Source organism: Dyadobacter sp. HNCC25DJ185 (assembly GCF_056895195.1).
The window spans coordinates 1-115343 of the sequence record NZ_JBXHAR010000006.1 but is presented as its reverse complement, the minus strand read 5'-3'; the positions used below and the strand labels follow the sequence as shown (position 1 = coordinate 115343).

General features: G+C 45.8%; 93 protein-coding genes and 1 tRNA gene (1 of these 94 running past the window's edge). 46 read left to right on the top strand and 48 right to left on the bottom strand.

Annotated elements, in window-relative coordinates; translation table 11 throughout:
• From AC1XUF_RS17970 to tgt, 7 genes are all read right to left on the bottom strand, one after another.
• Window positions 1-576: the 5' portion of an acylneuraminate cytidylyltransferase family protein gene (locus AC1XUF_RS17970; RefSeq protein ID WP_483343208.1), read on the bottom strand. Its footprint begins 168 nt before the window's first position; only the first 576 of its 744 coding nucleotides appear in the window; the start codon lies at window positions 574-576; its stop codon lies beyond the left edge, outside the window.
• On the bottom strand, window positions 576-1727 hold the full coding sequence (gene neuC / locus AC1XUF_RS17965; RefSeq protein WP_483343207.1) for a UDP-N-acetylglucosamine 2-epimerase: 1152 nt from the start codon (window positions 1725-1727) through the stop codon (window positions 576-578). The genes AC1XUF_RS17970 and neuC overlap by 1 nt, the downstream gene beginning before the upstream one ends.
• 2 nt (window positions 1728-1729) lie before the next feature.
• Window positions 1730-2731, bottom strand: coding sequence for an N-acetylneuraminate synthase family protein (locus AC1XUF_RS17960; RefSeq protein ID WP_483343206.1), 1002 nt, complete (start codon window positions 2729-2731; stop codon window positions 1730-1732).
• 12 nt (window positions 2732-2743) lie between these two features.
• Window positions 2744-5068, bottom strand: coding sequence for a GumC family protein (locus AC1XUF_RS17955; protein WP_483343205.1), 2325 nt, complete (start codon window positions 5066-5068; stop codon window positions 2744-2746).
• Window positions 5069-5209: 141 nt separating this feature from the next.
• Window positions 5210-6313, bottom strand: coding sequence for a UDP-galactopyranose mutase (glf, locus tag AC1XUF_RS17950; protein WP_483343204.1), 1104 nt, complete (start codon window positions 6311-6313; stop codon window positions 5210-5212).
• Between the two features lie 93 nt (window positions 6314-6406).
• Window positions 6407-7861, bottom strand: a complete 1455-nt coding sequence (locus tag AC1XUF_RS17945) for an OmpA family protein (protein WP_483343203.1) — start codon at window positions 7859-7861, stop codon at window positions 6407-6409.
• 222 nt (window positions 7862-8083) lie between these two features.
• Window positions 8084-9217, bottom strand: a complete 1134-nt coding sequence (gene tgt, locus AC1XUF_RS17940; protein WP_483343202.1) for a tRNA guanosine(34) transglycosylase Tgt — start codon at window positions 9215-9217, stop codon at window positions 8084-8086.
• Between the two features lie 110 nt (window positions 9218-9327).
• Between tgt and AC1XUF_RS17935 the strand changes: the two genes are divergently transcribed.
• From AC1XUF_RS17935 to AC1XUF_RS17910, 6 genes are all read left to right on the top strand, one after another.
• Window positions 9328-10458: a glycosyltransferase gene (locus AC1XUF_RS17935; protein WP_483343201.1), complete on the top strand. Its 1131-nt coding sequence runs from the start codon at window positions 9328-9330 to the stop codon at window positions 10456-10458.
• Window positions 10449-11069, top strand: a complete 621-nt coding sequence (gene rsmG / locus AC1XUF_RS17930) for a 16S rRNA (guanine(527)-N(7))-methyltransferase RsmG (RefSeq protein WP_483343200.1) — start codon at window positions 10449-10451, stop codon at window positions 11067-11069. Before AC1XUF_RS17935 ends, rsmG begins: the two co-directional genes overlap by 10 nt.
• Before the next feature lie 24 nt (window positions 11070-11093).
• Window positions 11094-11375 (top strand): hypothetical protein, encoded by a 282-nt coding sequence (locus AC1XUF_RS17925; protein ID WP_483343199.1) that lies wholly within the window; start codon window positions 11094-11096, stop codon window positions 11373-11375.
• 84 nt (window positions 11376-11459) lie between these two features.
• Window positions 11460-11533, top strand: a tRNA-Asn gene (locus AC1XUF_RS17920).
• A gap of 534 nt (window positions 11534-12067) precedes the next feature.
• Window positions 12068-12193 carry a hypothetical protein gene (locus tag AC1XUF_RS17915; protein ID WP_483343198.1) on the top strand — a complete coding sequence of 42 codons (126 nt, stop codon included), beginning with the start codon at window positions 12068-12070 and terminating at the stop codon, window positions 12191-12193.
• A 142-nt stretch (window positions 12194-12335) separates the two neighbouring features.
• Window positions 12336-15830 carry a PAS domain S-box protein gene (locus tag AC1XUF_RS17910; protein ID WP_483343197.1) on the top strand — a complete coding sequence of 1165 codons (3495 nt, stop codon included), beginning with the start codon at window positions 12336-12338 and terminating at the stop codon, window positions 15828-15830.
• Here AC1XUF_RS17910 and AC1XUF_RS17905 read toward each other — a convergent pair.
• Window positions 15801-16439, bottom strand: a complete 639-nt coding sequence (locus AC1XUF_RS17905) for a hypothetical protein (RefSeq protein ID WP_483343196.1) — start codon at window positions 16437-16439, stop codon at window positions 15801-15803. The two genes, AC1XUF_RS17910 and AC1XUF_RS17905, sit on opposite strands and share 30 nt — an antisense overlap.
• A 113-nt stretch (window positions 16440-16552) precedes the next feature.
• On the opposite strand from AC1XUF_RS17905, the gene AC1XUF_RS17900 reads away from it, so the two are divergent.
• The 8 genes from AC1XUF_RS17900 (at window position 16553) to AC1XUF_RS17865 (ending at window position 28418) form a co-directional block, all read left to right on the top strand.
• Entirely contained in the window at window positions 16553-17845 is a 1293-nt protein-coding gene (locus tag AC1XUF_RS17900; RefSeq protein WP_483343195.1) for a hypothetical protein, read from the top strand.
• Between the two features lie 158 nt (window positions 17846-18003).
• Window positions 18004-19914 carry a tetratricopeptide repeat-containing sensor histidine kinase gene (locus AC1XUF_RS17895; protein WP_483343194.1) on the top strand — a complete coding sequence of 637 codons (1911 nt, stop codon included), beginning with the start codon at window positions 18004-18006 and terminating at the stop codon, window positions 19912-19914.
• Window positions 19915-19924: 10 nt separating this feature from the next.
• On the top strand, window positions 19925-22126 hold the full coding sequence (locus AC1XUF_RS17890; RefSeq protein WP_483343193.1) for a phosphocholine-specific phospholipase C: 2202 nt from the start codon (window positions 19925-19927) through the stop codon (window positions 22124-22126).
• A gap of 312 nt (window positions 22127-22438) precedes the next feature.
• Complete coding sequence (locus AC1XUF_RS17885) at window positions 22439-23563, top strand: FIST signal transduction protein (RefSeq protein WP_483343192.1); 1125 nt, start codon at window positions 22439-22441, stop codon at window positions 23561-23563.
• Window positions 23564-23565: 2 nt separating this feature from the next.
• On the top strand, window positions 23566-24918 hold the full coding sequence (locus AC1XUF_RS17880) for a sensor histidine kinase (RefSeq protein ID WP_483343191.1): 1353 nt from the start codon (window positions 23566-23568) through the stop codon (window positions 24916-24918).
• Window positions 24919-24936: 18 nt separating this feature from the next.
• Window positions 24937-25368, top strand: a complete 432-nt coding sequence (locus tag AC1XUF_RS17875) for a response regulator (RefSeq protein WP_483343190.1) — start codon at window positions 24937-24939, stop codon at window positions 25366-25368.
• A gap of 29 nt (window positions 25369-25397) precedes the next feature.
• Window positions 25398-27401 (top strand): PAS domain-containing hybrid sensor histidine kinase/response regulator, encoded by a 2004-nt coding sequence (locus AC1XUF_RS17870; RefSeq protein WP_483343189.1) that lies wholly within the window; start codon window positions 25398-25400, stop codon window positions 27399-27401.
• 96 nt (window positions 27402-27497) lie between these two features.
• Window positions 27498-28418, top strand: a complete 921-nt coding sequence (locus tag AC1XUF_RS17865; protein WP_483343188.1) for an alpha/beta hydrolase — start codon at window positions 27498-27500, stop codon at window positions 28416-28418.
• 286 nt (window positions 28419-28704) lie between these two features.
• On the opposite strand, the gene pdeM is transcribed toward AC1XUF_RS17865, so the two are convergent.
• The 5 genes from pdeM to AC1XUF_RS17840 all read right to left on the bottom strand — a co-directional run bounded on the left by pdeM (window position 28705) and on the right by AC1XUF_RS17840 (window position 35058).
• Window positions 28705-29346 carry a ligase-associated DNA damage response endonuclease PdeM gene (pdeM, locus tag AC1XUF_RS17860; protein WP_483343187.1) on the bottom strand — a complete coding sequence of 214 codons (642 nt, stop codon included), beginning with the start codon at window positions 29344-29346 and terminating at the stop codon, window positions 28705-28707.
• Window positions 29336-31798 carry a ligase-associated DNA damage response DEXH box helicase gene (locus AC1XUF_RS17855; protein ID WP_483343186.1) on the bottom strand — a complete coding sequence of 821 codons (2463 nt, stop codon included), beginning with the start codon at window positions 31796-31798 and terminating at the stop codon, window positions 29336-29338. The genes pdeM and AC1XUF_RS17855 overlap by 11 nt, the downstream gene beginning before the upstream one ends.
• Before the next feature lie 138 nt (window positions 31799-31936).
• Entirely contained in the window at window positions 31937-32188 is a 252-nt protein-coding gene (locus AC1XUF_RS17850; protein WP_483343185.1) for a hypothetical protein, read from the bottom strand.
• A 132-nt stretch (window positions 32189-32320) separates the two neighbouring features.
• The gene (locus AC1XUF_RS17845) at window positions 32321-33919 is read right to left on the bottom strand and encodes an ATP-dependent DNA ligase (protein ID WP_483343184.1); all 1599 of its coding nucleotides are present in this window, start codon (window positions 33917-33919) and stop codon (window positions 32321-32323) included.
• Window positions 33916-35058, bottom strand: a complete 1143-nt coding sequence (locus AC1XUF_RS17840) for a ligase-associated DNA damage response exonuclease (protein ID WP_483343183.1) — start codon at window positions 35056-35058, stop codon at window positions 33916-33918. The genes AC1XUF_RS17845 and AC1XUF_RS17840 overlap by 4 nt, the downstream gene beginning before the upstream one ends.
• A 132-nt stretch (window positions 35059-35190) precedes the next feature.
• Here AC1XUF_RS17840 and AC1XUF_RS17835 point away from each other — a divergent pair, with 132 nt between their 5' ends.
• The 8 genes from AC1XUF_RS17835 (at window position 35191) to AC1XUF_RS17800 (ending at window position 42870) form a co-directional block, all read left to right on the top strand.
• A complete protein-coding gene (locus AC1XUF_RS17835; protein WP_483343182.1) occupies window positions 35191-35595 on the top strand; it encodes a DUF5618 family protein in 405 nt (134 codons plus the stop codon).
• Between the two features lie 29 nt (window positions 35596-35624).
• The gene (locus AC1XUF_RS17830) at window positions 35625-36779 is read left to right on the top strand and encodes an ABC transporter substrate-binding protein (protein ID WP_483343181.1); all 1155 of its coding nucleotides are present in this window, start codon (window positions 35625-35627) and stop codon (window positions 36777-36779) included.
• Window positions 36779-37831: an iron chelate uptake ABC transporter family permease subunit gene (locus AC1XUF_RS17825; protein WP_483343180.1), complete on the top strand. Its 1053-nt coding sequence runs from the start codon at window positions 36779-36781 to the stop codon at window positions 37829-37831. The genes AC1XUF_RS17830 and AC1XUF_RS17825 overlap by 1 nt, the downstream gene beginning before the upstream one ends.
• Window positions 37828-38853 carry an ABC transporter ATP-binding protein gene (locus tag AC1XUF_RS17820; protein ID WP_483343179.1) on the top strand — a complete coding sequence of 342 codons (1026 nt, stop codon included), beginning with the start codon at window positions 37828-37830 and terminating at the stop codon, window positions 38851-38853. The genes AC1XUF_RS17825 and AC1XUF_RS17820 overlap by 4 nt, the downstream gene beginning before the upstream one ends.
• 137 nt (window positions 38854-38990) lie before the next feature.
• On the top strand, window positions 38991-40943 hold the full coding sequence (locus AC1XUF_RS17815) for an ArnT family glycosyltransferase (RefSeq protein WP_483343178.1): 1953 nt from the start codon (window positions 38991-38993) through the stop codon (window positions 40941-40943).
• An 11-nt stretch (window positions 40944-40954) separates the two neighbouring features.
• Complete coding sequence (locus AC1XUF_RS17810) at window positions 40955-41362, top strand: nuclear transport factor 2 family protein (protein WP_483343177.1); 408 nt, start codon at window positions 40955-40957, stop codon at window positions 41360-41362.
• A complete protein-coding gene (locus AC1XUF_RS17805) occupies window positions 41363-41959 on the top strand; it encodes a GNAT family N-acetyltransferase (protein ID WP_483343176.1) in 597 nt (198 codons plus the stop codon).
• An 11-nt stretch (window positions 41960-41970) separates the two neighbouring features.
• Entirely contained in the window at window positions 41971-42870 is a 900-nt protein-coding gene (locus tag AC1XUF_RS17800) for a carbon-nitrogen hydrolase family protein (protein ID WP_483343175.1), read from the top strand.
• A gap of 6 nt (window positions 42871-42876) precedes the next feature.
• Here AC1XUF_RS17800 and AC1XUF_RS17795 read toward each other — a convergent pair whose 3' ends face one another.
• From AC1XUF_RS17795 to AC1XUF_RS17780, 4 genes are all read right to left on the bottom strand, one after another.
• A complete protein-coding gene (locus AC1XUF_RS17795; RefSeq protein WP_483343174.1) occupies window positions 42877-44637 on the bottom strand; it encodes a PQQ-dependent sugar dehydrogenase in 1761 nt (586 codons plus the stop codon).
• Between the two features lie 5 nt (window positions 44638-44642).
• Window positions 44643-45893, bottom strand: coding sequence for an amidohydrolase/deacetylase family metallohydrolase (locus AC1XUF_RS17790; RefSeq protein ID WP_483343173.1), 1251 nt, complete (start codon window positions 45891-45893; stop codon window positions 44643-44645).
• 10 nt (window positions 45894-45903) lie between these two features.
• The gene (locus AC1XUF_RS17785; protein WP_483343172.1) at window positions 45904-47190 is read right to left on the bottom strand and encodes an amidohydrolase/deacetylase family metallohydrolase; all 1287 of its coding nucleotides are present in this window, start codon (window positions 47188-47190) and stop codon (window positions 45904-45906) included.
• 118 nt (window positions 47191-47308) lie between these two features.
• Window positions 47309-48652: a deoxyguanosinetriphosphate triphosphohydrolase gene (locus AC1XUF_RS17780; RefSeq protein WP_483343171.1), complete on the bottom strand. Its 1344-nt coding sequence runs from the start codon at window positions 48650-48652 to the stop codon at window positions 47309-47311.
• Window positions 48653-48788: 136 nt separating this feature from the next.
• Here AC1XUF_RS17780 and AC1XUF_RS17775 point away from each other — a divergent pair, with 136 nt between their 5' ends.
• The 4 genes from AC1XUF_RS17775 to AC1XUF_RS17760 all read left to right on the top strand — a co-directional run bounded on the left by AC1XUF_RS17775 (window position 48789) and on the right by AC1XUF_RS17760 (window position 52162).
• A complete protein-coding gene (locus tag AC1XUF_RS17775) occupies window positions 48789-49856 on the top strand; it encodes a DUF3500 domain-containing protein (protein WP_483343170.1) in 1068 nt (355 codons plus the stop codon).
• 207 nt (window positions 49857-50063) lie between these two features.
• Window positions 50064-50714 (top strand): pseudouridine synthase, encoded by a 651-nt coding sequence (locus tag AC1XUF_RS17770; RefSeq protein ID WP_483343169.1) that lies wholly within the window; start codon window positions 50064-50066, stop codon window positions 50712-50714.
• A gap of 78 nt (window positions 50715-50792) precedes the next feature.
• Window positions 50793-51161 (top strand): YccF domain-containing protein, encoded by a 369-nt coding sequence (locus AC1XUF_RS17765; RefSeq protein ID WP_483343168.1) that lies wholly within the window; start codon window positions 50793-50795, stop codon window positions 51159-51161.
• Window positions 51162-51181: 20 nt separating this feature from the next.
• Window positions 51182-52162: an NAD(P)H-quinone oxidoreductase gene (locus AC1XUF_RS17760; protein ID WP_483343167.1), complete on the top strand. Its 981-nt coding sequence runs from the start codon at window positions 51182-51184 to the stop codon at window positions 52160-52162.
• A gap of 17 nt (window positions 52163-52179) precedes the next feature.
• On the opposite strand, the gene AC1XUF_RS17755 is transcribed toward AC1XUF_RS17760, so the two are convergent.
• The gene (locus AC1XUF_RS17755) at window positions 52180-52836 is read right to left on the bottom strand and encodes an alpha/beta fold hydrolase (RefSeq protein WP_483343166.1); all 657 of its coding nucleotides are present in this window, start codon (window positions 52834-52836) and stop codon (window positions 52180-52182) included.
• Window positions 52837-52983: 147 nt separating this feature from the next.
• The gene (locus tag AC1XUF_RS17750; RefSeq protein WP_483343165.1) at window positions 52984-54930 is read right to left on the bottom strand and encodes a TonB-dependent receptor plug domain-containing protein; all 1947 of its coding nucleotides are present in this window, start codon (window positions 54928-54930) and stop codon (window positions 52984-52986) included.
• A gap of 118 nt (window positions 54931-55048) precedes the next feature.
• Here AC1XUF_RS17750 and pdxR point away from each other — a divergent pair, with 118 nt between their 5' ends.
• The 4 genes from pdxR (at window position 55049) to AC1XUF_RS17730 (ending at window position 60125) form a co-directional block, all read left to right on the top strand.
• Window positions 55049-56536, top strand: a complete 1488-nt coding sequence (gene pdxR, locus AC1XUF_RS17745; protein ID WP_483343164.1) for a MocR-like pyridoxine biosynthesis transcription factor PdxR — start codon at window positions 55049-55051, stop codon at window positions 56534-56536.
• 64 nt (window positions 56537-56600) lie between these two features.
• Window positions 56601-57980: a D-arabinono-1,4-lactone oxidase gene (locus tag AC1XUF_RS17740; RefSeq protein ID WP_483343163.1), complete on the top strand. Its 1380-nt coding sequence runs from the start codon at window positions 56601-56603 to the stop codon at window positions 57978-57980.
• Window positions 57981-58146: 166 nt separating this feature from the next.
• Entirely contained in the window at window positions 58147-58821 is a 675-nt protein-coding gene (locus AC1XUF_RS17735; RefSeq protein ID WP_483343162.1) for a TetR family transcriptional regulator C-terminal domain-containing protein, read from the top strand.
• Window positions 58822-58823: 2 nt separating this feature from the next.
• Window positions 58824-60125, top strand: a complete 1302-nt coding sequence (locus tag AC1XUF_RS17730) for an ABC1 kinase family protein (protein WP_483343161.1) — start codon at window positions 58824-58826, stop codon at window positions 60123-60125.
• A 30-nt stretch (window positions 60126-60155) separates the two neighbouring features.
• Here AC1XUF_RS17730 and AC1XUF_RS17725 read toward each other — a convergent pair whose 3' ends face one another.
• The 3 genes from AC1XUF_RS17725 to AC1XUF_RS17715 are packed head-to-tail and all read right to left on the bottom strand — an operon-like array spanning window position 60156 to window position 62145.
• Window positions 60156-61262 carry an AI-2E family transporter gene (locus AC1XUF_RS17725; protein ID WP_483343160.1) on the bottom strand — a complete coding sequence of 369 codons (1107 nt, stop codon included), beginning with the start codon at window positions 61260-61262 and terminating at the stop codon, window positions 60156-60158.
• A 13-nt stretch (window positions 61263-61275) separates the two neighbouring features.
• On the bottom strand, window positions 61276-61650 hold the full coding sequence (locus tag AC1XUF_RS17720; RefSeq protein WP_483343159.1) for a VOC family protein: 375 nt from the start codon (window positions 61648-61650) through the stop codon (window positions 61276-61278).
• A gap of 45 nt (window positions 61651-61695) precedes the next feature.
• Window positions 61696-62145: a GNAT family N-acetyltransferase gene (locus AC1XUF_RS17715; protein WP_483343158.1), complete on the bottom strand. Its 450-nt coding sequence runs from the start codon at window positions 62143-62145 to the stop codon at window positions 61696-61698.
• A gap of 219 nt (window positions 62146-62364) precedes the next feature.
• Between AC1XUF_RS17715 and AC1XUF_RS17710 the strand changes: the two genes are divergently transcribed.
• Complete coding sequence (locus AC1XUF_RS17710; RefSeq protein ID WP_483343157.1) at window positions 62365-63315, top strand: MBL fold metallo-hydrolase; 951 nt, start codon at window positions 62365-62367, stop codon at window positions 63313-63315.
• 1 nt (window position 63316) lies between these two features.
• Here AC1XUF_RS17710 and AC1XUF_RS17705 read toward each other — a convergent pair whose 3' ends face one another.
• The 5 genes from AC1XUF_RS17705 to AC1XUF_RS17685 all read right to left on the bottom strand — a co-directional run bounded on the left by AC1XUF_RS17705 (window position 63317) and on the right by AC1XUF_RS17685 (window position 71788).
• Window positions 63317-64210, bottom strand: coding sequence for a DUF72 domain-containing protein (locus AC1XUF_RS17705; RefSeq protein WP_483343156.1), 894 nt, complete (start codon window positions 64208-64210; stop codon window positions 63317-63319).
• A gap of 43 nt (window positions 64211-64253) precedes the next feature.
• Window positions 64254-64769, bottom strand: coding sequence for a cupin domain-containing protein (locus tag AC1XUF_RS17700; RefSeq protein ID WP_483343155.1), 516 nt, complete (start codon window positions 64767-64769; stop codon window positions 64254-64256).
• A gap of 107 nt (window positions 64770-64876) precedes the next feature.
• On the bottom strand, window positions 64877-66466 hold the full coding sequence (locus AC1XUF_RS17695) for a SusD/RagB family nutrient-binding outer membrane lipoprotein (protein ID WP_483343154.1): 1590 nt from the start codon (window positions 66464-66466) through the stop codon (window positions 64877-64879).
• 20 nt (window positions 66467-66486) lie between these two features.
• On the bottom strand, window positions 66487-69672 hold the full coding sequence (locus AC1XUF_RS17690; RefSeq protein ID WP_483343153.1) for a SusC/RagA family TonB-linked outer membrane protein: 3186 nt from the start codon (window positions 69670-69672) through the stop codon (window positions 66487-66489).
• Between the two features lie 286 nt (window positions 69673-69958).
• Window positions 69959-71788: a sodium:solute symporter family protein gene (locus AC1XUF_RS17685; RefSeq protein WP_483343152.1), complete on the bottom strand. Its 1830-nt coding sequence runs from the start codon at window positions 71786-71788 to the stop codon at window positions 69959-69961.
• A gap of 242 nt (window positions 71789-72030) precedes the next feature.
• Between AC1XUF_RS17685 and AC1XUF_RS17680 the strand changes: the two genes are divergently transcribed.
• Window positions 72031-72915 (top strand): AraC family transcriptional regulator, encoded by an 885-nt coding sequence (locus AC1XUF_RS17680; protein ID WP_483343151.1) that lies wholly within the window; start codon window positions 72031-72033, stop codon window positions 72913-72915.
• Between the two features lie 67 nt (window positions 72916-72982).
• Here the strand turns inward: AC1XUF_RS17680 and AC1XUF_RS17675 are convergent, their stop codons facing one another.
• Complete coding sequence (locus AC1XUF_RS17675) at window positions 72983-74050, bottom strand: branched-chain amino acid aminotransferase (RefSeq protein WP_483343150.1); 1068 nt, start codon at window positions 74048-74050, stop codon at window positions 72983-72985.
• 112 nt (window positions 74051-74162) lie between these two features.
• Window positions 74163-74723 carry a cob(I)yrinic acid a,c-diamide adenosyltransferase gene (locus AC1XUF_RS17670; RefSeq protein ID WP_483343149.1) on the bottom strand — a complete coding sequence of 187 codons (561 nt, stop codon included), beginning with the start codon at window positions 74721-74723 and terminating at the stop codon, window positions 74163-74165.
• Window positions 74724-75255: 532 nt separating this feature from the next.
• Here AC1XUF_RS17670 and AC1XUF_RS17665 point away from each other — a divergent pair.
• From AC1XUF_RS17665 to AC1XUF_RS17655, 3 genes are read left to right on the top strand one after another with little or no spacing between them, the layout of a single operon-like run.
• Entirely contained in the window at window positions 75256-75768 is a 513-nt protein-coding gene (locus AC1XUF_RS17665) for a hypothetical protein (protein ID WP_483343148.1), read from the top strand.
• Between the two features lie 12 nt (window positions 75769-75780).
• Complete coding sequence (locus AC1XUF_RS17660) at window positions 75781-77046, top strand: S-adenosylmethionine:tRNA ribosyltransferase-isomerase (protein ID WP_483343147.1); 1266 nt, start codon at window positions 75781-75783, stop codon at window positions 77044-77046.
• A gap of 60 nt (window positions 77047-77106) precedes the next feature.
• Window positions 77107-77700 carry a Uma2 family endonuclease gene (locus tag AC1XUF_RS17655; RefSeq protein ID WP_483343146.1) on the top strand — a complete coding sequence of 198 codons (594 nt, stop codon included), beginning with the start codon at window positions 77107-77109 and terminating at the stop codon, window positions 77698-77700.
• 3 nt (window positions 77701-77703) lie between these two features.
• Here AC1XUF_RS17655 and AC1XUF_RS17650 read toward each other — a convergent pair whose 3' ends face one another.
• A complete protein-coding gene (locus AC1XUF_RS17650) occupies window positions 77704-79476 on the bottom strand; it encodes a discoidin domain-containing protein (RefSeq protein ID WP_483343145.1) in 1773 nt (590 codons plus the stop codon).
• Window positions 79477-79617: 141 nt separating this feature from the next.
• Between AC1XUF_RS17650 and tyrS the strand changes: the two genes are divergently transcribed.
• The 3 genes from tyrS (at window position 79618) to AC1XUF_RS17635 (ending at window position 81627) form a co-directional block, all read left to right on the top strand.
• Window positions 79618-80949, top strand: a complete 1332-nt coding sequence (gene tyrS / locus AC1XUF_RS17645) for a tyrosine--tRNA ligase (RefSeq protein ID WP_483343144.1) — start codon at window positions 79618-79620, stop codon at window positions 80947-80949.
• Window positions 80950-81086: 137 nt separating this feature from the next.
• A complete protein-coding gene (locus tag AC1XUF_RS17640; RefSeq protein WP_483343143.1) occupies window positions 81087-81296 on the top strand; it encodes a hypothetical protein in 210 nt (69 codons plus the stop codon).
• Between the two features lie 64 nt (window positions 81297-81360).
• Complete coding sequence (locus tag AC1XUF_RS17635) at window positions 81361-81627, top strand: hypothetical protein (protein ID WP_483343142.1); 267 nt, start codon at window positions 81361-81363, stop codon at window positions 81625-81627.
• Window positions 81628-81650: 23 nt separating this feature from the next.
• Here the strand turns inward: AC1XUF_RS17635 and AC1XUF_RS17630 are convergent, their stop codons facing one another.
• Both AC1XUF_RS17630 and AC1XUF_RS17625 read right to left on the bottom strand, forming a co-directional pair.
• Window positions 81651-82481 (bottom strand): Abi family protein, encoded by an 831-nt coding sequence (locus tag AC1XUF_RS17630; RefSeq protein ID WP_483343141.1) that lies wholly within the window; start codon window positions 82479-82481, stop codon window positions 81651-81653.
• Between the two features lie 213 nt (window positions 82482-82694).
• Window positions 82695-83510, bottom strand: coding sequence for a metallophosphoesterase family protein (locus AC1XUF_RS17625; protein WP_483343140.1), 816 nt, complete (start codon window positions 83508-83510; stop codon window positions 82695-82697).
• 119 nt (window positions 83511-83629) lie between these two features.
• Between AC1XUF_RS17625 and AC1XUF_RS17620 the strand changes: the two genes are divergently transcribed.
• The gene (locus AC1XUF_RS17620) at window positions 83630-84085 is read left to right on the top strand and encodes a regulatory protein RecX (RefSeq protein WP_483343139.1); all 456 of its coding nucleotides are present in this window, start codon (window positions 83630-83632) and stop codon (window positions 84083-84085) included.
• On the opposite strand, the gene AC1XUF_RS17615 is transcribed toward AC1XUF_RS17620, so the two are convergent.
• Window positions 84082-85077, bottom strand: coding sequence for a ribonucleoside-diphosphate reductase small subunit (locus AC1XUF_RS17615; protein ID WP_483343138.1), 996 nt, complete (start codon window positions 85075-85077; stop codon window positions 84082-84084). The two genes, AC1XUF_RS17620 and AC1XUF_RS17615, sit on opposite strands and share 4 nt — an antisense overlap.
• Before the next feature lie 242 nt (window positions 85078-85319).
• On the opposite strand from AC1XUF_RS17615, the gene AC1XUF_RS17610 reads away from it, so the two are divergent.
• Together AC1XUF_RS17610 and AC1XUF_RS17605 are read left to right on the top strand one after the other, a co-directional pair.
• A complete protein-coding gene (locus AC1XUF_RS17610; RefSeq protein ID WP_483343137.1) occupies window positions 85320-86204 on the top strand; it encodes a glycosyltransferase family protein in 885 nt (294 codons plus the stop codon).
• Between the two features lie 251 nt (window positions 86205-86455).
• Window positions 86456-87682 carry a hypothetical protein gene (locus tag AC1XUF_RS17605; protein WP_483343136.1) on the top strand — a complete coding sequence of 409 codons (1227 nt, stop codon included), beginning with the start codon at window positions 86456-86458 and terminating at the stop codon, window positions 87680-87682.
• Window positions 87683-87685: 3 nt separating this feature from the next.
• Here AC1XUF_RS17605 and AC1XUF_RS17600 read toward each other — a convergent pair whose 3' ends face one another.
• The gene (locus AC1XUF_RS17600; RefSeq protein WP_483343135.1) at window positions 87686-88261 is read right to left on the bottom strand and encodes an N-acetyltransferase; all 576 of its coding nucleotides are present in this window, start codon (window positions 88259-88261) and stop codon (window positions 87686-87688) included.
• Window positions 88252-89196, bottom strand: a complete 945-nt coding sequence (gene corA / locus AC1XUF_RS17595; protein WP_483343134.1) for a magnesium/cobalt transporter CorA — start codon at window positions 89194-89196, stop codon at window positions 88252-88254. Before corA ends, AC1XUF_RS17600 begins: the two co-directional genes overlap by 10 nt.
• An 86-nt stretch (window positions 89197-89282) precedes the next feature.
• Here corA and AC1XUF_RS17590 point away from each other — a divergent pair, with 86 nt between their 5' ends.
• Complete coding sequence (locus AC1XUF_RS17590) at window positions 89283-90470, top strand: MFS transporter (RefSeq protein WP_483343600.1); 1188 nt, start codon at window positions 89283-89285, stop codon at window positions 90468-90470.
• Complete coding sequence (locus AC1XUF_RS17585) at window positions 90460-91080, top strand: IMPACT family protein (protein ID WP_483343133.1); 621 nt, start codon at window positions 90460-90462, stop codon at window positions 91078-91080. Before AC1XUF_RS17590 ends, AC1XUF_RS17585 begins: the two co-directional genes overlap by 11 nt.
• Here AC1XUF_RS17585 and AC1XUF_RS17580 read toward each other — a convergent pair.
• From AC1XUF_RS17580 to AC1XUF_RS17570, 3 genes are all read right to left on the bottom strand, one after another.
• Window positions 91052-91216: a hypothetical protein gene (locus tag AC1XUF_RS17580; RefSeq protein ID WP_483343132.1), complete on the bottom strand. Its 165-nt coding sequence runs from the start codon at window positions 91214-91216 to the stop codon at window positions 91052-91054. The genes AC1XUF_RS17585 and AC1XUF_RS17580 overlap by 29 nt on opposite strands.
• A gap of 129 nt (window positions 91217-91345) precedes the next feature.
• A complete protein-coding gene (locus tag AC1XUF_RS17575; RefSeq protein WP_483343131.1) occupies window positions 91346-93109 on the bottom strand; it encodes a RagB/SusD family nutrient uptake outer membrane protein in 1764 nt (587 codons plus the stop codon).
• Between the two features lie 33 nt (window positions 93110-93142).
• Window positions 93143-96403: a SusC/RagA family TonB-linked outer membrane protein gene (locus AC1XUF_RS17570; RefSeq protein WP_483343130.1), complete on the bottom strand. Its 3261-nt coding sequence runs from the start codon at window positions 96401-96403 to the stop codon at window positions 93143-93145.
• 321 nt (window positions 96404-96724) lie between these two features.
• Here AC1XUF_RS17570 and uvrA point away from each other — a divergent pair, with 321 nt between their 5' ends.
• Window positions 96725-99577 carry an excinuclease ABC subunit UvrA gene (uvrA, locus tag AC1XUF_RS17565; RefSeq protein ID WP_483343129.1) on the top strand — a complete coding sequence of 951 codons (2853 nt, stop codon included), beginning with the start codon at window positions 96725-96727 and terminating at the stop codon, window positions 99575-99577.
• Between the two features lie 54 nt (window positions 99578-99631).
• On the opposite strand, the gene AC1XUF_RS17560 is transcribed toward uvrA, so the two are convergent.
• The 3 genes from AC1XUF_RS17560 to AC1XUF_RS17550 all read right to left on the bottom strand — a co-directional run bounded on the left by AC1XUF_RS17560 (window position 99632) and on the right by AC1XUF_RS17550 (window position 102868).
• Entirely contained in the window at window positions 99632-100996 is a 1365-nt protein-coding gene (locus tag AC1XUF_RS17560; RefSeq protein WP_483343128.1) for a hypothetical protein, read from the bottom strand.
• A gap of 70 nt (window positions 100997-101066) precedes the next feature.
• The gene (locus tag AC1XUF_RS17555; RefSeq protein WP_483343127.1) at window positions 101067-101801 is read right to left on the bottom strand and encodes a LytR/AlgR family response regulator transcription factor; all 735 of its coding nucleotides are present in this window, start codon (window positions 101799-101801) and stop codon (window positions 101067-101069) included.
• A complete protein-coding gene (locus AC1XUF_RS17550; RefSeq protein ID WP_483343126.1) occupies window positions 101798-102868 on the bottom strand; it encodes a sensor histidine kinase in 1071 nt (356 codons plus the stop codon). Before AC1XUF_RS17550 ends, AC1XUF_RS17555 begins: the two co-directional genes overlap by 4 nt.
• Window positions 102869-103228: 360 nt before the next feature.
• Between AC1XUF_RS17550 and AC1XUF_RS17545 the strand changes: the two genes are divergently transcribed.
• Entirely contained in the window at window positions 103229-106165 is a 2937-nt protein-coding gene (locus AC1XUF_RS17545) for a TonB-dependent receptor (RefSeq protein ID WP_483343125.1), read from the top strand.
• 73 nt (window positions 106166-106238) lie between these two features.
• On the opposite strand, the gene hemC is transcribed toward AC1XUF_RS17545, so the two are convergent.
• From hemC to AC1XUF_RS17510, 7 genes are all read right to left on the bottom strand, one after another.
• A complete protein-coding gene (gene hemC, locus AC1XUF_RS17540; RefSeq protein ID WP_483343124.1) occupies window positions 106239-107168 on the bottom strand; it encodes a hydroxymethylbilane synthase in 930 nt (309 codons plus the stop codon).
• Window positions 107169-107187: 19 nt separating this feature from the next.
• A complete protein-coding gene (gene rimK / locus AC1XUF_RS17535; RefSeq protein WP_483343123.1) occupies window positions 107188-108090 on the bottom strand; it encodes a 30S ribosomal protein S6--L-glutamate ligase in 903 nt (300 codons plus the stop codon).
• A 32-nt stretch (window positions 108091-108122) separates the two neighbouring features.
• Window positions 108123-108575, bottom strand: coding sequence for an ATP-dependent zinc protease family protein (locus AC1XUF_RS17530; protein ID WP_483343122.1), 453 nt, complete (start codon window positions 108573-108575; stop codon window positions 108123-108125).
• A complete protein-coding gene (locus AC1XUF_RS17525) occupies window positions 108572-109690 on the bottom strand; it encodes a DNA polymerase III subunit (RefSeq protein ID WP_483343121.1) in 1119 nt (372 codons plus the stop codon). Before AC1XUF_RS17525 ends, AC1XUF_RS17530 begins: the two co-directional genes overlap by 4 nt.
• Window positions 109691-109732: 42 nt before the next feature.
• Window positions 109733-110923: a putative sugar nucleotidyl transferase gene (locus tag AC1XUF_RS17520; protein WP_483343120.1), complete on the bottom strand. Its 1191-nt coding sequence runs from the start codon at window positions 110921-110923 to the stop codon at window positions 109733-109735.
• 142 nt (window positions 110924-111065) lie between these two features.
• A complete protein-coding gene (locus AC1XUF_RS17515; protein ID WP_483343119.1) occupies window positions 111066-111317 on the bottom strand; it encodes a type B 50S ribosomal protein L31 in 252 nt (83 codons plus the stop codon).
• Between the two features lie 125 nt (window positions 111318-111442).
• Complete coding sequence (locus AC1XUF_RS17510) at window positions 111443-112354, bottom strand: sugar phosphate isomerase/epimerase family protein (RefSeq protein WP_483343118.1); 912 nt, start codon at window positions 112352-112354, stop codon at window positions 111443-111445.
• Window positions 112355-112788: 434 nt separating this feature from the next.
• Here AC1XUF_RS17510 and AC1XUF_RS17505 point away from each other — a divergent pair, with 434 nt between their 5' ends.
• A complete protein-coding gene (locus AC1XUF_RS17505) occupies window positions 112789-115233 on the top strand; it encodes a ribonucleoside-diphosphate reductase subunit alpha (RefSeq protein WP_483343117.1) in 2445 nt (814 codons plus the stop codon).
• Window positions 115234-115343: the final 110 nt, after the last annotated feature.

Here is a 115343-nt window from a genome sequence, read left to right as displayed (position 1 = left end):
CACCTTAGAGATGTAAATTTTTCCGTCACGATGGTAGGAGTCTGGCAAATCTTGACGTCTGGTTATCAGCTCGGTACCAAAATTCACAAACCCCAGAGATGTGTCGGCAAGCGGCCGGAGGGCCCAGTAAGGATTAAACCGGTCGGGAATCCTTTGAACAGTGACCAAGCTGTCGGAGCCTGTTTCTATGATGTGTCGAATTGCTATATCGATAAGATCAGAACTTCGGAAAGGAGAGGTTGGCTGTAATAAGGCTACGTATTCGAAAGCCAGGCCCTTTGTCAGGTAATAATTGAGTGCATGGCGAACCACATCAATGGATGGGGAATGATCTTGTGCAAATTCTGCCGGGCGCTTGAAAGGAGCTTCTACCCAGGGAAATCTATGGGCAAATTCAATCGTCCGGCTGCAATCACTTGATACAACTATCTTGTCTAAAAGTGCGGAATTCCGGGCGGATTCAATGGTGTATTGAATAAGGGGTTTATCGCCCAAACGTTTCATATTCTTGCCGGGAATCGCTTTTGATCCGGCCCTGGCAGGGATAATACCCAGGATTTTTGGTATAGGGTTCATCAGTATGTTATTTTCTTTTCAAATGACAATGGTATCCCAGCGAGCAAATCCGCTATTTTCCGACCAGCTTTCCCGTTCCCGTACAGAAAGTCAGGAACGTAGTGACCATGGTTTAACTGGTAAGAAATGCCCTGGATAATGGAATTCACATTAGGGTCGGCGTCCACCACATTTTTACCTCGTTCCCTGCCCAATTGCCTTGTACCAATGTTGACAACCGGAACACCCAGACAAGCTGCTTCCCGAATTCCTGTGCTCGAATTTCCAATAAGACATGCGGAATGCTTCAGAAGGTTAAGAAAATGGCCGGAATGCATATTTTTAAAAAAATGAACAGGATGTTTTTTCTGGACTTCCCTGAATGCTCTGATCCCTTTCGAGGTGTCACTGGTACCATAATCCGCATTGGGCCAGAACCAAAGTGTCTGGATATTCAATGCGCTGATGGCTTCCAGCGTACTCTCAATCTGTTCCCTCGAATGTTGATACTCGGTTGTAACGGGATGTTGCAGGACGATCACATAGGGATTGGAGAGGCTTGGGCGGGTACCAACGCCTCCATAGATCTGATATGGGTCGAAAGTCAGTGAATTGCTTTCTAACATCTGTATTGCGAGATCAATGGATGGACAGCCTGTCAGATGTATTTTGTCGGGATCTTCGCCTAGTCTGATTACCCTTTGTTTTGCTGCTTCGGTGGCTACGAAATGAAAGTCCGCCAGTTTAGTGATAGCATGTCTGACTTTCTCATCGATATTACCAGTCACCTCGCCACCTTGAATGTGCACCAGGGGAATATGCATATAAGATGCTGCAATGGCTGTCGACATGGTTTCAAATCGGTCGGCGATGGTAACAACGACATCGGGACGAATGTTTTCAAAAATCGTGGAGAGCTCAATGATGCCTAGACCGGTTGTTTTCGCAGCAGAAGTGCAATGGGTGGGCTCTAGGAGATTATGTATTGTTGCGCTGACCGTGAGTTGATCTCGTTCGATCGCAGATCTCAGAGAACCAAACTTTTCAAGCAATGCACTGGCACATACCACCAGCTGGAGCGCAACGGACGGATGAGCCTCCATGGCGGACAGAGCGGTTTTGATACGGTTATAGCTAGCCCTCGCGGTTATTACTACACAAATTCTCCGCATGGTCACAGATGGGTTTCGGTCAGGAAATCCCATTCATTGATATCTCTTGTCAGCGGTCGACCCAGAATGCTTCTGAAATGTTTTGCAGATATTCCGAATCCGGCGGGTTTTTTGGATTCCAGATCATCAAATGTGAGCAGGTGGCCTTTTCTAAGGCTCTTATTGACGGCTAGGGATTTACCAAAAATCCTCCTCAGATGCTTGAATTCAGAATTCTCTGATTTATCGACGGGGTTATTCATCGCAATTTCAATCTGTCGCACACCCCCGATCATCAGCTCAGCCTGGTCAATTGTTAATGATGATGAAGTGTCTGGTCCAGGCATTCTTTTATCAAATACAATATGAAACTCAAGCAGGCGGGCCCCTGCACCGGCTGCGGCCAGGCATGCAAAAATGTCACCTGAATGGTCGGAAAAGCCAACAGGGATTTGATACCGTTCATTGAAAAAAGGGATCATATTGATTCCCCATTCATAAGGCTGCGTGGGATAGGCAGATGTACATTGCATGAGCGCTAGGCAGCAATTACGGCCGCTCAGGTAATCAATTACATGATCCAGTTCGGGCAGGGAACTCATTCCCGATGATAGGATAATGTTTTTACCGGAGTCGGCAATCTTTTCGAGGATCAGCGGGTTATCGATCTCGCCTGATCCTATCTTGAAGGAGGAAACTCCGATTTCATCAAGTAGGTCGATGGCTTTTACAGAAAAGGGACTCACAATAAAGTCGAGCTTCTTCGACTCACAATGCGCTTTTAATGCGGTCCATTGTGACTTCGAGAATTCCATTCGTTTCCAATACTCCATTCTGGTTTCATTTTGATAAGAAAGTGGGACCCTGAACGGTTCATGGACACTGCTTTCTGCCTGGGCAATATGCATTTGAAATTTGATGGCGTTCACACCGGTCGGCGCAATGGCATCGATGTAAGCATGTGCTAGGTTGATGTTCCCATCGTGAGCTTGGCCAATTTCCGCGATGAGGTAGATGCTGTTCATTGGTTTTTTTTGTTAAAATTTTAGCTTTCCGACTAAGGTGGTAAACAGGTTTGAGCTTGTGTGATCATAGCCGTAATCGTATTGATAGCCATGATATTGCTTTACTCCATTAAGAATAAGGTGCAGATTGGGGAAATGCTTTTCTTCGAAAATGCGCGTCAAATCGTCCAACTGGTGCCTGAATGTAATCTCCTGGCGGATCACGTAGAGCGATAAATCCGTGTAACGACTCAGCAGACGCGCATCTGTTACCAGACCTATCGGCGGCGTATCGTAAATGATATAATCATACTGTTCGCGAAGTCCTGATATTATTTCCGCTACCATGGGCGAAGCCAGCATTTCCACGGGATTGGGAGGAGGATGCCCCGAGGTGATAATGTCAAACGAATTGCCCGTTCCATGGCTTTGAATGTAGTCTGTGACATTCTCATGAGAAGTAAGCAGGTCACTGATCCCGGCTGTCTTTAAGCCAAGGTAAGTGCTTAGTGTTGGCTTTCGCAAATCGAGCTCAACGAGAATCACCTTCTTGCCGGATAACGCCAAAGAATGGGAGAGATTAACTGCAATAAATGATTTCCCTTCACCACCCATGCTCGAGGTAATTAAAATAGCCTGGCAACTGTGACCTGAATAGAAGATATTGGTTCTTAATAATCTGAACTGTTCAGTGGTGAGGCCGCGCTTGTCGGGATCGAATGTTTTTAAAATAACCCTTTTTTGAAGGCTGATTTCTGCGAGTATGGGTACGCGGCAGTTTTCAAGAACTTCCGTTTTAGATCTTATTCTGTCATCCAGAATATTTTTCAAATGGATCAGCAAGACTGGCATCGCCACTGCGATCATTGCGGATACCAACAAGACGAGCTGCTTATTGGGTTTGGAAGCTGTCGGTTCTGCGTGCGGAGCATCTATTACTCGCCCATCCGCAATCGTCGAGGACTTTGAAATGGCGGCTTCGACTTTCTTTTTAAGCAGAAAAAGATATAGCTCTTGTTTGATTTCCTGTTGTCTCGTATATTCCTTATACGTCTTTTCCAGCCCTGGGATCCTGGAGATCTTGACTTTGAATCCGTCGCTGTAGCGATCAATTGCATGGATACTGACTTTCAATTCATTTTTCTGCGATGAGATTGCGTTCAGCAAATCCAGCTTTAACATCGCTAGCTGGACATCCATGGACTGAACTAATGGATGCGACTTCGAAACTGTTAATAGTGCCTTTTGACGCGATAGTTGGACTTCGTTATATTTTTGGGCGAGCAGCGTAAAGCCTGGCTCTTGTTGAAATAAAGATGACGGGACCACATAATCAGGACTTTTTCTCAAATCTTTCTCAAGGGATTCAATCACTTTCAGACGGATCGCCTGACTATTTTCCTCTTTATTATATTGATCAGTAGTCTGAAGCAGAATTCTGGCGTGCTCGCTGAGATTGATAAGCTGGTTGTAGGTGCGGAAACTTTCAATTTCTTTTTCTAGTATCTCGAGTTCCCTGGATACTTCCGCCAGGTTTCTGTTGATAAATACAATGGTGCTGTCCGAAATCCGATTTTTATTGCCGATGCTTGATTGTACGTAACTGGATATCAGTCTTGCCAATATGGCTTCGCCCTTTGCCGGAATCTCGTCGTTGAGCGATAGGTTAACCGTACTTGCCATTTTATTGGTGGCAGAGATAGTCAGTGCATTCGAATATTTTTTAATTACTTCTTCTTCGGGAGACAATACGATAAAATATTGATCGTCGCTTGCCTGCTGGTAACTTGTACTTGTTAAAACGGCTGCACCTTGCGGAAGCATTATCGTGTCTGAGAGGCGACCAGGGAAAACCTGGTTTTCGCTGGTCAGTTCAAACAAGCCCGGGCCGGAAACTTTCAGCTTATATCGAGTGGCTTTTCTGACCAACGGAGGTTTTAAGAAAGTAAGTCTGAATGGGGATTTCTCGTACAATTCAGCTGTTTTCAAACGCCCGGAAATAAAGTATTGAACGGTAAGCTGCAGATCTGCCACGACCCGCTGCATGAGGCTACGACTTTTAAGGATCTCAACCTCGTTGTCGACACTACTTTTTACTGGGGAAAACCCGAAGTCTTCGAGCATTGATGCATCCCCAAACTCTGCTCCGCGAGAGTCGTCTCGTATCAGCAGGGATGCAGTAATAAGGTACTGGGGGGAACTATATCTTAGAAACACCGTAGCCGATATCGCACATACCAGGCCGGAGAATATGAACCAGTACCAATTTGCCCAGACTTCTCTTAAAATACCTAGGTTGATTAAACCTTGATTTTTGTTGGTGTATCCTGTCAGTACTTCTAAGGTTTTTCCGCTCATTAAGTCTAAAAGAGGGTGATAAGACTTAGACGCGCACTTGTAAATTAGGTAACTGACTTTTTGTAAATTTTTATTTTGCAATGAAAAACCCTGTCCATTTACATTGAATGAACAGGGTTTGAAGGCAAGAAAAGGCTAATATCAGCCGAAATGAACTTTGACTTTTTTGAGCGCAGATGCGACAACCTGATGCATATCATAATATCGATACTCGGCAAGCCTTCCTCCAAAAATTACATTTTCTTCTTTTGTGGCCAGTGCTTTGTATTGGTTAAACACGGCAGTGTTTTTATCATCATTTACAGGATAATAAGGCTCCTCGCCCTTTACCCATTCTTCGGGAAATTCATGGGTAATAACTGTTTTCGGCTGCGTGCCGAATTCAAAGTGCTTATGTTCAATAATCCGGGTAAATGGAGTTTCTCCATCGGTATAATTTACTACGGCATTACCCTGATAATTTTCCTGATCAAGAAGTTGGTTTTCAAATCGCAGGCCCCGGTATTCAAGCTGGCCAAAGCGGAAATCGAAATATTCGTCGATAGGTCCTGTGTATACAACAGTCTGTGCAAGTGCAGTCAAGGCTTCTTTTTCCTTAAAGAAATCTACGCCTAGTCGTACTTCTATATCTTTTAGCAGTCCTTCGGTGAGTTTATTGTAACCTCCGATAGGAATGCCCTGGTAGCGGTCATTAAAGTAGTTATTATCGAAAGTAAACCTGACCGGCAGCCGTTTGATGATGAAAGCCGGCAGTTCGGTGGCTTTTCGACCCCACTGTTTCTCGGTATAGGCTTTGATCAATTTCTGATAAATATCAGTTCCGACTAATGAAATAGCTTGTTCTTCAAGATTTTTAGGATCGGTAATTCCGGCCTCTTCTACCTGCTGACGGATTTTTTCTTTGGCTTCTTCCGGTGTACGCACTTTCCACAACTGGTAGAATGTGTTCATATTAAAAGGAAGATTATAGAGCTCGCCATTGAAGTTGGCAACCGGCGAATTGGTGTATCTGTTGAATTCTACAAAGGAATTTACATAGTCCCAAACGTCTTTATCATTCGTGTGGAAAATATGTGCGCCGTACTTGTGGACATTAATGCCTTCCACGTTTTCACAATAGATATTTCCACCCGTGTGTTCACGTCGGTCGATAACCAGGCACTTTCTGCCTCTTTTTGTCGCTTCGTGTGCAAAAACCGAACCCCACAAGCCAGCACCTACTATTAAATAATCATATTCTTTCATTAACCTGTTTGTATTTATGATGAGTATAATGTGTTGTTATAAAAAGAAAGGCTCCTGCGGGGAGCCTTTCTTTTTATGGTATTTCCAAAACTGCTAAGGAAGAAGTTTCAATTCTACCCGACGGTTTTTCTGAAGACCTTCGCGTCTTGCGCTGTCAGCTATTGGTTTGAATGATCCGAAGTAATCTACGATCACCTTGCTTGGGTCGCTCAATCCGGCTTCGTTGATCAGGTAGTTTTTAACTGCATCAACACGGCGTTTTGACAGTGCAATATTGTAGCGGTCAGATGCACGACGGTCTGTGTGACCTGCCAATTGCAGACGGCAACCATTCAGGTTCATCAACTTCGCTACATTTTTAAGCATTTCCTGAGCTTCTGGCTTGATCGTATTTTTGTCCGTGTCGAACATAACGTTGGCAAAGATCTCGCTGCAAGCCGCACCATTTTTAAGTGCATTTTTAACATAAGAATCGAAATCCAGAACGCGGCCGCTACCATCCACTACGCTTCCTGCTGGAGAATTGGGTTCCTTATCGAAGAAGTCAGAAACACCGTCACCATCGGTATCAAGCAATAATCTTGGGTCGATATCTTTTGGACGGTTTGCTTTTGCAACGGAATCCATTTCTTCAAGTGTAAGGATCTTCGGTGGTTTGATCAACACTTTTGGATCTGTGTAACGCAAGTGGTAATATCCACCTTCATCAGGTTTGTAGTCCCATTTGCCGTCCACTTTTGCAACTTTAAGCGGGTTTTTACCCAATTTGTATGTTACCTGAACAGATCCGTAACCGTAGCTGTCCAACTCGGAATTGCCTTTGTGAGAAGTCTTTTGATCTTTGATGTTAAAAGAATTCGGTGTTCTGTCGTAGTCACCGCCATAAGTAGCATCCAGGTAGTCAGAATTTGTATGGTTCAAACGGAAGTCAAGACCAATATCAATTCTTTTGGTCACTTCATAGTTGACATTCAGACCTGTAGGGATAATCCAGTCATTCTTGCTTCCGGTCTCGCGAAGTTTAACTCCACCAGTAAGATCGTACGCAGTTGCGTCGTAGAAAACTTGACCCACACCCACATACGCATCAATTTTCCAACGCTTCATTTTGTTAGGGCCCATTAAAAGACCTTTCAAATTGACGGTTCCTGCAACTGACACATCAAAGTAATTACCCTCAAAATAACGGTTGTACATGCGTCGCTTCATACCTCTGAGGTTACCAACAGAAAGGTCAAGACGAGATCCGAACCAGTATGAAAGCTGTTTGTTTAAAGTTAAACCGCCCTGAATTGTTCCGGATTCTTTGTGACTATCGGAATTTGTTTTGGTTACAGGCCAAAAATCATATTCTCTCAAATCTCCAAAAAACATAGATGGGCCAATATGAGCAGAAACTGACCATGTGTTCAATTTGTAAGGGCCATCGTAGGTTGCTTTGGGATTGTAATCCGGAGAATTCGGTTGCACTAGTGGTTGTGCCAATGAAGGCAGCGCCATCATTGCCCCCAAGGCAAACGAACAAATCAACTGGGATACTTTTTTCATACTATTCAAGTTAGCGTTATTAGATTAACTAGGATTGATCGATAGTCAATTATGAGTAAAGTTATATATTTAGTTTCATGGCCAATTGTACGTTAACCAAATGCCTAGTGCGACAAAAATAGGTTAACAATATCACTTAATCAACCGAACTTGAGACAAATGAAAAAGTTTCCTGATAATAAATTTAAAATTTACCCGAAAGAAACGCCCTTTTCCGAACTTTCAAAGCCGTTGATTTATTTTTTTTTCTATTTCGGCCTTCCATGAGACGAAACTACCGTCTATAATTTTCTCCCTTGCCGTACCGACCAGCCACAGATAAAAAGTCAGATTATGGACACTTGCGATTTGTGATCCTAACATTTCTCCAGATTTTACTAAATGTCTCAAATATGCCTTACTGTAAAAAGTACTAACATATCCTCCCAAATTTTCGTCAATCGGTGAGAAATCATCCTTCCATTTTTCATTGCGGATATTCACTACACCTTCCGTTGTAAAAATCATGCCATTGCGGGCATTGCGGGTTGGCATCACACAGTCAAACATGTCGACACCCAATGCGATACATTCAAGGATGTTCGAAGGTGTTCCCACGCCCATGAGGTAGCGCGGCTTATCCTTAGGCAAGATATCACAAACCACTTCTGTGAGCTCGTACATGATTTCTGCAGGTTCCCCCACGGACAATCCCCCGATCGCATTGCCTTCCCGGTCGCAGGATGCAATAAATTCTGCGGATTGCTTTCTAAGGTCTTTATAAACACTGCCTTGAACAATGGGGAAAAGTGTCTGGCTGTGGCCGTAAACTGGGTCGGTATGATCAAATCTTGTACAGCAGCGCAGCAGCCAGCGGTGCGTCATTTCCATGGATTTCCTGGCATATGTAAAGTCGCACGGATACGGTGTGCATTCGTCAAAAGCCATGATGATATCCGCTCCGATAATCCGTTGGATATCCATCACATTCTCGGGTGTGAAAGTGTGTACGCCACCGTCAATGTGTGACTTAAATACCACACCTTCTTCATTAATCTTTCTTCCAGTCCCAGCTAACGAGTACACCTGATAACCGCCACTGTCCGTAAGCAGAGGCCTGTCCCAGCCATTGAAAGCATGTAACCCGCCTGCGCGGCCGATAATATCCAGCCCTGGCCGCAAGTATAAATGGTAAGTATTCCCTAGTATGATTTGTGCCTTGATATCTTCCTTCAACTCCCGCTGATGTACTGCTTTTACCGTTCCCGCGGTTCCGACAGGCATAAATATAGGTGTCTGAATGATCCCGTGATCGGTTTCGATCAACCCTGCTCTTGCCTTCGACCGGGGATCTTCTGCTTGTAGTGTAAACTTCATTACGGTTTTAAATTGCTGGCGCGCAAAAATAGGTTGAAGGTCTCTAACATTCCTGACAATGACAGTATATTTGTAAGAAGTATGATAAAATTTTACATCTCTCTTCTATTGTGGCCGATTCTTTACTCTATGCGCTAGGGGTGTTTGTATCTGTTCAAATATTCTATTATCTCTTCTTTTTTACACGACTTGCATTTTACGGGAAAGGCGCGAATTATGGAAATTCAATGCCGGGGGTAACAGTACTCGTATGTGCCTGGAACGAAAGAGAAAATCTTACGGAACTGTTGCCTTTGCTTGATGCACAAGAATATCCGGAGTTTGAAGTAATCCTTCTGGACGACCGCTCTGATGACGGCAGCGAAGAGTATATCAGGGAAAATATTCAGCAATGGAGGCATATCCGTTACATTCGGATTAATGACCAGTTTGACCATGTAACCCCCAAAAAATATGCATTAACTGTTGGGATGAAGCAAGCCAAACATCCAATCGCCTTGATGACCGACGCCGATTGCCGCCCTTCATCCAATCACTGGATTACAGCTATGACTTCCCGGGTTACAGAAGATAAGGATATCGTACTGGGGTTTTCTCCTTATGCGAGAGAGGCAGGTTTGCTCAACTGGTTTATTCGATGCGAAACATTTTATACTGCGGTCCAATACCTTTCATTTGCGCTCGCCGGGCTTACTTACATGGGCGTTGGTCGTAACATTTTATACAAACGGTCTGTTTTCTTCGCAAATAAGGGGTTTTACAAACACAAGCATGTATTCGGTGGCGACGACGACATTTTTCTAAATGAAGTTTCTACAAGTTCGAATACGACCATATCCATTGAAGAAGATTCCTTTGTTTATTCCAAGCCTAAGACAACCTGGAAAGACTGGTTCCGCCAAAAAACCAGGCACATTTCTGTGAGTCGTTATTATAAGTTCCGTAACAAGATACTGCTGGGAATGCTTTCCGGAACGCACGTTGGTATATGGGTCGTGGGAATAGGGGCGTTGGTATTTGGGATCGTTACCCGAAACATGTTGTTTTTACAATACCTTGGGATCATTACGGGCATAAGATGGATTATTCAATGGTTTTTGCTAATCATCATCAATATCAAGCTTGACAAAACCGTTGAGTGGTTTACCTTTTTATTCATGGATTTCGCATTATTCTTGTATTACTTTATTTTCGGAATCCGCACGTTGACCAGCAGAAGACCCCGCAGAACATGGAATTGATCACCAAATATTTCCCCGATCTCACCGAAGACCAGCGTAGCAAGTTCGGGCAAATGGAGGAACTGTACCAGTTCTGGAATGCCCGGGTCAACGTGATTTCGCGGCAGGATATCGATACATTATATGAGAGGCACGTATTGCACTCGCTTGGTATTGCCAAAGTGCAGGTTTTCAAGCCGGGCACGAGTATTCTGGACGTGGGGACCGGGGGTGGATTCCCAGGAATTCCCTTAGCGATACTTTTTCCCGGAACAGAATTTCATTTGGTTGACAGCATTGGCAAAAAAATCCGCGTGGTGCAGGAAATTGCTGCTGCTCTGAAACTGGATAATGTAAAAGCCGAACAAGTTCGGGCCGAGAGGCTGGAAGATACTTATGAATTTGTGGTGAGCAGGGCGGTTACACGCATTACCCCATTTGTCGGCTGGGTGAAAAACAATATCAGCCGCAATTCATTTCACGAGCTCAGGAACGGGATTTTATACTTAAAAGGCGGGGATCTTGCCGAAGAATTGTCCGAGTTGAAGCAAAAGTCGAGCATTTATGAGCTTTCGGACTATTTTGACGAAGAATTCTTTGAGACTAAAAAAGTCGTATACGTACCTTTGTGAACATTATTTAAATAACCTATTCTTATGAGCGAACGTTTTAGCGCTAGTGGATTGATGAATCCACTTTTTCCTGATGAAATCACTTTCGGAGAAAAGGGCGTAACCTTCAAGGTCAGTAAGCTTTTCAAAAGTACCGACAACTTTGTTTTTTATTCCGACATCTCAGGTGTGGAAGTCGATAGCGGCATGTTTTTCTCGACGATCAGGGTGATCCCGAGAATGCGCCCTGAAATTATTATCAATAATTTTACTAAAGGTGATGCTAAGAAAGTCAAGGAGTTAATCTTGCAGAAGGTGCAGAGCTGACATTTTTTTAAAGCTTATTCTTGCGCTGTATAAATTGAATCCTTAGATTTGCACCAGAATTCGAGTAAACAACCGGATTAAGATTCCTGAATAGCTCAGCCGGTTAGAGCATCTGACTGTTAATCAGAGGGTCGTTGGTTCGAGCCCAACTTCGGGAGCCTTTAAAATCAAGCACCTATAAGAGAAATCTTATAGGTGCTTTTTTCTTGCTTAAATATCCTTTGCGCTAGCACCCCAGTACGGATCAAAGCGGGGATCAGTACGAAAAGGAATCAAACTTCCCTGGTATCTCAGAGCGCTTGCTGCCTTCTCACATTGCACGCAGCGAACCGCATGTAGTCTGGCGAGGGGGTGTTCTCCTATGCGCTCCACAAGTTTTTGATTTGATCCTGTTCTGTTTCAACAAGCATTTGTTGCATTAGAGCAAATGTGTCATTTTTGAGACAAGTCCACTAGTTGCGCCGGCTTCATCAAAAAAGATTTGTAGAGCATGAAGTTTTTCTTTATTCCCCCTTATACTCTTGGCTTTTATCGGTTTTGGCCAGGTAGTCAAATTCAGCAATCCTGCTTCTGTCGCGAAGGCAAATGGTTATTCACATGCTGCAATTGTTGATTTGGGCAATTCCAAAATGGTGATCATCGCGGGATAGGTTGCACTTGACAAGGAAGGAAACCTGGTCGGAAAGGGCGATATGGAAAAACAAGCTGAGCAGATTTTCACAAACATTAAAAACATTGTCGAAGATGCCGGCGGCTGGTCAACGGAGCTCGTTCAGCAACGCTACGATCACGCCTCCACAGGAACTACCCCAGCATAATCAGTCAGCGCTAACAAAACCAGCGTTAAACGGTTGAGGGGCAATTTTATAGAATTAAGTCTACATTATTTTGCTGGCATCGTCAGAGATTCTTAGTTTTACTGAGTGCTGATTGGGCATAGGCAGAATTTACCCCCATATTATGAATGAAAGGCGTAATTCGTTTTCGCCTCGGGAATTGGACATTTCAGGGACAAATCGGAAAGGTGTAGGAGAAAGGCTTTTTGAGGTGATGACGAATAACATGCACGACTATGCCATTTTCATGGTGGGTGAGCTTGGGCATGTAAAGAGCTGGAACAGAGGGGCTGGAATGCTGCTTGATTATCTAGACAAGGAAATTCTCGGGAGTTCTATCAGTGTACTATATGACGGCAGCGTAAAGACAGATCTGTTCTATGATCATATCCAGGACGCATTATTAAACTCCAGGTCTACCGCGGATACCTGGCTGGTGGAAAGAACTGGCAGGAAATTCTGGGCTAACATCAACTACACGGCCCTTTACGAGGATAACCAGCTTTTAGGATACGCGGTGATGGTTCGTGACCTGACCTTCAGTAAATCGGTTTCGCAACGACAGGATGATTTTACGTTTATCCGTGATGAACAAACTGAGAAAGAAGAGAAAATTTTCAGCCGCTTGTTTTTCAAAAAATTGGTGGAGGCCGATCAGGCGGGAATTTCTCTTATTGACAAAAATCTCAATTTTGTTTACCGCAGCCCGGCAGCAAAAAGGATCACCGGCTGGGGTTCGGAAGATAGGTCACAGAGTGCCATCCGCGATATTATACATCCCGAAGACCAGCAAAAAGTGAGGCTGGTATTTCAGGAAGTATTGATGACTCCCGGCTTTTCGAAAGCTTGTAATTTCCGTGCAAGGCATTTTGATGGGCATTTCATTTATATGGCGGGTGTTTTTACTAACATGCTAGATGATGAAGATATTGAGGCTATCATTCTCAATTTCAGAGAGGTAACTGTTGAGGCGGAGGCAGATCAGTTGTTGCGGCAGACGATCCAGGAGTTATCTGCTTATAAATACGCATTGGACGAATCCTCCATTGTCGCCATTACAGACCAGAAAGGTCAAATCAAGCATGTAAATGATAATTTTTGCAGGATATCCAAGTACAATCAGGAGGAACTGATCGGTCAGGACCACCGGATAATTAATTCGGGATTTCACGAAAAGTCTTTTATCAAAGAATTGTGGGTGACCATAGCCGACGGGAGAATTTGGAAAGGGGAAATTAAGAACAGGGCAAAGGACGGAAGTTTTTATTGGGTCGATACTACTATTGTTCCTTTCCTTAATGACAAGGGCAAGCCTTATCAATATGTGGCGGTCCGTTCGGATATTTCTGACAGAAAAAAAGCGGAAGAGCGGGTTCAGCAATTGAATGAAAGGTTCTCCCTGATTGCCAGCACGATCAAGGACGCGTTATTTGAATGGGATTTTGTGACCAAAAATATCTGGTGGAGCGAGAGCCACTACATCATGTTTGGCTTTGATCCGGCCCTGCCGGTACCTTCGCTGGACGAGTGGCTACTGAAGATCCATCCCAAAAGCCGTGCGATTTTTACCGAAAGTATCAACGAGATCAGGAATAAAGGACTGTCGAGCTGGCAGAATGAAGTGATGTATCAACGCGCAGATGGTACCTACGGAACGCTGCTTTCGCGAGTATTTCTGGTTTATGATGAACGTCATGAACCTCAGAAAATGCTTGGCTCATGCATTGACATCACTGAACGGAAGAATGAAGAGCTGCAAAAGAGACTTTTGTCGGACATAAGCCTGATTTTTAGCAAAGAAATAGGGCTGAAAGACATGCTTGATGAGGTACTTGGCCTGCTGATGAACTTCGCGGACTTTCAGCTTGCGGAAGCCTGGCTTGTTGCAAGTGACCACAAAAAAATTAGTCTGACAGCCCAATGCGCGCAAAGTGACGCAATAAGGGATGTTTTTGGTAACGAATCACAAATCAGCGATTTTAAAAAAGGCGTAGGTTTGCCTGGCATAACATGGAAAAGTCAGAAGGTTCAGTATTGGAACTGCCTGGAAGAACATACGGATTTTCAAAGGCGTAGGTCCGCCCGGGAAGCAGGGCTGCAGTCCGCATATGGCGTTCCTCTGTTCCATAACCACAAGATCATTGGCGTTCTGCTGTTCGGTCTGGCCGCAGACAAAAAGCCGGAAAATATATTTTCGGATCTTTTGAATAGCCTTGGGACCCACATCGGCGCGGAAATCAGAAGGAAGCAGTTGGAAGAGGAATTGCACCAGATTTTCAATTCTGCCCCAGGCATTATCTGCGTTGCAGGCACCGATGGTTATTTCAAAAAGGTTAATCCTGCGATGTGTGCATTGCTGGAATATTCGGAAGAGGAACTGTTGTCCCTGCCGATTGCGACATTTCTGTATCCCGACGATTTGCAGGCTACCATGGGCAGGATCAGAAGCTTCATAACCGGAACCCGCACGACGTATCTTGAGAACAGGTACCTGACCAAATCGGGCAAGCTGAAGTGGTTGGCCTGGACAGGTACAAAATCCCCGGAAGAAGGGCTTATTTTTTGCGTTGCCAAAGATATTACCGATAAAAAAGAGCTGGAGAATCTGCTGGAAAGAACCAACAAACTGGCCCGTATTGGAAGCTGGGAAGTGAATGTGGCCAATGAAACGGTTTATTGGTCCAGCATTACGAGACTTATCCACGAGGCGGAGGAAGATTTTATGCCAGATTTCGGAAGTGCGACATCGTTTTTTAAAGAGGGAGCCGACAGGGAAACGGTCTTGAAAATGTTTACCGACTGCACCCAGCGGGGCACGCCAATCGATGAAGAATTGCGGATCGTTACCTTCAAAGGAAACGAGAGATGGGTGAGGGTGATTGGTGAGGCAGAACTGGTGAATGGAAAATGTAAGCGGATTTACGGAAGCTTTCAGGATATCGACGCGCAAAAGAGGAATTCGATTGAGCTGGAAGAGTCTGAAAAACGCTACAGCAGTCTTTTTCACCTGAGTCCGCAGCCTATGTGGGTGTATGACATGGAGACACTTCGGTTTTTGGACGTGAATGAAGCAGCTATTAGGCATTATGAGTATTCAAAAAGTGAATTCTTGAGTATGTCTATTAAGGACATACGACCTGCCGAAGACGTTACCATACTGGAAGAAGCTTTGGAAGCGTCTCAAGAAGATGTCGGCCATAAAGATTACACATACACTTTTCGCCACCGCAAGAAAAGCGGGGAAGTGACCTTTGTCGATATACAAAGCAACCACATCTGGTATAAAGACAGGCCAGCCAAGGTTGTTCTGGCGACTGACGTAACCGAAAGACTTCAATATATTGCCGCTGTCGAAAATCAGTATAAAAAATTAAAAGAGATTTCATGGATACAGTCGCACGTGGTCCGTGCCCCGGTAGCACGGCTTATGGGCCTGATCGATCTTATCAAAAACTTCGAAAACTCCGAAGCGGAAAAGGAAGAAATGTTGAATGGTATCCTGAGTTCGGCCCACGAATTGGACCGCATTATTAAAGATATATCGGAGAAGGCGCGGGCGGATCAAGAACTGGATCAAAACAGGAGGTTTCTACGGCGTAATCACCAGATTAGCAAATGAGGGGTCAGACAATGGCCCGGCCCATAAACCAATTTTCCCGCTTGTGAATTTGCCCAGGCTTTCTACTTCAAGGCTTGGCGTCGAAGAATTATCGGTATATACCTTAATTGATCTGCCAGTTACTGTAATTTTTGCGTGAAACCAGCCATCAGGATTGGGAACAGGGTTTACCCTGTTTTCGTACTTTCCCGGGAAATTAGCACGCAGCTTTTCCCAGGGGAATTCCGGCATTGAAACATATTGCACGGATCGTGGCCGGCGAACGGTGTCCGGATTCATGAAGTTGAACGGACGGAAATAAACGATTTCACTCACCTCATAGTCCTGCAGGTGAAATGCGATGCCAACGAAACTTTGTTGCAGCACATTTTTTCCTTTTACGTCAAATTCAATCGTCCCCCCTGAGAAAGTGAAATTTTTCAAAATCATAAATCCTTCTTGCTCGGCAACATCGAATCGGACTGCTTTTTTGTCGCCCTCAGTAAAATTCTGGACCTTACGATTTTTGACTTCCCATAACTCAGAATTATGCAAATCCGGTCGAATGGCCTGGCCCAGGACGGGTAACGTAGTAAGAAATGCAAGAAATGGTACGAGTAAGATTTTCATAGCTGGTCGTTTTGATCTCGGATAATTCATCTGTACAAAGATCGGCCGATTGGGTTATTTTTGATTGTTCAAGTTTGCGCCAAAAACATACAAACGCGTAAATTTTTCTAGTCATGACAAAAAACGGAGAAGAATGGGCGGTTAGTCGCTGCCTGGCGCTGATCGAGTCGAAACTCGGCTGGGGCAGTAGCGAAAAATGGACGAACTACGATTTTGAGAAATTAAGCGAGGATATCGATAACAGGACCGGCGTCCGTTTGAGTGTAACAACCTTGAAAAGGATCTGGGGAAAACTGAAATATGACAGCGTGCCGACGCTGACGACCTTAAATACATTGGCGCAATTTGCAGGCTTTGCCGATTGGCGAAGTTTCAAGCAAAGTGAAAATAACAGTACAGTCGCAACTGAAACCTTTAAACCAATCCCAGCTGAAATTTTAGTCCCGGAAACTGCCCGGCCCAAGTTCCGATATTACTGGCTTTTATTGCTATTGGTGCCCATCATCCTGATTGGCTACTTGTTTGTTCCGACCAGGGGGAAAACCATGTCAGGCGTCGCTGCAGACAGCAAGTTGTTCAAATTTCGGGCGGATAAAATGGTCACAGAAGGTGTGCCCAATTCCGTTGTTTTCCACTATGACGCCTCCGCCGCAAAATCAGATTCAGTCTTCATTGTACAAACCTGGGATTTCAGAAGAAAGAAACTGGTCCCTAAGGATCGGCACGAGCATTCGTCCATTTACTATTACCCCGGTTTTTTTCGTACCAAACTCATCGCGGATAATGAGGTCGTGAAAACACATGACCTTTGGATTACCTCCAATGGCTGGCTAAGTCTGGCAGAGGATGAACCCGTGCCGCTTTATTTCAAAAAAGAAGAGACTATTAAAAACGGCATTGTGCAGGTCGATGAGGATCTTTTGAGGAGGTATAATCTGTCGTTGCATCCCAAAGCCCCGCAAATCCGCTTCTTCAATCAGCGGGATATGGGCGGCCTCATGAGCGATAATTTTACTTTTGAAACCTACGTCAGGAACGATTTCAGCCAGGGGTGCAATGCCTGCCAGCTGGTAGAAGTTTTGATCCAATGCAAAGACGACATCATCATCATCCCGTTGTCTGCCAAAGCCTGCGTAGGAGATTTATCACTGGCTTTCTGCGGCAAGTTTGTAAACAGCAAAGAGGCGGACTTATCAAGATTCGGAGCCGACCTGAGCCAATGGACGAAGTTGAGGATTGTGACGATTAACAAGAAAGCGACCATTTTTGTCAACGACGTGAAGGCCTACTCACTGGCATTTCCCAATGACCCAACCGGCGTTGTGGGAGTTCAGTACCGGTTTAACGGAACTGGGGCGGTAAAGGGAACTTGGTTTGAAGGAGGCGGCGAGGTGACACATTTTTAGGCTTCTCAAAAACTACCACACGATTTCAGTGTTGATCAGCTTAAAAATGTGCAGTCTTCCTATAGCCCATACCGTTATTTTTCTCTTGCATTTGAAAGGCCAATTTGTAATATTTATTCTATGATTTTTGCCTGAGTGACTTTTACAAATTAAAGACTATGAAAGCTCCTTTGATTTGCGTGCTCTTTGTGCTATCGGCCCTGAGTGCATTTGGGCAAATTGAAATAATCAGGAAGCTGAAACGAACGCTTCCGCAGCTCAGAGATAGTATCCAGTATGTGGATGCGCTCAACAAGATCTCCCTTCTTCTTTACGAGCAAAATGCGGATAGTACGCTCTACTATTCCCTGAAGGCGCGCGACATAGCGGCCCGTCTGGATTACCGGAAAGGACAGGCCGACGCGACCAATAACCTGGGTATCGTGTTTGACATCAAGGGCAACGTACAGCTCGCACTTCGCTATTATAACGATGCCTACAACCAGTATTTGGCGATAAAAGACTCTTCCAACATTGTCCAGACCCTGATGAACGTGGCGATGGTGTACAACGTCAGCGGGAAAGATCAGAAAGCAATCGGCAATTTTAGACGGGCACTTGCGATCGGAAATCGCATTGCCCAAGACTCGATAACCGCACTCGCGATTTACAATTACATGCTGCTTTATCCGGACGATTTCAAAGGAGAGGCCAGGAAAAAAAACATAACCAGAGCCATGGCTATTGCGTTGAAATATAAGGATGTACGAACACAGCTTGCAATTGAGCAGCTGCAAGCCAATGACTATATTTCCAGAAACCAGCGTGAAAAGGGGATTAGGTTACTAAAACAGGCACTTACACAAGGCCTGCAAATGGAGCTTTTCTTTTTCAGCATAGATATGATGATCCAGCTCGGCGATTTGTCTATTGATAATCAGCCAGATACTGCGATTAAATATTACGAACAGGCACTGAAAATAACGGAGGAAAAGGGCTACCGGGTCTATGCCCGTGTAATTCGCAAAAAGCTTTACGATTATTATAAAAGTAAAAACGATACCGCCAGAGCATACATTTACAGCCAGGAATTGGTCAGGCTCTTTGAGGAACAGGCCGAGGTAGACAGAATTTCAGGAATAGATTACATAGAGTATGCGGTTAAGGACCAGGCATTAAAATCGGAGCAGGTTAAGGCGTTGTACAACGCACGTCTTTTGTGGCTCGCTATCGCTGTGTGTATTCTGACGATCCTTAGCATTGTGTTCTTGTGGAGAAACTGGATGTTGACGAAAAGGACTAATGGGGCGCTGCAAATGCAGTTTCGTCAATTGGAATCGACGACCGAGGCTTTGGAATTGAGTAATCAGAATTATGCGAAAGTGATCAAAATAGTAGCGCACGACTTACGTAACCCAATTGGCGCGATCAATGGTATCAGTACCATTTTGCAGGAAGATGATCTCTCCGCTGAGGAGCGTAGGGAGTTTGTCCAACTTATTTATGAATCCAGCAATAGCTGTATCAAACTGATTGGAGATTTGCTTGCCACAGACTTTTCCTTCAAAGAATCAGAGCTGCATAAAGAAAATATCAACATGGGTCACTTTCTCCAGCAGGTCGTTACTTTATTAACTTTAAGGGCCAGTGAAAAAAATCAACAACTGATCTTGAAAAATCTGATCAATATCGAAATCCTTGCCGACCGCGACCGGCTTCTGCGCGTTATCAATAACCTGATAGTCAATGCAATCAAGTTCAGTCCGATTGGCGCAACGATTGAAGTAGGTACCAGTCAAGCCCATGAAGGGATTGTGATCTCCGTGAAGGATTACGGCCTGGGAATCCCCAAAGAGGCGGCCGCTAAAATTTTTGATCCCTTTACGACCTCGAAAAGAACCGGTACTGCCGGTGAGCAGCCCTTCGGATTGGGATTATATATTTCAAAGCAAATTATAGAAGCCCATCACGGCAGAATCTGGTTCGAAAGCGAGCCGGAAAAAGGAACAACTTTTTTTGTTCTGCTTCCAACTGGTTCAACATCAAACAAAACCCAAAATCAATTCCCGTTGGCCTCTGCCAATGGATAGCACTATCCCAATGCAAGATCTCAACCGCCGCAAATTCATCGAACTTTCTGCCATGGCCGCTGCTGCCATGAACGTATTGCCGCCCCTGATCCAAAAGGCACTGGCGGTTGATGCGCATAATCCGACAAAGTCCATTAACGATGTGCAACATGTGGTGATCCTGATGCAGGAAAACCGCTCGTTTGATCATTATTTCGGTACAATGAGAGGCGTTCGGGGATTCGGAGACCGGTTTCCGGTTCCTTTGGAGAGTGGTGAGAGGGTATTTTGCCAGTCGGATGGGAATAAGATCGTTCCGCCTTACCGGGCCGACAAAAAAACCATGAATGCGGCATTGATCCACGGTACCCCGCACGATTTTCCGGATACCCAGGCTGCCTGGAACCAGGGAAAATACGGATTCTGGCCGAAGTTTAAGACGCCGTTTTCAATGGCTTACTACACCCGGGAGGAAATCCCTTTTCAATACGCACTAGCCGAATCTTTCACGATTTCCGACGCATACCATTGCTCAATCGCCACCGGGACGGATCCCAATCGTATTGTTTTCTGGTCGGGTTCCAATTTTAATCCTGAGAAACGGGCCGCCGGTATCAACTGTACCGATCAGGATTCGGAACCTGTAAATCTGCGCTGTTGGGTAACCATCGACGAATCCCTGCCGGAACCACATTATAAATACCGCGGAAACGCGTTCAAATGGGATACTATTCCAGATGTCCTGCAAAAGGCTGGTATCAGCTGGCGGATCTACCAGGATCCCAAAAACAACTGGGATGGTGCGATGCACGGCTGCCTGGCTTTTGAAAGTTTCCGCAATGCAAAATCCGGTTCACCGATCCATGAAAATGGCATGAAGCATTGGTCATTGGAAGATTTGACAAAACATGTGAAAGACAATACGCTGCCCCAGGTGAGCTGGATATTGCCTCCGCAAGACGATTCTGAGCACCCGGGAGCACCTTCCAGTCCAAACCGGGGCGGCGATTTTACGCATCAGGTACTTACGGCGCTCACTTCCAATCCGGAAGTTTGGAGCAAGACGGTTTTTTTCCTGACTTTCGACGAAAACGACGGCTTGTTTGACCACGTACCTGCCCCGGCTGTTCCTTCCTACAATCTTGACGGAACATTGGCCGGAAAATCCACAGTCGATCTGGCGGGGATGTATTTTAATAATGACAAAGGCACTTCCGAATTCCCCAATGAATTTCACGCCGAAAGTATGTCAAAGGGAGGCCCGGTCAGGAAGCGGATTTACCAGGATAAGCGTGATAACATTTCAGGTAATTTGCGGCCGTGGGGGATGGGCCCGCGCGTGCCGCTCTATATTGTTTCGCCTTGGAGCAAGGGCGGCTGGGTGGACTCGCAGGTGGCCGACCATACGTCGGTCGGCCAGTTTCTCGAAAAGCGTTTCGGGGTTCACCTTCCGGCAATTAGCCCGTGGCACAGGGCGGTAAGCAGCGATCTCACTTCAGCCTTCGATTTTGTAAATCCTAATGATCCAGTTTTTCCAAAGTTACCTGCCACGGCCAATTATGACGATATTGAGAAAGCCTCCCGGCAATTGCCCCCGGCTGTTGCCCCTGCCACTGTAACACCTCTTTTTCAGGAAAGGGGAACCAAGTTTTCGCGTGCATTGCCTTATGAATTGCATACGCATTGCAAACTTGATAAAACGGGAAATAATTTGAACTTGAAATTCGATAACTCTGGAAAGGCGGGCGCCGTTTTCCATGTTTATGATATCAAACACCTGGACCGGATTCCCAGACGCTATACGGTCGAGTCTGGCAAATCACTTTCGGATAATTGGGACTTACTGGCCGATACCGGTTTGTATGATCTGGAAGTGTATGGACCAAACGGCTTTTTCAGGCATTTTCGGGGCGACGCGAAAAAAGTGGAGCCGGAGATTTTGGTTAAATATGGCCCCAAAAAAGGAGTAATCTCATTGGAAATTGTGCATGATGAGAAAAGCATTACGGATCTCCTGGTCATTGGCTCCCAATACGGCCCTCCTTCTGGCGGGCCGGTGAATGCAAAAGAAAAGTATGAAGAGACCTGGACACTGAAAGACAGCGGCAATTGGTACGATCTCCGCGTTACGCTCAAAGGGAACAAGACTTATTTCCGCCGCTTTGCCGGTCGTGTTGAAACCGGAAAGCATGGCATCACCGATCCTGCGATGGCAGCGGAACTCGATTTATAGGCGCCCGATCATTCCCGTTGGACTACCATTCTTTTGAGGAGCCTTTCATGACTTCCTGCACTTCGCGTAGCTGCATATTTGGCTGGAGATATTGTTCTTCTCTTAGGGATCGGCAAATGCCTTACTTCTTACAGATCCCGGATATTTTCCTGCATCGTCATGATTATGTTGTGAAAATATTGTTCAAATTCGATATATGTCACAATAATTCTATTTTCTGATTGTACACAGGCTTAGCAGTAAATAATTCGTCTATCAAAAGTTTTATGTAAATTGTTGATCGAATTACGTCGCCGTAAACCTCCCCTCTGTATGCAGATTCAACAATTCGTTTACACAGACCCCTTATCAGTTGTTTCATTTCCTTTTTATCCCCAATTATTTTTCATTTTCGGGAACCGCGAACTGCTTGAAAAAAGCAATATAATGAGCCAGCTGGCAGGAGCATATACCGAAGCAATCTTTTCTGGATGTTCAACCGCCGGAGAAATCGCCAATGTATCAGTCTGGGACCACACGATCATCGTTACAGGAATCCGGTTTGAAAATACCGAAGTCCGGGGGGCTAAAATAGCATTGGAGAAAATTCAGTTCAGCAGCATGGAAGCTGGCCGGCAGCTTGTTGAGCAATTTCCCAAGGAAGGTTTGAAGCACATATTTGTCGTTTCGGACGGGCTTAAAGTGAATGGAACAGATTTGGTTAAAGGCATGACCGAGGGGATAGGACCCAAAGTGACGCTGACGGGCGGGCTTGCCGGCGATGGGCCACTTTTTTCTAAAACAGTCATTATTGAGCCGGACGGGGCCGTTGCGACAGCAAGTGTGGCTGCCATCGGATTCTATGGTGAAGCCCTTTCGATAGGGTTTGGGTCACGCGGCGGCTGGGATAGTTTCGGGCTCGACAGACTTGTCACCAAATCAAAGGAGAATATCCTGTTTGAGATTGACGGACAACCGGCATTGGACCTCTACAAATCTTTCCTGGGCGAGAGGGCCAAGGACCTCCCTGCTTCCGGGCTCCTTTTTCCTTTGAGTATGCGGGATAGTGAAGACAGGGCTCCTGTTGTTAGGACAATTCTCGGAATCAATGAGCAAGAGAAGAGCCTCACGTTTGCCGGCGACATCCCGGAAGGATCATTTGTGCGATTGATGAAAGCCAATAATGACCGACTCATCGTGGGAGCGGAAGAGGCGGCACATGTTGCATCGGAAGGCCTTCAGAACAGCCCGGAATTTGCTTTGCTGGTCAGTTGCGTCGGACGTAAGCTTGTTCTCAAACAAATGGTTGAGGAAGAAGTGGAATGCGTCTCGGAAGTGTTGGCAGGTCCGGTTATGACCGGCTTTTATTCCTATGGAGAACTGGCGCCATTTAACAGGAGTGCACTTTGCGAGCTCCATAACCAAACCATGACCATCACTACTTTCAGAGAATTTTAACAATGCCAGCCGTCGAAATTACAGAGACTAATTATCACAGACTTTTAAAACGACAGATCAGAAAATCGTTGCCAGCAGAGCTTGCCGGGCATCCTGCCATGCAGGATTTCCTCTTTTCGGTACATCAGGCTTATAGCGAATTTCAGGACGATCTCGGGCGGGTGGAGCTTATTCTAGAGCAGAGTTCGGGCGAATTGTTCAAAGCCAATCGCGAACTCAGCCGTATTGCCCAGGAAAAAACCGAGGAGGCGGCATTGACCAGTAAGCGGCTCGAAGAAGTTGTCAGCAGCATTACAGAAGTCCTGGTCCAGCTTGATAAAAGTGGTAACATTACCTACCTTAATAAAGCCTGGGAAAATATTACCGATTACAGCATATCAGAAAGCCTGGGGCGGAACTGGATGGATTTTTTTCCGGATTCCACGTATGAGATCAGCGAGATAATGGATTCGGACAGGAAGACGATTGAATCCATCATCAAGATACAAACGGCCAAAGGCAAGGAAATCTGGTTGGGCGTTTCTTTAAGCCATCAATATGCGGGCGATAAACATATTGGGTATATCGGGACATTCTCGGATGTTACCGAGCGGATCAACGCCGAAAAAAAATTGAAATCTTACATGCGTGACCTGGAACGCATTAATGCAGAACTGGACCAGTTTGCGTATGTCGTGAGCCATGACCTGAAAGCTCCTCTGCGGGCAATCAATAACCTGTCGGAGTGGATAGAGGAAGATATCAGCCACATGCTGGAAGGAGAAACGCGGGACCAGTTTAAGCTCCTGCGAGGCCGTGTGCACAGAATGGAAAGCCTGATTAACGGTATCCTGTCGTATTCCAGGGCGGGCAGGATCAAGACGGTCAGGGAAAGATTTATGTTTAAGACGCTTGTTGATGATCTGTACGAAACTTTCAACAGTAAAAAACCGGTCCGTTTTATCCTGGAAGGAAACCCGGACCTGGTATTGGACACCGAAAAAATTACGTTGACCCAAATCCTGCAGAACCTGATTTCGAATGGGGTCAAATACAATGATAAGCCCGAAGCAGAGATTACGATCGGCTGGACGGAAGATGAGTCGCGGTTTGAGTTCTATGTGGGGGATAATGGGCCAGGGATCAGTCCCGAGTTTCATGAAAGGATTTTTGTGATTTTCCAGACTTTGCAATCCCGTGACGAGGTGGAAAGCACGGGTGTGGGGCTGGCCATCGTGAAGAAAATCCTGGACGAGAAGGGGGGTAAAATCCGGATAGAATCTAAAATGACTGAGGGTACTCGGTTTTATTTTACCTGGCCGAAAAATGAAATGAAAGAATCAGAAACCTCTTTAAAAAATAACCCATTTCAATAATTAAGATAAATAAACAAAATGTCCCTTTCTAATCCAGTTCCGATGACCATTCTGTTGGTAGAAGATGATGAAGTAGATGTGATGAATGTGAAGCGTGCATTCAAAAAGAATAATATCTCTAACCCATTGATCGTCGCTTCAAATGGTATCGAGGCTCTGGGAGTGCTTCGCTCAGCTACGTTAGATTATCCGAAGCCCCGCATCGTGCTTCTTGACCTGAACATGCCAAGAATGGGCGGGATTGAGTTTCTCAGGGAAATCAGGCAGGATCCGGAGCTAAGTTCGTTGTCCGTTTTTGTAATGACCACCTCCAATGAGGATAGCGACAAAATCGATGCTTTCAATCTGAATGTAGCAGGATATATCTTGAAACCGCTTTCTATGGACCGGTTTATCGCCGCGGTTTCTACATTGAACAGCTATTGGACGCTATGCGAATTCCCCGAATAATCCATTCAAGACCATCCTGATAAAACTCCATGAAGCCTCTAACCATTCTACTTGTCGAAGATGATGATATCGACGCTATGAATCTGATCCGGTCCTTGAAAAAGTCGGAGGTGGAGGTAGGGGAGGTCAAAATCTGTAAATATGCTGAGGATGCTTTACTAACGCTGGATTCCTGGATTCCAGGGTGTGTTTTTCTGGATTATCAGCTTCCAAAAACAAATGGACTGGAGTTGCTTAAAAGGATCAAGAAAATGGCCCCGAATTTGCCGGTCATTGTCCTGACTTCCCAGGGCGACGAACGCATTGCGGTGGAGATGATGAAAGCCGGGGCGACAGATTATTTTACAAAATCGGAAATTACCTCAGAGAAACTGAAAAAGGCCTTTCACACGATGGGCCAGATGATCCAGGTAGAAAGGGGCCGGGAAGAGGCGCGTCAGGAATTGGCTGAAAAAGAGGCATTTATTAACAAAATTGCGCTTTTGTCACCCAATATTATATATGTAATTGACATTGAAAAATGGACTAATATTTTCCATAACAGACAAATCTGGAAAATACTGGGCTATTCTGAAGATGATATCATCACGGACAGTTCAACAGGTCTTGCGCAGATCATCAACAACCAGGACCAGCTCACTTTCCGCAGGCATTACCATTACATGCGGAATTGGGTGAAAGATGAGGACGTAGTAGAAAAGGAGTTCCGGCTGAGGCATAAGGACGGTTCCGAGGTATGGATTATCACCCGTGAGGTACCGTTCAAAAGAAATGAAAATGGCTTTGTGCAGGAAGTCCTGGGTACCGCCATTGACATAACCAGCCGGAAAAAAGCGGAGAAGGAACTGATTCAGGCAAAAAAAGATGCAGAAGAAGCCACTCGGATCAAGTCGGATTTTCTTTCAACCATGAGCCACGAAATCAGGACACCTATGAATGGTATCATTGGTTTTACGGATCTGCTTTTAACCAGCGATTTCACGGGGCAGGACAAGGAATATTTAAAAATGATCAAATATTCGGCAGATAACCTGATGGTGATCCTGAATGATATTCTGGACTTTTCTAAAATTGAAGCAGGCAAATTCGGTCTTGAAAATTTTGAATTTGATCTGAAAGAAAAGCTGGATTACCTTGTTAAGACGTTCGAAGTCAGAGCAAAGGAGAAATCTATTGATCTCTCGGTCCATTTTGACAATGATGTGCCCCACATTTTAATGGGTGATGCTTACCGGCTGAACCAGATACTGATCAACCTCGTGGGCAATGCAATTAAGTTTACGGAAGACGGCTTCGTTAAAGTTTCCGTTCACCTGCATGCAGATTACGGATCAAATCTGGACATACGGATTGAGGTTGAAGACTCGGGGATTGGTATTTCGGAGGACAAGCTGAACGTTGTTTTTGAGAGTTTTGCCCAGGCACATAACAACAATGCAACAAGATATTTTGGTGGCACCGGGCTCGGTTTAAGCATTACCAGAAAAATTACCGAGCTGATGAACGGTTCTATTTCAGCCAAAAGCAGGCTCGGCGAGGGTGCGACATTTACAGTGATCCTGAATTTCGGAAAGGGAGGCACTTCCTTTGGGGAGGAAAAGACTGCCGCCCCGGCAGGTTTAACTCTAAGAGGTTATCGGATCCTTGCTGCGGAAGACATAGTGGCCAATCAGGTGTTGCTAAGGCACCTGCTCAGGAAATGGGAAGCGGAGTTTGTGATCTGTAACAACGGTACGGAGGTACTTTCATGCCTCGAACAGGGTGGTGTATTTGATTTGATCTTAATGGACATTCAGATGCCCGTGATGGATGGGATTACTGCTATGAAGAAAATCCAAAGTAATTTCCCGCATTATGCAAACATTCCGGTGATCGCTTTTACTGCTGATACATTTGCTCAGACCACCCCGGAAATTGCGGGTTGCAAGTTCACTGATTTTGTTACCAAACCGTTCAAAGCAGAAGAACTGATCCGTGTAATCAGCCGGCATTTGTCATTTACGAACTCACCAGGGCCGGTTACGGCAAGCTGATCTTGCGGACACCGCCAACTGGCTCCGGTCAATTAAATCATTTGCTGGAATCATCTTATATCAGGAAAGGCACGTAAGTCTTGTAAAGATGATCTTATGAAATCCGAAGCAAGAATCACACTAATCATTTTAACAATCATCGCCGGGGCATTTTTGCTTACCCTTTCGGGATGTTCTTTCAAAAGAATTTCGAGGTCGAAAGATATGGTCTATCAGCCTGCGGATAAATCGATCGCGGAACAGCGGCTGAATATTTTCGCCCCGAGGGAAAAACATGACGTACACGATGTAATCATCTTTGTCCACGGCGGCAACTGGAATTCCGGCAAAAAGACACAATACAATTTCATCGGAAGCAACTGGGCGAAGCGGGGGGTAGTTTATGTAATCATCGACTATCCACTCAGTCCTTTGGCCCAATTTGGCGAAATGGCTGAATCCGTAGCGAAATCGGTAAAATGGGTGAAAGATAACATTGCGCGATACGGAGGAAACCCAGAGCGTATATTTCTGTCCGGACATTCTGCTGGCGGCCATTTGGCAGCATTGGTTTCCATTGACAACCAATATTTCGGAAACCTGGCAATAGAAAACCCGATTGCGGGAACAATCCTGATCGACGCCGCAGGACTGGATATGTATGGCTATTTAACGGAAGAAAAATTTCCGGCGGGCAATACTTATCTCAACACTTTTACCACCAATCCTGCGGTTTGGAAAGAGGCAACGCCGCTGTATCATTTACACAAAAATATGCCGCCCATGATCATTTATCGTGGCGGAAGAAGCTATCCTTCCATCATGAGCAGCAATGAAAAGTTTATCAAAGCATTACGGGAATACGCGCCGGGAACGCCCTATCACATTCAGGAAAATAAGAAGCATGTTCCCATGATCACACAGTTTTTTAACCCGTGGAATGGAAGGTACAGGGAGATTTTGGAGTGGATGAAAAAAGTGGATGGCAAGAAGCGGATGCCGGAGGGCGGGAGGGATGCTGCGGCGGCTGGGAAGTGAGGTCAGCAGTTGTGAGTCGGTTGGAAAGTAAATGATGTATTTTAAATCGAGAAATCAAGGTTTAACTTTAAATGATTTTCTCGAAGACTATATTGATGAAAAGGGCCTGTTCAATGACAACAAGGAAGATTCGGACATAGCCAGGGAGCTATATCCAAAAACGGCAAACGTCTAAGTGCTGGATAAGAAGCTGAGGGCGATCGCAATAACCGGCTGCATTGTGCTTTTGCCGGGTCAAGGAGACTGGTTGCCGCTCGAACGTAGTCGGGAGACTACGTTCAGCTTGCTAGCAAACCGAAAAAACCTTCGTCTCGGTCGTAATGTAAATCTTCCTGTTCTTCACTAAATCCATTGGATAGCCTCCTGTAAAAACCCCGAAACTCGGCACAATCGCCTGGTGATGGTCAATCACAAAACAAGGCAGCCGCACGCTCTGGCGACCCCTTCCGTAAGTTGTAAAAACCGGGTGTACGTGGCCCGCGAAGACGAATTTGTTTAAAATCGCTTCAACTTTGGGATGGTGCGTGAATATAAAATCACCTTCCTCGAAATCATTCAGATGGACTTCAAGATCAGCTTCCAGGAAAAGGCTTACCGGCAAAATATCATGGTTCCCCATCACGATCAGCATTTCCATGTCGTGATGCCCCGCCCGCCAGTTTTTGAAAAGCTCCCACTCCGCATTGTATTGGGCGTGAAATAGGTCGCCCAGGAAAATAATACGGGTTGCGCCGGTATTTTGGACGAGTTCGTTGAGCCTTTTGAAATTGTTTTCTATTGCGTTGGGCGGTACTGCGATCCCCTCTTTTCTAAAATGAGTGATCTTCCCCAAATGCAGGTCCCCGATCAATAATGTTTGCGTCTCTTCCCAGAAAATGGCCCTTTGAGTGAGTAAAATAAAATGGTTCCCTCTGATTTCAATCTGCATTACTGTACTGTTTGATCATTTTCTGGATCCGGTCATCCAGCTTTTCCGAAGTTAACTGCTCCCGCAGCCGGTCCACCATAATCGGGAACGAAAAAGGCGTTGGTTTACTGGTTTGCTTAACAATAATTTTCTGATTTGCGATCCTGTCCAGCGCCTGTCGCATCCTTACTTCCTCCAATTGATAGGTCAGAACTTCCTGGTAAGCTTGCTTTACCAGCAGATTGTTGTCTTCATACTTGCTTACCACGTTAAAAAGCAACGAGCTCGAAGCCTGTAATTGCCGTGTCTTCATATTTTTTCCGGGGTACCCCTGGAACATCAATCCTGAAATGGCAGCGATTTCCCTGAATTTCCGCTTCGCCATTTCAGTGGCATTCACACTTTGATAAATATCATCGACCAGATGTTTGGTTGAAAAAACGTCGATTTCATGCATCATTTTTTCAAAATCAACATATTGGTCGCTCAGCAACTCAAAGCCATAATCGTTCATCGCTACCGAAAATGTAATGGGCGTCAGCTTGCTGATCCTATAAGCGAGAATGATCGACATTCCTTCATGTACCAAACGACCTTCAAACGGGAAAATGAAAATATGATGGCCTTCCCGCGTTTCACATTGCTCGATCAGCAGTTCGTCCGTTTTCGGGATCATCGAACGGTCGCGTTGCAGTTCCAATAAGGGTTGCATTTTAGCCAGTTCAAGCTCCTTGTGCGGATTTTCAATGGCATCTGCCAGTCGCTCTCGGATGAATGCGGATAGTTGTGAGGACAAGGGCATCCGTCCCCCCGCCCAGCGTACCAGGTAACCCTTTTTACCTTCCGCTTTTTTAACAGTAACAGTCATTTCGTGTATCCTGACAAACTCGACGGTCATGCCGGCAAAGGTGAAGACGTCGCCGGGCTTCATCCAGGTTACAAAAGATTCTTCTACCGTCCCGAGGTATTTTCCGGACTGCAGTTTGACTTTGATACCTGTTTCAGAAACAATCGTTCCCATACTCAGCCTGTGACGGAGCGCAACGCGCCGACTGGTCACCTTGTACAACCCTTCAATGCGCTCCACTTTTTTATACTCATCGTAGACCAGCAAGGACGAGCTTCCGGTTGTAATATATCCCAAGAGCCATTCCCATTCCAGACGGTCCAGGTATTGATAACCATAAGCGTCGCAAACCTCCTCAAACAATTGCGCTTCGTCAAAACCTTCGCCTACTGCCAGAGTCATCATCCATTGAGCCAGCACGTCAAATGCATGCGCGACCGGCGGACGGTCTTCCAGGATATTTTTAGCAACTCCTTCCCGAAGCGAAACGGCTTCAATCAATTCCAGGGCATTGGTTGGACAAAAATAGATTTTACTGTCCACACCCGGCCTGTGGCCGCTACGGCCCGCCCGCTGAATAAACCGTGCAATACTTTTGGGGCTTCCCACTTGTATCACTGTATCTACCGGCCTGAAATCTACACCCAGGTCAAGACTTGCCGTGCAGATCACAAGTTTCAACCTTTCGTCGTGTAAAGCCTCCTCCACCCAATCGCGGATTTCCCGGTCCAGAGAAGCGTGATGCAATGCCATGATGCCGGCGAACTCGGGATATTTATCAATGATCGTTCGGTACCATATCTCCGTTCCCGAGCGGGTATTTGTAAAAAGTAGCGTTGTTTTACTCTTATTTACCACCTCCACAACCTGGTCCACCAGCCTGGTACCCATATATCCCGACCAGGGCAATGTTTGTACCTTTTCCGGAATAATGCTTTCGACCAATATCCTTTTATCGGTATTCGCCTTGATAATTACAGAATCGCCAGTTGGAAATTTCATTCCCAGCAGCGTGTGTTTCGCCTCTTCCAGATTTCCGATAGTAGCCGAGATACCCCAGGTTTGCAAACCTGGCCTGATACTTCTCAACCTTGCCAATGCAAGTTCAGTTTGCGTTCCGCGCTTGCTCCCCATCAGTTCATGCCACTCATCCACGACAACCGTATGCAGGTTTTTGAAAGTTTCAGAGCTGTTTTTCTGGGCAAAAAGGATGTGCAAACTTTCGGGAGTGATAATCAGCGCGTCGGGCATCTGCTTTTTCTGATCGTTTTTATCCTTGGTATTGGTATCGCCTGTCCTGATCCCAACGCGCCAGGTAAGATTCATTTCCAAAGCTGCTGTTTCCATATTTCGGAACAAATCTTTGGAGAGTGCACGTAAAGGCGTGATCCAGAGGACCTGCAACCCTCTTTTCGGCCTTAAATCTTTATCTGCTTTTTCATTGATATGCTTTATCAGGATCGGGATCCAGAGTGAGTAGGTCTTCCCGCTGCCGGTGGGCGCATTCACCAACCCGCTTTTTCCGTTCAGATAAGCCTCTGCCGCTTCCTGCTGAAATGCTGCCCATTTCCATTTTTTTGCCTTAAACCATTTTTCAACGATGGTATGTCCGGGGGATTTGGTCAAGTTGGTACTTAAAGTAAATGTGATCTTGGAAATACGCTGACTACCGGAAACTAAAAAATTATTCCATAAGAACTATCCCTATTCAGTCATATTTTTGATTTGGATAAACTAAAATTACCACAGGGTTATCAGGCACGCTCAGACATTCCCCGGGTAGGTTGCGAAATACGCCTGGATAACTTTCTCATGTTCGTCTGAACTCTTTAGTTCTCTGGGTTCCAGTGCCTCAAATTCGTAAAGCTTATCATGACGCTCATCGTGAAGATAAAAGTATCGGGAGCCGCTTTTGGTATATATTTTTATGGGATTTAGGCCAATCCAACCCAAATGAGGCATGTAGCTGTCAATCTTGAACTTCGCAACCTCACGAATAAATGTGTAGCCGTGCATAGGAGTGTTTTTTCAGAAATTACCTATAAATGAGCAAACGGGAAAAATTAAACAGTAATCGGGTAGTATTATTTATTTAAAGGTAAGTCGCCGATCCATTTTTAAGCTGGTGAAGGAGGAGATTCTCTGGATTCAGCGGTACATGTGGAGAATTCCTTTGAGCGCCTCCAATGTATCTGCTTCCTCTGCTTTTTTGTCCTTTCTCCACCTCAAAATCCGGGGAAATCGGACGGCGATGCCCGATTTATGCCGCGAAGATTCATTGATCCCTTCAAAGCCGATTTCAAAAACCAGCTCAGGCTTTACTGTTCTGACCGGGCCAAATTTTTCGAGTATGTTTCTCTTGATAAAATAATCGACCTGACCAATCTCAACGTCAGTAAGCCCTGAATAGGCTTTTGCAAAAGGAACCAGTTTTCGGTCTTCTCCCCAAACTGCAAAAGTGTAATCCGTAAAAAGTTCGGCTCTCCGGCCCGAGCCTTTTTGAGCATATATCAGTACCGCGTCCACACTCAGTGGGTTGATTTTCCATTTCCACCAATCGCCTTTCTTCCGGCCCACCTGGTAGGTACTGCCCTTCCTTTTGATCATGAAACCCTCTGCGATATTTTGCCTCGAAAGTGCGTGCAGTTCATGCAGCACCGGCCATTCTTTGAAATCGATGAGCGGCGAAAGATTGAACACATACTGATCGGGCACTTTCTGATGGACCAACTCCAGCTCTGCGCGGCGCTGTTCCTGCGTGAGGCCCCGGATATCCACTCCGTTGGCTTCCAGAATATCATAAGCCAGAAATGCGACAGGTGCCTCTTCCAGGACTTTTTTGGAAAGATTTTTCCGGCCAATTCGGGTTTGTAAAATATTGAACGGCATGGGCTTATTGTCCGTATAACTTACAATTTCCCCATCGAGGACTGTACCGTCCGGCAGTGCTTCACTTAGAAAATGCAATTCAGGAAACTTCTCGGTCGATAGTTCTTCGCCGCGTGTCCAGATAAACAGCTCGTTGTTTCGGTAAATGATCTGCGAACGGATTCCATCCCATTTCCATTCGGCAAACCAATCATCGGGTTCTCCCAAGTCCGAAACATCGCCTTCAATCGGGTAAGCCAAAAAAAACGGGTACGGCCGTGACGCATGATCATTTGCTCCCTTATCGAGGATGAGTTTTTCAAAAGTAGTTTCCAGAGGGTCCCATTGCCCCATCACACGGTGCGCGATCACATTGGAATCCGTTTCGGTAGCTTCCGCCAATGCTCTGACAACCAAAGTTTGGGAAACACCGATGCGGAAACTGCCCATCAGCAACTTGTTAAAAACGAATGTCTCATGTTGAGATAACTGCATCCAGGCCTTCACAATATGATCGTGTTTTTCTTCGTCGGTCATCCCGGGAAGTAATCCGAGGTAAAAAAACCATTCGGCGAGTGATTTGTCTGAAGAAAGCGTTTGGTTTCTTGGCAAAACCAGGGAAATCGTTTCTCCCAGATCGCCCACGCTCTGGTAACTTTCCTGAAAAAGCCACATGGGGATTGCCGCCTCTTGTGCAGCCCATTCTTTAACCATCGTGCGGTTTACCTTGAAAGAGGGGCGTCGGCCGGTGAAAAGGGTCAGCGCCCAGAGTTTATCTTCGTCGGAAGCGGACAAAAAATATTGTTTGAGCAACTCAACCTTTGCATTGGTTTTGTTGGTCCGGTCCAGGTTCATGAAAAGTGCTGCGAATTGTCTCATACCTCTGCATCTCCTGTCCCCAACAGGGACTTTTCAGTTGAATTTTCTTGGTTGTCAGTTTTGCTGTCTTCCAGCGATTTTTGATGATTTTGATAGGCCTCCTGCCCTGCAACAGCATCCTGCACGACTTCCTCTTCTTCGCTTTCATCTTCATTTCCGTACATGGTATTCACCTCGCCCGCCTCGATACCATTCTCATTGAGCCATCTCGAAAAGATGCTGGTGTAGCCGTGGGTAACATACACTTTTTCGGCTTCCGTTTCTTTAACCGCTCTATTCAGATCGGGCCAGTCCACATGATCGCTCAGCACAAATCCCTGATCAACAGCCCGGCGGTTTTTCGCTCCGCGCAATGCCATCCAGCCTGAACAATAGCCGAGCGAATAGGGATTGAATTTCCTGATCCAGGTGCTGCTATCGACGGAAGGCGGCGCCAGAACCAGTGAACCTTTGAACAATTTTCGGTCGGTTTCGCGGGTTACTAATGTCAGTTCCGGCAAATCAAAGCCTGCCAGCCTTAATCTTTCATTCAATGTGTAAATTGCTCCGTGGGCATAAATGGTCTCATTCTGCAACTGGATATTTTTCAGGATGCGTTGCATCTTGCCCAAAGAATAACCCATCAGCACGCTGGCTTTGCCCTCAGCTTTATTCTGCGCCCACCAGTGATCTATTTCCGAAAAAACTTCCTGCTGAGGCTGCCACTTGTAAATGGGCAGCCCAAAAGTCGACTCGGTAATAAATACATTGCATTTCACCGGCTCGAAAGGTGTTGCGAAATGATCGTCTTCCAGCTTGTAATCGCCGCTAGCCACCCATACTTCCCCTTTGTATTCCACCCTGACCTGCGCCGACCCAATAATATGTCCGGCGGGATGCAGTGAAAAAGTAACGCCATTGATGACGAATTTTTCGCCGTACTCGACGGTCTGCAGGAAAATATCCTGACCCAGCCTCAGTCGTAAAATGGACTCGCTATCCTTGTGTGCCAGATAATGCTTGCTTCCCCAGCGCGCATGATCGCTGTGTGCATGCGTAATGATCGCCTTGTCCACAGGGATCCATGGATCGATATGCGCATCGGCAACGGTGCAGTATACACTTTTGCCGGTAAATTGTAAAAGAGGCTGTGCTGGCATAAAATGTGAAAACATTAAAAGCGTGCCATTTGAGTGTTTGTCGTGCCGGTGGCTTTGAAAATTAAGTGCTACTTTTGAGTGACTTTTCCCGAATGCGCCGTCTTATTACAAATCATATTTAATTACACGACTATGACAAAGAAAAGCATCGCAAATTCTCTACCCCTGGGTGAGGAAGCGGAGAGGTGCCCGGAAAACGCCAGGCAAATGCTTTCAGAAAAGGCCAGAAAGGAAGATGGCGAATACAGAGACATCAAGTATGTGAAAATGGCGTCAGGTACTGCTTACTCGGCCGCCTTGCTTATACTCGATGAATACCTGAGACAGAAGGAAGGGATCAAGTTTGAAAAGCCCACAAGTATCGAGGATTATAGCAATAGGATCAGAAAGTACAATAAAAAGCTTTTAGCCCTTTTACTGGAAGTGTATGATGAGTTGCATATCAATGGTTACTACCACGGAACACGATCCGTGAAAACAGTTCATACAGGTCTTGAAAATGTGAGGAAGATGCTCACTTACATTACAAACACTTAAACTTCCTTTCTCAACGCTTCTCTTTTACAATGATCAAACAGCTATACTTACTTCTTGCTTTCTTAACGATATTCTTAGCCTGCAACACCGAAAATTCAACCAAAACCAGAGAAAAGCCAGCTTCCGAAGCCAGTAATTATGCTGACAAAGTAGAAATTAAACACGCAAAAGGCTTCACGATTGAATACTTCAAAGATTACAAAGTTGTCAGTATTATTGGTTCTGCCGATACTTTAAAGTATGTCCTGCTCGGGAAAGGAATCCCCCGTCCTCAAAATTTCCTAAAAGCCCAGGTTGTTGAAATCCCAGTGAAAAGTGCAGTTGTGATGTCTTCCATGCATATCGGCCTATTCGAATTTCTGGAATCTGAAAAGATACTGACCGGATTAGGAAACTTGCAATATGTTTATTCTCCAGCGGTTATCACCCAAATTAAGGCAGGTAATGTCGCTGAGGTAGGCCGGGATCAGGGACTGAATGAGGAAAAATTAATTGAAATGCATCCGGGTATTGTGATGACGGTCGGGAGTCCCGGCACTAAATCAGATCATTACCAAATATTGAAACAGGCGGGAATTCCTGTATTGGTTAATTCCGAATGGATTGAGAAAACGCCTCTGGCGCGCGCTGAGTGGGTCAAACTGGTGGCTGCTTTGCTCAATAAGGAAAAGCTGGTGAATGAAAAATTCGGCAAACTCGAATCGGAATACAACCGACTCACTGCTCTGGCCGCGGGTACTAAAATAAAGCCAACAATTATTTCGGGTCTCAATACAAAAGACGCCTGGTTCCTGCCCAGCGGCGATAGTTATATGGCCCAATTCTTCCAGGACGCAGGCGCAGATTATTATTGGAAAAACAACAAGGCCGAGGGGAGCCTGCCGCTGAACTTTGAAGCCGTATACCCGTTTGCATTGGAAGCTGATTTCTGGGTCAACGTCGGTTTCAATAAAAGTGATACCAAGAAAGATATCCTCGCTCAGGATTCACGATATTCGGATTTTAAAGCCTTTAAATCGGGGAAAATGTACAGCTACAATGGCCGGGTGAATGAGCAGGGTTCCAATGATTTCTTTGAATCCGGAACGGTTAATCCTCACATTGTCCTGGCCGATCTCATCAAGATATTTCATCCGGAGATCATGCCCGGGCACCAATTGGTTTACTACAAACAACTCCCATAATGATCGAAAAGGAGAATAACAGAAACTGGATTTTCATGGGTCTGGCATTCCTGGCTGTTGTTTTCTTTGCGTTCGACATCATGCTCGGGCCAGTACAGATTCCCCTCCGCGACGTCCTTGATATTGTCTTTTTTCAAAAATCTGAAAATACGGCATGGCTGTTCATCATTGAAAAAATACGCTTCCCGAAAGCAATGACAGCAATTCTTGCCGGATGCGGACTTTCTGTAAGCGGGTTGCAAATGCAGACCTTGTTCCGAAATCCGTTGGCAGGCCCGTCGGAACTGGGCATTACTGCCGGTGCTGGTTTGGGTGTTGCCGCTGTGATGTTATCAGGAGGAAGCAGCGCAAGTATTTATGCGATCAGTCAGCTCGGGGTTTCCGGAAGCTGGCTGATCGTGGGAATGTCTTCTCTGGGGTCTGCACTGGTTCTGGCACTGATCCTTTTAATTGCTGGTCGCATCCGGGATCATGTTATTTTGCTGATTGTCGGCGTGATGATCGGAACGATAACACTTTCTGTGATCAGTATCTGGCAATATTTCAGCCAGCCGGAAGAATTGCAGGAATATATCATGTGGACGTTCGGCTCGCTTAACGGTGTTACTGGTTACCATTTGTACGTGCTTTCGGGAGTCGTGTTTCTTGGGCTGCTATTGGCTTTTGTTTCTTCCAAATCCCTGAATGCACTTTTATTGGGAGAAAATTACGCGAGAAGCGTGGGGCTTTCTGTTGGCAGGACGCGATTGATCATCATGCTCAGCACTAGCATTCTTACTGGCAGTATTACAGCATTTTGCGGACCGATCGGCTTTGTCGGCATTGCAATTCCGCATATTACACGGTCACTGCTCGGTACTGCCAACCATCGCGTACTGGTACCGGCTACTTGCCTGACCGGAACGGTGCTGCTGCTGCTTTGTGATATCATCGCCCAACTGCCCGGAACACAGGCTATCGTTCCCATCAATATTGTTACTTCTTTGCTCGGCGCCCCAATAGTGATCTGGGTGATCATAAGCCGAAATAACATTCGTTCGTCTTTCTCATGACCGATCAGCTTCCATATCTGACCACGGAAAATCTGGCGATAGGCTACCGGTCAAAAGGTCTGGTCAAAACCATATCCAGAGAACTTAACCTGCAATTGGTGCCGGGAAGTCTGGTCTGCCTGTTGGGCTCCAATGGATCTGGTAAATCTACATTAATGCGAACGCTGGCGGGACTGCAGCCGGCGTTGGCAGGGAGAATTCTCATCAACGATCAGTCGCTTTTTGATTTAAAGCCCGAAAATCTGGCCAGAAAGCTAAGCCTCGTGTTAACAGACCGGGTTGAGGTAGGTAACCTCACAGCCCGTGAGGTAGTGGATCTGGGAAGGACCCCTTATACCAATTGGCTTGGCCAATTGCATGCCGACGACCGGGAAAAAATTGCACAGGCAATTACTTATGCCGACGTTTCAATGCTTCTGGATAAGCGGATGCATCAGTTAAGCGATGGGGAAAGGCAAAAAGTAATGCTGGCCAGGGCATTGGCACAGGATACCGGTATTATTTTACTCGATGAACCGACTGCCCATCTCGATCTACCCAATCGCATCGAAATGATGGAATTGCTGCACAGCCTCGCCCGGAAAACGCAGAAAGCAGTTTTGCTTAGCACACATGAGCTCGACCTTGCTCTGCAGACGGCCGATTATCTGTGGCTCCTGAAACACGACGGCGAACTTGTGACCGGTGTTCCGGAAGACCTCGTTTTAAACGGTTCCTTCGAATCGGCTTTCTCTAAAAAAGGGTTTTTCTTTGACAAAACTGTCGGGACATTCCGGGTGCGCAAAGAACCTGGTATTGCGTCAGTGTACCTGGAAGGGGACGAAAATCTGGTCTCCTGGACTAAAAGAGCATTCGAGAGGGAAGGCTGGAAATGGAGTACTTCCCCAAATACCTACCTGAAAGTCAATGCAAAAGACGAAGATAATGGGACTGTCTGGGAAGTTTACGACAACCAGAAGGTGGTTAAAGTAGTCTCCGTGGAGGCACTGCTCACTTATCTAAAAAATGCCGTAAATAAATGAAAATGGCTATTCAGTGATTTTGAGGGCCTTTTTTCAGCTGAATTGGTTAGTTTTGAACGGAGAATTTACTCAGCAGGTCCCTTCACATGATACTATTGATTCCATTAGCGATATGGTTAGGTACAGCTATTTGCTATATGGCCCTATTCAGAAATGCCGGGCAATCGTTCCGGCGTTCGCTGCTCGCAGCATCCACAGGTATATTCTTTTTTATCGGAGGCATCACCGAAATACTCGGCGCTTTCAACCTGATTACCACCTGGGCACTGGCCGGCGGCTGGATTATTCTGGATTTCGTACTGCTGCTAGGCTGTATGAAATTGAAAAAACAATCAGGGATTGAGCTGGGGCAAGTTTGTAAAAATTGGTTTTCGTCGGGCAGGTTTTTCCTGAGAGAGCTGGGGCCACTCACCAATGTTATTCTGCTTACTCTTTTTAGCATAACATGCGTTGTTGCCATCGTCGCAACGCCAAATAACCTGGATTCCCTGAGCTATCACCTTAGCAGGCTGGGTTATTGGATACAGAATAAAAATGTATCCCACTTTGCGACACACATCGAAAGGTCCATTTCATTCAGCCCGTTTTCAGAATATGTCCACTTGCATACTTTCCTGTTAGCTGGAAATGAGCGTTATTTCCAATTGGTCCAATGGTTGTGCCTGATAGGGATTCTTGGGTATATATCCCTCTTAATCCATCTTTTTACGGATTCCGGACGAGCTTTGCGGATTGCCCTTTGCTTTGCGGCAACGTTGCCTATTGCTGTACTGGAATCCATGACAACCCAGAATGACCTGGTGGTGGCCTTCTTTGTTGTCGGGACCGCGTTTTATGTATTTGATTACGTGAAAGCGCAAAAAGCCTCCTCACTGGTCCTGATCATGATATCGGCTGGTTTGGGCATGCTGACCAAAGGTACTTTTGCGTTCTACGTGTTTCCTTTTGGTTTATACCTCTTTGTTTTCATGATTTCCAAAAGGGCTTTGTTGAAACCGCTGACCGCATTGGCCGCAGGGACATTGGTGGTGGTTCTCCTGCTGAATGGTCCGTTCTGGTATCGCACCTACCAGATTTTCGGTTCTCCGATCGGTCACATCAGCAGTGGAAATAAAACCAGCTTCAAAGGTCCGGGAGGTTATTTTTCCTCCGTTTCCAAGCATGTTTTCCTTCATTTGGGTTTTGTTTCGCCTGGCAACCAATATAATCAGTTTCTCCAGAATCAGCTCTCAAACTTCCATGAGTCAATCCACACGCCCTTAAATGTGTATGATAATGGAATGGAGTTTAAGATGAACAAACTTAATTTCAATGAGGATTTTGCCCATAATTTCCTGGCTATGTGGCTTGTTTTGTTAAGCATACCTTTGTTGTTTTTTGCCCGGATCCAATCCTCTGCCAGGCTCTATGCGGGGCTGGCCTTTTTGAGTTTTCTTACCTTTTGCTTTTTTATTGCATATCAAACCTACGGTTCCAGATTGCATATCGCCTTCTTTATGCTGTATGCACCAGTCATCGGGCTGGTGTACGGATCTGTCCTGCCGGTGGCCGGTTCAAAAATGCTTGTTTTGGTCCTTTGGCTTGCGGCGCTTCCTTTTGCGCTGCTGAGCGTGACCCATCCTTTACTTTCGACCAAATGGTTTTTTGAGAAGGTTTTTCCGCCGATCAATACGAGCCTTCACCTGAATATCAACATTGAGGGAATCCAGAATCTGAAACAGGAAAGCGTGCTGTTTTCAAACCCGGAAAAAATCATATGGGGGGACCACTGGCCAGAAATGGAAAAGCTCATCCGGGAAGTGAATGCGCGCAATCCTCAAAAAATAGGGCTTGATCTGGAAGAACACAGTTATGATTATGGCTACCAGTTTTCATTGAGAAAGCCAGGCCGTACCTTTGAACATATTGGTTTAAGAAATCCGTCCAAAGTACTCGAAAAGCCAGGATTTGTGCCCGATCTGATCATCTCGGAGCATGACGAGGGGGAGAAATTCAGGTATAAAAGCAGGGTTTATGTGGCAAAATCCTTTGGCAAGGACAGGTGGCTTTATATTCCGGCTCAACCGCTGACCAAATCATTTATTAACTAAAAGCATTGAAAATGACTGCACTGGAAACTGTAAAATTATATTACCAATGTTTTAACCAAAAAAACTGGAAAGGGATGCTTACCCTGCTCGATCCGGAAGTACGGCACGAGGCAAATCAAGGGGAAGTGCGGATCGGAGCGGACAAATTCACCGCGTTTTTGCAAAAAATGGACGAGTCCTACGAAGAAATCCTGACGGACATGGTGCTTTTTACCGAACCATCAGGAAGGCGGGTAGCGGCTGAATTTGTTGTGAATGGCATCTACAAAAAGGGCGAAGAGGGTATGCCGGAGGCGTTTGGCCAATCCTATGTGCTTCCTGCCGGGGCATTTCTGGAGATCAAAGAGGGGAGGATCTGCAGGGTTACCACTTACTATAACCTGCCGCTCTGGATTGAGCTGGTTTCAAAAGCAAAATAAATGGGTAACCTGACTTTTTCGTGGAAAAAAGGGTCTCAGATCCAATCCGTGGTCAATGATCTGGGTCAGTTGCGGATTACGGTATTCCACGATTACCCTTATTTGTACGACGGTTCGATTGACTATGAAACTGAGTATTTGAAAATCTATTCACAATCGGAAAAAGCATTATTGTTTGCAGTATACGACGATGCCAAGATGGTTGGGGCTACCACCTGCATTCCCTTGGTCGACGAAGCGCCGGAAGTCAGGAAACCTTTTGAAGATACCGGATTTGACCTGGGTTCGGTCTTTTACTTTGGAGAGAGTATTTTGCTACCGCAGTATCGGGGCCTGGGTTTGGGGCACCGTTTTTTCGACGAGCGCGAAGCACATGCGGGAAGTTTCGGGACTTTCAAAATGTGCTGTTTTTGTGCTGTCGACAGGGGGGAAGATCATCCGTCGAAGCCAGCGAACTACCGTCCGAACGATGTATTCTGGACCAAGCGAGGTTACCGGAAGGAGCCTCGGCTTCAAAGTTTTATGAGCTGGCCGGACATTGGAGAGAGCAGGTCGACAGCGAAAACAATGATTTTCTGGGTTAAATACCTGAATTAAAACAAGCCAAAATGACCGTAACGATTGCAGCCGCCCAATATCCGATCACGGAACATGCCGATCTTGCCGCCTGGAAGCTGCATATCGAACGCTGGGTTATGGATGCGGTTCAGAAAGGGGCGCAGTTGCTTCTTTTTCCGGAATATGGGTCGATGGAACTGGTCAGTATTTTTTCTGAAGACATCAGACGCGACATACGGAAGCAGATATCCTCGCTGGATGCAATCAAGTCCGAATTTTGCGCGGTTTTCGAAGCATTGGCTGTAAAGCACGATATCATCATTGTCGCCCCGACCATACCCGTCATCGAAAACGGGCAAAATCTCAACCGGGCCTATGTGTTTTCTCCCAACGGCTTGGTGGGTTATCAGGACAAATTTTTCATGACCCGCTTTGAAAATGAAGAATGGGGCATCCAGAGCTCCCCGAAAATCCTGACCGTATTTGAAGCACCTTGGGGCAACTTTGGAATTCAGATCTGCTACGATGTCGAATTTTCTATCGGCTCGCGAATGCTAAGTACTTCCGGGGCGTCACTTATCCTGGCCCCGAGCTGTACCGAAACGATCCGAGGCGCAACACGTGTTCACGTGGGTGCCCGGGCACGCGCACTGGAAAACCAGGCTTACACGATGGTTTCCCAGACGGTCGGAAATGCAGCCTGGTCACCGGCTGTCGACATCAATTATGGCTATGCAGCGTGTTACTCTACTCCTGACAAAGACTTTCCGGAGGAAGGCATTATTTCGTCAATGACTCCCCAGCAAGAGGGCTGGCTGGTTCAGGAACTGGATTTTTCGAAAATTGATGAGGTTAGAACGGATGGGCAAGTCTTCAATTTTGGGGACCATTCGAAGCTGATCAATGTTTTCGCTGCTGAACAATTGCAGATCGCATATAAGTCTGTGTGATCCCGTTTACCGCTTCAAAACCCGATTCACCTCCTCTACAGAAACCCTGTCGGGCATATTGCCGAATTGCTGCCGCACAAACGTCAGCAGCTGCGCCATTTCTTCTGATTTGATGAAATCATGTTTAGGCATCAGGTCGTTGTATGGTTTTCCAAGGACTGTGATTTGCCCTTCGAGGCCATTGGCGACTACCTGGATCAGTTTTCTTTTGTCCTCAGTAACCCATTCCGAATTGACCAGGGGCGGGAAACGGCTTCCGTCGCCCAGGCCGTTCCTTTGGTGACAGGGTGTGCAGTAAGTATTGTAAATGCGCTGACCGGCCAGTTTTGTGTCCTTGTCAAGGTTATCGTTTACTTCGTCAGGGGTCCGGATATTGGCGGCGAGCTTATGTTTTTCCATAGAGGCAAGTTGGGCAGGGCCAAAAGTCTTTTTGTTTCCTTTGAACATGACGCGCCAAACCTTCCCTTTCCTCGAATCGGTAATGTAAAGTGAGCCGTCTGGCCCCTGTGCGAGGCCCATTGGGCGGGCTTTTGCGTCGCTTACGTTGATAATCGGGTCTACTCCCGCGAAACCGTCGGCGAAAACTTCCCATTTGTTGGAAAACTTGCCATTTACCCAGGGAACAAAACATACAAAATAACCGGCCTGCGGGTACGGCGCCCGGTTCGTGGAGCCATGGAAAGCAATGAAAGCACCATTTTTGTAGCGTTCAGGAAACTGGTTTCCCGTGTAAAAAAGCAGATCGTTCGGCGCCCAGTGGCCTGGAAAACCAATGATCGGATTCTGGTATTTACTTCCTTCCCCTTCTTTTTTTCCGTCGCCGCCGTATTCGGGATTGAGCATTTTCTTGCCCTTCATCTGGTCAAAATAGTAGTAAGGCCAGCCGAGGTTTGTGCCTTGGGTTATCTTCACAAATTCCTCCGCCGGCAGCATTGCGCTTTGCCAGGACGAATAGTATTCGGGAAACAGTCTGTGCATATTGTCCCTGCCATGTACTACCGCATATAAATTCTGATCCGCGGTGTTCCAGCGCAAGCCTAATATGCTTCTCAGGCCAGTCGCGAAAAGCGTACCGTCTGTTTGTGTCTGATTCAGTTTGTCCGCACTGAATTTCCAGATCCCGCCATGTTTTTCCAGATCGGGACAAGGGGTTAAACCAACGCTCCCGGGTTTGCCGCCCGGCGAATTGACCATATCCTGGCAGGCATCCGATGGCGCCCCGAAAGGCACATACATATTGCCTTTGTTATCAAAAGCCATGGGTTTGGTAATGTGCCAGTGTGTTCCGTGCTCGTGGTCGTCTTTGAGCACAACTTCGTAATTTTCATCGGGTATCAGCTCGCCGGGAATGAGCTTGCTGCGGTACACAACCAATGAAGAACTGTAATACAGGTAACCATTTTGAATCATGATCCCGTTGGCTAAGCTGCTTTGATCCTGGTATTTGCCAAAGTTTTTAATGATATCGGCCTTCCCATCACGATTGGTATCCCGTAGCGCCACCGTTCCGCCTCCCTGCCCTTTTCCGAAATAGCGCAGCTTAATGTAAATGTCCCCATTGGTGTTGACCACAATATGCCTCGCCAGGCCCGTGCTATCCGCGACGACCAGTGTTTCAAAACCGTCGGGCGTCGCTAATCCGCCGTTGTCAGGATCTCCGGCTGGAAGTTTGTCCTCTGGTTTTCCGGCAGCGACGATCAGAATAGTAAGCAGGCCGAAAATAGATGCGGTTCTCAGGATTTCTTTGGTCTTTTCAATGAAAGTCATGGTGATTAATATTTCTGCTTTTTTGCTCCCAAACCATTCAGGTCCCAGACGATCTTGCCGTCGCGGATGGTCATTTCAACTTCTATCTTCCGGTTTCCGGTCATGCTGTTTCCGGCAGAATCCGTAAACCCGAATTCCCCTTCTCTCAGCCGGAAGACAGCGAGGTCTGCGATCCCGCCTTCTCTTAGGTTGCCCAGTTCTTCATGTCCGATTGCTTTGGCGGGATTCCAGGTAGCGATCTGGACAACCTGTTCCAATGACAATCCCATAGCCATAAACTTGGACATCACATTGGCCATGTCCTTCATGCCGGAGTTCATGCTGAAACGGTGGAGGTCAGTCCCGAAAGAATTGGGATAAAAACCCTGCTTCACAGCGGGTATGGCCTGGTCGAACCAGAAGCCTGCGCCTCCATGGCCCAGATCAAACAAGATACCCCGCTTTTTTGCTTCCAATACAAAAAGTCTGACTTTCCCGTCTCCCCCTACAATCGGCATTCTTTCTTTTATATTCTCAAAAGAATGCGTGATCATATCACCCGGCCTCATTTTAGCCAATTGGTATTCCAACGGGTATTCGGGCAAATGACATTCCACAAATAATGGCTTTTTTGATTTTGCGGCTGCGGAAACAGCCCGGTCAAATGGTACCCAATCTTTTCCATTGTAATGTCCGATTTTAACGCCTACGATATGCTCGGGATATTTCAAGATCAATGCAGCGGTCGAATCTGCACTCATGTCTTCCAGGTTTTGCTCCCTTGCCGCGCCCGTCATTCCTTCGCCGGATATGTTGAGGAATGCCAATATCCTGGTTTTGGATTGATCAATGACCTGTTTTTTGAAAACCGGAAAATTGCGCCAGCCCGATGTGCCGGCATCTACCACCGTTGTGACGCCCGATTTGAATGTAAAATCGTCGGGAGAAACACTGTTTACACCATTTGCAAACAACCCTGCTTCAGGACCGACAAAAACGTGGGTATGGGTATCAATAAAACCGGGGGTAATGTACAGGCCTTTTGCCTCGATGATTTTAGCAGCTGAATCCGATATCGAACTTGCGATTTTGACGATTTTTCCCTTGTCGACCAGCACATCTAAAACCTTGTTGACCTGATCTGCCGGGTCAATCACATGCCCGCCTCTGATCAGCAGTTCATATTTTTGGCCGAAAGTATTTTCTAAGGAAAGCAGAATACTGACGAACAGTACCGGGAAAAGTTTTATGCTGAAGAACCTCGCTGGCTTTATCATTGCCCCATTATTATTTAGCTGATAATTCGGTCTCCCAGTCCGCGGAAGCGGTCCCGTTCAAATCCCAGACAATTTTTCCGGCACGCAATGTCAGTTCCGCTTCCAGCTTTTTATCCCCTTTCATTTTCAATCTCCTCGTATCCAGGAAACCAAAATCGCCTTTTCTGATATTAAAAACGGTGACATCGGCCTCCGAACCAACCGATAAACTTCCCAGGTCGGGGCGCTTGATTACCTGTGCGGGGTTCCAGGTAACCCGCAGAATTGCGTCTGGCAGGGACATACCCATGTTCAGGAATTTGGAAATGATATTGTCCAGGCCCTTCATACCGCCGTTCATGCTGTCGGTATGCAAATCGGTGCTGATGACATTGGCCTTAAAACCTTGCTGTAAGGACGGAATGGCCTGCCTCCACGCAAAAGCGCCACCACCGTGACCGACGTCGAAGATCAATCCCTTTTTCTGCACTTCGAAAATGAATGGTTTCACTTTCCCGTTTTCGTCTACGACAGTCTCGCGGTCGTTGGGTCCATGTGCGTAAGTATGTGTGAAAATATCACCGGGGCGAAGGTATTCTTTGAACAGCTTTTCAATGGACAACGGCGGCCTATGTTCACCGAAATCGACCATTACGGGCACGTCGGCCAGTTTTCCGGCTTCAACGGCCTTCTGTACCTGAGAATAATCGCCCCAATAGTGCGCAGATTTGATGCCAACGATGAGATTGGGATAAAGTCTTTTGATCATATTGGCGACCATCACCGGGTTCATGTCCGACAGGTCCTGCTCTTCGTACCGGCTCGCCATTCCGGTACCGACAATATTGAGAAAAGCCAGTACGCGGGTTTGGGCTTTGTCAATCGTTTGCGCTTTGAACGTTTTGAAATTGCGCCAGCCAGAGGACCCTGCGTCCACAACCGTAGTTACCCCCGTCCGGAATGTGAACCCATCGGGCGGCAAACTCGTGGAGGCATTGGCAATGTAAGCATCCGGTGTAGTACCGTTAAAAACATGGGCATGCATATCAATAAAGCCCGGCGCGACGTAAAATCCTTTGACATCAACGGTCTTTTTGGCGGAAGAGGCAGGAATGTCCTTCGCTACGCGCACGATTTTTCCGCCCGTGATAGCGACGTCCATTTCAGTGTCAATGTTGTTTTTTGGGTCAATCACATGACCGCCCTTTAAGAGTACGTCGATATCCTGCGCGAAAGCGACAGCATTGATGAAGAAAATGAGCAGGCAGGCCAGAATAGCAGCACTGCCGCAGCGCCCTGTTTCTGAAAAAGGGACCATATCAGGAGTTTAGGAAGTTGAGAGATGACAACTCGCATCAGGACGTGAGTTTAACGAAAAAATCTGTTGCATCCAAGCAGTACGTGCACGAGCACGCAATTTGTGGCCCCGGCAGGTGTTATGCAATCGAAGGAAAGGAAATGCCTTTTATCTTCCGGAATAGTTCCACAGCATAGAGGTCTGTCATCCCGGAAACAAAGTCCAGAACGGTTTGGATTTTGGAATAGGGGTCTGTTCGGGAAGTAATGAATTGTTTGGGGATGAGGTCGACGAGTTTTCTGGAATAATGTGATTGGTTATTGAGATAGGCGGGTACGAACTCTTCTAAAAGCCCGCCCATTACCTTATAACCCGCTACTTCGATCTGGACCACGGAGGAGTAATTGTAGATTTTTTTAACGGAAATCCGTTCTATTTCTTTCATGGCTGTTCTAAAGGGCTCAGGAATGCCGTCGATCAGGCTTTGGTTGAAATCGCCATCCAGTATGATTTGTTGCTCACGATAAAAAAGTTCCGAACAGTTTCCGATGAGTGTACTGATGGATTTGGCCCTGAGCAAACTGATTTTCGCATCATCGTCATCGATTTCGGCCAGCCGCGCGGGCATTTTCGGATCATTGCACAATTCGAGCAAAAGTGTTTCTACTTCCTGATAGGACAATATTTTCAGGCGGTGAGCATCCTCGAGGTCGATGATATTGTAGCAGATATCGTCGGCAGCTTCCACCAGGTATACCAGCGGGTGTCTTTTATAAACCAAAGGAGATGCACTTACTTCATTCAATTGCAGTTCAGCGGCGATTTTTTGAAAACCGCTTTGCTCCGATTGAAAAAAACCGTATTTCTTGGTGAATATCTTTGATTTATGATGGCCGGCCAGCGATTCGCAGGGATATTTGGCAATGGAGGCCAGCGTGGAATAGGTGAGCGCAAAGCTGCCGTAGCCTTTTCCGGCATAGGGATGGGTAAGGATCCGGAAAGCATTGGCATTCCCTTCGAAATGAGCCAGGTCGGCCCATTGAGCGGAGGTAACCTCATTTTTGTATTTGAAACCGTCGCCATCTGTAAAGTAATGGGAGATAGCGGCTTCTCCCGAATGCCCGAATGCGGGGTTGCCCAAATCGTGGGCCAGACAGGCCGCGGAAACAATGTTGCCAATCTCGCTGATCAGAGGCAGCTTCTCATCAATTGCAGGATCGTCATTTTTTAACTTATTGTAAAAAATCCGGCCTAATGATTTGCCTACGCTGGCTACTTCCAGGCTGTGTGTAAGGCGGTTATGGACAAACACGCTGCCCGGCAAAGGAAAAACCTGTGTTTTGTTCTGTAATCTTCTGAATGGGGAGGAGAAGATCAGCCTGTCGTAGTCGCGCTGAAACTCCGATCTTGCCTCGGCGGGGTCGGCATTGTATTTATCTTCGCTTCCCCAGCGTTTGGCGGAGAGTAACTTTTCCCAGTTCATGATATATCTGTTAAACCCCGGCAAAGCTAATCGCTTTCAGCTAATTCAGGAAAAAGGAATAGAATGGTAGTTTCCAGCGCGCCGTTACTTTTCATTTAATCAAAAATAAAATTGTTTAATTCCTAAACAGCCAGTTATGAAAAAGATAGCCGCAGCAGTCTGTTTTCTTGCATTTGGAAATATCTCCTTTGGGTTTGTTGATAAAACGACTGAGGATAAAGCGGAACTAAAAAAGGACGAAAAGCTGGCAAAGGAAATGGCGGAGGTAGCAGCAGTCTTTCTGAAAACTCTTTCTGCGGACCAGCTGAAAGACGCTAAGATGTCTTACACAGATACGATGCGTTTTGATTGGAACTTTACGCCCAGAGCAAGGAAGGGCCTTACTTTGAAAGCGATGGATGCCAACCAGCGCAAAGCGGCGATGAACATGGTCAGGCTGGCATTGAGTCAGGAAGGTTACAGTAAGGCAGAACAAATTATAGACCTGGAAAATGTATTGAGAGTCGTTGAAAACCGTCCGGCCAACGATACTTACAGAGATCCCGAAAACTATGCATTTCTGGTGTTTGGCACACCGGGTACAGATCCGTGGGGCTGGCGGGTGGAGGGCCATCATCTGTCGCTTCATTTTTCATCGATGAAAGGGCAAGTAACTTACACGCCGAGTTTTATGGGAAGCAATCCCGGAACCGTATTAATCGATGTCCCTCAGAAAGGTAAAAGGATTTTAAAAGCAGAGCAGGATATCGCATTTGAGCTTCTGCACAGTTTGGATCCGTCTCAATTGGCGAAAGCCAATATGGGCACCAAAGCGCCTAACGAGATTTTTACAGGCAATGCGCGCAAAGCGTCGCTTGCAAAAATGGAAGGGATCCCCATGGGAGAAATGACATCAGCGCAGAAGGCGATTTTTAAAAACCTGATCATGGAATATTTGCGCCGTTACCACATTACCTTGAAAAATCAGCAGTGGAGCGAGCTTGAAAAAAATGGATTGGACAAAATCCATTTCGCCTGGATGGGCGATCAAAAACCGGAGATCGGTCCCGGGCATGGCCATTATTACCGAGTCCACGGCCCGACATTCCTGATCGAATTTGACAACACGCAAAATGGCGGCAACCATGTGCATTCGGTGGTAAGGGACCTTGCCAATGATTTTGGGGAGGATATGCTGGGTGCGCATTATGAGAAGGGGCATTGAGTGCTTGTTTGCCCCCTAAATCCCCCTGGGGACTTGACATTTGACAGTCTTGGAAAAAACAGGGCATATGATCCAAATGAGCCCGGAGCTAATCGGAGAGTTCGGCATTGATGTCATAAGATTTACCAACCATGAAGTTTTCTTTCAAATAGAGGATGTATTGGCAAAGATTCGTTTCTTAGTCACGAAGCATAGCTAACTTTGGAAATGACTTCCGCGCGACACCGATATTTTATCCTTAATAAGCCCGCAAATATGGTTTCCCAGTTTGTAAGTCCTGATGATGTGGGGCTTCTGGGAGATATCGATTTTGATTTTCCGGAGGGTACGCATGCGGTGGGGCGGCTCGACAGTCATTCCGAAGGCTTGCTTATCCTGACTACCAATAAACGGGTAACCAACCTGCTTTTTATGGGGGAGGTCCCTCACAAGCGGACTTACTGGGTGAATGTCGGGCATCATGTGAGTGAGGATACTTTGCGGCTTTTACGCAGTGGGATTGGGATCCGCGTGAAAGGCGGCATTGAGTATGTGACCTCTCCCTGTGAAGTTGAGATTATTTCCAGGCCTGAGATCTTGTCAAAACACATCAGTGAGATACGGGAAAATGTGCCCAATACCTGGCTGCGCATGACGCTCACCGAAGGGAAATATCACCAGATCAGGAAAATGGTACGCACAGCCGGCCACCGGTGCAAGCGATTGGTGCGTGCGAGTATTGAAGATATTGCGCTGGAAGATCTGCAGCCGGGTGCCGTACGCGAATTGGATGAAAACGACTTTTTCAGACTTTTGAAAATCGAAAACTGGCAGTCAGCCATATCATCCAGCCGTTTGCCGACGCCGCCGCTCGTATAAAACGTGAGTTCTCAATAGATCGAAAACCTAGATTTACGACATCTATTAGTCATAAACGATCACTTAACGCTTCCTGAAATGAACTTAATTGGAAATATCATCTGGCTTATTTTCGGTGGATTCGTCGTCTTCCTGGAATACATGGTTTCCGGCCTGGTTTTGTGCCTTACCATTGTTGGCATTCCTTTCGGCATCCAATGTTTCAAGATCGGTTTTCTGACGTTGTTCCCATTTGGGCAGCAGGTTAGGGAGGTTCCGGGAAATACAGGCTGCCTTTCCACGATTTTCAACATAGTCTGGATTTTGCTTGGCGGTATCTGGATTGCGCTTACCCACCTTGTTTTTGGAATAATTCTTGCCATTACGATCATCGGACTCCCTTTTGCAAGGCAGCACTTCAAGCTGATGAGCCTCTCTTTTGCACCTTTTGGAAAAGAGATTTATTAATTCTTTCAATCTGAAATTTTATGAAAGCCGCTGTAATCACTACGCCGGGAGGTCCCGATGTTTTACAAATTCAAAACAGGGAGGTGCCGGCCATCACCAAAGATGAAGTACTGATCAGAGTTTATGCAGCGGGGATCAACAGGCCGGATGTGCTGCAGCGAAAGGGAAAATATCCGCCTCCGCCCGGAGCTCCCAAAGATATTCCGGGCCTGGAGGTAGCGGGAATAATAGAAAGGACGGGTTCACAAATTCCGGATTGGAAAGTGGGTGACCGAGTTTGCGCATTGCTGGTAGGCGGCGGTTATGCCGAGTTTGCCGTAGCGAAAGCGGGACATTGTCTTCCAATCCCGGCTGGATTCAATTTTGCGGAAGCCGCATCGCTGCCTGAAACTGTTTTTACGGTCTGGCACAATGTATTCCAACGAGGCAGCTTGAAATCCGGTGAAAATTTCCTGGTGCATGGCGGCAGCAGCGGTATCGGGATCACGGCAATTCAAGTGGCAAAAGCATTTGGCGCGAAGGTTTTTACCACGGCTGGCAGCGATGAAAAATGCGACGCATGTCAAGCACTGGGGGCGGATCTCTGTGTGAATTATAATGCTGCTGATTTTGAAGAGATACTAAAGGAGCAGGGCGTTGACGTCATTCTCGACATGATTGGAGGAGACTACATTCCTAAAAACCTCCGACTTTTAAAAAGAGAAGGAAGGCTGGTTTTCATTAATACCATGAAAGGCAGCAAAGCAGGGGACGCCGATTTCGGGCTGATTATGCAAAAACGCCTTACCGTAACAGGCAGTACCCTGCGCAATAGAGAGCCCGAATTCAAATCTGCTCTCGCTTTGGAAATCAGGGAAAAAGTGTGGCCGGTGATGGAAAGTGGGAAATTTAGGCCTGTTGTTTTTAAACAATATCCATTGGAGGAAGCTGCGAAGGCGCACGCTTTAATGGAAAGCAGCGAGCATATCGGGAAGATTGTGCTGGCCGTACACCTTCCCTGACAGAAAGCATACTCCTTTCATTTCATTCCTTCCCCCAACTGCCTGTTCAAAATAGCCGACACCTGATCTGCTTGTGCGTAGACCATCAAGTGGCCCGCGCCTTCGATGGTAATGTCGGGCTGGACGAGCTTGATACTGATCAGTTTATCAGCCGTGCCGTGGATATGGTAAAGATGTTCTGCCTTCTTTTTGCGGTCCCAACTGCTCATGCGAACCAGTGCCCATTTAAGAAACTTACTGTCGGTGTCGTGTAAAATGGATTTGAGCAAGGCTTTCAGCTCGGGAGTATCTGCCCCGAAATATTTATAAACAATGGAATTTGTCGATTTCAAAATCGGTGCGGCGAAAGGGGAGAGCAGCAGGAATTTGATCAGTCTTTGGTAACCTTTCGAAACCGGGATACCTACTGGCGTGCTGGAGATAAGGATAATCTGCCGGGGATGCACGATATCAGAAAGCTCCGATGCCATGACACCACCAAAAGACAGGCCCACCAGTTGAAATGGCTGGGTGGTATCCATTTGGGCAACGAGCCTGCTTGCATAGTGCTGCAATGTTTCCTTTTTCTCTGGTTTAATCCATTCAATGTGCTTCACAAGAAATCGGTCGTCCAGTTTTAGCTGGTCAAAAACACGTTTATCGGCGCCCAGGCCACTTAAAAAGTAAACATTCATTTTTGACGCAGATGGGGATCGGGCAATAGCGTGGCCGATGGAAATCAGACAGACCAGTAATGCAATAAAAGGAGCCCGAAATTTTGAAAACATATCTTAGAGGTAGCTTTCGAAATATACGAATTCCGGCAAAATAAAGATTTAAAGCTATTTGCCCAGATTAAGCCGGACACCTCCCATCAACCATCTGCCCGGCATTTTTGATCCCAGCAAATCGCTGTATTGGACGTCAAATGTGTTATCAGCCTGGACAAACAGGGCGAGTGCACGGTTCAGGAAAGCATATTCTGCCTTTGCATTCAGCACAAAGTAGTCTTTGGTGATAGACGCTTCGATTGCTGCGGCATCCCGGGCTGCGCGCTCTTTATAAAGACCATTGAGACTAAGCGAAAACCCGGAAACCTGGTAGATCGCCGAAAAATTAGTCAGGAATTTCGCGTGGGATGAAACGTAGAATGAAGGTATCTGACTGCTGTTTTTGCTGTTGAGCCAGGTTAGCCCTGCGTTGAAGATCAATTTCTGGTTGACCGAAATTGAGTTGACTGATTGAATGTCAAGCTCGAAGCCTGTTGTATTGACTTCTGCAATGTTCAATGCCAACCCAAAAGTACCAGTCGGTGAAAGATTTTCTTTGCGGGGCATTTGGGCATAAGGCGTTGTGACGTAGTCGATCAGGTCGTTCTGAAGTCTCTGAAAAAAAGTACCTGAAATTTTGAACTGAGCAGTTGGGCTTCCGGACAGGAACCAGTCGGCCCCGGCTTCGTAACTGAACGAACGCTCAGCCTTAAGGCTGGGATTGCCTACATTTCCTCCGGTTACCAGCGTTTTATTATAGTTGTTGAAACGCTCGGTAAAGTCGGCATCGCGGATTGTTTTTCCGGCACTTCCGCGGAGCTGCCACTGATCTTTTTTGTATGACAAATTAATCTGCGGCACAAATTCGGAACCAATGTTTTCACGCCAATCCAATCGTACAGAGGGGGTGACCGTAAAATGTGCTCCGAATGCCTGAACAAGAGAAACAAAAGGCGCGAATTGGCTCAACGAATGATCGCCCCGGTCGTTAGACGAGATATTACGGTTTTGATAATTCAGGCCTGCGATCAGACTTGTATTTGGCGTAAACGCCTGTTGCCATACCGCCAGCCCCTGCCAGAGCCTCGACTTACTGCTATTTGCAATCGCATGCGGATTGAATGCATATCGATCGTCGGCAAACTTGTATCCTGCGTCAAAGGAAAAAGAGGTCTTATCCTTTTTGTAACCAAGCCTGACCTGGTTCCAGGAAGTTTTTACTTTTTCGCTGGCGGTGTCGGATTTGAGTACTGTATAAAAATTCTGCGCGGCAAAATCACGATGGTCGTAAGCGCTTCTGATGGCAAGATTCCAGTTCGGCGACAAGTCATAGTGCAATGAAAGAGATGCAGTATTGTTGTGAAAAAAACCTTTGATACCGCGCTGCTGAACTCCGGTAGCATTATTCGAAAGGATACCCCCGGAAAGGGCCAGTTTATTTTTTTGATAAAAACCGCCCGCATTGGCGTTTATCAGTCCGTAAGCGCCGGCAGTCAGCATGGCGTTCGCACTTGCTTTTACAGCCTGCTTTCCCTGGTTATCAGCTAATTGCCTGGCTGCAAAAGTTTTGGAAATCACGTGGATCACACCTCCTACGGCATCCGAGCCATAAATCGCAGAAGAAGCGCCTTTCAAAACTTCGATCCGTTCGATTTCTGAGGGTGAAACCGGGATATAGCTGTTGAAGTGGCCGGTATTGGGATCGTTCAGCCTGATCCCGTCCAGAATTACCAGCACCTGCTGAAAAGTACCGCCGCGAAGCACAATGTCGCTCTGCGAGCCCATGGGCCCGCGCGCCTGGATTTCAACGCCCGGCACATATCTCAAAAGATCGTCGATGCTGTGCACCGGCAGGTTTTGAAAATACTCCCCCCGAATCACTGCAATGTTACGTCCCGTCTGCGAGGACCTTTTTTCTATCATGGAGGAAGTGACGGTTACAGGGTCGAGCGAAATCTCCTGGCCCATTGCGAAGTGGCACGCATAAAGCAATAGAAGGGCGGCGTAATATTTATTCATTGGTGTTAATTAAAGGACGATGATCTAAAAACCGAAGCTGAAGGCTATCGCTACCAGCCAAAAGCTGAAACAAACATACTATCTTGCCGGACCGGTCAAGTACCCCGGTTTGAATATAATGAGTAGTCCGGTTGAAATTCCCTTTAAAAATGTGATCCTGCTGGACAGACTGGCAGAAACGCCGATATACCTGCAAATAGCCCGCCAGATGATCAATGCCATCCAGCGCGGCGTGCTGGTGACCGGCGCGAAATTGCCGGGAACACGGTCGTTGGCCGACATTCTGAATGTACATCGCAAAACAGTTGTGGCGGCATATAACGAACTCGATGCGCAGGGTTGGATTGAAATGCTTCCCAACAAAGGGACATTTGTTACTAAAAAGTCGTTGGTCAGCGAATCAAAAAGCCTTCCGTTTGATGCCAGGGACCTTGTGAGCTATCCCAAAAACACCGGTTTTAGCTTCGATCAAAGTATGCTGCTGGACAGGCCCGTTTCGGTTTCGAATGTTGACCTGGAGTTTACAGACGGCCTGCCCGATGTCCGGCTCGCGCCCATGGACAAGCTCGCCAAAGCTTATTCTAGTGTTCTTAAAAGGAAGAATAACCGGAAATACCTCAGTTATTCACATGTAGAGGGGAATATCTATTTCAGGGAAAAGTTGGCCAATTATCTGAATAACACCCGTGGATTACATGTCGGAAGCAAAAATATCATCACCACACGGGGCATTCAAATGGGCATTTACCTGGCTTCCATGCTGCTGCTCAAAAAAGGGGACCAGGTGGTGGTCGGCAACCTGAGCTATTATGTGGCCAACATGATTTTCCAGCAAGCCGGCGCACAAATTCTTTCGGTTGAGGTTGATAACCAGGGGATTTCCGTGGAAGCTGTGCGGAAATTGTGTGAGATAACCAGGATCAGAATGCTTTACATCACGCCACACCACCACTATCCGACAACAGTTACCCTGAGCCCGGAACGGCGTGTCGAATTGCTTAATCTGTCGGTCCAGCACGGATTTATTATTCTGGAAGACGATCATGATTATGATTTTCACTACAACAGCAGTCCGGTTTTGCCTCTGGCGAGTGCGGATAGCGCAGGCATGGTGGTGTATGTTGGTTCTTTTTGCAAGGCGATGGCGCCGGGATTAAGGTCGGGTTACATGGTTGGTCCCGAAAACCTGATATCCGAGTTGGGGAAAATCAGGCGGATCATCGACCGGCAGGGTGACCTGATGATGGAACAGGCATTGGGCGAACTGCTCGACGAAGGTGAAATTCAGCGGCATATCAAAAAAGCGCAGAAGGTTTATCATCACCGGAGAGATTTGCTAAGCGAAATGCTGGGCGAACATCTTGGCGATTACTTGTCATTTCAATCACCTCCAGGCGGACTGGCAATCTGGACGGAATGGCGGAGGGATGTTAACCTCATGCGGATCAGTAAGGCTTGTCTGAAACAAAACCTCCACCTGCCGCAAACGCTCTTATTTCAGACCGGAAAACTGAGTGCTATGCGGCTTGGTTTCGGAAATATGAATGAAACGGAATTGAAAGAGGCAGTTTTGATCCTTAGGAATGTTTTGGAAAAGAATATTTAGCCGCGTTCCGGATCTGCGTTGCTATCATGAATTATTCAATTAATTTGTGAGAAAATCATATAAAATGAAAAAGCGCACCTTTATCAAATTATCATCCGCTTTAATGACAGCTCCCTTATTTTCGCCTCTTGAAGGTTGGGCCGCATCCGATATGGACGGTCATAGCCACGCGGCCGACAAACTTAAAAACTGGGCAGGTAACCTGGAATACAGTACCGAGAAACTCGATCAGGCCAAAACGCTTTCGGAAGTCCAGCAAATCGTAAAAAAATATCCGAAGCTTAAAGTGCTTGGCACGAAACATTGCTTCAATAACATTGCCGATACCAAAGACCAGTTTATCTCGCTCACTTCGGCAGAGGAATCCATTGTTCTGGATGAAAAAAATAAAACGGTAACTGTCAACTCCGGGCTGAAATATGGTCAACTGAGCCCCTATCTGCATAAAAAAGGCTTTGCACTGCATAACCTTGCTTCTTTGCCGCACATTTCGGTCGCGGGCGCATGTGCGACTGCGACGCATGGTTCGGGGGAGAAAAATGGTAACCTGGCGACGGCGGTCGTAGCGATGGAAATCGTGACTGCAAGTGGCGATGTGGTGCAGCTGAGCAAGAAGAAGGATGGTGAGAAATTCAATGCGGCGGTGGTTAACCTGGGGGCGCTGGGGGTGGTTACCAAAGTGACATTGAATGTGGAGCCGACTTTTCTGATGGGGCAGTATGTGTACGAAAATGTCCCGCTGGATCAGCTGAAAAACAATTTTGACAAGATCGAAGGCAGTGGATACAGTGTGAGCTTGTTTACCAACTGGGCGACCAATGACATTACGGAAGTTTGGGTAAAGTATAAATCAAATAATGCTTCCGCGCCCAAAATTTCGCCGGAAAAGGAATTTTTCGGCGGAAAACTGGCAACCAAAAACCTGCATCCGATCCCCGAACTATCTGCCGAAAACTGCACGCCGCAAATGGGCGTGCCGGGTCCGTGGTACGAACGTATGCCGCATTTCAAAATGGGCTTTACGCCCAGCAGCGGTAAAGAATTGCAGACAGAATATTTTGTGCCGAGACAAAATGCAGTGGATGCAATTATGGCTGTTTCGAGGTTGGGAAGTCAGATTACACCACATTTATTTACTTCGGAAATCCGGACCATTGCAGCGGACGACCTTTGGATGAGCCCCTGTTACAAGCAGGATGCGGTGGCGATCCACTTTACCTGGAAGCAGGATTGGTCGGCGGTGAGTAAGCTGCTCCCGGTTATCGAAAAGGAACTTTCGCCATACAACATCAGGCCGCACTGGGGAAAATTGTTTACTATTTCACCTGCAATACTTGAAAAGCGGTATGAAAAAATGGCGGATTTCAGAGCGCTGGCGAAGGAGTATGATCCAAAAGGGAAGTTTCGCAATGACTTTTTGAATTTGAATGTTTACAAAGGCTAAATCTGATCAGAACCCTGGTCACCATACTTTTATCTAAAAAACTGTCTCGAAATGAATGTTTCAAGGCAGTTTTTTTGTTGTCCGGATACTGAGTTAAAGGTACGATCCAGTCAATTCGTGTCGTTTTTACCGAATACCAGTCATCACTTTGTTAATTCAATAGATAATGGCAACAAAATTGAAAGAGCTTCCGGCTGCCGCGCAGGAACTTACTGCCGACAAAATCACAGAGTTATACATGCATTACTGTTTGGAGAACAACAAGAAACCGGAATCGGTGTATTTGTTCTGTAAGCAAAATGGCATCGTCGAAAAGGATTTTTATAAGCATTTTTCATCCGTCGACGCGGTTGAGAAAAGCGTGTTTGTGACATTTCACAAGTTTGCTGTTAACCTGATCGCCCAGAGCGGGGATGCAGATGTGTTGGGATTCCGGGAAAAACTTCTGACCTATTATTACACCTACTTCGAGATCCTGACAGCCAACCGAAGCTATGTTGTTTTTGCTTTAAACGAAAGTAAAAACAGGCTGAACGGGCTACTTAAGCTGAAAGAATTCCGCACCGAATTCAAGAACTTCATTGAGAAAATCAGCGCGGGATACCTCAAGGCAAAAAGTGAGCGGATCAGAAAAGCCCAGCAGGATGCGTTGGACGAGGGAGCGTGGGTTCAGTTCATGGTAACGCTCAAATTCTGGCTGGATGACGAGTCCATCGGCTTTGAAAAAACAGATTTATTTATCGAGAAATCGATACGGGCCACATTTGACCTGATTGATACGACGCCATTGGAAAGTGTGATCGATTTTGGAAAATTTCTCATAAAAGAAAAGTTACGGTAGGAATGGAGACCATTGACAGCATACCTACTTCAAAAATACAGCGTGCGACCAAGTTGCTTTCGACAGGAGTGAAAATCGGAGGCAACTATTTGAAATATTACGGCGAAAAGATCATTAGCCCTGAAACTGCCCGCGATAATCTGAATACCAACAATGCCGAAGACATTTACGACGGACTTAAAAACCTGAAAGGCAGTGCATTGAAAGTGGCCCAAATGCTGAGTATGGAGAAGAATTTTCTTCCACAGCAGTATGTCGAGAAGTTTTCATTGTCCCAGTTTTCTGTGCCTCCGCTTTCTGCCCCGCTGGTGGTGAAGACGTTCAGGAAATACTTCGGCAAGTCGCCCCTGGATTTGTTCGACACCTTCAATCCAAATGCGATCAATGCGGCAAGCATTGGCCAGGTACATAAGGCCACATTGGATGGGAAAGAACTGGCCGTGAAAATACAGTATCCCGGGGTTGCCGAGAGCATTTCTTCGGACCTTGCGATGGTCAAGCCAATCGCTATCAAGATGTTCAACATTCAGGCGAAGGATTCGGACAAGTATTTTAAGGAAGTTGAAACCAAGCTGACCGAAGAAACCGATTATAACCTTGAAATAGCCCAGAGCAGTGAAATTGCCGAGGCCTGCGCGCATATCCCAAATCTTAGGTTCCCGAAATATTACCCCCAATATTCGAGTGAGCGCGTCATCACCATGGATTGGATGACGGGGAAACATTTATCCGAGTTTTGTAAATCCAATCCCGACCAGGTTAGTGCTGACAGGATAGGGCAGGCGCTTTGGGATTTCTACATGTTCCAGGTACACCAGTTACGGAAAGTGCATGCAGACCCTCATCCAGGTAACTTCCTGATCGACGACCAGGACAACCTGATCGCCATTGATTTCGGATGTATCAAGGAAATTCCGGAGGCATTTTACAATCCGTATTTTGAGCTTGCGGAGCAGGAAAACCTGAATAACCCCGATGTATTTTATGCCAGGTTGTTTGATCTTGAAATTCTGACCGAGAAGGATACCAAAGCAGAGACCGTTTATTTTTCAAAGCTTTTTCATGAAATATTGTCGCTGCTGACCCAGCCCTTCCAATCTGAAAAGTTCGATTTTTCTGACGAGCAGTTCTTTGGCAAGCTGGCTGAGCTAGGTGAAAAATATGCAAATGACAAGGAGCTGAGAAAGATGAATGTGAACCGTGGTTCGAAACATTTTATCTACATCAACAGAACATTTTTTGGTTTGTTCAGCTTGTTGCACGACCTGAAAGCGACCATTGATACAAAACAGTTTGTTGCCTGAAATGCCATGGGGGCGGGAAGATGTCCGCCCCTATTCTTCAGTCTTTTTTCTTCTCCTGACCAGTCTGAACAGATTGCTGTTGGCCTCGTCGGGGGTTTGATCTCCCAGCAATATACCCCATGGCTGCAGACCGTCGACCCGGTCGAAGACGACTTTCATCATCGCAATGGCCGGGATGGAAAGGAACATTCCGGACAAACCTGCCAATGCACCGCCGATCAATACGCCGAGGATCGATACCAGGGCATTAATTTTCACTTTTGACCCGACCACAACAGGTACCAGAAAGTTATTATCAATAAATTGGACAGCGATGAATACGCCCACAACACCCAGGATAGTGTCCAGTTCGGGATGGCTGATAAAAGTGACCATAACCGCAAGTCCGGTTGCCACAAGACCTCCGATGTAAGGAACCAGATTAAGGATAGCAGCCATAATAGCCAATAATATGGCGTATTGGACATTCAAAATCAGTAGCCCCACCGAATTCAAAATGGCGACGGCGGTGGTTTCGAGGAGCAGCCCGACCATATAGCTCTGGATGATTGTTTTGATTTGACCGAGGCCTTCCAATACCTTCTCCTTGTGTTTCTCGGCAAACAGCACCACTGCGAAGTGTAGAAGCATGGTGCGGTAGTAAAGCAAAAGGAATGCATAGATCGGTATCAGGATCAGGGTCCCCAGCGGGCCCGTCACTACGCCAAGCGTTTCCGCCCCCTGAAAATTTTCGAGCGTTTTGGTTTGGGCATTTTTAAGATATTTTTCCTGCTGCCAGTAGCTTACGCTGTATTCTCTTCTGATCCAGCGCCTTACGTCGCGGTACACCTCATTGAGATTTCTCTTCAGCCTCGGCCATTCGTCCGAAAAATCCGCCAGCTGCATTGATAATACGATCGCCACTGCTGACACGATAACCACAGCAAGAAGGACTGCCAAACTGATCGCGACAATTTTGGGTATGCCGATCTTTATCAGCCAACGTTCTACCGGCCTCAGCAAAACGGCCATTAATCCGGCCATAGCCAGCGGAACAAGGATGTCCTGCCCAAGATAGATCGCAAGCATGATCAACCCGATTGCCAGTAGGGAGAGGGAAAATCTTTGGTAGAAGGCGGGGGTATCAGTGGAGGTCATGGGTTTGGTTGATCTAACTTTCGTTCAGCGTAAATTCGGGATTGTAAATCAATCCAATCACATTTCCCCAAGGATCTTTGACGGAGGCTACGACGATATCTCCTCCCACATTATTCGGAGATTCATGCGCCGTCGCACCAAATCCAATAAGTTTTTGATATTCAGAATCGATTTGCTCTGTGCCCCAATAGGTTACAACGTTTTCCGTTTTGAGGCCGGGGTGCTCATCTTCCGGCTGCAATCCCAATTCGTAGCCTGCAATGTTGTAGCCAACGTAGAAAGGCTCGTCAAAATAGGGTGCCGTTTCAAACGCTTTGGCATACCATTCTTTGGCCGCATCGATATCCGCTACCTTATAAATAGTGGTCCTTAATCCTTGAAATTTCATGGTTTTGTTGAAGTTTTATGATGGGTTGTTTAGACTGGTGTATCATCAAAGTTGCTTTCTCATGCAAACACTATTCTCTGTTTCGGTATCCTTGCTAAATGCCGGGATATTCCGGTATCCTAATTTGTGGTACATTGAAATCGCTTCGGGTTGCTTTTTGCCGGTTTCCAAAATAGCGTAGGTACTTCCGGTCATGCGTGCCCAGTTTTCAAGTTCACATACCATTGCCGTCGCAATACCTTTGTTTCTAAAAGCGGGCGTGACGTACATTCTTTTCAATTCAGCCGTATTTTCATCGAATTTTTTAAAACACCCGCATGCCACAGGCAGCTCGTTTTCGTAGACCAAAATCACGGTTTGCAGATTAGTGATACGGTTGTATTCTTCAAAGTCTTCAGGTTTGGTGTTGTAGATGTCGCAAAGCTCGATATCAAGCCTGTCGGTGAGTTTTTGAAAATCAGGATTGTCGCTGTTGGTCCGGGTGATGGTCATCATGACTAATTGTCCAGCTTATGCAAAAAGTTTGGTATGTATCGGGTGTGCTTTTGCCCTGCGTCCGGCAAGTTATCAAAAACATCGTAAGCATGGGGTTTTTCGTTAAAACTCTTGTGAAACGATCGGTTCATCCTTTCGGATTAATGGGAGCGACTGGTTCGTCATAATTTTCTATCTTTCATGGGAGGCGTCCGACGCGGAATCAAGCTCAATAAAATCATGCGAATTTCTTTTTACCTGACCGTGCTTATAGTTGTCCTGAGTGACGCTTGTTTTGGTCAGAGCGGCTTCAGAGTTGTCCCGCTGGGTGTCAAAGGCGGAGGGAACGATGGCAATTTGTCGGCTTATATGGTTGCCCCGGCCGGTTCATATCACTATATCTGCTTGGATGCCGGTACGGTGAGCAATGGTATCCGAAAGTCGGTGGCCAACAATGTGTTTGATGTATCTGCGGAAACAGTTTTGAAAAAATATATCAAAGCTTACTTGATTTCCCACGCTCACCTGGATCATTTGTCGGGGATGATCCTCAACTCGGTGGATGATACGGTCAAAAATCTCTATGGATTTGCGTCCTGTATAGAGACGGTCAAGAACCATTACTTTAACTGGCAGAGCTGGCCTAATGTAGCAAACGAAGGTAACTCTCCGGCTTTGAAAAAATATAATTATAAATTATTGGCAGATAGTGAAATACAAACTATTCCTCAAACAGAAATGTCCGTCCGTGCATTCAGGCTCAGTCATGGCAATCCTTACGAAAGTGCCGCGTTCCTGATCAAAAGCGGGGAGGATTATTTGCTTTACTTTGGCGATACCGGGCCAGACGAGGTCGAGAAGAGTGATAGAATGCAGTTAGTTTGGCAGGCAATAGCTCCTTTTGTCCGTGATAAAAAACTAAAAGGGATATTACTGGAAGTTTCCTACCCCAACGCGCAGCCCGACCGCCAGTTATACGGACACCTGACACCCAAATGGTTTATGAGGGAACTCGGTCGGCTTGGTGAGTTGGCAGGCAAGGATCAAATGAAAAAGCTGAACGTAATCGTAACGCATATCAAGGCGACCGGCAACAATGAAAAGACGATCATTCAGGAACTGACTTCGGATAATCCGCTGAACTTAAACCTGATTTTTCCCGAGCAGGGAATAGCGATCGACCTCAAATAATTCAGAGCAACTTTGGCTGCGGCGCTACAGGATTGACAGGAACTTTGAGGTCCATTCCCAGCTCCTCGTTAAATTTTTGGATAAGGTATCCCGATAACAGTGGAGATGCCTCCTCGTGATTCTGGTGGACAAAGAAAAATATATTTTGAATACCTTCTTCGATCCAGCGTTTCAGTCTTTCAAACCAGTCATCTAGCCTGGTATAGTCTGAATCGACATTGGCCCCGTTGTAGCGGATGAATGCAGTCGGCGTCGTCAACCGCATATGTAGTAAATCACGGCGTCCGGCCGAATCTGTGACAATATGTGTGATATTTTTCTCTTCCAGCACTTTGTAGAGTTCTTCGGTGTTCCAGGAGCCGTCGTACCAGGCTGTATGGCGCAGCTCCAAAGCCAGCGGAAAGCCGGAGGGCCATTCCTGGAGGAAGGCTTTTAACGTCTCCCAGTTTTTTGTACCAAAATTGTCGGGCATCTGAAGGAATATCATACCCAGCTTTTCCTGCAAATGCGCGATCCCGTCCAGGTAAAGGTCCATTGGTTCTTTGGCATCTTTCAGCCGCTTCCAATGGCTTATTCCCTGATGTACTTTTGGGAAAAATCTGAATCCCGGCGGTGTTTTGTTATACCAGGATTCAATGGTTTCCAGCGGGAAATTGTTATAAAACGTGGCGTTAAGTTCAATGCTGTTGAATTGAGTAGCATAATATGCCAGCTCGTCTTTGGTCCCTTTCGGATAAAATCTTTTCAGGTCCGCCTTGTTCCATTTAGCGCATCCGATATAGATATTCGGTTTGCCCTTGTTTCCGGCGGCAGCCAGCAATTGCTTGTTGATTGCCGGGTCGGGGGGCAATTTAAAATCAATCTCATCGGGGTTATCGACTTTACCGAATTTCATAGGGACTAAGTTAGGTTAGGATATGGATCGTTTTATTCAAAACTCATCGTCCGAAATCATCCTGAACGCGTACGATGTCGTCTTCATCGGAAGGATTGGACGGATCCGTATGCTGCCATATTTCCGCAACAAAACCCCACTCATCCACTCCGACCAGGCGATGGCGTTCTCCTTTTTTCAAATCGATTACCGTACCGATCGGCAATTGCCGGAGTTCGGTTTCTTCGTCCGTGTCGCTGATAACAATACCTGCATTGCCGCCAATCACCTTCCATATCTCGGCGCGGCGGTGATGGTATTGCCACGAAAGACGTTTGTTAGGCGCAACCACCAATATTTTCGGGCTCAGTTTCTCATAACCAGCAAAGTCTTCCAGGGATAAATGCGGGAAAAATGTAGATATGAACTTGGGTGCTTCACTTTCTTCTAAAACAAAAAAACCACCCCATGGGCGGGAATGGTCTTTACTTACAACTGTAAATCCCTGTTCGTCTATAAACTGTTGTACTTTGGCAAAAACAACATCCTTATCGGCTGTTGCTGAGAATGACTGTATCATGCGAAAGAGTTAATGATAATCGGGTGAATGTCAAAATTAGGATAAAAAACAAAAAGATGCCCCAAAATATTCAGGACATCTTTTGAATTATATCTACTAATTTATACTTATTTATCCCACCATACCTTGGTGGTAAAGTCGTCTGGCAAGGTTGCTCCTGTTTGATAGTTGGGATTACCAGCTATTTCGTTAGTCGGATATTTCAGTCTCACAGGTATAGTGCCGTTTGTGAGGTTCCCAGGGTAGTTGGTGGGGGTAAGTTTAGGATATCCTGTTCTTCTCCAGTCGGACCATGCTTCCCACCAATTAAAGAATTTGTTGACCCAGAGCTGCTCGCCGATCATTTCTAACGCGGGCTTCGTCACTCCGTAGGAATAGGTTGTGAGATAGGCGGTTACGGCTGCGTCCGACACAGTCAGGCTCGCGTCGTAAGGGGTATACATTTGCATCGAAGCCTTCACGCCAGCATCGTAGTGAGATTTGGCAGTTCCGGCGATACCGCTACCGATTTTTCTTTCAATCGCTTCGGCCAGAAGGAGTTCGACCTCACCATAATTCATGATCATATAAGGATCTGAATCCTGCAGCATTTTCACATTGATGCGGGAATAAGTCTTGGGGACATCAACGGTCTTGCCTTCCAGCTTGTCGAGCATGGCCTGGTCGTAGCCGTTCGGCATCCCTTTTTGTTGCAAAGGATCCAGGGTGATCGGTGTGTAAGCCGAAGCGGTCCATTCTCCGATACCGCCGCTGATGATCATCAGGCGCGGATCGTCGTCGGCGACGGTGGTCTTGTTGGTGCCTTTCAGAAAGTCTACCAATGTCGCGCTCAGGTAAGAGGGCTGTCCGCCGTCCCCTGGGTCGAATGCCCGGGAAATTCCGTTCTGGTTAACCCACTCACTTGGTCCGTCGGCCATTTTAACCCAGACATTATCTGCGTTGCTGGAGAAAACGCCTCCCGCGGCGGCTTTGGTTACATAGGTGGCGGCCTTGGCAGCATCTACATTAGAAATGCGCATCGCCAAACGCAGCATCAGGGAGTAGCCCCATTTCTTCCATTTCGCAATGTCACCATTGTAAATGAAATCATGCGCCCCGAAATTTTCCTCCGGGTTGCTGGCACTGAGGGTTGAGCAGGCTTCGTCCAGTTCTTTCAACAGATCGGTATACACTGCTTCCTGGGTGTCGTATTTCGGGAAGAAGATACCGCTGGTACCCTGGTTGGCCTCGGTGTAGGGAACATTGCCATAAAAGTCTGTCAGGCGTGCAAAGCTGAATGCGCGGATGATCCGTGCTGCCTGGCGCATGTTGGTATACTTTCCTTCCGCAAATCCGCCCGGGCCCGATTGCTTCAGGATTTCAGCGATGTTTTTAAGTTGGTCATTGTAAGTAAATTCGAACGGGGCCGCGTTGGTTTCGGCATTGTTTGTATACTTATCACCCGGGGAGATACCGCCTCCGGAGCTTGCCAACTGCTGGATTGCGTAAGCGCACCAGCCAATGTTGGTCCGCCAATCGATGTAACGGTTATCGCCGGTTGAACCATTGGACGCGATAGCCAGCTCCGTCGTCGTGAAGATCAGGTTAAGATCTACTTCGTTGAGTGCCTGCGGGTTGATATTCAGATCGTGCAATTGCTGGGTATCGCATCCTGCTGCCAATACTGCGACTAACCCATACTTTATATATTTTCTCATGTTTTTCATTTTGGTCAGAATTAGAATGTTGCTCTTAAGTTGAAACCGTAACTACGTGTTGACGGGAATCCGAAATAGTCAAATCCCTGAGAGTTTCCGTTGGAATAGTTTGACTCTGGGTCAATATTGTCAACATTCTTGAAAAGGATCGCCAGGTTACGACCAACAAAAGAGAGCGAAAGTGCCTGCAAAGGCGTTTTTTCCAGGAACCTTTTAGGGACAGAGTAGCCCAATGTCAGCTGTCGCAGTTTCACAAAAGAAGCATCGTACAGATACATGGTAGTGACCGCATCTGCCTCGCCTCCTACTGAACCCCAATAATTGTAGGCTTCCTGCGGAGTCAGGGTTTTGGTAAACGGCTTGTATTCAGTTCCTTCTTGTGTTACACCGGTCACAGTCAGCGTAGCCTCTCCTTGTCTTCCCTGCAGGGAGCGTTTGCTCAGTCCCCACTGATCGAGCCTCATGTTGGTACCTGAAAGAATGTCGCCACCCACTTTGAAATCCACCAGGAATGAAAGGTCGATCCCTTTGTAGTTGAATGCGTTGGTCAAACCGCCGGTCAACTTGGCAATACCGTTTCCGATGATCTCATAACCTGACGTTCCAACAGGACGTCCGTCGCTATAGAATACGGGTTGGCCATCGGGGGACATTTTTTGAACACGTCCTGTGATCATACCGAAAGGCTGGCCGACGATATTCTTGATGTATGAATTTCTGGTGCGGGGCTCATCCATTACAAGTTCAGTAGTGCCTTCAATCAATGACTTAACCTTATTGTTGTTCTTGGCAAGGTTTAGAGTCATATCCCAGTTCAGGTTGTTGGTCTTGACTGGAGTAAATGTCAAAAGGAGCTCGATACCACGGTTTTGAAGTTTACCCAGGTTAACGGATGTACTGCCAAAGCCGGACGCCCTCGAAATGGTAGCATTCAGGATGTCATTGGTTGTTTGTTGATCGTAATAGGTAAAGTCAACACCTAGCTTGTTATTGAAAAGGCGGAAGTCAATACCGAGTTCTGTTTCTGTCACAGTCAATGGTTTCAAGTTCGGGTTGGGGATGTTACCGCCGTTACCCATAGCCTGAGAGAAGGAAGCCATCGGATATCCCAAATGTGGGTTTCCGTTAAGTGAATAGGTCAGGTTGGTGGCGTATGGCCCAATTGTAGCATTACCTACTTGTGCCCACGATGCCCGTACCTTACCGTATGAAACCCAGGATGGAAGTGACTTTAAAGCATCAGAGAATACGAAGCTACCTCCCAGAGAAGGGTAAAGAATGCTGTTGGTAGCAGGGTTGAGCACCGAGAACCAGTCGTTACGTGCAGTAGCGGTCAGGAACAAGTAGCCGTCCCATGAAACTTCTGCCGATCCGAGCAGTGAGTTGATGCCGCTTTCGCTGACGTCGTAATCCCACGATTTACCCTGTACGTTATTGAGGGCAGGGAAGAACTGGACATTGAACCCGTTACCGTAAATGTTCACATAGTCATATTTTCTTCTCATACGGTTACCACCTCCGAAAGCGGTGATACCCAGCTTGCCAAACTCCTTGTTGAAGCCAATGGTATATTCTGCATTGATTTCTGAGACATTCCAGGTTCCCATGCTTCTGGCGCCCCCGCGCTGATAACCTGTACCTTCTGGTGTGAGGGCTTCCGAGCGTCGTTCGTATTTATCCATCCCTACACGTCCCTGTATGAAAAGCCAGTCGGTAAGCTGGTATTTCAACTGGCCGGAAGTAATGATCCTGTTTTTCTTATCAGTTTTAATGAACTGATAAGCAGTCCAGTATGGGTTTTGCCCCCAGTTGTTATTGGCCTGCTGGAATTCTTCGCCCACTTCTTTACCCCAGATACTCAGGCTCGCAGCGTCAGTGCCGGCGGGTATGGCGCCTGGTTTGTTGGGATCTCCGTAATAGTCGAGAATGTTGTAATTCCCAGGTGTACGCCAGACAGCCTGAATTGCATTACCTGGCGAGTCTGACAGATTAGGACGGTTTTTTGCTTTTTCTTCTGAGTAAAGCACTTTTGCATCCAGCGAAAGTTTTTTGCCAAATTTCGCGTTGGTCGACAGAGAAAGGTTGATCCTGTCGAACCCGGAATTGGGAATAATGGTAGTGCTTTTCAGGTTTGTGACAGACGCACGGAAGTTTTGGGTTTCATTTCCGCCGGAGAATGCCAGATTGTTTGTAAAAGCATGACCAGTTTGGAAGAACCTTGAGAAGTTGTCCCCGGCATAGGAATAGGGACGCATTTTTCCGTCGAAGCCTATAACCTGACTATTGTCGTATTTTGGCCCCCAGGAATCATCACCCCATTCATACGCCTGGTTTTGATTGATTGGTTTCACGGCGACGCCGTTGGCGTAGCCTCCTGCGCCGTAAGAATGTTGCAAATCAGAAAGATCGATCATTTTTTCAAATACATAGTTCGACCCGAATTCCACGCCGATCCCTTTTCTTTTTGTGCCACGCTTGGTGGTCACGTTGATTACGCCATTTGCCGCGCGGGAACCGTAAAGAGCGGCCGCGTTCGCACCTTTTAGCACCGTAATAGACTCAATATCATCGGGGTTGATACTGGACAAACCATCCCCTTCATCGGATCCTCCCCACAGACCTGCCTGTCCAAAGTTGTTGTTGTCCATCGGGATACCATCGATCACATATAATGGCTGGTTGTTTCCCTGCAATGATTTATTACCACGGATAATTACACGGGACGAACCGGCAGGCCCGGAAGCGACCTTGCTTACGTTCACGCCGGCGACACGGCCGGCCAGGGCATTGCCAAGATTGGCTTCCCGGGCGGCGGTCAGGTTGCTTCCGCTGACTTCTGTGATTGAATATGCGAGCGCTCTTTTGTCCCTGCTGATACCAAGCGCGGTTACTACAACTTCATTTAGAGCAGTCGCTTCGGCCGCAAGGGACACGTTCAAGACGGTGGCATTGGCTACTACTTCTTTGGTTACATAACCGATATAGCTGAATGTTAAAGTCTTCCCCTTTTCGACAGTAACGCTATATTCCCCTTTATCATTGGTTGAAGTACCCCTGGTGGTACCTTTAACGACTACGTTCACACCGGCAATGTCACCGCCGCTTGCATCCGTTACTTTTCCGGATACTGTCATTTCCTGCGCATAACCCGGGAGGGCGAGCACAGAGAGCAGTACCAACATCTTCATCAGTAGATTTTTTTTCATACTCTTTCTTACTCTGGATAGGTTAATAGATTTTGGTAGACAAGGAAATAATGATAGAAATTAAATCAAATATACCACGGGTTCGTGCACATCTATATAGTGTTATTTTAGCTAAAAATGACACATTTTTAACGTTGTGCGAATTTGAATTGCGGGGTAAGGGCTCAAAAAGTGCCTTTTTGACTCACATTGTATAGTTTATTTTCTTCTGGTACAATTTTGCCCCAATTTGAAATCCTTGCAGTATTTTAACTGTGTTCAAATTACCTCTGTAGGGTATACGTACTTAGTTGGAAGACAAATTTTTGTACCAGGTTTTCCAGAGAATGACGGAGCAGATGAGGAAGATGATCAGTGCTGCAAAGGTTTGAAAAGGCATTAAGAGCACTAGAAATACGGGAATGGCAGTAAGCGCGGTTTGCGCAATAATACCGATCGACACATTGAAAATATCAGTTTTAAAATTTGTGCTGGCGGTAAAACCAGGGTCTTCTTTTCTCAGTTCCCGCTTAATCGGCTCCCAGAAGCCCCATGGCCTGACCTGCTTATAAAAGGCTTTTAAAACTGCGGGCTCAGTGGGCGGCGTCAGCAATGAGCCGGTTATTGCACCTGCGGTGGAAAGAAACAAGATCAAAGGGAAATAAAACAACGGCAATGTGCCGGGAAATAAATGCGGGCATAAGGTAGCGGAAACGATCCCTGCGAACATTCCAGAGAAAAAGCCATAGCTATTGAACCGCCACCAATGGAATTTCAAAACATTTGATGCAATGTAGCCTCCGTAAAGCGCTGAAACGATCCAGAGAAGCGTACTATTGATATCTTTCACCAGCAAACCTGTCAAAGTACTGATGGTTACGACGATTAATCCCAACATGTAAGTGGCCCGTGTGATTTGCGCACTGCCGGCGCCGGGATTGACTGATTTCAGGTACACATCATTGACCAGATAAGCCTGCGCAGCATTAAACGTACCCGCAAATGTGCTCATAAAGGCCCCCATCAATCCTACCAGTACAAGTCCGAGCAGGCCGGAAGGAATATAGGTGTTCAGGACAGCAGGGAGAATTCTTTCGAAATCCATCCCGGAAAAAGTCGAGATATTGATTTGATCAAAGAATAAAAGACCTAAAACCGTGACGCCAACGATCAAGAGATATCGGGTAGGCAAGAGCACAATATTTACGACCATGCTCATGAGTGCCGCTTCCCTTGGCGTTTTGGCGGACAGGATTTTTTGCATATCATAACTAGGCATTGGTCCGGCCAGGCTTGCCAAGATACCTTTGGCAGCCATGAGTATAAAGAAATAACCAAATGGGGAGAACTTGTCGTCTGCAATTTTTTGACTCACCTCGGGAATAATTCCCCGCCAGTCGAGATTCAGGTCTTTCCCAAAGAATGGATCAGCCCATCCTTCTGGAACATGAAGATTGGCAGGATCTTTCAAAGCGATCATCGCGATTGCAGCTACAGATACGGAAATGATTACCATAATGATATAATGAATGAAATCCGCCCATACGATGCTTTTCATGCCGCCCAGCAGTGAATAAAAGACAGTAAAAACTGTGAAAATGATCCCGTACATATGGGCCACATACTTAGGATTGAGATCAAACGGAATAAACGGGCTCAGGGTCGACCAAGGGATAAAGATCTCTATGAACTTTCCCAACCCGATAAAAGCATAGGTCATAAAGCTCAGGCAACTGATCAGTGCGAAAATAATGATAATGCCGTGCCCAAGGTTTGAATCCCTTTGGCGACCAAAGCGGGTCAGCATCCATTCGGCCCCCGTTGAAACATTCGACTTTCGGAGCCATACGGAAAGATAAACCATCATGAAGACTTGATTGAACACTGGCCATAACCAAGGTAACCAGATACTCTTGACACCATACACAAACATGATCGAGACCATCCACGCCGTACCGGAAATGTCGAACATGCCCGATGCATTGGAAATGCCTAGCATCCAGAAAGGAATGGTTTTGCCGCCAAGGAGGTAATCATTTTTGCTCCGGCCAGCCTGCTTTTTCAGGACGATACCGATGATGATTACGAAGCCCAGATAGGCGAGAATAACCGCAAAATCGATCAGTTTCAATTTCATAAAGGCTGGAACAGGCTATTTCGTTGAATAACAGCATTATAGTACATTTTTGGTAATCCTTGCAACAAATGCTGCTTCCCGTATAATGATTGCTATGATATATTGTATTTTATCTTCTCCTAAAAACAAAATTCTCCCTTGGTAGGATTATTCTGGCTTTTTTTGTTATTAAATTTGAGAATGAGTCATGATACTTGATTGATGCTTTCTCATCTAGCTAACGTCCGCCAATCTCACGTTATATGAATGAAATTTACCGCGAAATTACTCCTTTGACCCAGTACGATTGTTTTACGGTTTTTACAAGGAGCAAAACAGTTTTCGACTTTCCTCTTCACACGCATGAAGAGTACGAGCTTAACTTAATTCTTTCGGGAAAAGGCGTTAAGCGGATCATCGGGGACCATACGGAGGTAATCGATGACGCTGAGCTGGTTTTGGTAGGGAATAACCTTCCACACGGCTGGATGACCCACTGCTATAAATGGGAAGAGGGGATGCCGGAGGTACAGGAAATAACCGTCCAGTTTCATAAAGATCTTTTTGACGATAAATTCCTGAAACGTAACCAGCTTTTTTTTGTGCGCTCCTTGCTTGAGAAATCAGCAAAAGGTATTTCCTTTTCAAAAGATACCATCGAGCGGCTGATGCCAAGATTTCAGGCATTGTCCCAGAAAAGCGGCTTTGATTCTATTCTGGAATTGATGTCTATCCTCCATGATCTATCTGTTTCAAGGAATATGCGGACACTTTCCAATAGCACGTTTACAGAGGAGAATGTGAACTTTAATAGCAGACGGATCGAGAAAGTGTTTGCTTATATGCGTGACAATTATGAAAAGGAAATTCACCTGGCCGGGGTGGCCAAGCTGGCTGGGATGTCGGAGGTTTCTTTTAGCAGGTTTATCAGGAAAAGAACAGGCAAAACGTTTGTAGAAAGTCTGAATGAGATCAGACTGGGACACGCGTCGCGGTACCTTATTAACACGACGGATACGATCTCTGAGATTGCCTATAAATGCGGGTTCAACAATCTTTCCTATTTCAACCGCATTTTCAAGAACAAAAATGGTTGCACCCCGAAAGAATTCAGAGGCAATTATTCGGGAACCAGGACTTTCGTTTAAATGAAAAGGCCCAGCATGCGAAGATAATGCTTCCCATGCTGAGCCATTCTATTTAACTAGCTGGTAACTAAACTTTTAGCATCCAGCCGAAAACGTCGTCTTCTTTGCCCGTGCGCAGGTCTGTCAGATATTTTTTTATTTTATTGACAAAAGAATCTTCTTTGATCTCAGGAAGCGGATAGTCAACCCCTTCGTAAGCGATGGTTGCGAAGGGAGAAATTACTACAGCCGTCCCTGCTCCAAACGCAGCTTCTAATGAACCGTCTTTCAATCCGTCGATAATTTCTTTTACGCTTACCCTGCGCTCTTCAACCGGGATTCCCCAATGCTGTGCAATGGCTACAATGCTTTTGCGGGTGATGCCGTCAAGCGTTGTTTCTGAAACATACGGTGTTACCAGTTTTCCATCGAGGATAAACATGATATTCATCGTTCCGGATTCTTCGATGTAAGCATGTTCGCGTGCATCTGTCCAGATCAACTGATCGTAGCCTTCCTGCTGTGCAAGTTTTGCGGGATAAAGTGAACCGGCGTAGTTGCCAGCACATTTGGTTGCACCCACACCGCCTTCTGCTGCACGGATAAAATGTGTTTCCACTTTCACGCGTGGAGGTTTGGCATAATAAGTACCTACCGGGCTTGTGAAAATGATAAAGTAGTATGAATCGGACGGTTTTACACCAATGTAGGGATCTGTTGCGAACATATACGGGCGGATGTACAGCGAGCACCCTTCCTGGGACGGCACCCATCCCGCATCCAGACGGAGCAGCTCGGCAAGACCGTTCATGAAAATTTCCTCAGGGATGGTTGGCATGCAAAGACGTTCAGCCGACTTGTTCAGTCTTTTCCAGTTGTCAATAGCGCGGAAGAGAAGCACTTCACCTTCATCATTTTTGTAGGCTTTCATACCTTCAAAAATTGCCTGTCCGTAATGCAGCGCAGCAGTGGCGGGACTTAGCGCCAGATCACCGTAAGGGACAATCCGAAGGTCTTGCCACTGGCCTTCGCGATATTCGGCGATAAACATATGGTCGGAGATGTTCCGTCCAAAAACAAGGTTGTTAAAATCAACCTCCTGCAAACGTGACTTGGTGGTTTGCTGAACTTCAATTTGCAATGTGTCGGCTGTCATAATGCCAGAATTTAATTTTTCAAACGCTCTTAAAAAGGGTATTATCAGGATGTTCTCCAGTCCCGCAATTTAAAAAATTAAATCTGTAAATAATTGATATTTAGTATAACAATTATTTTTTTGAAGAAACCCTGGGCTTCCAGGTAACTTCTTCCACGCCAAGCTCGTAAGTCATTGCGCGACAAAGCATAAAGAGATAGTCGGAAAGGCGGTTGAGATATCGGATCACGATTGATTCCACTTCTTCGCCTTGCTGTAAATGGATCACCGCACGTTCGGCACGACGGCAAACGGTGCGGGCAACATGGCCGAAGGAGACAGATTGGTGACCGCCCGGAAGAACGAAGGATCTTAACGGAGGGATTTTGGTTTCGATCTGGTCCATCTCTGTTTCCAGAAAAACAATGTCCTGTTCTTCGAGATCTGGCAAAATTCTTTTGGTTTGCTCCGGTTCGGAGGCAAGATGCGAACCGATTGTAAAAAGCCTGTCCTGTATTTCTTTGAGTTGATCCCTGCGATTTTCATTCACAGGTTGATCCCGGAGCAGGCCAATGTAGCTATTCAATTCGTCTACAGTTCCGTATGCTTCGATTCTTACATGTGCCTTGCTAAGGCGCGTACCGCCGATCAAAGACGTCGTTCCTTTATCTCCTGTCTTTGTGTAGATTTTCATTGCGAGCCATTTCGATGGTTTGTTGAAGTGTGTAGAAAGGTTCTTTACTGATTAAAATTCTCTTTCTATCTCTGCCATCTTCTTTCGGTGTGGTTATTTTTAATCTCCGCGATTTTCTTGCCTTTTAAAGCTTTCATGATTATATCATTAGTTTGTGTATTAGCTGGCCAACAGCTTACCGGTCTGTCTTGTCCTCACTAATTATATAGATGACCCCTAGCCCGTTCATTCCGACGGCATAGAACCGTATTTAGCCGCTTGCTTTTCTTTTATTTGTTACTAAAAAGTCAGGTTCACAGAACACGGTCTCCGCACTGAATATCGTGTGTTTTCGTTCGGGATAATCTTCAAAAATATATTTTATGTTATTTCGATCCCGTTCCCTTCAAGCATCGATGAGTAAGTATTGTGTTATAAAAGGGGGACAAGTCTTCAAAGTTAACGATTTCAATTAGGTTTTAGAAACTCCCCAACCTAATTTTGCGGCCTGATTTACTATGGCGAAATAAAACCTCTCTGAGGTTACGAATTCATGAAAATTACAACTTTTGTCATCAAAGTATGGCGCTGGATGTCCATCTTGTTTGTCATTGGCGCCTTGCTTTGGACGTATTCCCTTTTTCCGGAAATGGTGGCGGTCGATTTTTCCGATACCGGCCTGGCCGAAAGATATGTGGATAAAGAGCATATCTTTTACATCATTATGGGCCTTTTCCTGCTTAACAATGTGATTATTAATGCGTTTGTGCGACACATCCCGAAGATAGACCCCGACCATCTTCCTATCCTTAATAAAAAGAGCTGGGCGCAGCATCGTACCGAATTAAACGAGCACCTGACCAATTGGCTTCTTTGTCTGGTTGCTGTAATCAATACCATTATCGGTTTCAGCCTTTTTGCTTTGGCTACCATCAACAGTACCCAATACAAGCTCGATGTGTTCGATTTTTCCTGGCTTTATTATGCAGGTTTGGGGTTGATCATTATGGTTTTTCTGCTTCCGCTTCGCCTTTTGTGGCCGCCGCTGCCGGAAGACAGATTGTAAGATAAAAACAGCATGGAATTGGCGAAGACAAGCGAAGGCAGCGATAATCACTGGCTCCAAGAGGCAGAATCAATCAATCTTAAAGACTACGTTTACGATCTGCCGGACGACAGGATTGCTCACTATCCGCTTCCCGAACGGGATTCCTCGAAACTATTGATCTACAAAAACGGATCGATCAGCCACCAGCGTTTTTCTGACTTACCGACGAATCTTCCGGATAAAACGCTGCTTGTTTTCAATGATACGAAGGTGATTCCTGCCCGCGCTTATTTTAGAAAAGAAACAGGAGCAGTGATAGAGTTATTGCTCTTACATCCCGAATTCCCCACCCGTATCATCAATGACGCGATGCTCGTAAGGGACGAATGTGTTTGGGAATGTATGGTCGGGAATAAAAAACGCTGGAAAGAGGGAGATACGCTAACCACCAACATATTTCTTGAAAATCAGCCTGTAGCTCTAAAAGCGTCCTACAGCAACTACGAGAAAAACCATATTCAGCTAAGTTGGTCCGGCGATTTTACGTTTCTGGAGATTGTCAGGGCCTTAGGGGAAATTCCGTTGCCGCCCTATCTCAATAGGGAAACTGAGGAACAGGACAAACAGACTTACCAAACCGTTTACGCGCATCACGACGGAGCGGTCGCAGCGCCGACCGCGGGACTGCATTTTACCGAAAGCGTTTTCAAAAAACTGGAAGAAAAGCATATTGAAAAGGCCTTTCTGACACTGCATGTGGGTGCTGGAACATTCCTCCCCATCAAAGTAGATTCGATCATTGAACACCGCATGCATTCCGAGCAGGTTGTTTTTTCAAGAGGCCTGATAGATCAATTGCTTTTTTCGGTGGATTTAATCGTGCCGGTGGGAACAACTTCGCTACGTTCGCTCGAAAGTCTTTACTGGTTTGGTGTGAAGCTGTTGAGAAAGGAAACAACAATATTCCAAATCGAAAAACTGTACCCTTATCCGTTACTGGAAACCAAACTTCCGACTGCACGGGAAGCGCTCAGCGCTATTGCGACATTTATGGACGAGTATCACTTGGATCAACTGATTGGTGAAACCGAGATTTTTATTTTTCCAGGATACCAGTTTCAGCTTTGCAAAGGATTGGTGACCAATTATCATCAGCCTGGCTCTACACTTATTTTATTGGTTGCCGCGTTTGTTGGGGGAGACTGGAAGAAGATATATGCTGACGCTTTTGAAAAAAAATATCGTTTTTTGAGCTACGGGGATAGCTCCCTGCTTTGGCTCAATTCCGAAAGGTGATCGGATTGGAATGTTCCAACGATCCTGTAAATTGCTTCCTTCACGGAACACTTTACACACATGGGACAAGCACAAATGGCAGGATCGAAATATACCGTACCCGAATACCTCGAAATGGAGGAAAAAAGCGATATCCGTCATGAATATTATGATGGGGAAATCTTCGCTATGGCAGGTACGACGATGAATCACAACCGCATTGTGGGACGATTGCGCGGCATTTTAGAAAGGAAGTTTTTGCCAGCAGGTTGTGATGTTTTTGCAGAGAATGTGAAGGTAGAAGCAATTGAGAATCTGTACTATCCATATCCGGATTTGATCGTAACATGCGCTCCTGAAAGCGTCTCAGGTACGTATATTGTTAAACGGCCGTCTCTTCTTGTTGAGGTTTTATCAAAATCATCAGAAGTGGACGACAGGGGCTTGAAATTGAGTAAGTACATCAAAATGGATTCCTTGCTTTATTACATGCTTGTTTCTCAAAATGACGTCTATGTAGAGGTGTATTCACGCACAAATCAGGCCGACGTCTGGAATTACCAAAGCTTTGATAATGTAGAAAATAGCATTCAGTTAGAAAAATTGGATTTAGAAATCGCAGTGTCTGCCATCTACGAAAACATCGTTTTCATCCCTGACGAAGAGCCAATCTAAGGTTCACTTCACCGACACCACCTCACTCACCTTCGATACCCCGTTCTCATTAAAAGCCTCAATCGCAAAATAATAAGGCACTCCGACATTCAACGCCCTAAGTTCGAATGTATCCGGCTCGTCATTCCAGAATTGGTAAGTCTGATACAATTTGTCGGGCGCGATACCCCAGAGTACATTGTAGCCGATTGCGCCGGGTACTTTTTCCCATTTTAAATCTGCATTGCGCGCGTCTTTTTGTCTGACGGCGGAGAAGGTTTTTGGCGTTTCAGGAGCTGTGCCCAGCCCGTTTCCGAAAATGCGAAATTCACTGATGGCCAGGATCGGGGAGGCTACGTAAATGTGCTCGTACCGGACATATCGCGCTCTGATTGGTTTTGGTAATTCAATGTAGGCGCAAGGTCTGTCCCTTTTTGGCTCGCTGGTAAGGTCGCTGGCAAGGCCCCAGTTTTGGCCGTCTTTTGAAGTCAGTATTTTGAATTGGGTGTAAACCTTCTCCGGTTTGTTGTCAAAAATGTTGGATTTATAGTCGGTGTAGTTGATCTGGATGGCTTTTACGTCCTGCTCGGTTTGCAGGTCGATTGTCAATGTTTCGCCGGGCTTGTTTTGTTTGGCGGCCCAGAATGTTCTTGGATTTTCGTCTGTGATTTTTGCGGCTGCCATGGTATCCAATGTGGATGAAGCAGTTGCAGGTTTTTTGTAGGACAATAACATCCAGCCGGTGAATAACTCGTCGCCTTTGCCCGGCCAGGTTTTTGTGGGCATTTTATGCGGGAAGTCTCCAAATCGCGTGTTCGCAAACATTTGTCCATCTTTATCAAAACCCGCCGGATGCATTACGATCCTGCGCTCCATACCCCAGTTCAGCCCGATCCAGGAAGTGCCTGTATTCCAATAATTTCCAAAATTATCCTGAAATGTATTGCCATGACCAGCGCCGGTCGCAAAACCTCCCGGCTTGTAGGAAACCGGATTGTAAGGCACATAAGTGAACGGCCCAAGCGGCGAATTTCCGACGTAAGTACCATTTGCATACACATTATACTCCGTCCCCGGCGCGCCGTATTGCAGGTAATATTTGCCTTTGTGCTTTGTCATCCAGGCACCTTCGGTAAAAGGTTTGAAAGGATCTGAATGATTTGGCCCAAACCGCTCCCAGCCGTGCTCGTATTGATTTAACCAAAACATCGCCTGATATTGTCCCTTGAATGCCAGCCTCTTAGCGTAATCCAGCTCCGAACCGAAGATCGGGTAAACATTCGACGAGCCCCAGTACATATACCATTTATCGGTATCCGGGTCATGAAAAAGCGCCGGGTCCCAGGGGCCGATATCTTTGGGCAGGCGGGGTGTCCACCGATTGTAGAATTCCCAAATGCCTTTTTCGGGTGCTACTGAATACAAAATCGGCCGCGACTCGAATGTGGATTGAAAAAGAAAAAGCGTATCCCTGACCGAAACCGCGGCCGGGGCGCACATATCTTCAAAAGGCCAGCGGTTGGCAGTCAGGTATTTCCAGTGGATCATATCCTTCGAATGCCAGTATCCGCCGGAAATTGTCACGAAAAGGAAATACTCACTTTTATGGTTAATGATCACAGGATCAGCCCCGGAGCGGTAGCTAATGTTGTCATTCAGTTGCTCGAAGTTGTATTTATAGTCGATATCCATCGGGTTACAGTAGGTCGACTGCGCCCAGGACGTGATGGAAAATAGCAGACAGCATAAAAACCCTGTAATGCAATTCAATGTGCTTTTAGAAATAGTATGTTCCATAAAAATCTTTTAATCGTACTAAAATAGGCAGTTTTGAGCGAATTATTGGGTCAGGTTTTTAAAACAAATCGGTGAAGCAAAGTTTTAAAAGCGATAAATTTTACCTTTGCGCTTCAATTTGAAATAAGTAACAGATTAGAAATGACGACTGATTTTATCGAGGAACTGCGGTGGCGCGGGATGCTGCATGATATGATGCCTGGCACGCATGAGCAACTGAACAAGGAAATGACTTCCGGTTATATCGGATTTGACCCGACCGCTTCGTCGCTCCACATCGGTAACCTCGCGACGATCATGCTCCTGGTGCATTTTCAACGTGCTGGCCACAAGCCTTTTGCTTTGGTGGGCGGTGCTACCGGAATGATTGGCGATCCCTCATTTAAAGCCTCGGAACGTTCTTTTTTGGATGAGGAAACATTGCGTTTCAACCAGGAAGGCATCCGCAAGCAACTTGAACAGTTTCTCGATTTCGACTGCGGCCCCAATTCTGCTGAGATGGTCAATAATTATGACTGGTTTAAAGATATCGGCTTTCTGCAATTTTTAAGGGAAGCAGGTAAGTTTCTGAGTGTCAATTATATGATGTCGAAAGATTCTGTTAAAAAGCGTTTGGAGACCGGGATTTCTTTTACTGAATTTTCCTACCAGCTTTTGCAGGGTTACGATTTTTATCATTTATATAAAAACAAAAACGTTCGCCTGCAAATGGGCGGCTCCGACCAGTGGGGTAACATCACGACGGGCACGGAAATCATCCGCCGCAAGGAAGGAGATGAAGAAGGCTATTTCAAGGCTTATGCGTTGACTACGCCACTTTTGACGAAATCTGACGGTTCAAAGTTTGGAAAAAGTGAAGGTGGAAACATTTGGCTCGATGCTGAAAAAACCTCTCCCTACGAGTTTTATCAGTTTTGGTTAAACCAAAGTGACGAGGATCTGCCAAGGTATCTGCGTGTTTTTTCGCTCAAAAACAGAGCAGAGATCGAAGCGCTGGAAACCAGCCACGCCGCCGAGCCACATTTGCGGATCATGCAAAAAGCGCTGGCCGCCGAACTGACTTCGCGCATACATTCGGAAAAAGCCTACCAACTGGTTTTGAAAGCCTCCGAAGTTTTGTTCGGTAAAGCAACTTTGGAAACATTGCAAAGCATTGCCGAAGACGAATTCGATACGATTTTCGCCGGAGTTCCTCAAACTGAGATTCAGTTTGAAGAATTTTGTAAAACTGTTTTTGTTCTGGATCTTATTTCTACAGTCACACATTTCGAAATTTATGCTTCTAAGAGCGAAGCTAGACGCGCAATTCAGCAGAATGCGGTCAGCATCAATAAGATAAAAGTTACTTCGCCTGATCTAAATCTTGCAGCCTTTAAGCCCTTACAGAATGGATTTTTGTTAATATCAAAAGGGAAAAAGAATCATTTGATACATATAAAAGGTTGGAGCAATTCAGTCATTTGGTGGTGGTAGGAAGTCTAGGGAAAATTAATATTTGATTTTAGGCTCCGGGGGAGCCTTTTTTATTTGACTTATTAAGCATTTCTTTAGATTTGAATAAAATCTAGTTGATTATTTGTAGGGTTTTCTTACAAAATATATATCTTTGAATGTCAAAATCATTTAGTTCGATAGAAGAGGCTTTTGCCTGGTTTTTAGAGCATGTTTATAAGGATTTACCGCCGGATGAAAAAAAAGGTGAATTGGTAAGTGCTTGGCGAAGCTTTAAGTTCAAGCAAGGCATATCTCAAAAACGGATGATCTCCATTTTAGAGCGATATGGCTTTGACGTGAATATTTCAGTGACTTACAAGAAGTAAATTTTTTTGCCCCAATTTTGTAAGAATTCCCTACAAATTTTTTTAAACTATAACCACTATCAAAATGATCATTGATTCAAATGCTAAGAACAGCCAAAATCCTTTATCAGATGCAGAAGCAAGATTATTGAAAGAGCAACACGATATAGTGTGTGAATTTTTCAAAAGAGACAGCAGCGCAGAAATCGTGAATTCTCTGAACATATTGGTTGAGGAGTTCCTTTTTGCCAAAGATGTGGACAATGTTACTCCTGAAATGCGGATACACATTGCAAATAATCTGCGGGTGGTGACATTGATTACGAAGCTGGGGCAGACGAGGGTGAGGTAGATTAAGTAGGGAAATGCCTGATGTTAAGCTTGCCACAATGGTTCTGCTTGCCAATCATCCGGAAATCCCATTGCTTTCACATCTACATTGGGATACTTATTCAGCAACCGAATAAACTTCGCGGTGAATTTGGATTTCGGGTTTACCGTCTGCAAAAGATATTTAGTCATGGACAGCACAAAATATGCTTTGTCCGCTTTTACATCACGATTGTTTAACCAGATTTTTCGAGGTGAATGTGGCGATTGCGGTCTGATACTCAGGCCGCGGTTCCACAATCGTGAATGGTGGGCACACAAATTTCGCAGATATACGATGCTGTGTAACCAGGTTGTGAAGACCGAGTCGGGCAAGCCGAAATAATGTGCGATGTCCCGCTTTTCTTTGCCGGGTGCGAGCTGCGAATACAATTTTGATAAGGTTCCGAAGGAGACAATCTCCATAATCATCCACGAAGGAGGAAAGGGATCCAAGTATTTTTCGCGAAACGCTTTGATGAATTCTTCGTCGCTTCGCTCATATTCTTCTTTGAGTTTTGCAAGTATCTGATTCTCAAATTTTACTGGGTCTTTAAACAATGTCAGATTTTGAAACCAGAAACCTCCGTGCTTCTGCGACAAGACATAAATCATTTTAGCCCGGACAGCGACTTCAATTTTCTCCAACTCTGAGCTGATAAGCGACCTCAATTCCCGATCGAAGCAGTAAAGTTGGAACGCTGTTTCAAATGTGGAGCCTTCCTTGAAGATATGTTGCTGTTTGTCGGCAAGAAGCGGAAACCAATAGGCACTTATGCGATAATAGCTAACACTTTCCAGAAGATGTAATGCCTTTTCACAATGTTCAACAATCAAACCGCGATTGATAAGTTGTTGAAGCTGAGTGGTGTATGTTAAGGAGGGCTTTGAATAAGGAATTTTATCCATTCGCTATAAAAACAAAAAGTTCACCCTAAGCGCCCTGTTCTAGTGGGAAGGGGGGTGAACGTGTTGCTGCAAAGGTATTAAGATTATCTCAATTATCGATTTTTGAGAATGAATTATCAAAAATCGAAATCTTACGAGTTGTCAACTCTTCCCAGAAAAACTATTCAAAACCGGCGCGGCCGTAGGATTGTACTGATACGACTGCCAGGTATGATCCTCGTAAATCTCCACAATCCGGTAGCCTTTATAAGCAGTTCCCCAATTTCCGCCGAAGTGGCCGTCGAAGAAGTAAGGTTTTTTGCCGTAGATTTTAGTGCTATCCTGGTCGTGGTCGTGGCCGTTGAAAATGGCTTTTACGTTGGGCGTATTTTCGAATAGGTCGATCACTTCTTTGCATTCGATTCCGTTGACCGTCCATTTGGCCGGGGTAATGTGCAGGAATACAAAAATGCCTCTTTTGTCACTGTATTTGGCGATTTCAGTTTTTAGCCAGGCTGCATTCGGACATACATATTCGCCTTTTTCGTTGGAAGTATCGCCGATCACGAAGGCGTATTCTCCTTTTGCGAAACTGTGGTTCGTGGGGTAGCCCCAAGTGCTTTGCCACACATCCAGACCTACTTTATCATGATTTCCGCGACTTACGTAAAACGGCACGCTGAGGTTGGCGATGGTTCTTTTGAAATCGTAAAGTAATGTCGGGTCGTCGTGGATGAGGTCTCCGTTGAAGAATAGGAAGTCAACGCCTTTTTGCAATTTCTCGCGGTTGACCCAGCCGATCAGGTCTGAATGCATGGTTTTAAAATCCGTGTCGGGCTGTCCGTAATGTCCGTCGGAAGCCACGATGAAACGCATTGATATTCTGGCGGCAGACGGTTTTTGGGGCTCGGAAAGCAGATTGATGCCGGGAATTGCCGGCAAAAGTTTCAGGAAAGACCGTCTTTTAAAATTCATCATTCAGCGGATTTGAGTAGCGAAATTGCGGGTGATTGTAATTTCAAAAATACTTATTCATCCGTGATATTTTCCTTATTCTTGCATCTTGTTAAGAATATTTAATATAAATTTTTCAGTTCATGGATCGGCTAATCCTGCAAAAAGCGGCTTCCTACTGCGCCTACCAGGAGCGGACGCAAGATGAGGTCCGGCAGCGGCTCAGAAAATGGAATGTGTGGGGAGAGGAAGCCGACGAGCTGATCGCGGAGCTGATTTCCATGAATTATCTGAGCGAAGAGCGCTTTGCAAAAACTTATGCGGGTGGAAAATTCCGGATCAAAAGCTGGGGCCGGATGAAGATTCGCCAAGAGCTTCAACGCAGAGGCATAAGCACTTACAGCATTGAAAAAGGCATGAATGAGATTCAGGACCAGGCTTACGTGGATGGTCTCCGGACATTGCTGGCAAAAAAGAAGGACCTGCTTTCGAAAACGGAAACAGATCCTTTTAAACTGAAACAAAAACTCGCCAGGTTCGCGCTCGGAAAAGGGTATGAGAGTGAGCTGGTTTGGCGGGAGTTGGACGACAAGGATTAAAAATCCGAATCGAACGAAATTTTGTGGCCGGAATCTTTATCCTTCACGCCACTCATCACGCCCGCTTTCTGGTATTCTCCCACGCGTTTTTCGAAGAAATTAGTTTTTCCCGGCAGTGAGATCAACTCCATGAAATCGAATGGGTTAGCAGAACCGAATTGTTTCTCGCAACCCAATCTTTCGAGCCAGAAATCGGCAATGTACTCGATGTACTGTTTCATCAAATCCGCATTCATGCCGATCAGTGAAACCGGGAGCGCTTCGGTGATAAATTCTTTTTCGATTTCAACAGCATCGAGCATAATTTCGATTACCCGCGCCGGATCAAGCTGGTTGACGATATGCCTTGTATAGAGCAGGCAGGCAAATTCACAATGCAAGCCTTCGTCCCTGGAAATCAACTCGTTCGAGAATGAAAGTCCGGGCATTAAGCCGCGTTTTTTCAGCCAGAAAATAGAGCAGAATGAACCGGAGAAGAAAATTCCTTCTACTGCGGCAAATGCAATGATCCTTTCCGCAAAGACAGGACTATTAATCCATTTCAAAGCCCACTCCGCTTTTTTACCGACGCAAGGAACAGTTTCGATGGCCCGAAGCAAATGGTCTTTTTCAGACGGATCTTTGATATAAGTATCGATCAGCAGCGAGTAGGTCTCCGAGTGAATGTTTTCCATCGCGATCTGGAAGCCGTAGAAACACTTAGCCTCTGCATATTGCACTTCGCTAAGAAAATTCACCGCCAGGTTTTCATTTACAATCCCATCCGACGCAGCGAAAAATGCCAGTACGTGAGAGATAAAATGCCGCTCACCGTCAGACAGGTTTTCCCAATCCTTCATATCCTGGGATAAATCTATTTCTTCCGCTGTCCAGAAGGAGGCTTCGTGGCGTTTGTACATTTCCCAGATATCGGAATGTTTGATAGGAAATAACACAAACCGCAAAGGGTCTTCGATCAACAGGGGTTCCTGCCTGGTAAGTTCTTGTGACATAGTTGATTTAAATATTTACGGGGATCAGTATTATATAACGTTATCGTAAACCTGACTGGAAAAGCCAGCTTTGAGGGAAAACAAATCTACATGCTTTGAGCCGAAAACTCAAGGAGAGTCCGACCATTTGACCAGCCTATTTAGAAAAATTCTTCTTAGGAATCACTTAACTTTGTTGGTTCCAATAGATTAATGCCGCGAATGTTTTTGAGAATCAAAGCCAGTAAAAATCTTCTTCCCCGTTGAAAATTTCAGGATTTACCATCATTAGAAATGCAGTCTTAAATGACTACCCGATTGTGGAAGCGATTACCTCGATCCTGCCCGTCGTCGACGAAATGCTGGTCAGCGTCGGGTATAGCGACGACGAAACGCTGGGCTTGATCCGGTCCATCAAGTCGGATAAAATCAGGATCGTTGAGTCGGAATGGGATATGTCGTTGCGGGCTGGCGGCAGGGTGCTTGCAGTTGAAACTGACAAGGCATTGCGGCAAATTTCACCGGATTGCGACTGGGCTTTTTATATTCAAGGCGACGAAGTGGTACACGAAAAGTACCACGCTGCTATCCTGGAATCTTGCAATCAATATGTTGACGACATGCGGGTTGAGGGCCTGCTGTTTGATTATCTGCATTTTTACGGAACGTATGATTACGTAGGAGACAGCCGCAAGTGGTACCGCCGGGAAATCCGCATCATCAGAAATGAAAACAAGACAGGGAACCATGAAATATCGGCTTTTCGCGACGCTCAAGGTTTCAGAAAAGGACATACCAAGCTCTATGTAAAGCATTCTGGTGCGGCAGTTTATCATTATGGCTGGGTGAAAAGCCCGGCGCAGATGAAGACCAAGATGAAGAATGTAAGCAGGTTTTGGAATGACGACAAAGAATGGGAGAAGATCCTTAAATCAGAAGATGTTTTCGATTACGGGGAATTTGACTCGATCAAAAGATTTGAGGAGACACACCCGAAGGTAATGCAGGGCAGGATCGCCAGGCAAAATTGGAAAATAGAACTTGATACGTCCCAAAAGAAATTCCGGTTAAAGGACGCATTGCTTTATTGGTTTGAAAAGAAGACGGGCAGACGCTTATTTGAATTCCGGAATTATAGGTTTATTTGAAACAGATTTAAGCAATACATTACTCAATATTCCTTTAAAAGTTACTTTTTCTATACTCAATGTTGAATATTTCAAGAAGACAACTTCTTGTTATTCTGTCCTCTTTCTTTGTACTCACTATCCTAACATATCTTCATAGGTACCCCACTGGTGACGATGCTTGGTTTGGTGAACAATCTTATTGGCTGGAAAAAACGGGAATTATCCGTTCGGAGTTCTTTCGAGGGCTTTTGGGATGGGAGAAGCAAATTTTGCTAAGTCATAAGCTCTTTCTTCTTTTTGGTGCTATGATGATCCGGCTGTTTGGGTATCACTTGCCAGTTTTACAATTTACCGGGTTGATTTTCTTCTGTGTTCTCGTCTCTGAAATGGTATTTTATATTAAAAAAAGGGAAGGGGCGCTGGATACCTGGTATCTGCCTGCCATGCTGGTCCTTGTTTTTGCTAACAGGTTGCTGGTAAAAATGAGTTTCGAGAATCGCCCCGAAATGATGCTTGCTGCGTTGGGTTTTGGATCTTTTCTCTTACTGAATTCGGAAAGGAAGGGTGTCTTAAAAGTTGCTTTGGCGGGTATCCTGGCTGGCTTGGCTTTTCTTTGCCATTTAAATGGGTCGATATATGTCATTGCGGGCTTTATTACATTGATTTGGATCAGGGAGTACAAGTATGCCGTAGGATATGCGATGGCGGGCGGTATTACGGTATTATTCTATTGGATGGATGTTTTTCGGGCTGAAAATGGGTTTTCGACCTGGTATTATCAGTTAAGCAACGATCCCGCTACGCAGGATGTATTCGGGGTTTATTCCAAGTTCATCCAGTTGATTACTTATCCTCGGCTGTTTTTTCATTCTCCCGAACAAATAGCACTCTCGCTTCTGCTTGTGTTTATGCTGTGGCACCAAAGAAAGTTCGTATCTGTACTCCCGATGATGCTGCGCGTGTATTCGCTGACGTTGTTCCTTTCGTTCTGGCTGATTACGAAGGCGAACGGAGCGCTTTATCAGGTTCTTTTTATACCTTTCATGCTGGCACTTGTTTACGAGCTTTACAAGATTGGCCCATTTAGGACGGCAGTCTTAAAAGCTATTCTTGCCATATATCTGTTCATTGGATTTTTCGGAATGGGGCAGATCATTTATAAGAATTTTACAATGGAGTATTTATCTGTCTCTTACTTGAAACTGCGATCCAGAATTGGTGATGATCAAAAGGGATTTGTGCCCCTCACGTTTTTCTTCAACGAATATGAGGAATACCCCAAGCTCCTTACCCACGAAAACTACAAGCTGCAGTCGAAAAAACAAGGGATGACCGTCAAAAAAATGGCAAGCTGGGCATTCAGGAATGGAGCGGATTTTATAGTAATGGATTATGGTTTCAGGCCGGAGCCCTATTATCCCAAAGCCGGGACGAAGTCGATTCCTTTCTATAAGCTGTCGTTTTTCGACGGGCGATTTGCCGTTTACAAACACTAGCAGCTAGAATTCCAACACCACAACGTTCCAATCGTCCACATGGTCGCGATGTGTATGGATAGTCCGAAACCCTACTCTTTCATGCGCCCGCTGAGATCTGGTATTGGATGTAGAAATTTCGGTGACACACAATTGATAATCCGGAGCATAAATTTCCTTATGCTTGGCATACAACCCGTCGAAAACGCGTTGACCTCGGTAGTTGAAATCAACACATATCTGGCCCATCACGTAATAGGTCAGTTCATTAAGTTTTTTGCCTTGCCAGGTCAGATCGTCCAATATGGCGAACATGGGCCGAAGGTCGGGGATCAGCTGGCCGAGCCCGGGAAGTATAGCCAGGGCAAAACCGATAATCCTTTGGCCGTCACGGGCGACGATTTGAGGAGAAGCTTTTTGCATGACAGCCAACTCCTCAAGGGTGTGAGTTACTGTTAAAAAACCTTGCTCTTTTTGCGTTTGCTGCGATACAGCCTTTCTCAGATTAAGCTTTTGCAGTGTAAGAATCTGAATCAGGTTGTCGGGGTGAACCGCTGTGCCGAATGCAATGCCGGGTTGTTGCAGGGGCGTCATATCCATTTTTTTCTCCTGAAGAACCAGAGTACGATCAGGGAAGAAAACACCATCAAAAACAGGGAAATCCAGAAGCCCCAGGGCTCATTTGTGGAAGGTATGTGTGCGTAATTCATACCGAAAATACCTGCAATGAGTGTCGGCGGCATAAAGATGATCGTCACGACCGTGAATATTTTGATCACCTGGCTTTGCTCGAGGTTAATTAAACCCATGAATGTATTTTGCAGATATTCAAGCCGCTCAAAGTTGAAGGTGGTATACTCCAGAAGCGAACTGATATCTTTCAGAATGATCCTCAAATGTTCTTTACGGTCTTCCGGAAAGTACTGACTTCGCAGGATACCTGATAGTACCCGTTGCTTATCAATGCTTGTTTCGCGCAGCATCATTGTTATTTCCTGTAATCCACTGATCCTGATCAGTACTTCCTGCCGTGCTTTTTGCTCATGGGTCAGGTCTTTGCTGATAGCAGAAATGTCTCTTGATATTCCCTCCAGAGAGTCGGCGTCTGCTTCAATCCGTGTTTCCAGGAGTAGTAGCATAAAGTCCACCCCGCCATGAATGGTTTCAGGGCTTACCTTCATCTTTTTTACGGTATCCGCAAATGTTTTGGAATCGCCCCTCCGGTAAGTAAAAAGGACGTTTTGATGTAAAATGAATGATACCGGATAGGTTTCGTAGCCGTCCCGATCAATTTTTAAAAAGTTGGAGTTGGCGTTGATCGTCTCATTCTGCTCAAAAAAACGTGAGCTGCTTTCGATCTCAACAATTTCCTGCGGCGTCTGAAAACTAATATTGCATTTGTTCTCTACCCATTCTTCTTCCTCGGCACTGGGGGATTGTAAATCTACCCAGACAAGGTTTTTCACTTTGCCCAATTCCCGGATATCATTTTCCCGCTTGATAACCTTTCCTTCTTTGTAAAATATGCGAACCATGTTTTAAAGTTGGGAAAAAACCTGTAAGCACAAAAACGCAAATCAGTATTCTGGCTATTTCATGAAGTTAGTCGTATTTTTGCGTGATGCAAAATACCGCTTCCCCCAGCATTTTTACGGCACAGTTCTGGTTGTTGGGCCTCAGCTCGTTTCTTTTTTCTTCCAGCTTTAACATGTTGATCCCCGAGCTGCCAGGATATCTTTCATCCATGGGAGGCGCTGAATACAAAGGCGCTATTATCGGCCTCTTCACATTAACTGCGGGCTTGTCACGACCTTTCAGTGGCAGGCTTACTGATCGGGTGGGCAGGGTTCCTGTCATGGCATTTGGCTCGCTGGTTTGTTTTGTATGCGGACTCCTGTATCCTATTTTTACGACGGTCATGCCTTTTTTACTTTTGAGACTTATTCACGGATTCTCAACTGGTTTCAAGCCTACGGGAACCTCTGCATACGTGGCAGATATCGTTCCGGCAGATAGAAGAGGCGAAGCGATGGGCATTCATGGGATGTGCATGGGTGTCGGTTCCGCGTTTGGACCTGCGGTTGGCAGCATGATCAGTCTGACATTCTCCCTTCATGCTTTGTTCTATACATCTTCGGTATTTGCGCTGCTTTCGATTGCAATACTTTTGAATATGAAAGAAACGCTGGCAGAAAAGCAGCCGCTGTCTGTCAAGGCTTTTCAGATTACCTGGCGGGATGTGTTCGAACCTGACGTTTTCAGCCCGGCACTTATTACATTTCTTTGCTATTTCGGTTTTGGCGCGGTTTCTACTGTCACGCCTGATTTTAGTGAGTATTTGGGATTACAGAACAGGGGGTATTATTTCATGTTTTTTACGCTTTTTTCGATTCTTGTTCGCTTGTTTGCGGGCAAAATATCAGACCGTCACGGTCGTATCCCGGTTACTATAGCAGGATGTTTGATCCTGGTTGTAGCCATGCTTGTAACAGGATATGCCGACTCTGTTTTCCTATTTCTGGCGGGGGCGGCGTTTTTTGGGATGGCAATGGGGATTCTGTCTCCGGTGCTTTCCGCGTGGACCGTTGATCTCAGCGGTGACCACAATCGCGGGCGCGCTATTGCCACGATGTATATCTGCCTGGAAGCAGGTATTGGTTTCGGGGCTTTTCTTTCAGCAGCGTTATTTTCAAATCAGAGAGCAAATTTGCCGGTTGTTTTCTTTTGCATGGCGGGCTTTGCCATTGCTGCCCTGACCTATACATTGGCAATATACCAGTATAAAAAGCGCAGGGCCCGTGTTATTTGAAGATAGTTACCAGACCATTTCGAAACCTGCCGAAGGCCTCTTTAAAGAAAAGGGCAGCAAGTTTTTTGCCTTTGCCTTTCCTGTTTCAGATGATCCACAGGCCAAAGAGCAGCTTCTTCATCTTCGCGAATTGCATCCCAAGGCAGTACACCATTGCTATGCTTACAGATTGGGCTCCGACAGAATGAGTTATCGGATGAGTGATGACGGAGAGCCGTCGGGTACAGCCGGCCGACCCATTCTGAATACATTGTACTCCAGAAGTCTGACAAATCTATTGGTTGTGGTTGTCAGATATTTCGGCGGAACATTACTCGGCGTTCCTGGATTGATCAATGCCTATAAAACTGCAACGGAAGCAGCTTTGGCAGAAGCTGAGGTGGTTACGCGTTTTTTTTGCAGCATCTATGAAGTATCATTTCCTTATCTTCAAATGAATGAGGTAATGAAAATTGTGAAGGATCTGGATTTGGTGGTATCGGGGCAGAAGTATGATATGGAATGCAGGATAACAGTGGAGGTGCGTTTGTCGAAAGTTGAGCAATTTCATACCAGGGCCGAGAAGATAGCGGGTCTTGTCCTCAGTCATTCTCTTTCAACATCCGGATAAAGTCATCCTCATACTCTTTAATTGCGCTCAGAAGTTCCTTCAGTTCCTGTTCTTCGGCTGTCCCTTTTTTTGCGCCGAAAATTTCGTCGGCCCTTTCCGAGGCCTTTTCGTATTCACTTTCGTTTTTGATTTTCATTTTTCCTGTTGGCTTGGAGTCATAATTGACCCAACAAAGTTAAGAAAATAAAAAAACCGGCCTTTTACAGCCGGTCCTTTCATTTACGTTAAAAAGCAATTTAGCAGGTTAAAAAAATATCGACGGATATTAATACCCGGGATTCTGGGTTAAAGTTGGCTGACCATTTAGCTGGCTGTTCAGAATTTCGTCCTGAGGAAGCGGGTAATACAGGTTTTTCTGAGCAAAAGTTTTTCCAGCCATATATCCTCTTTTGTTGAAAGTACGTCCGGACGGTTCCTTTCCTGGAACTGCCTCTTCTGCTGCATATTTGTTCAGTACTTTCTCTGCGATTCCCCAGCGAACGAGGTCGAAGAAACGGTGACCTTCCATTGCAAATTCGAGTCTTTGCTCCATACGAACTGCATTTCTCGCAAAATCAGCTCCTTTTGAAGCAAAAGTACCGGCAGGATAAGGTTCTACCTTATAGGTTACTGTCGCGTCCTGAACAGAACCTGTTTTTGCGCGGTTGCGGATCTGGTTCACATATCCTTCTGCAGCCGCCAGGTTACCAAGCTCAACCTCGCATTCAGCCAGCCAGAGCAGAACGTGTGACAGTTTGATCATACGGAAATTGTTGTTGACATTCCTCTTGCTGGTTGAGTGGGTGGTGCTGTTTTCCTCTGCCAGATAATACATCCATTTTTTGCCGGTAAACGGACCTGCATACGCCTGATCGCGAATCCAGGATGAACCAGGCATTGGACCCCAGTCAAGGAAGTTTACACCGCGACGGCCCACTGTCCAATCAAGGCGCGGATCGACGGGGATGGTTTTGTCAAGCGTGAACGCAGCAGAGCTAACGATGCCCTGATCATTCGGTAGATCAACTTTGTTATAAGTATCCAGAGAACCGTCTGCCGCCGTACCAATCATTGGTAGACCATTTTCTGTTTTGAATGCATTTACCAGATTATGTGAAGGTTGATAAAACCCGCAGCATCCGCGTCCCGGGGCATTTGCCGAATATGGCCAGTTCAGATTGTCCCCGGCATTCCCGTTGTTCCCGTTAGTTCCGTCATTGACGGAGAACTGCACTTCGAAAATCGACTCACTATTGTTGTTTCCAGTTGTACGGTAATTGTCGTGGTAGTTAGCAACCAGTTTTTTGCCTGAGTTGGTCAGGACATCGTCCAACAATGTTTTAGCTTCCGCCCATTTTTTCTCGAACAAATAGCATTTTGCGAGAAAAGATTTAGCCGCCCATTTGGTCGCGCGCCCTTTCTGCGCCTGCGTGGCAGGAAGATTGTCTGCTGCAAATTTGAAATCGGCTTCTATTTTAGGCCAGATATCTTCCGTATTTGGGACTTTTGTAGAATTAGGATCGGAACGAACATAGATGTTCTCGTCGATGTAAGGAATCTTGTTCCACATTTTCTTGGCTTCGAAGTGGTAGAAGCCTCTCAGATAGCGGGCTTCTGCAATCACCTGCGTTTTTTCAGCGTCTGTCATATCTTTAACAAGTTCGCCGTTAACGATTTGGATTACCTCGTTACATCTTGCAACGCCATCATATTGGTGCCACCATTTTCCAAGAAAATAGGTGTTATCCGAAAGCCAGTTGTATTGTTCGATAAATGATTGCTCAGGCTGGTCACCTGCGTCAGTTCCCTTCACTGCGTCATCGCTGGCAATCCCCCCGAAAACGTAGTTGGATACCGTCGACTGGCGACCTGTGTTGCCTGAGCCAACGCCATCAACAAGCGAATAAGCGCCTATCAGCAAGGCATTTACGCCATTTTTGTTGCTTAGTTGTTCCAGAGAAGCACGTCCTTGGGGTTTCAGATCGAAAAAGCTGTCAGAGCAAGAAAAGCTCAGTCCAATTAAAACGATTATTAAGGTTATTTTTTTCATTTTTATTATATGAATTTCGTGAATATCAGAGGATTAGAAACCAAAACGCAAGCCGACAAGATAGGATTTGGAAACGGGGTAGGCACCTTCGTCAACGCCCATATGAATATCCTGGTTGTCGGTTCCTGACCTTCTTAGGTTGATATCCGGGTCAAGACCGGTGTACTTGGTGAATGTGAATAAGTTTTGACCCTGGATATACACCTGCGCTGAGTTGATCTTTATCCTTTTCAGCAATGAAGATGGTAAAGTGTAAGTCAGCTGAATGTTTTTGAACCTGAAATACGAGCCGTCTTCAAGAAAGTATGAAGATACCTGCTGGCTGGTCGCATCGCCAGAGTTAAGTCTTGGTAACTTCGCAACGTCTCCTGATTTTTTCCAGGAATTGTAGAGCATGTCCTTCGACCTGTTCCCCTGGAACACGTTGAAATCTGTCCAGTATCTGGTATAGTTGAAGATCTGGTTGCCGTAAACACCTTGTCCGAACAAAGTAAGATCGAACGCTTTATAACCAATGTTAAGGTTTACACCGTAATTAAATTTAGGGTGTGGGTTTCCAATGATCGTTCTGTCCGCAGCAGTAATAACCCCGTCACCATTTACATCCCGGAATTTGAATACACCCTCACGTGTATACGATCCGAACTTTGGTGCTGCATCCGCTTCTGCCTGATCTTTGATCACACCGTCGACAAAGTAGCCGTAATAGCTCGCGATAGGATAGCCTGCTTTTGTAGCAGACATCGCCGGAAGCCGTGTCGTAAACCCGAAAATGGTCGAATTGGGGTCATTGTTCAGCCTTACTACATTGTTTTTATAATGACCGAAATTCACCCCGGCAGTATAATAGAAATCGCCTTTTTTGTCGCGGAAGTTAAGACCGATGTCAAAACCCTTGTTGGTTACTTCACCAATGTTTGTATAGGGTATTGTACCTGTGCCAGCTGTTCTTGGAATCGCGATCTGTGTCAGCATATCCGTTGTTTTACGGCTGTAAACATCCAATACCAGTTCCAGTTTGTTATTCAGCAACACGGCGTCGAGACCTACGTTGGTTGAAGTATTGGTTTCCCATTTACCGTTTGTATTACCAAACTGCACCAGGTCAAACCCGCCAACAATGGAAGTACCTGTACCATTGATATCGTAACCATTGTTTTGCGGGTCTGCTGCGTACAGCGTGTAAGCATTATAAACGTTAGGGATGAGTTGGTTACCAGTTTTACCCCAGCCGAAGCGGAGTTTCAGATCGTCTACAAACTTCTTGGCAGGCTTCATAAATTCCAGCTCCGTCATACGCAAACCCAGCGAGAATGCGGGGAAGACACCGTAGCGGTTGGCTTCCGAGAAGCGTGACGAACCATCGCGACGCAATGTAAAGTCGGCCAGGAAAAGGTCTTTGAAGCCATAGTTGATTTTACCGAACTGCGAGAACAATGCGCTTCGTGTAGCACCTGCGCCGGAGTTGGCCAAACCTGCCGCAGAACCTGCGTCCAGGTAGCGGTAGTCAAGATCATCAAAAGCAAAACCGCTCCTGCTGGCCTGGAAGCCGAAAGAATAGGTTTTAACTGCTTCCGTTCCCACCAGCACATTTAAGTTATGCGAACCGATGATTTTGGAATAGTTCAAGGTGTTGAACCAGGTGATCGAACGGTCCAGGTTGTTGATTACGTTCAGGCTGTTCGCGTTTCTTGCTTCCGCAGCTTCGATGTCTCTGTGGAAATATTCGGAGCGGTTCGATTGGTTATATTCCAAGCCGAAACTGGTACGGCCAACCAGGCCTGGTAAGATATCGATCTGAGCGAACATGTTACCAAACACGTGCGTACCTTTTGTAATGTTGTCTTTTTCACGGTACAAGCGGGCAAGCGGGTTTGGCGCATTTCCGAGGTTACTACCGCGGCTTCCCGCAAAACCATTATAATCGGATGTATTTGTTCCGCCTAATGCCTTGGGGCCGCCGGTAATGTCGAAAACAGGGATGATCGGGTGAACGCGGATCGCAAACATGATCGGGTTACTTTCGTCATTATTGGTGATACCTTGTCTTTCATCGTAAGAGAAGGTGATGTTTTCTCCCAAGGTTACTTTGCCTTTTGTGAATTCTGTATTGGCACGGACCGAATACCTTCTGTATTTGGTATACCTCAAAATACCGTCCTGCTTGAAATGGTTGGCAGAAATCGCATATTTAGCCGATTTTGAACCACCCGACGCGCCGATCTGATAGTTGGAAATCGGTGCAGGATCAAAGATCACATCCTGCCAGTCGGTCCCTTCCTTGTTTGCTTTGGTAATGTTGAATGCTGTTTTTCCAAGATTCGGATCAGCAATATCATTGGTATAAGTATAATTGGAAGGTAGCTCACCGTAGACGTTCGGATAGATATAGTCAGCGATTGTTTGCTCACCGTTCGGGCCAAATTTGTATTGAGCGGAGGGAGAAGTAACCGATGGGTTTTTCCCCGCTCCAAGATCTGATTGATACAGGTATTCGCCCAGTTCTTTGGTGTTCAAGAGATTAAGCATTTTGCCAGGCCTTTGTGTGCCCGTATAAAAATCAAAGGAAATGGCGGGTTCTCCGGGCTTGCCTTTTTTAGTAGTGATGATCACGACGCCGTTTGCTGCACGCGCACCATATATAGACGCAGCAGATGCATCTTTCAGCACCTGCATGGACTCGATGTCATTTGGATTGATCTGGTTCAGGGTTCCCTGGGTTGGGACGCCGTCGATGACATAGAGTGGGCTGTTGTTGTTAATCGACCCGAAACCACGGATCCGTACCATCGTTCCCCCGCCAGGTGAGTTGTCATTTCCCACGGTAACCCCTGCTGCACGTCCCTGGAGCATCTGGGTGACACTTGCGGATGGAACGGCTGTCAATTCTTTTGGACTTATTACGGTAACCGCACCGGTAATATCTTGCTTGCGTTGGGAAGCATAACCCGTTACTACCACTTCGGTAAGACTTTTCACATCGTCAGATAGGGTAATGTCAATCACAGATTTCGCACCGACTACGACTTCTTGCTTAATGTAACCGATTGAGGAAAAAACAAGCGCAGCGTCGGAACCCTTAGCTTCGATCGAATAGCGGCCCTCGGCGTCGGTCACTGTGCCGATGTTGGTGCCTTTTACCTGAACATTAACCCCGGGAATTCCCGCTCCATCGGCTGCGGATGAGACCTTTCCCGTTACCTGTTTTTCCTGAGCATAAGAGGCGCCACTACCCAGCACCACCCATAGCAATAGTGTTACGGAAGTCAAAAAGACTCGTAAATTTTGTTTCATAAAATAGGGAGTTAGAGAGTTAAAAATGTATTAGTAATTATCAATATAATGTCAAAAATACAAATTGGGACGATAATACCGTACAGAAAACAGCATTCTAAAAATATTTATTATAACTATACCAATGGTTACTTGTAGTCGATTCAAGTATATATCCTAATTTGGGAACGTTTGCACTAGCCTTATTTTCTTGTTTTTTTACAATAATTTATAAGGAATATTTTGTTGAAGAATCCGTGTAAAATTTATGCAACTCAACGCCTAACTTTGTGGTTATTCAAGGATATGCCACTTCATTTGAGCAGCTAATACGACTATATTTTGGAACACATTAATGATATTGAATTGACAGGAGCGGACCTGATAGAAGTTGAAGGGGCGCGTGAACACAATCTGAAAAATATTGATGTAAGCATACCAAGAAACAAACTGGTGGTTGTGACGGGTATCAGTGGAAGCGGGAAATCTTCTCTGGCTTTTGATACCATATATGCGGAAGGACAGCGACGCTACATGGAAAGTTTTTCTTCTTACGCCAGAGGCTTTATTGGTGAAATGGAGAGACCTGACGTAGATAAAATAAGTGGATTATCCCCGGTTATCAGCATCGAGCAGAAAACGACGTCGCGTAATCCCCGCTCTACGGTGGGTACAGTTACAGAAATCTATGACTTTCTCAGGCTTCTTTATGCGCGGGCCGGGGAAGCTTATTCTTATGTAACCGGTAGGCGGATGATCAAGCAATCGCAGGATCAGATCGTCAATCAGATGCTGACCCAGTTTTTGGGACAAAAAATAGTTTTGCTCGCGCCGGTTGTTAAAGGACGAAAAGGACATTACCGCGAATTGTTCGTGCAGATAACGCGCATGGGTTATACGAAGGTACGGGTGGACGGTGATGTACAGGATATCACGGCCAAAATGCAGCTCGACCGGTATAAGGTCCACGATATAGAAATTGTGATTGACCGTGTTGTTCCCAAAAAAGAAGAGGAAGATCCGCAATCAAGATACAGGCTCAGCCAGTCTGTGGCAACGGCTACCAAGCAGGGAAAAGGGGCTTTGATGGTATTGGACGAGAAAGGAGAGACTTACTATTTTTCTCAAAATCTCATGGACCCCGAGTCGGGAATCAGTTACGACGATCCGGCGCCCAATGCATTTTCATTTAATTCACCTTATGGCTGGTGTCCTACCTGCCAGGGCCTTGGAATGATCGAAGAGATTACAGAGGAGTCCATTATTCCCGATAAGTCTCTGAGCATAAGCCGGGGAGGCATCGCACCCATGGGTGAATACCGGGAAGCCTGGATCTTTAAACAGCTGGAAGTACTGCTTAAAAAATTCAAAATTACCTTGCAGACTCCATTGGATAAATTTCCTGAGGATGCAATCAAATTGGTACTTTATGGAAGCGAGGATGCTGTTCCGGTACCTTCCAAAAAATATCCCGGGACAGAATGGGAGACGAAATTTGACGGGATCATTAATTTCCTGAAAAGGCAGCAGGAATCGGGCAATGAGAAAATCCAGGATTGGTTAAAGGATTTTATGGTTACCCAAACATGTCCGGAATGCCATGGGAAAAGGCTAAAAAAAGAATCGCTGCATTTTAAAATCGACGGAAAAGACATTTCTGAGCTGTCCGACAGCGACATACGTGTTTTTGCGGACTGGCTTGTTAACCTCGAGGACCGGCTGGAAGAAAAGCAGCGTATGATTGGTCATGAGGTCCTGAAAGAAATACGCAAGAGGGTCGGCTTTTTATTGGATGTAGGCCTTGATTATCTGACACTTAATCGCGCATTGAGGACTTTATCGGGAGGCGAAGCCCAAAGGATCAGGTTGGCTACGCAGATTGGTACGCAGCTGACCGGCGTGCTTTATATCATGGACGAGCCCAGCATTGGATTGCATCAGCGGGACAATGTGCGGTTGATCAATTCGCTGAGAAGCCTTCGTGATCTTGGTAATACGGTTTTAGTGGTGGAGCACGACAAGGATATGATGCTGGCTTCCGACTATATACTGGATATTGGTCCGGGTGCAGGCAGGCATGGCGGAAATGTGGTAGGGGCGGGCAAACCGGACGATTTCCTGAAAAACGGCTCTCTAACAGCAGAATACCTGAGCGGGCGTGAGAAGATTGAAGTGCCTAAGAAGCGAAGGAAGGGAAATGGCAACAGCATTACATTAAAAGGATGTACAGGACATAACCTGAAAAACGTGACGATGTCTTTTCCACTGGGTACCATGATCTGTGTTACCGGCGTGAGCGGCAGTGGCAAGTCGTCCCTGATCCATGAAACGCTGTTCCCGTTGTTGAACCATCATTTTTATAAATCGAGGCGTGAGCCGCTCCCGTATAAATCCATTGAAGGACTGGAACACATTGATAAAGTCATTGAAGTGGACCAGACTCCTATTGGTCGTACACCGCGCTCCAACCCGGCAACTTATACCAACCTGTTCACAGACATACGTACACTTTTCGCGGAGTTGCCCGAAGCCAAGATCCGGGGATATAAACCGGGGCGGTTTTCATTTAATGTGAAAGGTGGCCGCTGCGAAGATTGTGAAGGAGCAGGAATGAAGAAAATAGAAATGGATTTCCTGCCCGATGTGCATATCAATTGCGAAACCTGTAAAGGAAAGCGCTTCAACCGGGAAACATTGGAAGTGCGTTTTAAAGGGAAATCTATTGCAGATATCCTGGATATGACGGTTGAGACCGCGTTGGACTTTTTCGAAAACCAACCACGCCTTTTAAGGAAGGTCCAGACTTTGAATGATGTGGGATTAGGATATATTACGCTTGGACAGCACGCAACGACACTTTCGGGTGGTGAGGCCCAAAGAGTGAAGCTATCGGAGGAATTGTCCAAACGGGACACCGGAAAAACGCTCTACATTCTGGACGAACCTACCACCGGGCTTCATTTTCAGGATATCAGGCATTTGTTGAATGTTTTGAACAAATTGGTCGAAAAAGGGAATACCGTACTGATTATTGAGCATAATCTGGACGTGATCAAAGTCGCTGACCATATCATTGATGTTGGCCCTGAGGGCGGAGCAAAAGGCGGAAGAATTGTTGCCGAAGGAACCCCCGAAAAAGTCTCCAAGGCAAAGGGAAGCTTTACGGGACACTTTCTGCTCGAAGAATTGAAATAGAAATGGTCATAAAATGAATGCGTAATCCCCTGATTTAAAGGGAGTACGCATTTTTTATTTCACTTCAATCTTGCTCCAAAAAGGAAGCGAAACAGATTTGTCGGCATAAACCAGCCGTGCCTCATAAAATCCGGCCGCTATGTCACCGGGAAGGGTGTACATGCCGTAATAGACTTTCAGAGTGCCATCGGCATAAGAAGGATCGTATTTTGCTTCGGCTTTGAGTGTGACGGTCCCGTTTGTTGTTTTTAGCTGCAAATCAGGCAGCACTTTTGCCGGATCAAATATCTGCCCATAGGTGTAGATAGCAGGGAAAGGGTTAACAAACACAGTTCCTCCTTTTTGAAGCAAGATCCGGTTTGCATTCAGATAGAAGCGATCCGCGGTGGGGTAATCAAGTTGTCTTGTCCACATCTGCCCGATCGATTTTTCCTTTTCATTGCTGGAAATGGTGTGGACAACGCGATTGATCAAGGTATCATTTTGATAAACACCTATGGAATAAGAGCCACTTGGCAAACTGCCCGGAATAGTGGTGGACAGTCGTAGCGTCTCAGAGAAATCAGCATTGGCTGTTACCGGCGTGGTTAAAAAGTCACTTTCAAATTTGAGACGATACCTTGGTTTGGGTGTGAAACCATTCCCCGAAATTTCAACTTTCTGATTTGGAGGAACAGCCGACAAAAGAGGTATTCCGGAAATTCCATACACCACCATTTTCATCAAGCTGAGCTTTTTGTTTTGTGCCAGCGTCACAGTCTGGTTATTGTATTTAAACGTCACGCTGACATTCCCCGATTGCGCAAAAGGCAGCACATTATTGAAATACAAATTGGATTGCGAAACGCCGCCAAGGAGCTGCGTTCCTGTTTTTTCATCTTTCAAAATAGCCTGCGGCTCTTCATTCAAGCCAGGTGCGGACGGAATGGTGCCCATGCCAGATGTAATAATGAGAGGAACATTGAAATTTCCGTCGGGGTCGCAATGAAAATCTTCATCCGTGTACAACGTGGCTTTCAAGGGACCATTATGTTTGACAAATACCTGATAGTCTGCCAGCTTTTCTTTGGAAGTACTTACCTGAAAAAACAACGTCGACCGGCCGCGGTAGGTAAAATCAATCTCTTCCGATGATCTGGCGCTGTGGCCGGTGTTCAGAAAGGCGCCTGGATAAAATTTGAATTTGATGTTGATCTCATCCTTCACGTAGCTACTCGGGAGGGATACCAGGTAAGTATTCAGCACCGAATCAAAAACGATCTTTTCGGAGCCGGGTACTTCAATGTACTGGATAAAGTCTTTGTCAGTGAGGTCGGTGACGGTGATTTGTTCCTCTATGGGTTCGGGATTTTCATTCTTTTTCTTGCAGCCAACAAATGTCAGCAGCAGGGCGAGGCCTAGCAGCGCAGGTAGTTTCATGGCATTGAGCAGTAGTTAGGGAACTGAGTAGTTGATAATCAGTTGTTAATGCAAGAAAAATTACTTACGATTACATCCACTTACTCAAAAACTGATTGAAGCCTTCTTTGTATTGGTCACTGACTGGAATCGTAACACTCCCGATCTGTATGGTATTGCGTGTCACTGCACCGATTTTATCCAGGTTCACAATGAACGAACGGTGTACCCGCATAAATTTAGAAGGAGGCAATTTCTCTTCCAATGCTTTCAGGCTTGTCAGTGATAATACTGGTTTGGGGTCCGATTTGAGATGAACTTTTACATAATCCTTAAGTCCCTCCGTGTACAGAATGTCATCGTATGCAATCCTGACGAGCTGATATTCCACCTTAAGAAAAAGATATTCATCTTTGGTTTCGGGGGAAGTGGCCGATGAAGCCTTTTGCAGTAGTTCTGCATACGCCTGAGCTTTGGATGCCGCACGGAGGAACTCTTCGTAATTAAAGGGTTTTAGGAGATAGTCGATGGCATCTACACGAAAACCATCTAATGCGTATTGGTTAAATGCAGTTGTAAATACGATCCTTGGTGCCTTGTTTCCAGCTTTTTCCAGAACTCTTGCCAGTTCGATACCGGTTAGATCGGGCATTTGGATATCCAGGAAAATGACATCTATCTGCTTGTTGTTGATGGCTTGCAGGGCTTCAACGGCACTCGAATATCTGCCGGCAAGATTCAGGAAAGGGGTTTTTTCAATAAACGCGCAGACAAGGCCGAGAGCAAGTGGCTCGTCATCTACTGCAATGCATTCTAATGCAGTCATGCAGTTTCAAGTTCAAGGTGTACTTCAAATTCTTTCTCTTCCTTGTTTTCAGTCACTTCCAACTGATATTTCCCGGGATAAAGTAAGTCGAGGCGACGTTGGGTATTGGCGAGGCCAATCCCGTTGCTTTCGTCCAGAACAGCCCTTTTATCTTTAAATAAGGTGTTTTTTATTTCCACAAAGATCCTATGCCCTTCCTGGCGGATCTGAATATCGATCCTGCTGGGCTGTACGGCGCTGACCCCATGTTTGAATGCATTCTCGATAAAGGGCAGGAACAGCATTGGAGCAATCGACACGTCGTGAAGCGGATTGGGCGGATCCAGATGTACCGTTACTTTATCTGTCAGACGAAGTTGCATGAGCTGGATATAATCCTGGGCAAAAGCGATTTCCTGGCTTAACAATACAGTTCCGTGCTGGGTTTCGTAGAGAACATACCGCATCATGCGCGACAATTTGTGTAACGCTTCTCGAGACGCCTCGACGTCAATGACAGTTAAAGCATAAATGTTATTGAGTGTATTGAAAAAGAAATGAGGGTTGATCTGAGCTTTCAGGAAAGACAACTCGGAGTTGATTTTCTCCTTCTCCAGATTTTGGCGATACTGCTTGTCCATTTGCGCGGTTCTTACTGCCGCGATGCTGGTACTTAACCCGATGATCATTAAAGCGGTAAGCAATGCGAAATTGTCCAGCTTATCCTGATGTCTTTTTTCCCCATTTGCTTCCCGGGCCATTTTAAAAGCGCGGTCCATTTGCTCACCATGGTTAAGCATGATTTTAATCTGCTCCATAAAGAATGCAAGTGCTACTACCGTAACCACATTCAGCATGATAAACTTGAAGTAACGGTTTTTGGCCAGATAACGGGGAAACCAGATATAGTAGTTGAGATAAAACGCGGAAATCAGCAAGGATAGCAACACGACCTGTTTGATCCAAAAGGAAACAGGGAACACAATTTGCCAGCTCAATGGTTGCCACATCAGGAAAAGGGCTAGAAAGCTCCATCCCAGAAGATGCAAAAACAGCGGCGGGTATTTTCGAGCAGCACGCGTATCCATTTAGTAATTAGTTAGTTTGATCTTGCGTATGAGCGCAATATTCTAACTGCAATCTTACGCGGAAATTATCAAAACACCTACTTCAATCGATCAAAGTAATGCAAATGCCGACCGTTTCAGCCCGTCAGTCTATTAATGAAAAATGCAAGGCCGTCATCGTTACATTTAATCCAATTCTTTGCGGCAAAGGAAATGTAAATGCATTGAGGACAGGCGATTGGAGGTCAGTTTGCGGGACTTGATCGTGTGAAAGGGGACTTTGATCGGTAGATACCCCTTTTTCATCTATTCCCTTTTTATTACAATTTAATTGGTAGTTATTTTGACATTCGAATAGTACATCAATTTATAGCCCAAAAGATGAAACTCAGTTTACATTTAACATTACTGGCCTTTTTGTCAGCAAGCACATTAACAGCCTTCGCCCAGTTCCCAGGGGGCGGCGGTGGAGGTGGAGGAAGACCTGGCGGCGATTTCCAGCGCGGAGGCGACCGGCAACGTCAGACAGTTATACCAGGGACCGCAGAAGATACACCCAAAGGCAGTGGTAAGATTAAAGGTGTTTTGATTGACTCTGTCAGTAAAAAGCCCGTTGAGTTCGCGGCGCTTGCTCTTGTTGATATCAAAACCAATAACCCGATAGACGGAACAACCACCGATGAAAAGGGAGAGTTTACAATGACGAAAGTGGCCTCTGGGAATTTCAAAATCCTGATTTCGTTTATCGGATACAAAACAAGAACAATCAATGATGTTAAAATTGACCGCAGGACAGAGCTTGACCTGGGTTCGATTACATTGGCCCCCGATGTCGTTCAGTTGAAAGAAGTAGAAGTGGTGGGTATGGCCCAGCTTATAGAAGAAAAGGTTGACAGGCTGGTGTATAATGCCGAAAAAGACATTACCAGCAAGGGCGGCGATGCCTCAGATGTCATGAAAAAAGTGCCGATGCTGACTGTAGACCTGGATGGGAATGTTTCCTTGCGGGGCAGTTCCAATGTGCGCGTGCTGATCAACAACAAACCCTCGACCATTATTGCAACCAGCGTCGCAGATGCGTTGAGGCAAATTCCTGCCGATATGATTAAGTCGGTGGAAGTAATTACGTCTCCATCGGCTAAGTACGATGCGGAAGGTTCTGCTGGTATCATCAATATTGTAACTAAGAAAAGTACGATCCAGGGAGGTACTTTAAACATTGACTCTGGAATCGGCAACAGGGGGTCCAATCTGGGTTTACGTGGAAACTACCGGGTTGGAAAAATGGGTTTCAGTTTGGGTGGATTTGGACGGTTTGGATATAACATGCCAGGAAAGTCTGAAAACCTGCAGCTTGGTAAAACCGAAGACTTTTCAGTAAAACAAACCTCAGATTCGCATAACAAAAACGCATTTGGATCTTATAACCTGGGCTGGGATTATGAAATCGATCCGAAATCTTCCCTTTCAGCAAATGTTCGGTACGGCTTGCGTAACCAGCTTACCTCTCAGGGGCTGACTACCATCAACAGTAGGGCGGGTTCTTCCACTTCTTCTTTCCGCGATGTAGATACAAAAGATTTGTCCGGAACCTGGGATGTCAATGTCGATTACCTTAAAACGCTCAGCAAGCCTCAGCAGGAATTGAGCATTTCGACCCAATTCAGCCGTAACAACAGGACTAACAACTACATAGCCGACAATTACTCGTTGAGTAGCCTGGATGTGAGGGAGTTTTTGAGCAATCAGTCAAACGATAACAAGAGCCATAACCAGGAAAGCACTATTCAGCTGGATTATCAGACTCCGATTAAAGATAATCAACTGCTTGAAATGGGTGGTAAGGCCATTATGCGTCAGGTAGTCAGTGATTACTTCTATTACAAAGCCAATGCGCTGGATTCAACCAATAACCTTAATTATGATCAGAATGTAGCGGCGGGCTATTTATCATATACTTACAGCACAAAGAGCCGTTTCACAGTGAAGGTTGGATCCCGTTATGAATACACGACCATCAATGCAAACCAATTATCGAGAGAAGGTAATAAGGTGGACCTGAATATTCCTTCATACGGAAACCTGGTTCCAAGTATCAACATCTCACAAACTTTTGGAAAAGGGCAAACCATCAAGCTGGGATATAACCGGAGATTACAGCGTCCTGGTATCCAGTACCTGAATCCGAACGTGAACGCTTCAAACCCTCAAAATATATCTTTCGGTAACCCAAATCTTAAACCGGAACTTACCGATCAGGTCGAATTGGGGACCAGTTTCTTCAAAGGGACCGTTTATGTTAATGTCTCGACTTTCGCCAGGTTTACAAACGGATCTATCGAGAGTATCAGGACTGTCAGCCCAACAGGCGTGATATCTACAACTTTTGGGAACATTGGTAAGAAGGACAATTATGGTGTGAATGTTTTTGGAAACATCACACTCTTTAAAAGATGGCAGCTCGGCGGTGGTTTGGACGCCTATTACGTGTCCTTGTCAAACAACAATGCAGACCCGACTTTGCATTACAGCAATAACGGTGTCGTGGTCAGTGGCCGTATCAGGACTGGTCTTACCATTAAGAACGGCTGGGGCTTCCAGGGAGGCGGTTTCCTGAGAGGAAGGGATGTTCAATTGCAAGGATATCAGACAGGTTTCAGAATGTATGATTTTGGCGTCAAAAAAGATTTCAAAAACAAAAGAGGAAGCATCGGATTTGGTATGGAGAACTTCTTTCAACCGGCATTCAAACAAAAAACTGTTTTGGAATCGTACAGCTTTACACAGAACAACACCAACCACTTGTACAACCGGGGTTTCAGGCTGAATTTTTCTTACCGCCTGGGTAAAATGACTTTTGTAGAGCAAAAAACACGCAGAAAGAAATCTGTTAATAACGACGATCAGAAAGGCGACAGCGGTGGCGGTATGGATGCCGCTGGTAATGGCGGTGGCGCAACAACTCCGGCGGTGACCGTCCCTGCAATCAGACAGCAAGGTGCCGGAAGCGGTGTAAGGCCTGGCGGAATGAAGCCTGCCGGAGCTGACAGTACGGCGAGGCCTGCCGGACAAGGCGGAATGCCGATGCGCTCCGGTATGAGACCGGATTCGGCCCAGTTCAGAAACGGTGGTATGAGACCAGATTCTATGCGTCGTGACTCGACTATGCGCCCAAACTCAACCATGCGACCTGATTCAACAACGAAACCAGACAGCACAGCTAAGCCAGCGATTCCAGCACTTCCAATGAAACAGGATTCAATTGCTGTTCCGGCGAAGCCAGCCACTCCGGCTGATTCGTTACCTAAAAAGAATTAGTCTTCAAGCATACAAAAGCGAAAGCCCCGAATGAATCTTTGATTCGGGGCTTTCGCTTTATAAACTTAAAATGTCAATGGCTGCCTTGTTGTCTGATGTCCGCCAGAATCCTGTCGGCGCCGGCTTCGAGCAGCTCATCAGCTAGCGCAATACCAAGCTCTTCCGGAAATGCATGTGACCCGCTCTGTGTTTTTCGGATAAGTTCACTGCCATCCAGCGCAACAATGCCTCCCGAAATATCAATGGTATCTTTGTGCAGCGTAGCCATTGCGAATACGGGAATGCTGCAGCCACCCTGCAACCGTTTCAAAAATGCCCGTTCTGTCAGCAGGCAAGTTTCGGTGTGTTCGTGGTTGAGCAGTTTTCTGAGGGTATCTTTTTTGTCGTTCGACAGAGAAACAGCGCATTCGATCGCGACGCTGCCCTGGCCCACCGCTGGCGTAAATTCATCTAGAAGGAGATGCTCAGCAATTTTATCGTCATACTCCATACGATGTACACCCGCATATGCGAGCAGGAGCGCGTCGCATTGTCCTTCTTCCAATTTTCTGAGACGTGTTTGCAGGTTACCTCTCATATCCACTGTTTTGATATGGGGATAAAAATGCTTCAAAATAGCAATCCTGCGGGTCGATGAAGTTCCAACGACAAAAGTTTCACCGCTTTTGACCGATAAGCCGGTGTGATGGCTTACCAATACATCATTGGCTTTCTCACGTTCAGTGAAGGCTACCAACTCAAAGGCATCGTCCAGCTGCGATTGCAAATCTTTTGCGCTATGAACAGCGATATCAATGTTTCCGCCTTTGAGCTGCTCTTCCAGCTCTTCAGTAAAAACACCTTTGCTGCCGATCTTGGATAACGACCTGTCGAGAATCTTATCGCCCTTCGTTTCAATGGTAACGATTTCAGTTTCTACGCCGCCTTTCTGAAGCAACTGCTCCACATAATATGCTTGCCAAAGAGCGAGTTTGCTACCGCGTGTCCCGATTTTTATATGCATGGTTATTTATTTTCTGTGATCAAACGCCAACTGTATCCCCTTCATCCGTAACAATCTTGTCCTCAATGTAACTCACAATCAGAGAAGCAATGTCGATTCCACTGACCTCTTCTATACCCCGTAAGCCTGGAGACGAATTGACCTCCATCACCAACGGTCCTCTTTCGGATTGTAACATATCCACACCAGCGATTTTGACGCCGAGCGCTTTGGCGGCAGCAATGGCCGTGTGTTCTTCCTCTGGAGAAAGTTCGATCATACGGCCTTCGCCCCCACGATGCAGATTGGACCGGAAATCCCCTTCTGCCCCCTGCCGTTTCATGGCTGCAATTACCTTGTTGCCGATTACAAAAGCCCGGATATCAGCCCCCTTTGATTCGGCGATGTATTCTTGTATCAAAAAATTCGCCCTAAGACCGTAAAATGCTTCAATGGTTGATTTGGCAGCTTTGATCGTTTCCGCGAGAACAACGCCAACGCCCTGTGTGCCTTCCAATAATTTAATGATCACCGGCGGGCCGCCTACGAGGTGGATCAGTTCGTTGACTTGTGCAGGATTTTTGGCAAAAACTGTTTTGGGTATACCGACACCCGATTTAGCCAGCACCTGCATACTTCTCAATTTATCCCGGGACCGGAGGATTGCCTGTGACTTTACGGTGGTAAAAACCTTCATTAATTCAAGCTGGCGTACGACCGCGCAACCAAAAGCACTGACCGAAGTTCCGATGCGTGGGATTGCCGCGTCAATTTCAGGAATAGGTTTGCCTTTGTAGATAATGGCGGGTTTTCCGCCCTCAATCATGACAAAACATTTGACATGGTCGATAACCATTGCCTGATGCCCTTTTTGCTTGATTGCCTCCACCAATCGTCTCGTTGAATAAAGATCAGGATTGGTTGATAGTACGGCGATTTTCATAGAAGGTTGATAAAGATAATGGGAGGGTTTGCTTAATGGGTGTTTTTGGAACGGGATTGCTTTGATGCGGACAGGTTTTTCTGAGATACATCCACTAAAAACCTGTTTTTTAAAAGTTTGCGGCCTAATAGGATGGGATAGCTCATTTTCCGCCGGTTTGCAAGGGAAAATTCAGTCCGTATCTTTTTCCCGAACAATTTGATCCGGGTCTTGATCACATATCTTTTTTCTTCCTTGCCCGAAGAGTTTCTTACAACGGTTTCCTTGAAATCGGTTACGACATAAGATTGCTCCGGAGCCCCTTTCTTTTTATCCAGATAAAAATGAAGAAAGGTTTGTTCACCATCCTTCACAAGCCGTACCCTGGAGCAGTGAATTGCGGAAGTGGTTGCACCAGAATCGACGCGTACAGGCACATTGAACCAACCCAGCTCGGGCAAATCCACGATGTCGGTGGCCCCAATTACCTGCAAAGAATGTTTCATCTGCGCTGGAAAAAGTGGGCAAAAGTTAAGGACAAGTCAAGGAAAACCATTTTGGCCCGTACATTGCGCTCGATGTGATAGCTGGCGAGGTTGACTTCTTCCACCATTTTTTCGAGGGATTCAAAAGTAACTGTTTTGGAAAAGTTCTGTACAAAAGTAAGCTCTTCATCCGGCACCCGCAATAATTCGCCGGCACCGTGCGTCCAAACCAGCATGTCACGGAATAACCTCAATGAGTACTCCAGCACGCCTTTCTGTTTTTCTTTGCTCATGACGTCGTAGCTGTCAGCAAGTTTGACAAGATGAGACACATCATACTTGTAGCAGGAGCGCATCCATGCTGCAAACCAGCCAGAGCGGTCATCTTCCGTTTCCTGGACAAGTTTTAATGCTTCCGAAAGATTTCCATCACATAAATAGGTAACCTGATTCGCTGTACCGACTGATACACCCTGTTCATGAAGGAAAAGGCGAACGTCCTTATCTGAAAAAGCTGGAATGGTTACGCGCTGGGTCCTGGATATAATGGTGGTAAGTAATTTGTCGGACTGGTCACTTACTAACAAGAAGAGCGTTTTTTCCGGTGGTTCTTCTAATATTTTGAGGATAGCGTTGGACGAGGCGGCATTCATGATATCCGGTTTCCAGATTAACAGAATTTTATATTCGCCTTCGTACGATTTAACAGAAAGTTTTCGCAAAATGCCCCTCGCTTCTTCTACGGAAATATTTCCCTGCTTATTCTCGGCGTTGATATAATCCAGCCATTCCGGAAGTACCCGGTAGGGGCTTTCCAAGAGGAAAGAGCGCCAGAGCGGAAGGAAAGCTTCGCTCGTTTTTCCGTCTATTTTCTTAGAAGTAGCGATTGGGAAAATAGAGTGAAAATCCGGGTGGATCAGTTTACTCATTTTTGCGCAGGAAGCACAAACGCCGCAGGCATCTTCTTCATGTCGGCTTTCACAGTTGATGTAAGTTGCGAAAGCGAGTGCCAATGCAAGGCCCCCGCCACCTGCCGGATAATCAAAAAGCAATGCGTGGGCCAAATGGCTGTTTTGTACCGAGCGTCTCAGCGTAGCTTTGATACTTTCGAGTCCCGGAATATCTTTGAAAAGCACGATGTCTGATTTAATTTTTAGGCTTTTATCTGCGTGCAGGTGTTAGGGCCTGCGCTGGACTTGCGTTTGCTCAAAAAGATATCTGAAAATATTTTCGTCCTCCTCGTCAAAGATAACATTCCGACGGCTGACCGTATCCCTTGCTACCTCTAAAGCTTTTTGAAAGCGATATTCTGATATTCCTTCCGCAAGGCCTCCCCATGAAAATGAGGGAACATGTTTGTTTTGAAATCCTGCCCCAAATACATTGACGCTTACGCCAACAACCGTGCCTGTGTTGAACATAGTCGAAATCCCCGCTTTGGAATAATCACCCATCATTAGTCCGCAAAAGGTCAAACCAGTGCTTATCAAGGAATTGGAAACATAGCTATGCAATTTTACTTCTGTGTGATCATTTTTGAGATTGGAATTATTCGTATTTGCCCCAAGGTTACACCATTCCCCGATCACGGAATTTCCCAGATAACCATCATGACCTTTGTTACTATATCCCAAAATTACACAGTTACTCACTTCTCCGCCAATTTTACATAAGGGCCCGATGGTCGTATTGGGGCGGATTTTTGTTCCTTGAGCCAAGACGGAGTTCTCTCCGATTGCGAAAGGACCCTGAATCAATGAACCTTCTTGTATCAATGCATTACGTCCAATGTAAATCGGCCCATTTTCCGCATTTAATACAGAAGCTTTTATTACAGCTCCCTCTTCGATAAATATCTGTTGAGGATTGTAGCAATGGGTGAACGAATCGGTAATGGGTTGTGAAACAGTAGACGATGCAATCCTTTCAAAATCAGCTCTGATCTGCGGGCCGTTGAAGGTGAAAATGTCCCATGTATTTCGGATGAGTGTAAAAGGTTCGGCGTAGGTGCTTAACTCGTAGCCGGGTAAACCTTGGGTGGGTTCCCAAGATTTGCTTCTAACGGCGAGTACCTCATTGTTTTCAGAAACGAGTACCGAACCAATTTCCAGTTTTTGGATAGCTGATGCCAACATAGCATCCGGGCATAAACCGCCATTGATGAAGATGTTATCCTCAGTTATTTTAACCGGAAACTTCTTGCTGAGATAGTTTTCGGTTTGAAAAGAGATATCCTGTTTCAATGAATCGGCCCATTTCTGAGATATCGTTTTGATCCCGCATCTGATTTCTGCAACAGGCCTTGTATAAGTTAAGGGTAAAAGCTGAGCTCTGATTAGCGGGTCATCAAACAGAATGATAGCAGGCATATTATTGAAGTATGTGTTGCCAAAGTTCGGTCATTTTATTGGTCGGGACAAAAAAAGAAGCAGTCTCCGGCATATTTTGCCAGGAGACTGCTTTAAATTCTTTCTAGAAAACAGACCGGTAAAGACCGATAGCCGAAATGGACTAAGCTTCTTTGCTTCCGTAGCGTTTTCTGAACTTGTCGACACGTCCAGCTGTATCTACCAGTACATTTTTACCTGTGTAAAATGGGTGTGACTGAGAAGAAACCTCAACTTTGTAGACCGGGTAAGTTTTGCCGTCTTCCCAGGTGATATTTTCGCTAGTCTCTATAGTAGAACGTGTAATGAATTTGAAATCACTTGATAGATCCCAGAAAACCACTTCTCTGTATTTGGGATGAATATCTTTTTTCATTGGTATATGATATTATGTGTTCGATACAATTCTCAAAAAGGATTGCAAAAGTAAAAATTCTTCTTTTGTAAACCAAGAATTGGATCACTATCTTTTTTAATATTAATAGGATACGTTCAAACGGCCTATACTTCACTGAGCTGTTGCTTAAGAACTTCGATACCCCTTTTTGCTTCCTTGTCAAAATCTGTATAAACAAAGCATTCAATGGAAAGCCCGCCTTTGTATTTGATTTTTTTAAGGGCGGCAAGATATGCCCTGAAGTCATCCCCTTTGACCCCCGGGGGTGTCCTGCTTTCCTTTTCGGCAATGTGGCAATGCACAATGTGTTTACCATACTTTACAATTTCGGTTGCCGGCTCATCCTCTTTGAGCATGTGATAGATGTCACACAACAGCTTGACGTGGGTGCTTTTAACCGCATCTACAATTTCAACACCCTCCGCAAGGCTGTTTATGAAGTTGGTTTCTCCCCGGTTCAGCGGTTCTACTGCGATGGTGACGCCGTATTTTTCAGCCAATGGCGCCATTTTTCTAGTCAGGTCGATATGCTGGGCTTTTGCGACGGTTCTATCAAAGCCATCCGGGATGATCCTCGATGCCCCACTTCCAAATACAACATATTGGGACCCGCATTCTTTGGCCCTTTTCAGTACAAGGTCGGTGCGTTGTAAAATGGCTTCATGATTGGCGTCCGGACCTAACGTCTTCAAGCTACCGGGCAGGAGTATCACATAGGATTTGATTGGGAAATTTTCGGATTTAAGTTGTTGAAGATTTTTCTCGTACTGTTCGTCCCCATCGGCAGGAAGCAAAAAACCTGCAACAGACTCCTCTATATATGTGCATCCGGATTCTTTCAAAAAAGTGGCCTTGTTATAACCCGCATAAACACCAAGAGGGATCGTGTATTGCGGCTTGTGCTCGTGGAGGCCGTAGGCGTTTGACAATGAGGAGCCGACTGCTAGCCCGGCGAAAAGTCCGGACGTTCTTTTCAGGAAGGCCCTTCGTGTTGACTGATCTAAGTTTGTATTCATGCTGAACAATGATTGATTCAAGAAGTGATTAATTTTTTCAAGAAAATGGGGGCGAAAAAAAATAAAGTTTACAAATTTATTTTCTGCATGGATTAAATTTTTTGTGCAAATAGTTGATTTTCAATAGCCATTGGAACGATTTTTTAGACAAAAACAGCATGTAGAAGAGAAAAAGTGAACAAATTTTGAAACGAAAAAAAATCTAAATTTTTTTGTAGAAACTCTTCAGTCGTCGGTTTGCCCTAAATAACTAGCTATAAGAATCTTAACAATTTCATAACCTATGCTGCCCTTACAAAATCAAATTTGCGCTATTAATACTGATTGTGATTCCGATAATTTTAATGTTATTTCAAGAGATTTTTAAATGATACCCCCACGAAAATCTTAAGTATCAACATCATTAACTCTCTAATAAACAAGATATTATGTCAATGTACGTAATAAAGCGTGATGGTCGCCGCGAATCTGTGAAATTCGACAAAGTGACAGCACGTATAGAAAAGCTCAGCTATGGCCTGGATACAAACTATATTCAACCTATAGAAGTCGCCAAAAAAGTTGTGTCAGGTATATATGACGGTGTCACTACGGCCGAGCTCGATAACCTGGCAGCTGAAACGGCTGCTTCTATGACCACCAAGCACCCCGATTATGCGATCCTGGCTGCACGGGTTGCCATTTCAAACTTGCATAAAAACACGCTAAAGTCCTTTTCAGCAACGATGAAGCGGTTGTATACCTATATAGATTCCAAAACTGGTGAAAATGCTTCATTGATATCAAAAGAAGTATATGAGGTGATACGTCAGAATGCTTCTCTTTTTGACTCTACTATCATTTATGATCGGGATTATGCGTATGACTATTTTGGCTATAAAACACTCGAAAAATCGTATTTACTGAAAGTTGACGGAAAAATCGTGGAGCGTCCGCAGCATATGCTGATGCGTGTAGCTGTGGGTATCCATCAGGACGATGTTCAGGCAGCGATAGAAACGTACCATTTGCTGTCCGAAAAGTGGTTTACTCATGCAACACCCACTCTGTTTAATGCAGGAACACCCAAGCCCCAGATGTCGTCCTGCTTCCTGTTAACGATGAAAGAAGACAGTATCAGCGGTATATATGACACACTTAAAAACTGTGCGCTTATATCGCAGTCTGCCGGCGGAATTGGATTGAGCATTCACGATGTGCGTGCAACAGGTTCTTACATTAAAGGAACAAATGGGCAATCGAATGGTATCGTCCCAATGCTTCGTGTATTTAATGATACTGCGCGGTACGTGGATCAGGGCGGTGGCAAACGCAAGGGTTCATTTGCTATATATATGGAACCCTGGCACGCGGACATATTTGACTTCCTGGATCTGAAAAAGAACCATGGCAAAGAGGAGCAGCGGGCACGCGACCTTTTTTACGCGCTATGGATTCCGGATTTATTTATGAAACGGGTGGAAGCCAATGATACGTGGTCGCTATTTTGTCCACACGAATGCCCCGGGCTTTCGGACACGCACAGCGAGGCTTTTGAAAAACTATATGAGCAGTATGAGCTGGAAGGCAAGGCGCGGAAAACGATTAAAGCCCAGGATCTTTGGTTTGCCATTATGGAGTCTCAGATTGAGACTGGAACCCCATATATGCTTTATAAGGATCATGCGAACAGCAAATCAAACCAACAAAATTTGGGTACGATCAAATCGTCGAATCTGTGTACTGAAATCATCGAATATACGGCTTCCGACGAAGTAGCAGTCTGTAATCTAGCCTCTATTGCATTACCAAAGTTCGTAGAACAAGGTGCCGACGGCTTCATGCGTTTCGACCATAAGAGATTGTATGAGATTACAAAAGTGATCACCCGGAATTTGAATAAAATTATTGATCTGAATTATTACCCGATTCCTGAAGCTGAAAAAAGTAACAAAAGGCATAGGCCAATCGGAATTGGGGTTCAGGGATTAGCGGATGCATTTTGCATGATGCGCATGCCTTTTGATTCCGATGAAGCGCGTCAATTAAACAAAGATGTGTTTGAGACTATTTATTTCGGTGCAATGGAAGCTTCGATGGAGCTGGCCAGACAGCATGGCCCGTATGAAAGCTGGGCGGGAAGTCCCATATCAAAGGGTGTATTCCAATTTGATATGTGGGGGGTTGTGCCGGAGAGTGGTAATTGGGATTGGGAAAAACTTAGAAAGGAGGTAGTAAAGTTTGGAGTACGTAATTCGTTGTTGCTAGCTCCGATGCCAACAGCTTCTACAAGCCAGATTTTAGGCAATAATGAATGCTTCGAACCATTCACTTCAAATATTTACGTGAGAAGGGTTCTTTCAGGTGAATTTGTGGTGGTTAATAAGTATTTGCTTAAAGACCTTGTACGATTGGGTTTGTGGAATGAAGAAATGAAAAATAATCTCGTGAGGGCCAGTGGTTCCGTACAACCCATCCCCAATATTCCGCAGAATATTAAGGATCTATACAAAACGGCCTGGGAGATTAAGCAGCGCAGTTTACTGGATATGTCTGCTGACCGTGGAGCATACATTTGCCAATCTCAGTCCCTTAATATATTTATGGAAGAGGCGAATTTCGGTAAGTTAACTTCGATGCATTTCTACGCTTGGAAAAAAGGGCTTAAAACAGGTATGTACTATCTCCGTACCCGCGCTGCTTCGGATCCTGTCCAATTCACTGTCAGCAAACAAGCAGAAGTTCAGCTGGAACCTGCGATAGCCGTTGTGGCTGAAAGAGCGCTTGACTACGCGCAATATGCTGAGGATCACGCTAAACCAGTTGTTAAGAGAGATAATCGTTCAGATATGCAGTGCTCACTGGATGATCCTGAGAGTTGCGAGGCTTGCGGGAGCTGATTTTTGTGGATAATTTGAAACTGTATGGCGCGTACTTGGTATGCGCCATTTTTTGTTAATTTTTTTTAAAATTTTACTTTTTGTAAATCAGTCAGTTGCATACTTTTTGG

Excerpts from the sequence above, each read along its gene's own strand:
- neuC (WP_483343207.1), bottom strand. The coding sequence starts at position 1,727 with ATGCGGAGAATTTGTGTAGTAATAACCGCGAGGGCTAGCTATAACCGT.
- AC1XUF_RS17960 (WP_483343206.1), bottom strand. The coding sequence starts at position 2,731 with ATGAACAGCATCTACCTCATCGCGGAAATTGGCCAAGCTCACGATGGG.
- AC1XUF_RS17955 (WP_483343205.1), bottom strand. The coding sequence starts at position 5,068 with ATGAGCGGAAAAACCTTAGAAGTACTGACAGGATACACCAACAAAAAT.
- glf (WP_483343204.1), bottom strand. The coding sequence starts at position 6,313 with ATGAAAGAATATGATTATTTAATAGTAGGTGCTGGCTTGTGGGGTTCG.
- AC1XUF_RS17945 (WP_483343203.1), bottom strand. The coding sequence starts at position 7,861 with ATGAAAAAAGTATCCCAGTTGATTTGTTCGTTTGCCTTGGGGGCAATG.
- tgt (WP_483343202.1), bottom strand. The coding sequence starts at position 9,217 with ATGAAGTTTACACTACAAGCAGAAGATCCCCGGTCGAAGGCAAGAGCA.
- rsmG (WP_483343200.1), top strand. The coding sequence starts at position 10,449 with ATGGAATTGATCACCAAATATTTCCCCGATCTCACCGAAGACCAGCGT.
- AC1XUF_RS17925 (WP_483343199.1), top strand. The coding sequence starts at position 11,094 with ATGAGCGAACGTTTTAGCGCTAGTGGATTGATGAATCCACTTTTTCCT.
- AC1XUF_RS17915 (WP_483343198.1), top strand. The coding sequence starts at position 12,068 with ATGGAAAAACAAGCTGAGCAGATTTTCACAAACATTAAAAACATTGTC.
- AC1XUF_RS17910 (WP_483343197.1), top strand. The coding sequence starts at position 12,336 with ATGAATGAAAGGCGTAATTCGTTTTCGCCTCGGGAATTGGACATTTCA.
- AC1XUF_RS17905 (WP_483343196.1), bottom strand. The coding sequence starts at position 16,439 with ATGAAAATCTTACTCGTACCATTTCTTGCATTTCTTACTACGTTACCC.
- AC1XUF_RS17900 (WP_483343195.1), top strand. The coding sequence starts at position 16,553 with ATGACAAAAAACGGAGAAGAATGGGCGGTTAGTCGCTGCCTGGCGCTG.
- AC1XUF_RS17895 (WP_483343194.1), top strand. The coding sequence starts at position 18,004 with ATGAAAGCTCCTTTGATTTGCGTGCTCTTTGTGCTATCGGCCCTGAGT.
- AC1XUF_RS17890 (WP_483343193.1), top strand. The coding sequence starts at position 19,925 with ATGCAAGATCTCAACCGCCGCAAATTCATCGAACTTTCTGCCATGGCC.
- AC1XUF_RS17885 (WP_483343192.1), top strand. The coding sequence starts at position 22,439 with ATGCAGATTCAACAATTCGTTTACACAGACCCCTTATCAGTTGTTTCA.
- AC1XUF_RS17880 (WP_483343191.1), top strand. The coding sequence starts at position 23,566 with ATGCCAGCCGTCGAAATTACAGAGACTAATTATCACAGACTTTTAAAA.
- AC1XUF_RS17875 (WP_483343190.1), top strand. The coding sequence starts at position 24,937 with ATGTCCCTTTCTAATCCAGTTCCGATGACCATTCTGTTGGTAGAAGAT.
- AC1XUF_RS17870 (WP_483343189.1), top strand. The coding sequence starts at position 25,398 with ATGAAGCCTCTAACCATTCTACTTGTCGAAGATGATGATATCGACGCT.
- AC1XUF_RS17865 (WP_483343188.1), top strand. The coding sequence starts at position 27,498 with ATGAAATCCGAAGCAAGAATCACACTAATCATTTTAACAATCATCGCC.
- pdeM (WP_483343187.1), bottom strand. The coding sequence starts at position 29,346 with ATGCAGATTGAAATCAGAGGGAACCATTTTATTTTACTCACTCAAAGG.
- AC1XUF_RS17850 (WP_483343185.1), bottom strand. The coding sequence starts at position 32,188 with ATGCACGGCTACACATTTATTCGTGAGGTTGCGAAGTTCAAGATTGAC.
- AC1XUF_RS17845 (WP_483343184.1), bottom strand. The coding sequence starts at position 33,919 with ATGAGACAATTCGCAGCACTTTTCATGAACCTGGACCGGACCAACAAA.
- AC1XUF_RS17840 (WP_483343183.1), bottom strand. The coding sequence starts at position 35,058 with ATGCCAGCACAGCCTCTTTTACAATTTACCGGCAAAAGTGTATACTGC.
- AC1XUF_RS17835 (WP_483343182.1), top strand. The coding sequence starts at position 35,191 with ATGACAAAGAAAAGCATCGCAAATTCTCTACCCCTGGGTGAGGAAGCG.
- AC1XUF_RS17830 (WP_483343181.1), top strand. The coding sequence starts at position 35,625 with ATGATCAAACAGCTATACTTACTTCTTGCTTTCTTAACGATATTCTTA.
- AC1XUF_RS17825 (WP_483343180.1), top strand. The coding sequence starts at position 36,779 with ATGATCGAAAAGGAGAATAACAGAAACTGGATTTTCATGGGTCTGGCA.
- AC1XUF_RS17820 (WP_483343179.1), top strand. The coding sequence starts at position 37,828 with ATGACCGATCAGCTTCCATATCTGACCACGGAAAATCTGGCGATAGGC.
- AC1XUF_RS17815 (WP_483343178.1), top strand. The coding sequence starts at position 38,991 with ATGGCCCTATTCAGAAATGCCGGGCAATCGTTCCGGCGTTCGCTGCTC.
- AC1XUF_RS17810 (WP_483343177.1), top strand. The coding sequence starts at position 40,955 with ATGACTGCACTGGAAACTGTAAAATTATATTACCAATGTTTTAACCAA.
- AC1XUF_RS17805 (WP_483343176.1), top strand. The coding sequence starts at position 41,363 with ATGGGTAACCTGACTTTTTCGTGGAAAAAAGGGTCTCAGATCCAATCC.
- AC1XUF_RS17800 (WP_483343175.1), top strand. The coding sequence starts at position 41,971 with ATGACCGTAACGATTGCAGCCGCCCAATATCCGATCACGGAACATGCC.
- AC1XUF_RS17795 (WP_483343174.1), bottom strand. The coding sequence starts at position 44,637 with ATGACTTTCATTGAAAAGACCAAAGAAATCCTGAGAACCGCATCTATT.
- AC1XUF_RS17790 (WP_483343173.1), bottom strand. The coding sequence starts at position 45,893 with ATGATAAAGCCAGCGAGGTTCTTCAGCATAAAACTTTTCCCGGTACTG.
- AC1XUF_RS17785 (WP_483343172.1), bottom strand. The coding sequence starts at position 47,190 with ATGGTCCCTTTTTCAGAAACAGGGCGCTGCGGCAGTGCTGCTATTCTG.
- AC1XUF_RS17780 (WP_483343171.1), bottom strand. The coding sequence starts at position 48,652 with ATGAACTGGGAAAAGTTACTCTCCGCCAAACGCTGGGGAAGCGAAGAT.
- AC1XUF_RS17775 (WP_483343170.1), top strand. The coding sequence starts at position 48,789 with ATGAAAAAGATAGCCGCAGCAGTCTGTTTTCTTGCATTTGGAAATATC.
- AC1XUF_RS17770 (WP_483343169.1), top strand. The coding sequence starts at position 50,064 with ATGACTTCCGCGCGACACCGATATTTTATCCTTAATAAGCCCGCAAAT.
- AC1XUF_RS17765 (WP_483343168.1), top strand. The coding sequence starts at position 50,793 with ATGAACTTAATTGGAAATATCATCTGGCTTATTTTCGGTGGATTCGTC.
- AC1XUF_RS17760 (WP_483343167.1), top strand. The coding sequence starts at position 51,182 with ATGAAAGCCGCTGTAATCACTACGCCGGGAGGTCCCGATGTTTTACAA.
- AC1XUF_RS17755 (WP_483343166.1), bottom strand. The coding sequence starts at position 52,836 with ATGAATGTTTACTTTTTAAGTGGCCTGGGCGCCGATAAACGTGTTTTT.
- AC1XUF_RS17750 (WP_483343165.1), bottom strand. The coding sequence starts at position 54,930 with ATGAATAAATATTACGCCGCCCTTCTATTGCTTTATGCGTGCCACTTC.
- pdxR (WP_483343164.1), top strand. The coding sequence starts at position 55,049 with ATGAGTAGTCCGGTTGAAATTCCCTTTAAAAATGTGATCCTGCTGGAC.
- AC1XUF_RS17740 (WP_483343163.1), top strand. The coding sequence starts at position 56,601 with ATGAAAAAGCGCACCTTTATCAAATTATCATCCGCTTTAATGACAGCT.
- AC1XUF_RS17735 (WP_483343162.1), top strand. The coding sequence starts at position 58,147 with ATGGCAACAAAATTGAAAGAGCTTCCGGCTGCCGCGCAGGAACTTACT.
- AC1XUF_RS17730 (WP_483343161.1), top strand. The coding sequence starts at position 58,824 with ATGGAGACCATTGACAGCATACCTACTTCAAAAATACAGCGTGCGACC.
- AC1XUF_RS17725 (WP_483343160.1), bottom strand. The coding sequence starts at position 61,262 with ATGACCTCCACTGATACCCCCGCCTTCTACCAAAGATTTTCCCTCTCC.
- AC1XUF_RS17720 (WP_483343159.1), bottom strand. The coding sequence starts at position 61,650 with ATGAAATTTCAAGGATTAAGGACCACTATTTATAAGGTAGCGGATATC.
- AC1XUF_RS17715 (WP_483343158.1), bottom strand. The coding sequence starts at position 62,145 with ATGATGACCATCACCCGGACCAACAGCGACAATCCTGATTTTCAAAAA.
- AC1XUF_RS17710 (WP_483343157.1), top strand. The coding sequence starts at position 62,365 with ATGCGAATTTCTTTTTACCTGACCGTGCTTATAGTTGTCCTGAGTGAC.
- AC1XUF_RS17705 (WP_483343156.1), bottom strand. The coding sequence starts at position 64,210 with ATGAAATTCGGTAAAGTCGATAACCCCGATGAGATTGATTTTAAATTG.
- AC1XUF_RS17700 (WP_483343155.1), bottom strand. The coding sequence starts at position 64,769 with ATGATACAGTCATTCTCAGCAACAGCCGATAAGGATGTTGTTTTTGCC.
- AC1XUF_RS17695 (WP_483343154.1), bottom strand. The coding sequence starts at position 66,466 with ATGAGAAAATATATAAAGTATGGGTTAGTCGCAGTATTGGCAGCAGGA.
- AC1XUF_RS17690 (WP_483343153.1), bottom strand. The coding sequence starts at position 69,672 with ATGAAAAAAAATCTACTGATGAAGATGTTGGTACTGCTCTCTGTGCTC.
- AC1XUF_RS17685 (WP_483343152.1), bottom strand. The coding sequence starts at position 71,788 with ATGAAATTGAAACTGATCGATTTTGCGGTTATTCTCGCCTATCTGGGC.
- AC1XUF_RS17680 (WP_483343151.1), top strand. The coding sequence starts at position 72,031 with ATGAATGAAATTTACCGCGAAATTACTCCTTTGACCCAGTACGATTGT.
- AC1XUF_RS17675 (WP_483343150.1), bottom strand. The coding sequence starts at position 74,050 with ATGACAGCCGACACATTGCAAATTGAAGTTCAGCAAACCACCAAGTCA.
- AC1XUF_RS17670 (WP_483343149.1), bottom strand. The coding sequence starts at position 74,723 with ATGAAAATCTACACAAAGACAGGAGATAAAGGAACGACGTCTTTGATC.
- AC1XUF_RS17665 (WP_483343148.1), top strand. The coding sequence starts at position 75,256 with ATGAAAATTACAACTTTTGTCATCAAAGTATGGCGCTGGATGTCCATC.
- AC1XUF_RS17660 (WP_483343147.1), top strand. The coding sequence starts at position 75,781 with ATGGAATTGGCGAAGACAAGCGAAGGCAGCGATAATCACTGGCTCCAA.
- AC1XUF_RS17655 (WP_483343146.1), top strand. The coding sequence starts at position 77,107 with ATGGGACAAGCACAAATGGCAGGATCGAAATATACCGTACCCGAATAC.
- AC1XUF_RS17650 (WP_483343145.1), bottom strand. The coding sequence starts at position 79,476 with ATGGAACATACTATTTCTAAAAGCACATTGAATTGCATTACAGGGTTT.
- tyrS (WP_483343144.1), top strand. The coding sequence starts at position 79,618 with ATGACGACTGATTTTATCGAGGAACTGCGGTGGCGCGGGATGCTGCAT.
- AC1XUF_RS17640 (WP_483343143.1), top strand. The coding sequence starts at position 81,087 with ATGTCAAAATCATTTAGTTCGATAGAAGAGGCTTTTGCCTGGTTTTTA.
- AC1XUF_RS17635 (WP_483343142.1), top strand. The coding sequence starts at position 81,361 with ATGATCATTGATTCAAATGCTAAGAACAGCCAAAATCCTTTATCAGAT.
- AC1XUF_RS17625 (WP_483343140.1), bottom strand. The coding sequence starts at position 83,510 with ATGATGAATTTTAAAAGACGGTCTTTCCTGAAACTTTTGCCGGCAATT.
- AC1XUF_RS17620 (WP_483343139.1), top strand. The coding sequence starts at position 83,630 with ATGGATCGGCTAATCCTGCAAAAAGCGGCTTCCTACTGCGCCTACCAG.
- AC1XUF_RS17615 (WP_483343138.1), bottom strand. The coding sequence starts at position 85,077 with ATGTCACAAGAACTTACCAGGCAGGAACCCCTGTTGATCGAAGACCCT.
- AC1XUF_RS17600 (WP_483343135.1), bottom strand. The coding sequence starts at position 88,261 with ATGGATATGACGCCCCTGCAACAACCCGGCATTGCATTCGGCACAGCG.
- corA (WP_483343134.1), bottom strand. The coding sequence starts at position 89,196 with ATGGTTCGCATATTTTACAAAGAAGGAAAGGTTATCAAGCGGGAAAAT.
- AC1XUF_RS17590 (WP_483343600.1), top strand. The coding sequence starts at position 89,283 with ATGCAAAATACCGCTTCCCCCAGCATTTTTACGGCACAGTTCTGGTTG.
- AC1XUF_RS17580 (WP_483343132.1), bottom strand. The coding sequence starts at position 91,216 with ATGAAAATCAAAAACGAAAGTGAATACGAAAAGGCCTCGGAAAGGGCC.
- AC1XUF_RS17575 (WP_483343131.1), bottom strand. The coding sequence starts at position 93,109 with ATGAAAAAAATAACCTTAATAATCGTTTTAATTGGACTGAGCTTTTCT.
- AC1XUF_RS17570 (WP_483343130.1), bottom strand. The coding sequence starts at position 96,403 with ATGAAACAAAATTTACGAGTCTTTTTGACTTCCGTAACACTATTGCTA.
- AC1XUF_RS17560 (WP_483343128.1), bottom strand. The coding sequence starts at position 100,996 with ATGAAACTACCTGCGCTGCTAGGCCTCGCCCTGCTGCTGACATTTGTT.
- AC1XUF_RS17555 (WP_483343127.1), bottom strand. The coding sequence starts at position 101,801 with ATGACTGCATTAGAATGCATTGCAGTAGATGACGAGCCACTTGCTCTC.
- AC1XUF_RS17550 (WP_483343126.1), bottom strand. The coding sequence starts at position 102,868 with ATGGATACGCGTGCTGCTCGAAAATACCCGCCGCTGTTTTTGCATCTT.
- AC1XUF_RS17545 (WP_483343125.1), top strand. The coding sequence starts at position 103,229 with ATGAAACTCAGTTTACATTTAACATTACTGGCCTTTTTGTCAGCAAGC.
- hemC (WP_483343124.1), bottom strand. The coding sequence starts at position 107,168 with ATGCATATAAAAATCGGGACACGCGGTAGCAAACTCGCTCTTTGGCAA.
- rimK (WP_483343123.1), bottom strand. The coding sequence starts at position 108,090 with ATGAAAATCGCCGTACTATCAACCAATCCTGATCTTTATTCAACGAGA.
- AC1XUF_RS17530 (WP_483343122.1), bottom strand. The coding sequence starts at position 108,575 with ATGAAACATTCTTTGCAGGTAATTGGGGCCACCGACATCGTGGATTTG.
- AC1XUF_RS17520 (WP_483343120.1), bottom strand. The coding sequence starts at position 110,923 with ATGCCTGCTATCATTCTGTTTGATGACCCGCTAATCAGAGCTCAGCTT.
- AC1XUF_RS17515 (WP_483343119.1), bottom strand. The coding sequence starts at position 111,317 with ATGAAAAAAGATATTCATCCCAAATACAGAGAAGTGGTTTTCTGGGAT.
- AC1XUF_RS17510 (WP_483343118.1), bottom strand. The coding sequence starts at position 112,354 with ATGAATACAAACTTAGATCAGTCAACACGAAGGGCCTTCCTGAAAAGA.
- AC1XUF_RS17505 (WP_483343117.1), top strand. The coding sequence starts at position 112,789 with ATGTACGTAATAAAGCGTGATGGTCGCCGCGAATCTGTGAAATTCGAC.